A 114,326-nucleotide genomic window follows, 5' to 3' on the forward strand; every position below is an offset into this window, starting at 1 on the left:
AGACGCGGCTCATAGCTGTCGAACTCTGGTGAAAGATGCGTTATAGGTCGTATGCGGTGTCTGGGGCACAAGGTCCCTGGTGGTCGGGCATCGGTTCGGCGTCGGCGACCCAGCTGCCCGTCGGGTAGGGGCCTCCAAAAGCTGATTGGTCAGTCGCCGGCGCGTTGAAAGAGTCGTCCGCACTGCACGGATGCATGGCGTCGAGGGCTGCGTCGATTGTGTGGCCCACGTGCTGCCCCGGGTGTGGAGGCAGGCTTTCCTCGTAGTACAGGAGGCTTCGGAGTTGAGGTACCAGGGTCGAGGGGGTCGGGATCGGTGCGTTATCGGTGGTGAGTCCTGCGGCGGCGAGGACGTCGGCTTGGTGTTTGTGGCTGCTGGTGTCTTCGCGGGCAAGGCTGCGCCAGCGTTGGGCCAGGGTCTCGGGGCCGGTGGTGGCGAGGGTGGAGGCGGCGGCGGTTTTCCAGTCGGGAATGTGACCCCACACTTGCTCGATTTTGTCGGTGTCGGTGGTGAGTAGTGCGGTGACGGCGGCGGTGCGGGCCCACAGGGTGCGGAGGTTGCGGTCGAAGGAGGTGGCGGTGCCGGCTTCTCGGGCGGCGCCGATGTGGGCGTAGCCGACCGCGGTGGCGATGTGTTGTCGTAGCCGGTGGACGTCGGTGGTGAGGACGGCCAGCAGGTGGTCGCGGTCGACGGGTTCGGGGATGCGCAGGTACAGCTCCGGGCGCCATCGGATGCCTTTGCCGGCGCGTTCGCGGACGTGGTCGAGCCACGTTTGGGGGACACCGCCGGCGAGGGCGGCGTTTTGGAGTTGGCGGCGTAGGACGGCGTTGCGGTGCATCTTCTGGTACACCTGCGGTGCGGGTGGTTCACCGGATCGTTCGCGTTCGGTTTCTCGTATCCGCATTTCTCGCGCGGTGACGGTTTGGTTCTGTAACCAGCGCAGGACTTTCGCCTGTGCTGGGGTGGGCTGGATCGGGGGCATCGTAGGGGCTCCGGTCTATGGCCGCATTGCGCGGAAGTCGGGGCCGAAGCCGAGCCGGTCGAGGGTGGTGTCGGTGGCGAACCAGGCCGGCGGGATCGGTGCGGCGGACAAGGTGCCGGGGTCGAGGTGGCGGGTGGGTGTGCAGCGGTGCAGGGGCCCGTTGACGGCGTCGTGGATGTATTTCATGTGGGGGTCGATGTGGCGGATGAACAGGGTGCTCATGGCGGTTTTGTCCGGGGAGGTGAGGGCGGCTTCGAACGCGGCGTGTAGGGCGGCGAAGCGGACCACGACCGCTTGGTGGCGCCACCATTGCCGGCACCACGTGTAGTGGCCTTCTCGGTGGTCGGCGGCGATCCGCACGGCGGTGACCGGCAGCAGCCACTCCTCGACGAAGTCACTGTGGTGGGAGTAGCGAGGTGCCTTCTTCTGCTGCTGCTCTCCGCCTTCGTCGCCGGTCGTGGAGGTGGGAGTGGATCGGTGGAACCAGTGGTCGGGGACGGGGTCGAAGGGCAGGGTTGGGGTGTCGAGGTGGCGGGTGCGGGTGCAGCGGTGCAGGGGTCCGTTGGCGGCGTCGAGGATGTAGTTCATGTGCGGGTCGATGTGGGCGGTCAGCAGGGTGCTGACGCCGGTGCCGGCGCCGGAGCGGCGGGTGGCTTCGAACGCGGCGTGCAGGTGGGCGATGCGGACCGCGACGGGGCGATGTGCCCACCACTGCCGACACCACGTGTAGGTGTTCTCGCGGTTGGCTTCGGCCAGCCGCACACTGATGGTGGGAAACAGCCACCGGTGGGCGAAGTCGGTGAAATGCTGGAACACCGGCGGCACGGGCCGTTTCCCGGTGCCCGAGCTCGATGCGCTCACCGAGGCTCACCCCCGGGTTCGGGTAGCGCCGGGGCCTCATCAGCTTTCTCGAACGAGGCCAGAGAGGTGCGGATGTCGGGGGCGTAGTCGGTGTCATGCCACCAGATCTTGCGGACCAAGACCGGTCCGTGGCCGGGAAGCCGGACCAGGGCGCGGTCTTTCGGGAGGGCGGCGAGCAGGGAGATGTCGAGGATGGGTTCGGAGCGCCAGGACAGGCTGCGTTGGGTGCCTTGGTGTCCGTGGCTGCGGGAGCGGTCGGCGACGTCGTGCGGGCCGGTCATCTGTGACCAGTGCTGCAGATAGTCCACCGCGGCAATACCGCCGCCGTAGACCTCGATGGACTGGGCGCGCATCGTCGCCAAACCGTTCGCGCCCCACAGGTCTTCACCCTGTTCGAGGACTTGGAGGATGGTGATGAGGATGATGCCGCAGCCGCCGGCGTAGGTGTAATAGCTCGGGAGTTCGCCGATGCGGGCGCAGTTGGCGGCCTCGTCGAGTACGGCCAGCAGCGGCACCGGCAGGCGGCCGTCGGGGCGGGCGCGGGCGGTGTCGAGGGCGGCTTCCAGGATTTGCCCGACCAGCGCGGAGGTGAGTGGGGTGGCGCTGTCGTGACCGGCCATCGATAGCGCATAGAGGGTGTCGGTGGAGGTGACGAACTGTCGCGGTGAGAATTCCGGCAGCTGGTGGGTGGGGGCGAGCTCGATGCGTTCGATCGCGGTCATTGTCTCCCCGGACTGTGGATCAGCTTCTTCGGTGGCTTTGATGTCGCAGCGGCGTGGTGGGGTGACCATCTGCGCGTACCCCATGTCCGAGAGCACGTTCAGGAACCTTCTGGCCATGTCGTAGAGGCCGTCGCGTTGCCTCGCGTAGAGGCCTTGGCATTCGGTGATCCGGTCGGCGGGGCGATGGTGACCGTGGTGGCGCAGGATGATGGCGGGGGTGTCGTCTTGGTCGTGGCCGAGCCATTCGGCGACATGCAGGAGATCTCCGCCGGCGATGGCGGCGGCGAACATATACAAGGCGAGTAGTTCTTGGGCGCCGCCGTCGAAATAGGAGTCGACGCGCGCGTTCGCGGCCTGGGCGGCGGTGCCCGTGGAGGCCGAGACGAAGAACCCGGCCAGTTTGCGGGCAGCGGGCAATCCCATCACCTCGGCCAGCAGGTTCACCCAGAACCCGCAGACGACTTGCCCGGTAACCGCCTGGAGGTCGCTGACCCAGATCCGGCCGCGCTGGCGCCGCCCGTAGACGGTGTGCCGGTACAGGTCCGGTTTGTTCGAGGTGGCCAGGCACGGACCCCACGCGGCCAGCACGGCGGGGATAGCCCAGGCCATGGTTTTGCCGGTGCGGGTGCCCGCGGCGATGGTGACGCCGAGTTCGGCAGGCACATGCAACTCGATGCCCCCGATCACGGTGCGCCCCAACGGGGGCCCGGGCAACGCTTGGGTGTGTGCGTCGGCGTCACGGAGCAGACGGAGATTCGCCGCGAGGTTGTCTTGGACTCGGGCGATGCGAATATCGCTGGGGCGTTGCATGGTGCGCGCCGCGGCGTCGATTTCGCTGCCGCCGGCCCATATCCGGCGGGCGACGACGGCGGCCGTGACACCGACGGTGGTGAACACCGCGCCGGCGATGGTGGCCTGCCACGGCCAGCTTCGTTGCCCGAACACGATTTCGGCCAGGGCGGTGGCGGGGTTGGCGGTGACCGGACGCCCCGCCGCCGCGTTGCCGATACTCAGCGCCGCCCAGGCGGCCAGCCCCGCAAGCACGAGGGCCAAGGCCAGGGCGAGCAGGGTGGTTTCTTCGCCCATGCCGCGGGTGGTGCGGCGGCGGGTTTCTCTTGTCGAGAACACGGATGCCCTCCGGGTTCGATAGCCGGTGTCAGGGGTGGAGGTCGACCTCGCGGCCCAACGCTGCGGGTGGCCGGGGTTCGCTTAGGTCGGTGTCGTCCCAGAACTCGCTGCCGGGCTCGAGGTCGGGGAACGCCGCATCGACGGCGTCGCTGATCGCCGCCCCTCCCCCGTCCGTTCTGTCGGCGGCGACCCCGAATTCGGTCGCTATTGTGAGGGCGGGCTCGACCGCCCTCTCGGAGGACGGGACGGCGGTGCTGGCGCGGGCGTTGTCGCGTTCCTGGATCAGGTAGGCGAGGCGGCCCATCCCGGGGCTGCCCGGCCGGTCGCTCCAGTAGGCGCCGTCCAAGCCGGCGTGGTAGGCCCCGTCGATGTCGGCGTCTGCGGCGCCGGTGCCTGCGGCCGCGGTCCGCGCCGAGCGTATGGCGGCGATCAGCGATTCCAGGCGACCGATGTGGTCCTGGTCGGCATCGAGGGTGCCTTCCCAGCGTCCGGCCAGGCGGGTGTGTTCGGCGGTCAGGTCCTGCAGTTGCCGCAGCGCGGCGATCTGCCGCTCGACGGTTTCGATATCGCCGCCGTAGTCGTAGGTGATAGGCGCGGTGCGCCGCTCGGCGGGCAGCAGTGCGGCACGGGCTTCCGCGCCGGTGTCGAGATCCCCGCGCGCTCCCTCCTCGCCGAGCAACGCGTCGGTGCGGGCGATGACCGCTTCGACCTCGACCATGCTCGCCAGATGCTTCGCCCGTCCGCCCAGGGCCCGGTCGAACGCCGTTGCCCGCTCGGAGGAATCGGCGACCGGCGCGGGTTCGCTCTGCCGGGTTGCTGCACGCTCTCGTCCCGGCGCCCGAGTGGGGTCGTGGGGATACCATCGGGCTTGGTCCTGTCCGGATCCGGTGATGCCGGCGTCGAGGCGTTCGGTGATCAGGCCGGTGTCGCGCAGTGTGCGCCAAATCGGGTCGTTCTCGTGCCGACCGGGTGGCAGGGCGGCGGTGAGCTGCTCGTACATTCGGCGGGTGACCTCTGGCCGGTGCTTCCAGCGGTCCGCGGTGGTTTGCAGTTGCTGCCACACCGCCCGCAGATGCGGTTTGGGGTGGGTTTTCCATGTCGCGGCCAGCCCTTCGGCGGTCGCGGTCCGCTCGGCCGCGATCTGCGGGGTGGCGCTGTCGGGAATGACATCGCGGGTGAGCCAGTAGTGGGCGAAGTCCGCGCGGAGCCGGGCTTGAACAGCGCCCAGTCCGGCGTAGTGGGCGGGGTTTGTCATCCCCGTCATGGAGGAGAACCTGCTCACGGTCCCACCTCCGGACCGGACCCGGAACCCGGGACCCGACCGGGTGCCGGCGTCCCGTCGTGGGTGACCCATGCACCAGTGCCGTCACCGACCGCCTCGATCGCCGCACCCATCTCCTGCCCGGACTCTGCGGGGGCCGGGTCGGTATCGATATGGGTTTCGGCGGCCTGTTCACGGAGAGCATTCATCCAGTCCGGCAGCGGTGCCGAGGTGCGTTCGATGCCGGTTTCCCACCGGTAGTCCTGGATCACCGACCATGCCTGGGTGAGGTGGCTGTGCTCACGGACGAGGAGTTGTTCGAGCTCGCTGATCCGTTGGGCGTCGCGAGTGGTGTGCGTTCCGAGTTCGGCGATCGTGTGCTGCTGAGCGTCGATCAGGTCGCGCGCCTGCCGCAGTTCCTCGGTCAGTTGTTCGATCCGCCCCAGATAAGGGTGGCCGGGACCGTGGACCCACGGGGTGCCTGTGGTGCCGGCAGCCTCGGACGCGTCGATGTCAGCGGGCGGGACACCTTCGCGGTCAGCTGCCAGGCGTGCCCCGTTCAGCGCGTTGTACGTCAGGTCCAGGCGGGCTTGTTCGACCTCGGTCAATGCCAGATACGGCAGGCCTCGGCTCAGGCGGGCGCGCAGGGCGGACAGGTTCTGGACCTCACGCAGGCACGCGGCGTGGATGCTGTCTTGACGCGCTTGCAGCCGGTAGTCGTGGTCGATGGGACCGCGGCGCAGCGCATACGGGATCGCGGCCACCTGATACAGCTCGCGCAGCTGCTGTTCGCGGTCCGGTCCGGCCGGTTGCTGGTTGTCGAAAGGAGTGTCGGACATCGTTTCTCGTTCCTCGTGGTCATGAGGTGCGCTCCACCGGCCCGCGCAAAGTGCTGCGGCCGGGAGTGTTCGGATGTCCCCTGAAAAGATGTGGTCGAGGGTGGACCATCGTGGCCGGTACCCGCGGCCACAAACGGTGATGGTCACCGCATTCGCAAATAATGAAGTTCGGAGAGTGTGCTGTCGCTGTGTCGTCAGCGGGTCAATAACCGAGGCCGTGCTCGGGTCCCGGCCCGGCCGGTGTCGAGGCGGTGGGGTCGGGGTCGGTGTCCCATTCCGACCCGGCACCATCCGGTGTCATCGCCTCGACCGCGGCACCGATCTGCGCGCCGCCGCCGTCGGGAGCCAGATGCTCGACTGCCGGGTCGCTGAATCCGGTGTGCATCGTCAACGCCGCGCGGTCCACCATCTGCTGCGGCAGCGGGGGCCGCGCCCACTCCACCGACGTGATTGGGGGGCGCTGCGGTAGATACGGCGGTTTGCCGACGGGGTCGGCGGCAGCCCATCGATGCCACGAGGTGGCCAGTTCATGATCGGTGAGGCCGCTGACGGTGGCGGCGTGGAAGCGGTGCACGTCCATCGAGCTCCACAGCTGTGCACCTTCGTCGCGGGTGAGCGCGGCGGCCTCGGACAAGGCGGTGATCCGCTCGTGCAAGGCGGTCATGTTCGCCGAGAACCGGTCCACCGCGACCGGGTCCACTCGGTAGGGCCAACGGCCTGCGGCGACCCGGTCGGTGTGTGCTGCGGACAGGGCCGCCATATGCTGCATCTGCCACAGGTCGGGGGCGAGCATGTCCACGCACCATTGCTGAAGCTGGTTGTCGCGGGCCGGCATATCCGGGGCCGGGATCTTATCCCTGGGCAGTGCTCCGGTGGCGCCGAGTTCGCGGGCCGCGGCGATCCACCGCAGCGGCACCCCCGCAGTCCAGGCAGCATGTTCGGCTTGCTCCCGCTGCGTCGTCAATTCCTCGAGACGATTGCGCCACGCTTCGACCGGAGGCCCGTCGACCTCGGGCCGGTCGAAAACCCGCTCACCGGCGCGCTCGATGCGGGCGTGCTCGGTCGCCAGCCGCTGCACACGTCTGAGCATTCCCGCCTGCCACGCCCCTACCCGGTCCGGAACCGGGCAATCAGGTGTCGTCACTTCTCTTCCTTCCTCTTCTTTGTGCTGTGGTTGCGGCCGGAGGTGTTCACCGCTCGCGCCCCATGTCCGGTCCCGGATCTGGGCCCGCCGGGGTGTGCGGTTCGGGACCGGAGTCGAATCGGAGTTCACCGGCGGAGAGCTCGGTCAGACCCGCCGCGTCGAGGACCTCGGCCACCGGCACCGAATCCGGTGTCACCGGTGCCGGGCCAAGTCCGGCGGCGTGTTCGAGATAGGTACCGGCGGTCAGTTCCTTGGCCAGCGCGAACACCTCGCCGGGGTCCACACCACCAGCCCCAGCCCCAGTGATTTCGACGTCGACGACCTCGAGATCCGCCGCATCGATATCGATCACGTCCGGCTTGCCCACTCCCGTCCCGTCGTCGTGAAGGTTGCGGGGATCCATGCCGGTATCGGCGCTGAATCGCTGCCGGTAGGCGTCCGCATGGGCGGCGTGCTGTTCCGAGAGCCCGGCCGCCCCGGTAGCGGCGGCGAACGCCGCGCTCGAGGCGGCCGCGGCACCGATGTCCCCACTGTCGGTGAGCAGACCGGTGAGCCATGCCTTGCGGCGATACACCTCGGCCAACACCCGCCGATACACCGCCTCCCGTTCCTGTGTCGCCGCCGTGGTGCCCGCTCCCCTACCGCTGGAGGCCGCACCGGTAGCCCCTGCCGCGCCGGAGGCATCGGCCGCTCCGTCCTGTGTCGTCCTGGTCGGCCCTTCACCCGAGGTGGTGCCTCCCGTCGCTCCGGGGGTGTCGGCGGCCTCGGTAGGGCCGGTTGCCTCGGGATCGGTGAGGGTGTCGGTGAATCCGGCGGCGCGGCGGCGGATGTCGATGAGCAGTTGTTTGTATTCGACGTCGAGCGCGTGCAGCGTGTTGTCGTGGATCTCGCGGCGGGTGTAGCCGTCCATCCGCGCCTGATGCAGCTCGCGGCTCTGGTCGCCGGCGACGCGCTCGGACTCTTCCCGATTGGCTTGGTTGGTTCTCGCACGCTGGATCTGCTCGGTTTTGAACTGGGCTTCCAGGTCGAACAGGTCCTCGGCGCGGCTGTTGCGGTCGTGGACCTCGGTGAGCCGGGCCTGGTTCAGCGCGTGCTCGTCTGAGGCCTTCTCCACACCGGTGTTCATCCGCAGCTGGTGCTCGACGAAGGAGCGGTATTCCTTGGCCTCGGCGTGGCGGAGGCGTTGGTCGGATTCGGTGCGGGAGCGGGCTTCACCGCCGCGGCGTTGCAGCAGGTTCGTCATCATCGCCGCGGTTTGCATGGACTGGATGAATCCGGTGCGGATCGCTTGACCCGATTCCTCCACCGGATCCCCGCTCATGACTGCACCCCCAGCCCCGACAACAGCCACGGTCCACAGGGAGAGCGGGTGGCGTTGGCGTAGACGGTGAACGCGACCGCCGGCTCATGGGCCGGCTGTATGCGGACAGCGAGGACACGATCGGTCGTCGCGGCGGTGTCGGGCGGATGGTCGTCACCGGTGATGTGGACGGTCGTGGTGACCGGCGTCTGCTGGTCCCGCCATCGCTGCCATTGACTGGTGGTGATCGGCGCCCACACTGCGGCAGCCGGATCGGCCTGCTCGGCGAACCGGTCCTGCACGACAGGTCGTGCACGCGCGAACGCAGCACGGGGATCCGGGTCATCGGCCGGGCGGTAGCGGAAGGTCGCGGCCACCGCCGCCTGCAGAACCAATTCGGCCGAGCACGGGTCGATCTGCTCGTAGGGTGCGGTGAACCTGGCGGCGGCACACCCTTCGGCGGTTCTCGAATGGTCGGTGGCCGGGTTTGCGCCACATCCGGTGGCAGTGAGCGCGGCGAGGATCATGGCAGGAGCAGCGAGGGCTGTGGTTTTCATGGCGAGTCCTGGGATCGGAGGGTGGACAGGTCGGTGGAGCGCCAGTCGACGACCTCGACCTCGGTGCTGTGCTCGGCGGCCGGGTTGTGCACCGCCACCACGACCGCGTCGAGTACCAGCGCCGCGGCCAGCGCTTCACGCCGCAGAACCTGCTCGTCGAGGCCGCGGCCCCGCGCCAGCCGCAGGTCCACGGTCGCCGCGTCGGCGCCCAGGTATTCGCGTGCTCGCCCGGCGAGCCAGATCGCGTGCAGTGCCGAGGTTTGGGCGGCTTCGATCCCACCCACGGCGAGGGGGAATCGGTCCCGCCACATGACCTGCCCATCGCCGCGGCACAGGGTGAAGGCGGTCAGTGTCGCCGCAGACCACACCGTCAGCCGCGGCCCGCGCCGTGCTGCCTCGGCCAGGCGCTGCGCCGCCCCGCGGTGGGCCTCTTCGAGCTGACGCAGGCCGTCGTAGTCGATGCCGCCGATATCGAGCAGCGCGTCGAGGAACCGGTTGAACGCGCGGACATCGGTGAACCTGTGCGCGGCCGCGACCTGGTCGAACTGGGCGGTACGGGTGAAGGTATGCAACTGCGGTAGCCGGACTCGCACCACCATCTCCGGAGTCACGGCCCCGCGATCCGGGTACCGCCACGACGGTTTCGAGGTTTCGTTCATGCTTGCCGTCCTTGCGGCCCCAGCTCCGGGTCCTCTCCGCTGCCGCCGCCGGCTGGGGTTGTCTGACACCTCTCCGGTTCCTGCCCCGCCGGTTTTTCGTGATTCGCGCTGGTAGGCAGGTCAACCCGGGTTTGCGACAGCCCGGAAAGGGATTGACGTTCTGTCGGGATTCCTGAACAATCATTGAAATCCTCGGCGTTTCTCTGGCCTTGTTGAAGTGGAGATCCGGTATGTCGCTGGCTGTTGTGCGCACCATTCGCTCGCCGCGGCAGTTGAGCAGCGACCAGGACTTCGAAGACTTCGAGCAAGAGCTGGTGGATCAGTTCGCGCTGGCGATGGCGGCCAGCGGCATCTCCGATGGGCACGTTTGCCGATGTCGGGAGGTGTTGTTCGAGTTCATCCGGTTCGTCGGCCGCCCGGTGTGGACCGTCGAATCCGCTGACGTGGACCGATATCTGGCCTGGCAGCGAAACAAGCAACGCGCTCCGAACACGTTGTTCGGCAAGGTTATTGCACTTCGCCGGTTCTTCGAGTTCTTGGTCTCGCGTCACCAGGGCGATATCCACGAACTCACCGGTTACGTGGTCAGCCAGCCCGTTGACGAGTTCAACACTCCGAACAAGCCTTACCCGCTCGCTCCGCGAGTGCCGCCGAGCGCCGATGAGGTTGAAACCCTGTTCGCAGGCTGGCGTGAAGCGCTTCCAGAAGCTCGCAAGTACCTCCCCGCCGCGCGTGACTATATGGCTGCGTCCTTGTGGCGGCGTCTCGGTTTGCGGATCGGTGAGTCCGCCGCGCTCGACATCCGGGACTGGCGCCCCGACCTGGGCGAGATCGGAAAACTCCATGTGCGTTTCGGTAAAGGCAGTCACGGCCGCGGCCCGAAGACGCGCCTCGTTCCGGCGATCGATTCGGTCGCCGACCTGTTGAATTGGTGGCTGACCGACGTGCGTCACCAGTTCGGAGATGACTGGGACGATCCGGATGCGCCGCTTTTCCCGAGCGAGCGACGCGATATCTGCAGTGGAAGGTGTCGTCGTGTCGGTGCGAATGCGCTGCGTACCGGTTTCGCCGGTGCGATAGTCCAGTGGCTGCCCCAGCAACAAGGCCAGCTCACTCCTCATGGGCTGCGCCACTTCTGCGCGTCGTCGCTGTACCTGCGTGGACTCGACCTGAAGGCGATCCAGGAACTGCTCGGCCACTCGTGGCTGTCGACGACCACCCGCTACATCCACGTACACGACAACCACATCGAGCAGGCATGGACGCAAGCCAACGAACGGGTCGCAGCCCGTCTGTCCGGAACCGGGAGCTAGACCGATGCAATGGAACCTGCGACTCAAGGCCGCCGAGCGAGGAATCTGGAAGTCGACCGAGATGCGCCGGCGGCTTGCGGAGTACGGCCTGGAAATCAGCGCCGGAAAGATGTCCGCGCTGTGGACGACCACGCCGACAACGATTCGGCTCGACGACCTCGACGTGATCTGCGCAGTACTCGATTGTTCACCCGCGGAGCTTTTGATCTGCCAACCCGAGCGTGTGCAGGCACGTCGCCCCTCCACGAAGGCCGCCGCGAACGCGGCCACCGAAGCACCGCGAGTGACACCGCGTTTGGGCAGGAACCGAACCCCTCCCCCAGCATGATCAGCAAACAGGCGCCGGCCAAGGCCCCGAGAGGGCAGGCGATGTGCGTCGTCTGCGGTGATCGGCCCATCGCCATGCGCACTGTCAAGTACTGCTTCCTCTGCTGGCCCGGTGGCCCGGTCACCCCGCCACCGTGTCTGCGCTGCGGCGCGACCAGCGGCTATTACACCAACGGCCTGTGCCGACGCTGCCACGCCGGCAGCCCGGATGCGGGTGTCGACTCCTGCCGAGACTGCTTCGCCTGGGGAGCCACCCGCGGCCTCAAGTGGCTGTGCCGCGGATGCTCGCAGTACCGCATCACCAACCCCAGCACCGGAACCTGTCCCGGCTGCAAACGCATGCTCCACCTCGGAAACTGGGGCGTATGCCGGCTCTGTTTCAAACAGGCGGGATGGAACCGTCCGGAGGGACAGCGCCTCGATTTCGACACCGCCTTCACCCAGGGTTGGCAGCTGTTCTTCGCCTACAGGTGGACACACACCGGCCGCAGACCCCGAACCCGGCGCAAGCCAACTGATTCGCACGCAACGGTTCCCGAGGAAGCCACCGACCACCATCCGGATCAGCTCGCGCTGTTCCCCGTCGACCCCGACCTCGTCGCACACGGTCGCGCCGGTCTGCATCGCCGCGCCGATCAGACGCTCGCGGCGCCGATCGAGGATCGGGCCCACATTCTTGGTGCCGAACTCGGCTGGAGTCCGGCGCTGGTCAGGACCACATGCGTCGGTCTGCGAATCGTGCTCGGCGTCCGCCACGGCAGCGAACCGATCAAGGCCAGCACCGTCGAACAACTCCGTCAGTTCCACCTGCCCATCTGGGCAGTGCTCTACGTCCTCAACGACGCAGAACTGTTGAACGACAACCGCATACCCGCAGTCGACCGATGGGTTGCGCGGCAACTCGCCGAACTGCCAGAGGCCATGGCCTCCGAGCTCGACACCTGGTTCCGCATCATGCGCGACGGCAGCCCGAAACCTCGCCGACGCCCTCGATCCGACCGCAGCATCCGGTCCAATCTGTCGTGGGCATTGCCCATCCTGCGACGGTGGGCCGACGAGGGCCACACCAGCCTCCGAGACATCACCCGAGACCACGTTCTCTGCGCGCTGCCCGCATCCGGCACCCCGAGATCTCACGCCGGACAGGCACTCCGCTCCATCTTCGGCCTGCTCAAAACGCACGGCATACTTTTCACCGACCCGACCACCCGAGTGAGGACCGGCGAGAAGGAATCCCGCCAGCCCCTGCCCATCGACCTCGCACCGCTGCGATCGGCCCTCAACTCCGAGAACCCCGCGCAAGCAGCGATTGCAGCGCTCATCGCCTTCCACGGCCTCCCCACCCGCACGATCAGGCAGCTCACGCTGACCGAACACCGCGACGGCCGCCTCTATCTCGACGGGCGAAGCATCGTTCTGGCGCAGCCAGTGCAAACACGGGTCTCCCGGTACCTGGACCACCGAGCACAGCGCTGGCCGAACACGGCCAATCCGCACCTGTTCGTCCACTACCGCACGGCCACCCACACCGGCCCCGTCGGCCCCCGTTGGATCTGGCTCACCCTGGGACCAGGCCTGACCGCGGCCTCCCTCCGCGAAGATCGCATCCTCGACGAGGCTCAAGCCACCAAAGGAGACGTCCGCCGCCTCGCCGACTTCTTCGGCCTGAGCATCAAGGCGGCCGGCCGTTACGCTGAGACTGTCGACCACCCCGACCTCACCGCCACAAACGACCCTTAGCAACACTCGGGATTCGGGAACTCGATGATCGAATACACTGCTCACGGCGCCACCCCGCTCGGGTTCGTCGGTTCGGGTGCTCCGGAATTCGTGAACTCGAGAGCTTTGTAGCGGCGCACGTCCATGCGTTCTCCGTCCCACGCCGACAGTGGTGTCACAGTGACTTTTTGACCTGTGGTCGGGGCATGCAGGAGCAGATCTCTGCCTTGTTCATCGCGGCCGTAATAGATGCCGACATGGTGGGAATCGGATTCGCCGGGGACGGTGAAGAAGATCAGGTCCCCGGGCGCCTTCTGATCGAACGGGACCGGTTGCGCGCTGGGGTGGTCCTGTTGGGCTTGGGTGTAGTGCGGGAGCCGGATCCGGCCCTGGGAGGCGTGGTAGATCGCGTACAGGGTCAGTCCGGAGCAGTCGAACCCACCACCGGTGGGGCCATGGACGTCCCCGCCGCCCCAGACGTAGTCGGTGCCGATCCAGTCGTCGGCGTGGTCGATGACCGCCTGCCCGAACGCCGAGGTCTGCCCGGTCAGCGGCACCCCGGAGCCCGAGGGCCCGCACCCCGCCACCATGCCGCTATCCGAACCTGGCGGGGCCGGGCCGGGGTCGAGGTCGGCGAACATCGCATACAGCTGCCGCGCCAGATCCATCTGCCCGGCATAGGCGTTCGCGGCCGAGCGTTCGATCGCCTGCGCCAGTTCCGGCGGTGACATCTGTGTCGCGGCGGCACCGAGAGTGGCGGCTTGGTCGTAGAACCAGTTGATTTGATAGATCGGGTTCATCAACGTCGCGATACCGACCTCACTCCAGACGCTGACGCGCATCTGGTGCGGTCCGACGGAATCGTGATCGGAGCCGACCCCGTCGTTGGCGTAGGTCAGCGATTCCGGAACAGTGGCATTGGCGAGGTTGCGGAAGCTCGACTCGGTGGCCTGGGCAGCCAACTCGGCCACGATCACCGTCTCGGGCATACCGCGCCGGAGTCCGATGACGACACCGTCGCGGGCCAGCCGCAGCTGCGATTCCGACAGCCCGGCCACCGACGCGCCGGTTCCTCCACCCATCCCGGCTGCGGCGGAGGGGGCCATGGCGCAGGTGACCGGGTCGTCGACGGCGACCAGCAGGATCAACAGCAGCAGCACCGCCACCGGGACCCCGACCGCAGTGGCCACCACCGTTTTCGTCGCGTCCATCCGGTTCACCCGCTCCCGTTGCCGGGCAGATCCTGAAACCGCCGATTCGTGTTGTGGATGTCAGCGCTGCGCTCGGTGGGGGTGAATTCCATCCGGAAGGGCAGTCCGGGTTCACCGGATTCCCCGGTTTTCAGCAGGAAACACCCGACCCCGGGCGGGGTGTCGCCCCGGGTAGGGTCGAGGTCGTCGTCGCTGGGTGGTCGCGGCGCGGCCCAGGAAGTGACCAAGAGTTTTTCGGTGTCGGTGATGCCGACCGCACCGCGGAGGCGCTCGATTTCGTCGGGGCCGACGGGGCCGATAATTTTGGCGCGGGCGCGTTCGAAGAAGCCGAGCGCTTTGGCTTGCGCAGCGGAAGAGTCGAACGCGGACAAGTCTTTGATGGTGTGCGAGCACATGACCAACCCAGTGCCCAGGGGCCGGTTGAGCCGAGTCAGGGCATCGACGCGGTCAACCATGAACTCCCCCACCCCCAGCACCCGCCAGATCTCATCCATGACGACCTCGAACACCCGCGGCGGTGCCAGCCCGGCGTCGGTGAGAGCGTGCGCGGCCGCGACGGCACCGAACCCGTCGGACCAGCAGACCATCAGGACCGCGGCCAGCAATTTGGTGTCGCCTTCCGGAATGCGTGACACATCCACACACACCGCCGGCGACGCCAAATCCAAGCGGGTAGCCGTGTGCCCGTTGAACACCGCCCCGAACGGACCCTCCACCAACGCCCGAAGCGACCGCCGCAACGTTTTGGTACTCGCCCTGTAAGCGGCCGTGTCATCCTCCTCAGCGAACCGCAGAAGCCGCTCCGCGCCGGCGGAGATGACCACGAGGAGATCGGCCAGCAGCGGCGGCCGATCGTGGGTGAAACCGCCATCGGGGCCGTACAACTCACGCAGACCAGCGGCAAGCAAGGTCTCCTCGTAGTCGGCAACCCGCGAGCCACGCACAAGCTCGATCAACCCGGCAACGATCTGAACCTGCCCGGCCTCCACCCGCGCGGCGATACGGCGCTGCTGGTCGGGATCGGGGAGCTCGTCGAGAATCTGCCCGAGCGCCCCGACATCGAGAGGATTGATGGTCCCGTACCCGTACCCGAGTTCGACCACCTGGCCGCCGATACGCTCCACAAGGTCGCGGTAGTCGGGTTTGGTGTCCCCCAGACACAGCACGGTCTCCCCTGCTGAGACCGCGCCGGTCACCAGCCGCCGGATCAACGAAGACTTCCCGAACCCGTTCAACGCCAGCACGAACGCGATCGGGGAAGTGATGAACCCCTTGAGGAACCACGACATCGGGTCGAAATGCACCGGCGCGCCGGTGATGTAATGCGTGCCGACCGGGGTGCCAACAGTCGGGGCACTCGCCCCGACCGCGAACGGCCACAACCCGGCCACCTGCACCGTGGTCGACCGCCACTCCGGCATACGTGACACCACCGACGCGCGGCCCCCACCGACACCGGCGAACCCACGGTCGGTCGCCGAGGCAAGCGGCCGTTCGAAGCCGTCGACAGCGGTGCGCTGCTCCCGACCGGTGGCAGTAGCGCGGCGATGGTCGTCGCTCGACAGCCTCAACCGGGCCCACCACCCGCGGATCCCCGGCCGGCCTGCGACGGTTTCGGCTTCCGCCCGCGCTACCGCAGTGAGGACCCGCACCCCCGAGAGAACCTCGGTGCGCGGCGGTCGCGGCGACTTCGCTCGTCTCATGACCGTCATGCCGAGACCTGTTTGGAAATCGAAGAATGCTCGGGCAGTACCAACCCGATCCCGAGCGAGGCCGCGAACGCTGCGGCTTGGCTGCCGTAACAGCGGCGCACCCCAAGCCGCGACGCCGCGGCCATACCCTGCACCGAGGCCTCGATACCGGGCAGATCGGCATCGAGGTGATCGGTCACGGTAACCAGCAGCCCGAACCGGGTCAGCCCGGCACCGCGGGCCTGCTCATCGCGGGCAGCACTGGTATTGCCCACCCTTATCCGTGCTGCGGCCGAGGAAATACCGCGTTCGGTTTGCTCGGCGGCGACCGCGTCCCGGAAATCGGAATCCACCAACGTGGTGGCCTCGGCCGCCGAATGCAGCCGGTAGACGATCGCAACCCGTTTACGAGGCACATCCGCGCGGGGACGCAACAGCTCCTCGAGGACGTTTTCCATCACCGCCCCACGCGGGGCCGCGTCCATCTCCCAGGTAATCGACCGCGCCCCGTCGTGCACGTAATGGTCCCAGCGGTCGACGTGAGCGAGCGGACCCACACTGTCCCAGGACTGGGTGTCGGTGATCGCGGGACCTGCGGCTTCCACGTCACGCTGGGAGGCCAAGTCGTAGCGGGTGCGCACCAGCCCCAGGACTTCCCACGACTGCAGCGGGGTCGCCGGCAGCCCGGCACGCGCGAGCTGGGACAGCACGCCCTGGAGGCGTTGCCCGATTTCGCGGGCCTGCTCGGCGGTGTCGCGGCGGATGCGGCCCCGCCCGATCGCGCGGTAGGTGACCGCGACCCGAGCCTCGGTCCGCACCCCGACACCGCCAGTATCGGCGGCGGCCTCCCGCATCACCGCCCGCGCATACTCCGGCGCGTCCGGGCGCACCAGCCGCGCGACCTCCCTAGCTTGTTTGAGCCGGGACTCGACCACGTTCTCCAGGACCGCGGTCACCGCGACCACTTCCCCGCCGCGCGACTGGGCGGCCAGGAACTGGCCGTAGCCTTCCACCCACGCATCGATCCGGTCCTGATCGACCAGCTCCTTGCCGCGCGGCACCACCCGCAGCACTACCGTGTAGTGGTCGCTGCGGCGGATATGCAGCATCGCGAACCGCTTCCCGCCCGGGGTCTCGTATTCCGCGAGTCGCGAGTCAGCCAGCAACCCCGGCAGTTTCGCGATACCCGGGATCTTCGCGAAGCGACCGGCTCGATAGATGTGCTCACCACGCGCCCGCGCGGCGGCGAATTGGACCCGCAACAGCAACAGTTCCCACCCGGTACGGCCGCCCCGGGTAACCGCAAGCGGGGCGAACACCACTACCGCGACCGCCAGCAAGGTCCCGGCCACCAGCAGGGAGCGGGTGAGCATGAACGCGACCATCACCGTGATGATCAATCCCAGGCCGAGCAGCGACACACCCCAGGTGAGCCCGAAAAACCCTGCTGATCGCGGTTTCTCCCATCGCCCGTACACGCGGGTCGTCACCGCCGCACCTCCCCTGGCCCCAATGCATTCGGATCCCACTGATCCCCTGCCGCATCGCGGGTATGGGAATCGACCGCAGATACACCTCGCTGTGCTGCATCCGTCGCAACTTGGGCAGCCATGACTGCGGCCCCGGCCACACCGGCACCGGCGCTCGCGCCACCCGAAGCCCTCGCAGACCCAGCCGCGCCTGCGCGCTGCGCAGCGGGTGATTTCGCTCCACTACCGGATCGGGCACCACTGGTAGGCCCGGCTGAGGGCCGCGCGCCACCCGAACCGCCACCACCGGCTCTTGCTCCACCCGATCCCTGGCCACTGGAGCCACCGCCGCCGCCCATCGGGCGACCCCCGCCACCGCCTCCGCCACCGGTGCCGGAGGCTGGGCCACCACTGGCCTGCGTTCTTCCTGGGGAGTTCTCCCCTTCAGTGACCTTGCGGCCGTTGGACCGGGAACCCGTGGATGCCATCGCGATGCCGACTGCGCCTCCGGCGAGCGCGGCGCCCCCGCCCCCTCCCCCGCCGAGAACCGAGACTGCCGGGGCGACCAACCGGATCAGCGCCGGCAGCACGACCACCGACAGGATCATCAGCAGCAGCCCGAGAAGAATCAGATGGGGATCTCCGCTGCGGCCGGCGGCGGTGAACGCGATTGCATACACCAGTGCTCCCACCGGCTTCCACAGCACGAACGCGAGCGACCAGCTAAGCAGCTTCTTGTAGGACTGAGACCCTGATCCCGTGCCGGATGCCGCGGCAGCCAGCGGGATTACCGCTACGGTCACGATCAGCAGCACTTGGCGGGTCACGAGCATGACCAGTTGCACCAGCATGCTGATAATGCCCAGCAAGGCGAGGATCAGCATGACGCCGATGCTGATCGTGCCCAATCCGGCGCTACCGGTCGTCATCTGTATCTCGGTCAGCCGTTTCATGGCACCGTCGAAATCGCCGCGGGTGGAGGTGAAGATGACCCAGTTGGAGAATTCGTCTCCGGCCCGGGTTCCGGCGGTGATCACTGCGGCGAACAGCATGGATGCGAAGACAGCGCGGACCAGCATCACGAAGGTCTCCTGCGCTTCACCGGCGACTCCACCGCGCTTCGCCAACGCCAAACGTGCTGCGGCGAGCAGGATTCCCGCGGTCAGGAGCAGAACCTGTAGTTCGGTGGTGTAGCCGCGGATATCGGCCAGCACCGTGCCGGGTCCGCCTCCGGCAGTCGTCAGTTCCGGTGACGGGAACGCCGTCCACCAGGTCAGTACAACGCGCGCCACCTGAGCGAATCCCTCGACGAACTCCCCGGCCAACTTCTCCATCGCCGAGGTGGCGACCTCGGGTAGTACCGCGCCGCCGACGTCGCAGGCCACCGCCGGGAGTCCGGGCAAGTCACAGACATCGGGGACCGGAAGCTGTGTCCGCCCCACACCGACGGCGGTAGTTCCTGTGAGCGAGGTGGTCACCGCGACTCCTTCCAGGATCCGAATCCAGCGAGCGTGTAGACCGGTGCGGTTGGGCCCCAGAGGATTTCGAGGTTGTCGACCCGCACCTTCCAGTCGCCGTCGACCCACACCATCGGCCAAGTGGAGACGGCGTAGCCGTCGCGGCCTTCGAGGGCGAATTCGACCACGGCGAGGTCGGGTTGGTAGCCGGGCCGGACTCGGACGCCGTCTGGCACGGTGACGTAGCCGGCAGCCTCAGGTGTGCCAGCGCGGGATCGCGCGAACCGGTCGAGCAGGGGTTGTCCGCCGCCGAAGAAACGCTCCGCCACAACCTGCTGCCACGTCCCTTCCGGTGCAGCCAGGGCACGGGCGAGCGCATCCGCCGCCGCCAACGCTGCACCTTGCGGGGTCCGGCTGAACCCGGTGGCGATGCCATTGATGATCTGGGCAGGGCCGTCGCTGCTCGATATCGGGGCCGCCGCGCCACCCCAGATCCGCTGCCACCGCAACCCTGCCGGAGCCGCGGTCAGATAGTCGGTCCCGACCGGATCCGGACGCGCCGCCGGGGTCTGGGCCACCACAACTCCGGCGGAATGGGCCGGGACCTCGAGGCGATTGCCGAACAGGTCGGTCGTCGGAGGCTCGGTGGACGGCGTCGCCGGCTCAGGACTGCCCGAAGATGCCGGCGCGGTCGCGTCGTGTTCGGTGGGGGTGGAGGCGGTGTCGGTGCGGGTCTTGTGTGGATCGTCGTAGGTGAGGGTCCAGGTGAAGGCGCCGACCACGACGAGTGCCAGGAAACTCGACAGTGCGATCAGCAGGCGCTTCGATGTCATGGTGGGTTGCTCCTCATCGGCGTGGGGAGAGGGTGGTCAGGTCGTGGGGTGGGGCGGTGATGGCGGTGACCGGGCTTTCGGTCGGGTTGTGGGGGACTTCGAGTCGCCAGTCGCCGGTGTGCCACACGACCCAGGTGCTGTGGCGGGTGGCGGAGTTGTCCGGATGGATCGCGTAGATCTGCACGTCGGCGGCGGTGTCGTTGTAGGCGGTGATCCGGTAGCCGAGGATCTTCGGCGGTCCCTCGGTGATCGGGGCGGTGATCGAGATCTGGGCCCGGGTAGTGGCCCAGGCGTCGCGCCCCGGTCCGGGTGCCAGCATCTGCTGCCCTACGCGTGGCCACTGGGTATCGGTGGCCAGTGTCATGCGGACACTGGCGTGGATCGCCGCCAGCGCGGCACCCGCCGGGTTTCGGTCGAAGCCGGTCGCGACCGCGCCGTCGATGCGGTTCGGTCCCTGGTCGGCGATCGGCAGGTCGACGCCGTGGAAGATCTCCCAGCGCAGGCTGCTCGGTGACCGCACCTCCGAGGTCGGTGGTGCGGTCACCGGTCCGGGATCAGGGCCACTGCAGGCGGCCAGTGTTGCCGCGCACAGCATTCCGGTGACCAGAGTTCGCAATGATCGGCGTGTCATGGTGGCGTGTTCCTATCCGTTGGGCAGGACGGCGATCGCGATGGCGCTGGCCGACCCGATGAGTACGGCTCCGAGCAGGGAGCCGAGGAGTCCTTCGATGCCTTCTTCGCGGTACAGGCGCACGCAGAGCTGGCCGCCGACCCAGATCAGGCGGGCGATACACGCCAGCAGCACGCACCAGGCCAGCCAGCCCAGCAGCTGGGTGATCGGAGTGAGCACCTGCGGGGGTAGCGGTTTCGCGGTCACCATGGCTCGCCTCCGTCCTGGAGGTGGGTGCGGTAGGCGACCTCGAGGGCGGCCAGGATCGGCTGGCTCGCCCGACGCGGGTCGACGTAGGGCAGGGAGTGCCCGGCGCCGGGCACGCAGTCGTGGTCGGCCCATACCCGCTCGGCCAGGGCTAGGCAACGGCGCGGGGGCATCAAGGGGTCCAGGGTGCCGGTGAGCATCCAGGTCGGAATGCAGCGCCACACGCTGAGCGTCGTGTCGGTCAACGCAGGGGTGCCGTAGGTGACCGCCACCGACGCCCCGTGGTTGACGTGGACACGGTCGGCGAGCCGGTCGTTCACTCCGCCCCACGGCCGCCCCGAGTCCCTGGGGGTCCGGTAGAAGTGGTTCAGCAGTTCGTCTTGCACCCGCCGTGCGGGACCGATAGGGATCTTGGGGAATTCGAGCGCTGGGTTGAGCAGCACGATGCCCGCGATGGTGCGGGCCCGGCGCGGATATTTCCCGATCCACGACAGCACCAGCCGGGCCGCGGCCGAGTGTGCGACCACGACAATCGCTCCTGCGGCCTGATCCAGGACCGCATCGAGGTCGCCCGGACCGCAGGCGGCCAGCGAGCCGCTGGTGGTGTGATCGGCTGGGCGCTGGTGGTAGGTGAGTTGGCTTATGCGTCCGTCGAACTGGGTGTGCAGGTGGGCAGTCAGCGGCCCCCAGTAGCCGGGACTGGTGAACGGGTTGTGGAGATAGACGAAGGTAGCCGGACCGGTTTCTGGTCCCAGGCGTGAGACCGAGAGCCGGGCACCGTCCGCCGTGGTGATGGCAGCCTGGTGCAGGTCAGGGTGGGTGATCATGAGAGTCCTTGGAGAATCGGCGCTTACGTCCGAGGCCGAGGGCGCGCTGACCGGCCTGTGACGCGGTGAGGAAGCGATTGCTGCGACGCTGCGGGCGAGTCTCATCCGCCGCCTCCGGTGACGACGGCGTTCATGATTCCCCCGGCGCTGGTGGCGATGATTCCGCCGACGAGCGCGGCGAGGATGATCTTGGGGGATTCGACCGCACCGCCATGCCAGCGTTCCCACCCGAATTTGCCGCCCGCGTATATCAACGCGGCGATACCGGCGAGCATGACCAGCCACGACAGGTAGTTGACGAGGTTGACCAGCTGACCTGAGCCCGGTGGTGTGACCGGGGTGATGTGGATCTGCTGAGCGAATACTGCAACCGCGGCGATCGTGGTCATATCTGGTGCTCCTGATGATCACGGGGCGGGGGCGGTGCCTCGGTGCGGATGGCGGCGAGCCGGCTGATCAGGTCGGCGCCTGCGCGGTGGACGTCGGCGGGCACGGTGTCGGTCAACCGGGCCCGCCGCGGCGGAGCCGGGTCGAACGGGGTGTAGAAGGCGAGTTCGTCGAGTTCCCGGAGCACCAGTTCGTCGTGCCAGCCGATGCGATACACCTGGGGAACCAGGTCGGTGACAGTGGCGGCGTAGCGGCGCACCGCGGCCGGTGTGGCACCTGGCCGGGCAGCGGTGAGCACCAGCCCGAGTACCGAGACCCCGTCGGGGGCGAGGCCGGCGTGCCATTCACGCAGCCGATCGGCCGCGGCGGTCAGGCCGGGGATACACAGGCGAGCAGCGAGGACGACCTGCTGGGTGGTGCGCGGGCTGGCAGGCCACGCTAGGCCGGTGTCGGCCGCAGGTGCCCACCAGCGGGCCAGGGTAGACGTGCCGGCGCCACCGTGGGCGCCGAGCACGGCGAACAGGGGCGCGTGGGGGCCGGTGGCCGGCAACGGTTTCTCGCGCACCGGGGCCTGTCGCTGCGGGGGTGGGGCGGTGACGGTGCCCCGGTCCAGGCCGCGGCCGGGACGGCGGGGCGGGCGGGTTTGTAGGGCGCCGGTGCCGGTCATGGCGGTCAGCCCCGCTTCTGGATGTTGGTGATGAGCATCCGGCCTCCGTCGCGGCGCACGTTGATCACCTGCAGGTAGTCGCGGCGCTGCCCGCCGGGGTGTACCTCGACCAGGTGCACCTCGGCGGCGGTGTCGGCGACCGGGGTGATCGCGACGCAGTGGCGGGTACCGACCGGGATGGAGGCGATCCCGCCGGCCAGCATGTGCGGGTCCAACCCGGCCTCTGGACCGGTCAGGCGCAGCGCCGCCGCCGCGTCGCGCGTGGTGTAGTAGGCGTGTTCGAACGCCGCGATCACCCCGGTCACGGTGGCGGCGTCACCGTCGCTGTCAGTGACGAGATCGCCGGTCAGTCCACGGCATGCCTCAGGGTGCGCGGGGGCCGTGGAGGGTGTCGCAGAGGTGAGCGTGGGTGGCGGCGCGGCGGACACGGTGGGCAGTTCCGGAGTGGCGGTGGTGCCGCCGCGCAGCGTGAGTACCCCGCCGCCGATCAGGATCACCGATCCGATCAGGCTGGCCGCCAGCGCCATCCGGGCCCAGGCCGGGATGCGGTGCGCCAAGCCGGCGACCGTTTCGGGTCCAGGTGGTGAGGCCGGGCTGGGTGGCTCGGCCGTCGCCGTGTCGAGTGGGTTGTCCGGGTTCGCTTCGTGCCGATGGGCGAGTGGGATGGGGTCGGTGGTATCGAGCCAGCCCCACCCGTGGTCGGTGCCGGGCTCGGTGTGGCTGCCGGTGGGCATGCTGTTCACCTCCTTGCGATGTTGGATCGGGCCCTCCGGAAGGACGTCAGGGGACAGGTCAGTGGATCGGGTACAACTCCACTCGGGTTGCGTCCTTCCGAAGGGGTTCAGGGGCCGCCGCTGCGTCCGGGTGCCGCCGGCGCCGGGGACACCGACGTCGTGGTGGTGGGAGCGGGGGCTTGGGGTGTGGGGGTTGCCGCGGCGAGGTCGGTGGCCAGGGCTGTGAACCAGTTGGCGACGGCCGTGAGAGGGGATACGCCGCCGATGGCGGCGCTAGCAGTGGTGGTCTGGTAGGAGCCGTGGCGGCCGACGGTGTCGCTGTAGCCGGCGGTGCTGGCGACCTGGTAGAGCTCGCTTTGGTCCGTGATGTTGGTGGTGATGGCGTCGAAGGCTTCGTTGGCCCACCGGCTCGCAGTCTGCGGGGGAATGAGTTGCACGACCGCGCCGGCAAGTTTGGTGCCCAAGACCGCGGCCGCCGCCCAAGGATTGGCCATCCCGACGGTGGCCAGTTCGGCGATGGTGGCCGGAGTGAACACCGTCCGGGCCACCGTGATCACCGCGTTGAGGCCGATGCCGCCGAGTTTGAGTAGTGCGGCCAGCGCCTCGTGTGGTCCAGGTAGCTGCGCGCCGGGAGCCGACGCTTCGGCCAGGCGTTGCCCGACAGTTTTTTGCGGGGAGTAGGACAGTGCGTCGAGGGTGGTGCCGGTCAAGTCCTCGTTGACCACGTCCACCGCGGTCGTGAACACCGTGGCCGAGAGTGCTTGTGCGATCGTGGATATCGCGGCGACAGGGTCACGCAGGTCCGAGCGGGCGGCGATGTTGGTGATCGTGGTGGCCAGGGTTCCACCGACCGGGGTGTCGCAGGTCGCGTCGCCGGGAACGCACAGGTCCGCGACCCGCCCCGTCAATGCGCCGTAGTCGCCGGCCGGGCCGCGGGCGCCGATACCGCCGCCGGTCAGGGTCGGGTTGTGCAGGGAAATCTGTGCGACTGCCTGTCCAGTCGTGCCCGGCGCCGCCGCCGGGCGGGTGTCGCCGGGGCGGCCCGGCAGGATCGGGGTGCCCGGGGCGCGGCCGGGGTGGGCCAGCAGCGCAATGCCGGCGACCCGATCAGCGGGCACGGTGGTGTCGCCGCGGCCGATGCGGTGGGCGAATTCCGAGACCGCGACCGCGCCTTGGGCATAACCGGCGGCGGCGATCTTGGTGTCCGGGCAGCGGTCCAGGACTTCGCTCGCCCGGGTGAGCAGGTTCTCGGTCGCGGCGGCGGTGGCCTGTTCATATGGCAGGGCGGTGCCGTGGGAGTCGTAGCCGTACGGGATATAGGCGCGCTGGACGGTGTCGCCGGAATCGGCGAGCAGCGGCCCGAACATCCGTCCCAGCGCCCCGCTATCGCTGTCGGTCGGCGCGTCGGGCGAGGATTCCTCGTCGCCTTGCATGCCGAGCACATACAGGTTCGGGCACCGTGCGCCGACAGCGTTCGTATCGGTGGGGGCTGCCGACACCGTCGCGGCGGTCACGGTGACAGCGGCCACCACGACCAGGACCGTGCGCAGCAGCATCCAGAGCACAGCCGTAGAGGGGATGTTGGGACTCATCGGGTGTCACCTCTTTCCCAAGGGGTCAGGCCGACGGACGGCGAGGCTGTCCGGGCAGGTGGTTGAGGTCGTCGGAGAGTTGGTCGAGGGCATCACCGACGCCGGCTGCCGCAGCACCGATGTGACCGGTGTCGTAGTCGCGCCAGGTCGCTTCCGCTCCGATGAGGCGGTACTCGGCGTAGAGCTGCTGTCCCATCTCCACCGGGATCAGGCCGTCGCTTCGGCCGTGATAGAGGTGCACCGGCACTGTGGGGACTTGGGCGCCGGCGGATTCGGCGGTCAGCACGAACTGCCACGGCGGGTCGTTCCACGGGTCCGGGCGCATGCACCAGGCCGTCACACACTGGTCGCGGTAGCCCTCGAGGATCTCGCCGGCGTTCGAACCAGAGGCATTCGCCATCGCAGTAGTCCCGGCGCCGCTGAACACACGGTCGACACGCAAGTACGAGTAGGCGTGGCTCAGCCCGATCAGCCCGGCCAGCACCAGGCCCGACCAGGGGCCGCCGTCGAGGCGGGCTGCCAAACTTCCGGGGTCGGTGACGACTGCTCCGGCGGCGACACCGCGCAGGTCCAATGTGGGGGCGTAACGGGGCTGGGTTTCCGCGGCCCACACTGCGGCCCGTCCGCCGTCGGCGTATCCCCAGATCACGCACGGCGCTCCGGCGGCGTCCAGGTCCGGGATCGTGCGTGCGGCGCGGGCGAGGTCGAGCACGCTGTGGGCGGCGTCGGTACCGGCCAGGAAGGTGTGGGGTCCCAGACCGGTCAAGCCCAGGCCCAGCCCGTCGGGCACCGCGACGATCCAACCCCGCTCCAGCGCTGCGGTAACCGCCCGCAGATCCGGATCAGGTTGCGGATCGGTGAACAGCTGCGACGGCGCGCATCGACCCCCCAACCCACGGAACGGTGGGCAGTACACCGCGACCGCGGAATCCGCGCCGGGTCTCGGTGGCGCGATCACGATGCCCGAGGCCGGGATCGGGGCGTGCCGCCCGGTATGGGTCGCATACACCACCTGCCAGGCCTGATGGGGCATGCCGAGCATGGGCACGATAGTGGAGCGGTAGCGCAAGATCGCACCGGGCCGCACGTCGAATCCGACAGCGGGGGCGGCGTAGAACGCGTCGATAGGTCGGTCGTCGAGAGTCATGCTCGGCTCCCTTGCAGATCGTGTGCCAGGGCGGTCAGCCACGCGATCCCGGAATTCAGATGCCCACCGACCGCGTAGTCGGTGTGGCGGGACACGGTGTCGCCGTAACGGATCCACACCGCGGGGTCGAGCAGGGCGGCGTTGTCGGCGATCAGCTGTCCCCACGCCGCCGCCAGATCGGCGGCCAGCCCGGGCAGGGTGGCGACCGGGTTCGCCGCCACCGTGGCCACGACCGCGCCCCAGCGGGCGTTCGCGGCCGCGGTGCCGGCCAGTGCCGGTTCGCGCTGGCGCGGGTCGGCGGCATCGATCAGCCGCTGCGCCAAAGTCTTTTCCGGCCGGTAGATCACGGTCCCGTCGGCGAGGCGGATATCCTGCAACAGCACAGTCGTCCACGTCTGCCCCAGCGCGGCGGACAGCACCGCGCCCACGGAGTTCACCGCGGCGATTGGGTCGCGCAGGTCTGCTTGGGCCGCGATCAACGCCCCGAGCCTCAGTAGCGCCGCGTGGTCGGGGGCCGAGCATGCGAGGTCTCCCTCGACACAAATGTCGGCGACCCGGCCGGTTAGCCCACCGTAATGTGTTGCCCCGCCTGCAATCCCTTCACCGTTTGGCGCGGACGGGGCCAGCCGTACCCCTGCCACCGCGGCACCCGCGGTGCCCGGGGCTGGGTCGGGTACGGTTTTTCCGGGTCGGCCCGGAAAAACCGGTGACCCAGGTGCACGGTCGGGGTGTGCATACAGGGCGATCCCGGCGATCCGGTCGGGGGGCACCGGGCCCGCTCCCGCGCCGATATCGTGTGCTAGCCACGACAAGGCTTGCGCGCCCTGTGAATATCCGACGCCCGCGAAGGCAGTGTCCGGGCAGACGGCGGCGATCCGGCCGATTTCGGTGTCAAGGCGGTGGCGGGCTTCGGTTACCGACACCGCATACGGTGCAGTGCCGCCGCCGGGTACTGCGCCGCCGAAACCGGCCGGGTACGGGATGTAGGTGCGGTCCACTGCCGCGGGGGCTGCGGCCAGGACGGGCGCTACCAAAGCTCCGACCACTCCGGTGTCAGCGGACGGGTCCGCGACCGGTGAAGACTGGCCGGTGCCCTGCACCCCGAGGACATGCAGCGGCGCACACCCTGCGTTGGCAGGTTCCGCTGCCGCGGCGGCAGTGCCGGTGAGTGCGGCAAACACTGCCGTCACCGTGACCGCAGTCGCGGCGCGGGCCTTCGTGGTTGCGCGGCTCACGGTTGTCCGACCCCCACGCCGGCCCCGAATCCGGCCCCCACGGTGCCCGCCGCGACAGCGCCGACCGCGGCGGCGGGGACACCGGCGACGACGGCGCCTACGGCCGCGCCGACCGCGGCGCCGAGTGCGGTGCCGGCGACTCCCGAGGTGACGGTGCCGACCACCGGGACCGGCACCACGGTCCCGATCGCGGCACCGGCGATTCCACCGATGGTGCCGCCGATCAGCCCGCCGACGATGGCTCCAGCCGTTGCGGCGGGCACGCCCGCAGCGATTGCTCCGGCGGCGCCGCCGACCGCGGCACCGGCCATGGTGGCGCCAGAGACCCGGTCGGAGCGGCCGGCCGGTATCCCGACCGAGTCCAGCGCGGTAGCGACCTGGGCTTCTGCGGTAGCGGCAACGTTGTTGATGGTGTCGCGGGCTTCGGGCGCCAGCCAGTCCGGGCTCGGCGCCTGCCATTGACCGATGCGGATCGTGTTGTCCGGCGGTTCGATCGGCGCAACCGGCGCCACAGGTTCAGGTAGATGCAGGTCCTCTACCCGGACCGGCTCCACCGGTTCCTGCGGTGGTGGAGCGGGTCGCGACGGCGCCGCGTTGCGGACCTCCGGCGGCTGCTCGTAGTACACCGGTGGCGCCGGAGCGAGGGCCGGCGGTGGTGGTGGTGCGGCGGACGTGCCAGGCTGTTCGGGACTGGTCACCCCGGGCTGGTCGGCGATCGCCGCGGGATGATCGCCGGCGTGCGCGAGGCCAGGAGCCGCCAACGCCATCGCGACAGGAATCGCCCCGGCGAGCATGATGCTGCCGCTGCGGCGCGCGCGCCCACAACCGAGTCGGTATTTGTGGTGATCGGTGAGTTTCACCGTTTTGGACATGCCGTATACACCCTTCGTCATGAAGGCAAAAAGAATGGGGAAATAAATGGATGCGGGAAATTTCCCGCCGGGCGCCTCCCGGCCGGGGAAGCCGGGAGGCAGTTACTCGGGGAGTTTTCTGATCAGACGAATGTCAGGATGAGCCACAGCGCTTGTGACGCGACTGTCAAAACGTTCGATGCCAAGATCAGGCCGTCGTTAACCCAACCCATCATGATGCTCGGATCCAATGTTGTTTTCCTTTCCGGAGATCGGTCTTACTCCACCATCCAAACCACCGATCCCCCTGCTGCGCCAGGGTTCTGACCTTCCGTTTTTTGTGTATACGCGCTGCAGGTGACCTGCTGATACCCACAAGTCCAGCGGTTTCGGAAGGAATTCACGCAGCCTGCGTGAATAAAAAATTTTGCGTGGAAGCGCTGAGCCGCAGCAGCACGGGCGAGCACACCCCCTACACCTTGGCTATCTCACCGCGACCAACAGGAAACGTATCCACTTGCCGACATTTACGGTCTCTGGTAGGAAATGAATCGACTCGGGGAGATAGTCAACCGCAACTCCGCACACGCTGGTGCCGGAGACGCATAGAAAGGGGGGATTTTTGTGCTGCCCAGGAATGCTGCACATCCTCTAAGGACCGCGCCGAAACTACTAGTCTTGCCACCCAACCTGGGTGACACGTGCCTCGTCATCCGCAAGACACTGGGACTCAGCCGTAGCGCTGCCTACAGCGCACACGGCGTCAGCCAGTCCTACCTCTTCGACATCGAGAACAACATGCGCGTCCCCACCAGCGCGATACTCGACCGGATGATCGACGCCTACGGCCTCGACAGCCAACAAGCCCAACACCTACGCGAGCTCCGCGAACCCGCTCACTACCTGCCGGCCACCGGCGAGCTCGGCGCCCAACTACAGCACCACATCGGCCTGATACCCCACCTCGACGGCCTCGAGGCCAAGGGCGTACTCGGCGCCTACATCGATCCGCTGTACAACATCCTGGCCTGCAACGAGAGCTTTCACAGCGCGTGGCCAGGGCTCGCGGAGGCAGATTCGCTGCTGTCCTGGATCTTCGAACCGGCGGCGGCGCACTCAGCGCCCGACCGCGATCGCGAAGCCGCCCATACCGTGGCCATCACCCGAGCACTGGCCGGCCGCTACCGCGACAGCGGACAAACCAAAAAGCTCCTCCGGAAACTCAGCCACCACGACGAATTCACCCGCCGATGGACATCGACCATCGACGTCGCCTACGGCCGTTCTCCCGACGATCTACTCCACCGCCGCCACCCCACAACAGGAGAGTCGACCTCCTTCACGATGACGAAAGCCGGAGTCTGCCGCCTCCCCGAGGTCTCCCTCATCACCCTGATTCCCATGCCCTACAACGGGCCCGATCCCACCTGAGCCGACACCGCTGTCCTGAGCCGGTTCCGCGAGGCCGGCTCGGGACACTTCCGGGCACTTCGCGATAAGTGGCCCGAGTGAGAACCCACCGGCATCGGAGCCAAGGGGGCTGGCAGGAAGCTTTTTTGCCGAATGGCGAGAGCCGGGATCCGGCAAACCGTCTCCTCGAGTTCGGGCGCCGTACTATTGAGTTCACCGATCGACCGGCTAAAACGACACAGCCAAACGCAAGCAAGGCCGCTGAACTCCAACCGCAGGGCGCCTGGCAGGTCCCACCGCGCGGCACCGACTACCGACCCAAGCCAGTCCCGACCAATCAGCGAGCCGCTGTGAAGCACACATCAGCTGACTGAAACACACTTGCGAAACCAGCAGCCTTCGGCCGCCTCACCGCCACAGAACTGGGCAGTAGGCAGTCATCGATCAGCAAACCCCCGCGCCGCCGACAGCCCCTGTTCGCAGCCGACCACTCCACAAGCGGCGATACAGGCGTCCCCCTTCTGAACCGGCAATACTCAATGGCTATCCGTCACTATGATCGATCTCTTCTCTGACAAAAACACCCAGCCCGTCTCAACTGACCCGGTCGCTCACCGAATCCCCTTTGTTGCAATATCTCGAACGCAATATTGCAACAATGAGTCATAGGACGCTCAGCAGTACCGCATAGACAATCACCGCTAGCTTGGACCGAAACCGCAAGTCGTGCATCACCGATGGGTAATCGCGTCACCCACGTAGAAACCACGGCCGCCGTCTACGCCGACTAGCGCCTATGGGTTCAAGATTCTCGCGGAGCACCCCTCCGGTGGAACTAACTCACCGCGCGGTGATACGCCTCGAGGACTGCGGACGGAATCCGACCACGCTCCGGCACATCATGACCGTTGCGGCGAGCCCACTCCCGCACCGCCCTGGCATTCCTTTGCCGCCCCGCTGAAACTGCGGTGGTCCGCCGATCCCGCCCCCCGACCCTGCGCGCGAACGGGATCCACTTGTCCAAACCAGCGCGCAACTCACGCGCGTTCGATTCCGACAAGTCGATCTCGTACCCGACACCGTCGATACCGAACGAGACAGTCTCGGTCGCGACCGACACACCGTCCACATCGTCGATCACAGTGACAACAACCTTGCGCGCCACGCGCCAACACCTCCACTGACCAAACCCTGCCCGACCCAAGCTCCAACGCGGCACAGTAGCAGCACTCACATCCTGGGACCGTGCCGGCAGCCGACGACCGAACCTCACAGTCGCCATACTTGGAGCACGAGAGACGTGTTCAGGTCCGCACTCGGACGAGGCGCAATCTCGGACTGATTCAGAATGCCGCGGGTAGGAGCAGATCAAGCGAGCGATCGCCCTGCCCCTCAGACGACACGCCGTGTCGCCGAAGTGTTCTGCACGAGTTGCCAGGGCCCTAATCACGGGATGTGACCTGCGATGACGGCATTACCCGCCGGGGATTAGCCGCTAGGCGCGTACACAGGGATATGGCGTCGGTACCGCGGTTCGGTTTTCATGGAATCGGGACAGGTCAGTGGACAGCACGCAAAGGCGGCTGCCGCATGCAGATGATCCTGATTCCTTCTCTCCATCGGCTCCGCGGAGCCGATGGAGTCCCCCGGTATCGAGTTACTCGATCCCGCCGCAAGACCCGCTCCGTGGCGGCCAGTCCGATCGACGGCGCTCGCGGTGTCCTCCGTCTCGCCCACCATGGTGACGTCCTCATCCGGCCACTTGCTGCGCCGCAGCCTCGGCCGGTGCACCCGGCATCGCCCGCCGCGACGCCGGGACACCCACAGTCGTGGAATCCGTTCACCACCGAGAACACCCCCGCAGGGTACAGCCCAGACGAACTCGGTAGCCGGGCCGCGATGACCGAGCATCCGTTCATGACCGTCCAAGAAGCCGCGGACGCGCTGCGGGTCTCCCGCTACTGCGTCCACCAGCGGGCACTGCACCGGATCAACGGCAGCCTGCAGCTCACCCCGGTCAAGACCAACGGCTCGAAGGCTACCCTGCCGCCGTCGGCGCCGCTGGTTCCGATCCTGCGCGAGCACCAGCGCCTACAGGGTGAGCAGCGGCTCGCCGCCGGTGATGGGTGGCACGACTCCAGGCTGGTGTCCACCACTGCGTTTAGGCGCCCGATCAAGCCTCGCAACGTCAACCGGATGTTCGCCCGCCTGTGTGACCGGGCCGGAACCGGTAGACAGGCCGAGGACCATACACAAGCCTGCAGATCGCCGGAGCCGCCCGGGCGAGGCCGACGCCCATGAGACCAGACAGCCACCCGGGACAAGCCGGGAAACGCCAGGGAAAGCCGGGCCCGGCTCCGGAAGCTGTAGAGGTGGTTCTTCCGGATCATCCGCCGGTCCTCAACCCTGCCGCCGCGAAGATACTTCTTAGGATCCTGCTCAGAACAACGACCGAGCCGGCGAACAGGCCGCATGAAGGAAGGTGAATCGATGCCGAGCGACTCGAACGATTGGGCTGTCCTGGATGAATTGCTCGGTATCGATGTCGCCGACGCCGAGATAGACGACAGCAAGACGTTCGCGTTCTACGGTCGCGTCTCCACCGAGGACAACCAGGACCCCGAAACCTCCTACGGCTGGCAGTTCGGCAACGCCCAGAAATTCGCCGCACCCGGTCTTATCACACAAACGTATTTCGATGTCGGACAGTCCCGTTCAGTGCCATGGGACCGCCGGCCGGAAGCTTCCCGGCTACTGGCCGATCTGAAGCGGCCGGACCGCGGCTGGTCGGCCATCGTGGTCGGGGAGGGTACCCGGTGCTGGTTCGGCAACCAGTTCTCCTTGATCGCGCCCCGCATCCACGCCTATGACGTCGAGGTTTGGGTGCCCGAGCTCGGCGGAATGTACAACGCCCGAAACGCCACCCACACGATGATGATGTCCATGCTCGGCGGGCTCAGCGAATCCGAACGCCAGCACGTGCAGCAGCGAACCCGCGCCAGCATGGACGCCCAGGTACTCAACGAGGGGCGGCATCAGGGTGGCCGGGCGCCCTACGGGTACGTCGTCGTCGACGGCCCGCCGCATCCGAACCCGAACCGCGCCGCCGACGGACTCTGCCTGCGAATTCTGTCTGTGGACGTGGAGGCGGCGCCCGTGGTTCAGCGGATATTCCGGGAGTACATCGAGGGCCAGGGCGACAAGGCGATCGCCACGCGGCTCAACCGCGACGGTATCCCGTGCCCCAGCGCGCACCGCCCGGGCCAGAACCGGCACCGCTCCGGCGACGGGTGGCAGGCCTCCACCGTGGCCGCGATCCTGCAGAACCCGCGCTACACCGGATACGCGGTGTTCGGCCGCTGGGCCAAGAAGGAGGAACTGATCGACCCCGACGACGTCGCCGCCGGTTACGCCATCCGATTCGTCCGCGCGACCGCCGATCGGGTGATCCGGTCGAAGCGGCCCGCGCACCCGGCCATTGTGTCGGTCGCGACCTTCACCGAAGCCCATCTGATCCGGCGTAGCCGGGCCGGCGCCAGCAACCGTGACCGCGCCCGGAACACCCGATCCAGGACCACGACACGCCCGTACCTGCTGCGTGGGCTGATCACCTGCGATATCTGCGGCCGGAAAATGCAGGCCGGCATCATCCGCGGCGGCATCTACTACCGATGCCACTCGAAAACCCTCGCACCCGGAAGCCCCGTATCGGCCGAACACCCCAAAACCGTGAACCTGCGCGAACTCACTCTTGCCGACCCCTTGAACAGGTGGCTCGCCGATCTGTTCGGCAAGCAGCAGCGGGCGCAGACCCTCGAATTCCTGCTCGAAGCGCACAACACCGACGACAGCGATCTCCGCCGCAACATCATCAAGGCACGGATCGCGGAGGCGAACCAGAAGCTGGAGCGGTACACCCGGGCGATCGAGGCCGGCATCGATCCCAGCACCCTGGTGGCCGCGATGAACGCGGCACAGGCGGAGAGAGCCGCCGCGCAGGTCGAGCTGGACACCATACCGAGACCGGTACAGGTAACCGCGCGCGAACTCGCCGGAATCATCGATTCACACGGCGATATCCGTGCCCGACTCGATGCGGGCGACCCCATGGACAAGATGGAGCTGTACAAAGCCCTGGAAGTACAGATTCGATACCAACCCATACAGCGCCGCGCTCAGGTGAGCGCTGGGCTTGCTGTGGTTAGCACTGGTGTCCGGAGGGGGACTTGAACCCCCACGCCCTATAACGGGCACTAGCACCTCAAGCTAGCGCGTCTGCCATTCCGCCACCCGGACCGGTGTGCCCAGCTAGAGTATCCGATCGGGCGGATGAGGCAAAATCGCGGGCCTCACCTGGGAAAAGGCCGGGCGAATCGGTGCAGAATTTCGGCGGCGAGCGGACGGGTCGACTCTTCGACGAACGTCCAACGACCACGGTCGATTCGAGCGTCTCGGATCCTTCGTATCAGGTGCCGCCGCCACGACACAGCGAAGCCGGCCACAGCCGCGCCTGCCATCCCCTAGTCGTGTCATCGCGCCGGCCGCGTCCGTTTTCCTCCGACGACGCCGTGGTTACTGTTGAGATATGGCGGAAGTGAGCGGGCCGGGCGGGTCGTTTCCGACGATCAATCGCCTGGACGACGTGGGCAAGTACGCCGTACTCGGCGAGGAACGGGGCCGGTTCCCCTGGCTGCCGACCGGCCGAGTAGCCGGAGGCGTCCCCGATCACGAACCGTTGATCGCGGCCCCGGTACCGCTTGCGCGGGTCTCCCCCAGCGCGGTCGACGAGGCCACCGCCGTCTACAAGGTGGCGTTCCGCGTGGTGCGGGATTCGGGTGGCAGAGGCGAAACCGCCGCGGCCCTGAACTCCGGTGACCCTTCCCGCACCGGGTATCAAGGGGGTCCACCGTCGTGATGCGCGCGGTCTGGAACGGTGTGGTGCTGGCCGAAAGCCCGCACACGGTCCTGGTGGAAGGCAACCATTACTTTCCGCCCGAATCGCTGCGACGGCAGTATCTCCGCGACAGCGGGACGAAATCGCTGTGCCCGTGGAAAGGGGTGGCGCGTTACTACACGGTGACCGTCGGCGCTGCGGTGGAGCCGGACGCCGGTTGGTACTACCCGAACCCGAGCCCATTGGCGCGGCGGATCAAGGACTACGTCGCTTTCCGGCACGGCGTGGAGGTGCTCGGCGAGCCCGGGAATTACGGCGCGGGTGGCAGTACGCCGCTACCGGGCGAATGACGCGGTGGACACGGCAGCAGGATCACCGGTGATTATTTCACCGTGTCGCGGGTGCCGGCGGCTACCCGGCCTACCCGGGCGCGATGGGAATGATTCACTGCTGCCCAGGCCGGCGAGCGCAGGTCATTACTTGGCGTCCCCGTAGCACTCCACTACCGCGGTGGTGAACGGGAACCGCACCGGCGTCGGCCCGAACGTGAGCCGGCCCGCGTTCTCCGCCGCCGTGGCGATTAGCTCGACAACCCTGGTCGCTTCTGCCGACGGACAGTGCACGATCACCTCGTCGTGCTGGAAGAAGACCAATTCGCCGCGCAGACCGGCGCCGGACAGCGCCTGGCGGATGCCCGCAAGGACGAGCAGGGCCCACTCGGCGGCGCTGCCCTGCACTACGAAGTTACGAGTGAAACGGCCGCGGGCACGCGCCGCCGAAGTAGTGCCGTACGCGCCGGGGTCCTCGCCCGAAAGGTCCTGCTGTTCCGGGGCTATGACGGATACCGGCGGGCAGGTCCGCCCGAGCCAGGTACGCACCAGCCGGCCCTCCTCCCCGGCCCGCGCAGCCTCGTCGACGTAGGCCACCGCGGCCGGGTAGCGGCGACGCAGACCCGCCAAATGGGTCAGTGCGTCGCCGGAGGTCTGGCCGTAGATGGCGCCCAGCAGAGCGAGTTTGGCTTGCGCGCGGTCGCCGCCGAAGCCGCGGGCCGCCAGATCCGCGTACATATCCTCACCTCGGCCCGCGGCTTCCATCAGTCCGGGATCGCGCGAGACGGCGGCCAGTACGCGTGGCTCCAGCTGGTCGGCATCGGCGACCACCAGACACCAGCCCGGGTCGGCACGGATGGCCCGGCGGATCACTTTCGGGATCTGCAGCGCTCCCCCGCCGTTGGTGGTCCAGCGGCCGGAAACCGTTCCGCCGGGCAGGTATTCGGGGCGAAAACGCCCGCCGTGCACCCATTGTTCCAGCCAGGACCAGCCGTGGGCGGTGTGCAGGCGGTACAGGGTCTTGTAGGCCAGCAGTGGGGCCACCGCCGGATGTTCCACACGTTGCAGCTCCCATTTCCGGGTGGAGGACAACTGGATTCCGGCGCGGGCGAAGGCCTTGACGATGTCGTTGGGCAGATCCGGGCGGACCCGGGCGCCGAAAGCGCGCGACACCTCGTCGGCCAGCTCCGCCATCCGGCGCGGTTCCGCGCCGCCCGGGTAACGCTCGCCCAGCAGTGTGTCCAGCATTTCCCGGTGGATATCGGCGCGCCACGGTATCCCGGCCCGCGACATCTCCACCGCGATCAGCATGCCCGCCGATTCCGCGGCCAGCAGCAACCGCATCCGTTCCGGATGTTCGGTGGCCGCTGTCCGGGCGAGCTGACCGGCGTAGACCTCCAGCAGGGCGGTGAACTCGTCCACCCCGGCCGGCAGCGGAACCGGACCCGACTCGAACAGCGACGGCTGGATCTCGGCGGCCCGCGCGGGGGCGTCGGGCGGGGCAGGCAGGTGGTGCAGACGAGCCCACGCGGCCGCCAGCGAGCGGGGCTGCCCCGCCTGCCCCTCCTCGTATCCGATCAATATGGCCTCGGCGGCCTCCACGTCGTAGCAGCGCTCGACCCGCACCCCCGCCGCCAGTAGCGGCCGGTAGATACCGGCGGTGGACCGCCACACCCATCGCTCGACCTCGGGATGTGACCGCACCGCCTCGGCGAGCGAGCGCTCGCGGATCACCGCACCGGCGGGCCGCCCGTCCGGGCCGAGCGGACAGAGATAGGCACCCCCATCCTCCGACTCTGCTACTGCCCACCGCACGGTCGAGATCTTGGCACCGACCTCCGACAATTCAGTGACATAGTTAGATGCGCATATCTAAGTATCGGCAGATAATCGAGCACGAACCCTTTGGGCTATCCGAAGGCCGTGGGCAGGCAGCCGCCTTCGGCCCGGCCCACGGGCTGACACTTGCCATCCCTTCGGCCCGCGTCGCCTCTCCGGAATGCCAGCGCTGACCCGGCCGATATCCCAGCTGATCCCTGCCGAAAGGCGGCCCTCTCCCCCAGCCCAGGAGATACCGACATGCGACGGTGGCGGCCCAACCCTGATCCGCGGCCCGGGATCCGCAACAAAGTGTTGTTCCGACCTTGCCGGGCTGTCCGCAGTCGGCCGCGGAGGGCTGTGCCGCATCCCCGGTCAGGCGGCGAGTACGTCCTCCACCGGACGGCGGGGCGTTTCGGCGAGCGGTCCCGCGCTGCCGGAAGTCCAGCCGACCCGGACCATGGCCTGGGGGTGGGCGCAGTCGTGCAGGAGCCCGGTGCGGATCTCGCGGCGGCAGTCGAGCATGCCGAGCGGTTCGGTCTGCAGGCTCGTCGCCAGGCCGAGTCCGGTCGCGGTCAGCAGGAGTGCGCTGATCGCTTCGCCCGCGCGCAACTGGGCGCGGCGATCATCACGCGGGGTGCCCACGACCAGCCAGTGCGCACCGTCGGGCCGGTCGGCGGGATCCAGGAGGGCCGGGGCGGCGAAGCTTCGTACCGGGATCTCCCCCGCCCGGCGGGGCGCGGGCGCGTTCCGGGACGGCACACCGTCGACGCTGCGGCCTGGGCCGCTCCACCGGGCGATTTCCTGCTGGTAACCGATGTCGGTGCGGTGCAGGTCGGCCGCGCGGCGCATGGGGTTCGCCAGACGCGGGAGCATCAGGTCGGGTACCTGGCGGACGGCGGCGCCGAACGCGGAGACCTGGGTGGCCAGGGCCCGGATGTGGCCGGCCGGGATCGGGCGGGGCAGGTAGCGGCGCCGATCGGTGCGGCGCAGCAGGATCGCGGCGGCCTGGTCGATCTGGGCGGAGGTGGGGCGCTGCCGGGTGGTGTACACGGTGGCGAGGTGCGTCGGATCGGTGGGGTCCGGGCAGTACTCCACGGTGGTGGACCAGCCGAGCGCGGACAGTCCGATACGCAGATGGTGCAGCGCGGCGCCGCAGCTGATGATCAGTGCCCGCTGGAACGGGTCGGTTTCGGTGAGGTGGCGGCCGGTATCGGCGAAGAGCTGGATCCCGGTGGCGGTCGGCCGCCAACGCCACGGCTGGGTGTTGTGGACCGACGGCGCTCGAACGGCGAGACCCAGCGCGATATCGGTGGCCTCACGATCCGGGATCGCGGAAAGCATTGTTGCGTGTCCTTTCGGTCACAGGCTTGTTGTCGACAAATGCGTCGTCACGACCGGCGGCGCGGCTCGTGCGACTTCCCCCCGGGACGACGCCATCCCCTCCGCGGGCAGCCGTCGAGCGGGTCGCGGAGGTAGGTGTTTGCGCTGGTTCCGAGGGTAGGCATACACGTCGGCGGTGGCACGGAGTTTCTCGGCCGATACCTCGGAGCTGCTCCGGACCGGCAGCCGGCGGTTCGGCGAATCCTCCGTGGCGCGTGCCGATTCCGGGTTCGGCCCGGCCCGCCGACGTGGGTGTGCGAGCGGTCTGTGATGTTGGCCATGCGGGTCCCCGCAGTGGGGTGCGGCCGGTCCTCGGGGACCGGATGCCGCGACACGCGGGGCCGTGCCCTGTTTCCCGGACCGAATGTCGGGTAGATCGCCAGTACGCTGGGCAACCACCCCTGGTTTCCGGCTGTGACAGATGCGATACACCGAGGAAAGGGATGCACACCATGCTGATACGTCGGCTTGCCCGGCCGCTGCTGGCGAGTACATTCGTCGCGAACGGCGTCGATACCTTGATGCATCCGCAATCACGGGTAGAGGAAGCGTCGAACCTGGTGGCGAAGGGGCAGGAGACGCTGCCGTCGAATGTCGCATCGTCCCTTCCCTCCGACCCTGATCTGCTGGTGAAGGTCACCGCGGCCGTCCAGATCGCGGGCGGCACCCTGCTGGCGCTGGGAAAGGCACCGCGACCGGCGGCGTTCCTGCTGGCGGCGACAGTGGTGCCGGCGACGGTCACCGAACAGAATTTCTGGGCCGAGACCGACCCCGGACGCAAGGCCGCGAAGCGGACGGCGTTCCTGAAGGATATGGGGCTGCTGGGCGGGTTGATGATCGCCGCCGCGGATACCGCGGGTAAGCCGTCGCTGGGCTGGCGGGGCCGCCGGGCCGCGCGCCGGGCCGCGGCCACGGTCGGCGGCGCGTTGCCGGTCGGGGTGTCGACTGGTGGTGGCACGGGAGAGGCCGTGCGCCACCAGTTGCAGCATGCCGCAGAGCGCGGCCAGGAATTGGCGGGCACCGCGGCGAGCCGGGGTCAGGAGCTCGCGGGCACCGTCGCCGGTAAGAGCGCCGAGCTCGCCGAAGTCGCCCGGGAGCGCGGCCCGGGCTGGGCGGAAGCCGCCAAGCATCGCGGGTCGGAGTGGGCGGATATCGCCAAGCACCGGGGCGCCGAGCTGGCCGATGTCGCGAAACACCGCGGCAGTGAACTGGCCGATACCGCGCAGACCCGTGGCCCGGTGTGGAAGGAGACCGCGAAGAACCGCGCCGCGGAATTGGCCGAGGCCGCGAAACACCGTGGTGGTGAGCTCGCCGACACCGCGCAGACGCGCGGGCCGGTATGGGCCGATACGGCGAAGAGCCGGGCCACCGAACTGGCCGATGTCGCGAAGCACCGCGGCAGCGAGTTGGCGGAAGCTGCGCAGACCCGTGGCCCGGAACTGACCGGGGCCGCCAAACACCGTGCCGCCGGGCTCGCCGACTACTCGAAGCACCGGGGTGGTGAACTGGCGGCCGTCGTCAAGGAGCAGCGGGCTCAATTGGAGAAGCAGCGGGCACAGCTGGACAAGCAGCGTGCGCAGTTGAAGAAGGCGTACCGGAAGAAGCAGGCGGACGCCGCGAAACGCCGCTAGTCACCGGCAATTCGACCTGCCCGGGCATGTACTACATGCCCGGGCATTCGATTATCGGGGCCGGATAGTTCTCGACCGGGCTGCGCCACGGCCGGTGCACGGCCCGGCCTTCCAGGTGTGCCAGTTCGGGTATCCAGCGACGCACATAGGTGCCGTCGGGGTCGTAGCGTTCGGCCTGGCGCAGCGGGTTGAGTACCCGGTTCGGCCGGGTGTCGTTCCCGGTGCCCGCGACCCACTGCCAGTTGAGCTGGTTGTTCGCCAGATCGGCGTCCACCAGCCAGTACAGGAAGTGCCGGGCGCCGATGCGCCAGTCCACGCGCAGGGTTTTCGTCAGGAAGCTCGCGGCGATCAACCGGGCCCGGTTCGGCATCCAGCCCTGGGCATGCAACTGACGCATTCCGGCGTCGACGATCGGGTATCCGGTGCGGCCCTCGCTCCATGCCCTCACCGCCTGTTCGTCGGTGCGCCAGCGGATCTCGCGGTCGCGGTAGTCGTGCCAGGCCGCGCGGGGGCGGGCCGCGAGTACCTGGTGGTGGAAATCCCGCCAGGCCAGTTGCCGGAGGAAGGCCGCGCCGCCCGCGGTCGACTCATCGGTCCGGCGCACCAGGTCGGCCGGTGAGAGGCAGCCGAAGTGCAGGTAGGGCGACAGGTGCGAGGTGGCGTCGGCGGCGAGGTCGTCGCTGTCCCGGGCGTATTCGGTGACTCCACGGGAAAGCCAGGTGCGTAGCATCTTCCGGCCCGTGGTTTCGCCGCCCACGGACAGGTCCGGTGAGCGGTCTCCGGAGGCGAGGTCGCCGGGCCGCGGGAGGGTTCCGGAGTCGATGGCGGGCAGTTCGAGGTGGTGCGGGGCGCGTAGCGGGGCGCGCCGTTGCGCGGCGGTCCAGCGGCGGAAGTACGGGGTGAATACGGCGAAGTGGTCGCGGCCGGCCGGTGTCGATTCACCGGGCGCGAGCACCGTCACCGAATGCTGGTGCACGCACAGGTCGCGCCGGTCCCGGGCCAGACGCTGCCGTAGCCGCTCCTCGCGGCCACGGCTGTAGGCGCTGACGTCCGCGGCGATATGTACCGTCGCGGCCCCGGTCTCGGCCGCCACCCGGGCGACTTGTCCGGCCACGTCACCGGAGCGTACGACCAGCCGGCCGCCGAGCGCGCGGAGTTCGGTATCGAGTTCGCTCAGCGCTGTCGCGAGGAAATGGGCGCGGTTGGGTGGGCATTCGCGGCGCGCCAGGATGGCCTCGTCGAGGACGAACAACGGGACCACGGTGCCCCCGGCGCGGTGCGCGGCCGTGAGCACCGGGTTGTCCCGCACCCGCAGATCCCGGGTGAACAGGGCCACCGCGGGGCCGGTCACTCCAGCCAGACCAGGCAGAAGGTATGTCCTACCGGGTCGGTGTACACCCGGAACGTCTCGGTGGCCTGGATGCGGGTGGCGCCCAGCGCCAAGACCGCGGGTTCGGCCACCTCCACATCGCTGACCAGGATGTCCAGGTGGAACTGCTGCGATCCGGCCGGGTCCGGGAAACGCGGCGGCCGGTACTCCGGGGAGAGCTGGAAGGCGAGGCGGCGTCCCTGGGGGTCGACCATGGCGACCCAGGTGTCGTCGCTCTCCGGCCGCACGATCTCCCCGCCGAGCAGGCCGAGATAGAACTCGGACAGTTTCCACGGGTCCGGGCAGTCCAGCACCACTGTCCGCAAACCCTCGACACCTTCGGCAGCCATATGCGCCCCTCCTTCGGAACCGGTTGACGGTGACCGCGTACCCGTGCGGGCACCGGGAAAAACCCGGCCGGGGGACCCGCGTCTCACCCGGCGGTTCCGACCCTAGTTCGCCGCCCGGGCGCCGAGGTGGCTCCGGTCAGCGTGTCGGCGCGGGGATCTCCTCGTAGACCTCGCCCACGGCCCCGGCCAGCAGCCGATCGGCCATCTCCTGCTTCAGCACTGTCAGCCGGGCCTCGTCGGCGGCGGTCCGCTCGGTTTTCCCGCCGAGCGCGATGAATTCGGCGGTGACGAATCCGGCGTCCCGCAGTCGCAGCGGCACCGTCCGGCCGCGATAGCTGAATTCCCAGACGTACCGGGCGAGAGTGGCGCCGCGCGAGGTCGCCGCCAGCTCCGGGTCGACGGTGTAGCGGCCTTCCGTCACGGCCCGCAGCGCCATTTCGACGGCGTCCCGCCCGCCCGGCCCGGGAAACGCGGTCCGGACCGTGACCTCGCGCCGTTCGACCTCGCCGAAAACCGCTACGGCGTGCCGCATGGCGCAGTAGGCGTGCGCGACGCCACCGGGGAACCCCGGTCCGTGGTATTTCATCAGGTCGGCGTACGAGATATGCACCGGGACACCGGTTTCGAGGACGGTCAGCATGGTTTCCTTCTTCCGGCGGTGGCCCAGTAGAGCGTCGAATAGAGGAGTTGGGTGGCACCCGGCATGAAACCGGAGCCGTGGTGATACACCGGGTCCATCGTGGTGACCAGCAGTCTGCCCGCAGTGGACGATTCATCGAGGTAGAGGATGGAACCGTCGCGGTCGCCGTTTTCGGTGTGCAGATCCACCAGGCTCACCGCACCGGCCGGGGGTTCCAGCACACCGTGGTAGTGCCAGACGACGGCCCGTGGCGCGAAGAATTCCCACGCGGGATGCTCGGGGGCCCGTAGCCGCAGCCGGTGGTCCTCGCCGGTGCGCCACCACCAGAACACGGTGGGCCGGCTTTCCTCCCGGACACCGGGCAACCACGTTCCTACGGCATTCTCACCGAAGACGAGCACGGTGGCGCCCCGGTCGAGCGCCGCGCCGATCGGGCCGGCCCACGGGCGGAGCAGGTCGGTGCGCAGCCGGTCGCTGACCACGATCACCTCGGCGTCGGCGAGTTCGGCGATCGCGCCGGTGCGCACATGGATACCGTGGATCCGGTAGGGCGCCAGCGCCGGATCGGCGAGGGTGGCCAGCTGGGCGTGGCTGCCGCCGTGCAGGAACGCGATCGTGGTGGCGGGTGTGCTCATGTTCCCGCCAGCCAGCGCAGGATCTGCCCGCGCATATGTCCGGTGCCGCGGGCGGCGGTGGCGAATTGCAGAAGATCGTTACCGCCGTGCACCAGTACGCGGCCGTCACCGAGCCGGTACTCGTAGTCGATCGGTGCCGCCGTGCGACCGATGGTGTGGACCACCCGGGACCCGACCGGAAGGTCGAGATAGCAGCCACGGCCGTAGAACCCGGCGACCCCGATCCGTTCCAGCTCCGCGAACGGCACCGGACCGGGCCTCCCGGTGTTGTACAGGAAGCGTTCCGGGTCGGTCCCGGCCCACACGGCGTGATCGCTCACCCTGGTCAGCGCCAGATCCGCGGGGTTGCGGAAGTCGAGTGTGCGCCACCGGGTGAGCCCGTCGAGGAAGATCCGCTGGACATGCCCGTTGACGAGCACCCGACCGCCGCGGGCGACGAAAGAGTCCAGCAGCGGACGCTGTTCGGTGAGGAATTCCTGATCGGCGTCACCGGTCAGGTAGATACCCGTCACTTCCCCGGTGCAGGCGGCCGGCAGATCGTAGAGGTCTATTTCGCGGAAGCCGTCCACGAACGCCGGGTCGCGGGCGGCCATCACCGCTTTCAGCACCGTCATGCGATCCCCCGCCCGAAATCGGGGACCGCCAGGCGTCTGGTCGCGCTGGGGGTTTCGACATCGGAGGTGACGATCGGGACGCCGTACATCTCGCTCAGCAGCGTGCCGGTGAGCAGTTCCCGGGTCGGGCCGATACGCCGGTCGTGCGCGTCGACCATCAGCATCGAGCGTTCGGCCACGTGCAGCGCGTGATCGGGGTGGTGGGTCGTCATGACGACCGACATCCCGTCGTCGGCAAGCGTCCGCAGCACCGCCAGCACCTGGGCCTGGTTGCGCAGGTCCAGCGCGGATGCGGGTTCGTCGAGCACGATGATGTCGCACTCGGACACCAGGGCCCGGGCGATCAGGACCAACTGGCGTTCGCCGCCGCTGAGTCCGGTGTACTCGCGGTCGGCGAGGTGGTCCGCACCCACCCGGCGCAGCGCTTCCCGCGCGGCGGCCCGATCGGCCGCCGTGGGGCTGCTGTAGATCTTCACCGTGCGGGCCCGGCCCATGAGCACGATATCGAGCACGGAGAACGCGAAGACCACCGAATGGCTCTGCGGCACATAACCGACCCGGCCCTTCGCCGCGACGGTCCCGGCGACCGGGCGCAGGAGCCCGGCCAGGCATTTGAGCATGGTGGTCTTGCCGCGGGCGTTGGGTCCGAGTACGGCCAGCACCTCGCCGTACTCGGCGCGCACCGAGACATTGCGGAAGATCCACGGCCGGTTGGCCGCATACCGGAACGAGAGTGCGCGGGCCTCAAGCATCGCTACCCCACAGCCGGGAACGGTTGCGGATCAGCAGGATCACGAAGAACGGGGCACCGATGATCGCGGTGAGGATTCCGATGGGGATCTCGGCGGTGGTCAGGCTCCGGGACAGGGTGTCGATCGCGGTGAGATACGCCGCGCCGAGCAGTGCGCTCACCGGCAGCACCCGCCGGTTGTCGGTGCCGACGAGCATGCGCACCAGATGCGGGACCACCAGGCCCACCCAGCCGATCACTCCGGCCACCGAGACCGACCCCGCGGTGATCAGGGCGACGCAGACCAGCAGCAGTGTCCGCATCCGGCGCGGCTCGATCCCGAGCGCGGTCGCGTCCTCGTCGCCCATGGCGAGGATGTTGAGCCGCCAGCGCAGCGCGAGCACCACTACACCCGCCAGCAGAATCGGCACGGCGGCGGTCAGCACCTTGGTATAGCTCGCGGTCGCCAGCGAACCCATCAGCCAGAAGACGATCGACGGCAGTTCACTGTAGGGATCGGCGATATAGGTGATGAACGAAACCATCGCCTGGAACATGGCGCCGACCACCGTGCCACCGAGAATGATCATCAGCAGCGGCGCCCCCGGCACCGCGCGGGCGATGGCGACCACGAGGGCCAGGGCCAGCACGCCGCCGGCGAAGGCCCCGCCCACCAGCGCGGCGCCGCCGAATCCGGCGAGCAGCACCAGCACCCCGCCGAACGACGCGCCCGACGACACACCGAGAACCTGCGCGCTGGCCAGCGGGTTGCGGAACACGGCCTGCATCACCGCGCCGGTGAGCGCCAGACCGGCCCCGAGCAGTATCGACAGCAGTACGCGGGGCAGTCGCACCTCGAGGATCACGGTCTGTTCCTGCGGATACCAGGTCTGTGCGAGCGGCAGGAACTGGCCGAGCAGGATACGCACGATCTCGTTCGGCGGCACGGTGTAGCGGCCGATCGCGAGCGCGGCGAGTGCCACCACCACGAGCACCGCGGTGAAGCCCAGGACCGGCACGGCGGTGTGGTCGAACACGGTGCGGCGGCGCGATACCGGGACCTCTGGTACCGCCGCGCGGTCAACGGCGGAACTGGTCATAACCCGCGGCACCGGAGTTCATATCGAAACGCAGCACCTGATCGATCTCGTCCTCGGAGAGGTCGTAGGCGAACAGATCGTCGAACGCGGCGCGTATATCATCGCGCAGGGCACCGTCGCGCGCTCCCGGGTACAGGATCCGGTGCATCCATTCCCACATCAGCGGGGATTCGGCGCTGGGCACCTGCCACCGATAGCCGCCGAGGGGTGTTTTGTAGACGCGCTTGTGCTGTACGGCGCTGACCCCGGCCAGCCGCGGGTCGGCGTAGATATCGGCGGGCGTGCTCTGGTCGAAACCACTGAGCATGATGACCTCGGGGTTCCAGGCCAGAATCTGTTCGGGGCCCACCTGGCCGGACTCGGAGGTGAATCCTTCGGTGACCAGTTCCGCGCCGACCAGGTCGAACTGGAATCCGTCGTAGCCCTTGGCGCTTGTCGTGCTGTAGGTGTCACCGGTGCGGGACAGGATCATCGCCCGCGGCCGGGGACCCGGCTGCGCCGCGACCTCGGCGCGCATCTCGGCCTGTTCGGCCCGCTGCCAGTCGACGAGTTGCTGCCCGCGTTCGGGCTTTCCGGCGATCTGCGCGAACAGGGTGATCCATGCCTCCAGATCCTCCTGCGTGCCGTACTCCAGGCCGACCACCGGGAAACCGGCGTTCTCGATCGGCGCGGTGACCTCGGAACCCCGGTCGCCCCACTGGATCACGACATCGGGGTCGAGTTGGAGCAGGGTTTCGGTATTCGGCACGAAATCGTTGCCCGCGACCACGGCGGATTCCGTGGACGCGGGGAACATGGTCGCGAACATGCCACCGCGGTTGGCCACCAGGGTCGACTGGTTGATGCCGACGATCCGGTCGTAACTCCGGTCGACCGCGGCGAAGATCGACGGAGCGGGCATGACGGCGAAGGCGACCTTGCCGGCCGGGCCGTCCAGCGTGACCGTTTCGCCGCGCTGGTCGACGACCGTCAGTGCGCCCGCCGCACCGGCGCCGGTGTCGGTCTGCTCGTCCCGGGACGAGCAGCCGGCGGTCAGGACCAGCGTCCCGATGGCCGCGGCGGCGACCCATCGCCGTGGCGGAAAGTTCCGCGTTCTCCGCCGTACCCGCGTATTCGTCGCCATGGGCGCTACCGTCCTGCCTGTGAAACCAACCTGAATCGCCTCAGGTTAGCCTTACCTACCTCACAGGTGTCAAGCAGGGTTGTTTCACTTGTGGGCGAGCGTGCTGGGCCACCACACCTTCGGGCCGACGACAGCGAACAGTGCCGGAATGACCACGGTACGCACCAGGAACGTATCCAGGACTATGCCGATACCGACGATGATCCCGAGTTGGGTGAGCGTGATCAGCGGTAGCACGCCGAGGACGCAGAACACGGCGGCGAGGACGATGCCCGCGCTGGTGATCACCGCACCCGTCGCCGAAACCGCGCGGACCATACCGCCCACGGTTCCGTGGCCGGGTGTCTCCTCACGGGCCCGGGTGACCAGGAAAATGGTGTAGTCGACGCCCAGGGCGACCAGGAAGAGGAACGCGAACAGCGGTGTCGTGGTGTCCAATGCCGGGAACCCGAACAGGTGTGTACCGACCAGGCTGCCCAGGCCCATGGCCGCCAGGGCGCTCAGTACGGTGACCGCGATGAGCAGCACCGCGGCGGGCAGGGCGCGCAGCAATGCCAGCAGCACCGCGAACACCACCGCCAGGATCAGCGGGATGACCAGGAACTGGTCGCGCCGTGCGGCGTCGCGGGTATCGAGGGCCTGCGCGTCGCTGCCGCCGACCAGCGCCGCCGTCGCGGGCTCGGCTGCCAGCGCCGAGCGCATCTGCTCGATCGTGCCGAAGGCCTGCGCGGATTCCGGTGCGGCATCCAGGGTGACCGTCCACCGGTCCGTACCCGCGTGACTACCGGCGGGGTTCGCGGCCGAGATCCCCGGTACCGTCGCCAGCGCCCGGCGCACCTGGTCCGCGGTGCCCGCACGGGCGAGCACGATCGTCGGATCCGAGGATCCGGACGGGAAATGCGCTGCCAGGGTGTCGAGTCCGTCGACCGATTCCGCCTGCACCCGGAACTGCTCGGTCTGCGACAGGCCGATGGACACACCGAGGAGTCCGGCGCAGCAGCCGAGCAATACCACGATCGCGGCCGACGATACGGCCACCGGCCGGGCGACGACCCGGGTCGCGATTCGATGCCAGAGGCCGTGGTCGGTGATGTCGTCGTCGCGCAGCCGGGGAACGAAGGGCCAGAACACGTTCCGGCCACACAGCGCCAGCGCCGGTGGTAGCGCCACCAGCACGAACACCACGGCGACCAGCAATCCGGCCGCGGCCATCAGACCCAGCGACCGGGTATTCGGCAGGGTCGCCAGCAACAGGGTGCACAGGGCGAGCACCACGGTGATATTGCTGGCCAGGATGGCGGGGCCGGCGCGGCGCACCGCCTCCCGCAGCGCGCGGCGATGATCGGCGTAGCGGTGCAGTTCGTCGCGATAGCGCGATACCAGCAGCAGGGCGTAATTCGTACCCGCACCGAACACCAGGACACTGGTGATACCCGACGTGGAGCCGTCGAAGCTCAGGCCGGTGAGGCCGGCGAGTGCGGTACCGACGCTGGTGGCGGTCCGGTCGGCGAGACCGATCACCAGCAGCGGCAGCAGCCACAGCACCGGGGACCGGTAGGTGACGATCAGCAGCAGGGCGACCACCAGCGCGGTGACCGCCAGCAGCGTCACGTCCGCGCCGGCGAACGAATCGGCGATATCGGCGCCGAAGGCGGGACCGCCGGTGATCTGCACGACCAGGCCGGGCGGAGTCCGCTGCGCCGCCGTGTCGCGGAGACGGCCGATCTCCTCGGTGAGGGCCTCGCCGCTGAGTTCGGCCGATACGGTGGCCCGGCCCAGCGCGGCTTTGCCGTCGGGCGCGACCACGAGTCCGGGGCCGGCTTCGTCCGTGCCCGTGATGGTCGCGACGGCCGCCTCGGCCGCCCGCGTATCCGCGTCGGTGAGCGTGCCGCCGTCGGCACGGCTGATCACCAGGATGACCGGTGCGTCGGCTCCCCCGGGAAATTCGGCCACTGCGGCTTTCACCTGCGCGGATTCCGATGACTCCGGGAGCGAGGACGGTGCCCGGCCGGCATCGTCATTGCTCCCGGCACCGAGAATCGCGCCGCAGGCCGCAGCGACGACGACGAGCAGAAGCCACCACGAACGGCGGCCGGTGACCAGTGCGGCATAACGCTCCCACGCATTCACCCGGCCGACTCTTTCAGAAACTGAAATAATCCGCAAACGGCGACTACACTCGGTGCGCTGACCGACCAGGGAAGGACACCCGAGCGTGACACCAGCAGGCGAGCCGGCCGAGACCGCGACGCGCGCAACCGCCGAGACCGCCGTTGCCACCGATATCCGCGCGCTCACCGCGATCTCCGAGCAGATCGCCCACCTCTTCGCACATTCCCATGCGTTGCGCAGCAACGATTTCCGGGCGTTGATGCATATCGCGACGGCCGACGCCGAAGGCCGCCCGCTCACGGCGGGGCAACTGCGCGATCTCATGGGTCTGTCGCCGGCCGCGATCACCTATCTGGTCGAACGGATGATCGCCTCGGGCCATATCGACCGCGAAACCGACCCGCGCGACCGCCGCCGCGTTCTCCTGCACTACTCCGAGCACGGGATGGCGGTGGCCGGCGAATTCTTCCACCCGCTCGGCCGGCGCACCCGCGCCGCCATGGCCGCCCTGCCGACCGACGATCTGCACGCCGCGCACCGGGTCCTGCAGGCGGTGGTCGCGGCCATGCGCGAGCACCACGGCACGCTGACCGGGGGCTCCGGCGACGATCGGGCCGGCTGATTGCGACGGTCGCGTGCGGGTATACCTGCCGCAGACAGGAGGTGTGTCATGCCGAAGGAATGGACCGACAAACAGGAACGGCAGTACGAGCACATCAAGGATTCGGCGCAGGATCGGGGCGCGGGTACCGGACGCGCCAAGGAGATCGCCGCCCGCACGGTCAACAAGAATCGCGCGCAATCCGGCCAGTCGAAAACCGCGAGCCGGTCGTCGACCCGCGATACCTCACCGCAGCGGCGCGGCGGCAAACGGTCGCACAGCAGCGGCCCCAAGGGGCAGACCCGCGACCAGCTGTACAACGAAGCCCGGCGCCGCGGTATCAAGGGCCGTTCCAAGATGAGCAAGGACGAACTCGCCGACGCGCTGGGCCGGTCGTAGCCCGTGAGCACCACCGCGCGCGGCTCCCGGCGGGCCGAGAAGCCCGTGGGAGCGGCGCAGTTCGTACCCGCCGAGGCCGATCTGGACACCGTCCGGGCGGCCGCGGCGGGTTGCCGCGGCTGCGACCTGTACCGCGACGCGACACAGACCGTTTTCGGCGAAGGCCCCGCGGACGCCCGGGTGGTGCTGGTCGGTGAGCAGCCCGGCGACCAGGAGGATACGGCCGGTCTGCCTTTCGTCGGGCCGGCCGGGCGGCTGCTGGACCGGGCGCTGGGCGAGGCGGGTTTCGACCGCGGTGAGGTCTATGTGACCAACGCGGTGAAACATTTCAAATTCGTCGAACGCGGGAAGCGCCGCATCCACAAGCAGCCGAGCCGCACCGAGGTGGTGGCGTGCTCGGCGTGGCTGGCCACCGAACTCGAGCTGGTGGCCCCGGAATTGGTGGTCTGCCTGGGCGCGGTCGCGGCCAAGGCGGTGCTCGGGCCGGCCACCACCGTCGGCGAACTGCGCGGACAGGTGGTGGACCGCGGCGATTACGGTGTCACCGCGACGGTGCACCCCTCGTCGGTGCTGCGCGCCCCCGACCGCAAGACCGCCTACGCGGAATTTCTCGACGACCTCGCCCATATCCGCGAAACCGCGCTGCGCTGACCTACTTGGGCCCGAGATCGAGCCGCCGGGTGACGCGGTCGACCAGATCGGGCGGCATACCTGGTTCGCGACGTGCGTCCATCGCCGCGCGCCGCCCGGCCTCCCGGAGTTCGGCTCTGACCCGTTTGACGGTCGCGGCCATCCGCTCACTCCGTTCGGCTTGGGCCCGTGCCTCTTCGCCGGCCGCTTCCGGGTCGGCACGGGCCGTCCGCTGCCGCACTCCTTCCCGCAGGCGCTCGTACAGTTCGTCCGGTATGTCCTCGGCCTCGGCGAGTTCCTTCAGGCGCGCCAGTTCCGCATCGACCACCCGCTCCCACAACCGGCGTTCCAGCCGGCGTTCGGCCCGGGTATCGGCGTGCACGCCGGTGAGCCGGACGATCAGCGGCAATGTGGGACCTTGTACCAGCAGCGTGAACAGGACCACGGTGAACGCGGTGAACAGGATCTGGGTGCGGCCGGGGAAATCGGCGCCCGCTTCGGTGAGCAGGGGGATGGCCAGCGCCAGCGCGACGCTCGCCACCCCGCGCATACCGGTCCACCAGGTGACCACGGTTTCCCGCCAGGTGTACGGTTCGTCGGCCTCGTCGTCGTGCCACCGTTTGCCGCGCAACCACAGGGTGAGCATGAGCCAGGCCAGCCGTAGGCCCACGACAACGGCCAGGACCGCGCCGGCGCCGCCGACCAGTTGCGGCCATTCGTCACCGGTCGCCGCGAGCACGGCACTGAGTTCCAGGCCGATCAGCCCGAAGGCGAATCCGCTGATCAGCAGTTCGGTGATATCCCAGAACGAATCGCCGACCACCCGGTAGCCGGTATCGCCGAATTCGGTGGCGGCGTCGGTCAGGTAGAGCGCGCAGATCAGCACCGCCAGTACGCCCGACCCACCCCACGATTCGGCGAACCCGTAGGCGGCGAACGGCAACAGCAGGCTCAGCGCCACCTGCCAGGTCGGCTCGGCGAGCCGGCGGGTGAGTTTGCTGCCCACCAGTCCCAGCGCCAATCCGACGGCCACGGCGACCACCGCCGAGACCACGAATTCGAGGCCCGCGTGCGCGGCGGAGAAATGCCCGGTCACCACCGCTTGGACCGCGACGGAGTAGACGACGATCGCGGTGACATCGTTGAACAGGCCTTCCCCGCCGAGCACCACCACCAGCCGCCGCGGTAAGCCGAGCCGGCCGGCCAGAGCCGTCGCCGCGACGGGGTCCGGCGGGGCCACGATGGCACCGAGCACCACCGCCGCGGCCAGCGGCAGCGCGGGATACCAGGCGTGGAACACCGCGGCGACCGCCGCCGCGGTGGCGAGCACCAGACCCACCGCCCGCAGCACGATGGGTTCCCAGTTCTCGGCGAACTGCCGCCAGGAGGTCCGTCGTGCGGCAGCGTAGAGCAGCGGGGGCAGGACCAGCGGCAGGATCAGATCCGGTGGCACCCGGACCGTGGGCACGAACGGCAGCAGCGCGAGTAGGCAGCCGAACAGGGTCATCAGCACCGCGGAGGCCACGCCGATCCGGCGGCCCACTGCCTCGGCGAGAACCGCGGCGAACAGGATGACGAACGTCAGCACCAACTGATCCATGACCGATCAGTCTGCGGCTCCGGGCACGCGCAAGGCCGCAGCGGCGCCGAAACCGGCATCCGGCGTGGCGTGTCCCGATCTCGGCTCCCGACCTGGACGGACGCCGGAACAGTATGCCCGGCAGGCTATTTCACGGCAACCGCGGAACTCGCCGTTTCCTTGGCCTTGCGAACGAATTCGAGGCACACTCTAGGTATCAGAGGTCGACGCGGCCGATCGGACGCGGGGGCGAGGGGCAGAGATGAGAATCAGGCCGCGGCAACAACTGCTGGATCTGTGGCAGGCCGTACTCGCCTGCTCCTACCGCGACGAGACGTGGATTTGGGGTGGACGGGACGGGTCGAATTCGATCAGCGACGCCGAGCAGCTGCTGTGCCTGCTGTATCCGGCCACCGAACTCGGCACCTTCGCCGTGGACCAACCCAACGATATGGCCACCGATACCCGGCTCGCCCTCGAACCGTTCGGCGAGGAAACCCGGATCGGTGGTGTTCTGGTCGGCCTGCTCGAGGACTATCTCCAGCGCTACACCGGGCCCGGCGGCGAACCGCTCTTCGCCGCCGGCAGCTATCTGCACACCGCCGACGACCGGCCGCTCACCGAGCAACAGCGCGACCTCGAGGTGGTCGACTCGTATTCGATGTCGTTGAGCCTGTGTATCGCGGCGCTCCGCTTCCTGCGCGGCTACCAGCGCTTCGTCAGCGGTGAGGTCCGCCGGGAGGCCCGTCTGCTCAGCGAGCGGATACCGCAGGTGATCGACGCCGTGGGTCTGCGGCTCACCGCGGCGATGGCCGGCTTGGTGCGCAGCTTCGTGATCCACACACCGGAGCCGAAATCCGAGGCCGGACAGGCCATCCTGCACATGATCAACCAGAACCACGCACCGGCCGACGAGGTGATCGGCCGGCTGTCGGCCCGGCTGGAACGGTTGCGCGTGCAGGCGGCGAACGAGGTCCGCCTCAGCCAGGCCAGCGAGGTGGATGTCGCCGACGACAAGCGACTCTTCGAATGCGGCTGGGGCTGGGGTATCGTCCGCACCGCCGAACCCATCGAATTCGTCCCGGGCCGGGTCGGCCGGGCCCAAGGACACGCCGAACCCCGTCCCTACCTGTATTTCACGGCTGTGGCGCTGGACGGCATCAGCGATCTGTCCTCCCAGCGCATCCGGGAACTCGATCTGCTCACCGACGACCAGCGCAAACTCGCCGACGCACTGCAGCTGCGATTCGAACTCGCCCGCAACTACTGGGCGACGGTGGCCCAGTTCGGCAGCGGCCGGTGGCCGCTCGAGGACATTCCGTGGCGCACCTCCGACGGTGAGGAATCGGACTATTTCAGCCTCACGGTCACCGCGATGCTCATCCAGGACCTCGTCTACCGGGACAGCACCGAGGATCTCGCGCGGACGGTCGCCGTATTCGACCAGCTGGCCCGCCGGGGCCGGATCACCAGCCGGCTCACCGCCGGTGACGCCGCCGCAGTCCTGCACTATCCCGGGGTCCGGCTGGGGCTCTCCGGTAGCGAGGACGTCAGCGGCGGATCCCCACTGCACTGGTACGTGCCCGATTTCGTGACGATGATGCTGAAACGCTGTCTGCAGGCCGCCCGGTTGCGCACCGATGTCGCCACCCGCGACCAGCTGATGGCCCTCGCCGAAGCGGCCATGGACCATCTGGATCGGCGGGTCGTGCGGGAGGGAGCGTACGCCGGGCTGTGGGACGATCCGGTCGCCCTGCTCGGTCCCGCGGCGGCGGCACCCGCGGGGCCGTCCTGGTTCGTCACCGAACGGGTGATGGAATGCCTGGTGATCGCCTACGACACCTTCCGCGAACCACCGCTGGCCCCGGTCAGCATGGTCGCCCGCGCCATAGACCTGATGAGCGAGGCGGAGCATCTGCTCAATCAGGAAGAACTCGAGGTGGAAGGCGACGACCTGACCCCGAAACAGGCCGCGGTCAACCGTATCCGGCAGTCGCTGGACCGGGCCCGCACGGTTCTGCGTGAGCGCCCGGGCACCGCCTACAGCCTGGCGACCCAGGCCCTGATCCAGCTCGACGAACTGGCGTACGCACGCCAGGATGCGACGCGGTGAGGCGGGGTAGGTGCTGATCTTCTCCACGTCCGACAAGGGTGGCACCGGACGCTCGGTGACCAGTTGTAATCTTGCCTACCGGCTGTGCGCGGCCGGCCGCAACGTCGCCTATGTCGACTTCGATTTCGGCTCCCCCACCGCCGGCGCGCTCTTCGAGATCAGCGCGGTCGAACGCGGTATCGCCGACGGCGGGGTGCACTCCTACCTGCTCGGGGAGAGCGGAACGGTGTCCCGGGTCGATGTGGGCACGGCCACCGACCGCGCCGAACTCAAGCGGATCGGCCCCCGCTCCGGACGGCTCGTCCTGTTCCCCGGGGACGAGGGCGGCGCCGAATTCCTGACCTCCAGCGATGCCGTGGTGACGCGCTGCGCGGAACTGCTGGTCGCGCTGGAGCAGGAGTTCCGGGTGGTGTTCGTCGATCTCAGCGCGGGCCGCTCGGTCGCGCTCGAGCTCGCGCTGCAGGCCACCGGACTCCCGCAGCTGCGCCGCCGAACTTCCCGCTGGCTGATCTTCCATCGCTGGACCCGCCAGCACATCCTGGCCGCGGCCGGACTCGTGCACGGCCCGCACGGCCTGTTGCAGACCGGTGCGGTGTGCGGGCACGATCCCGAAGAGTTGCTCGGTTCGACCCGCTACGTACGCACCGCCGTCCCGGCCGCCCATTCGCAGCCGACCGCCCAGCGGGCGGCCCAGGCCGCCTGGTTGCAGGAACAGGATGTGGCGCTGCGCCGGCTGGCCACCGCGAACGGGCTCGGCTCCACAGCGGTTCTGGGCGCCACCCCCATGGAACCGGTGCTGCAGTGGCGCGAGCAGTTGATCCTCGACAGCGATGTCAACGCCCATATCGCCAATCCCGAAACCGCGCTGGCCTACACCGAGCTGGCCCGCCGGCTCGTCGATATCGCCACGTGGGAGCGGCTGTGATACGGGACGGTCAGGCCTACAGCGAGGCCACCGAACAACCGTGGATCGAGCCGGTACCGCTATCGCATCTGTCGATCGAGGTCGGTCATTTCTATCTCAACGACATCATCGGCGACCCCGACCGGGTGCGTGCCGAGTTCCGCCGCATCGTCCCGCTGGTGTCGGCGTTCGTCGAATCGGCCCGGGTCCGATTCGGTCCCGGCGTCCGGGTCAGCACCTGCTATCTCATCGACGACTATTTCCAGCCCGATACCGATCCCGCCGAAGTGCTCGGCAAATTGCTCGGCGCCGCCGCCGAATCCGGTTTGACCATCGACTATCTCGCCCGCGAGTCCGGATGCTGGCAGGCCTCGCCGTTCGCCGACGGGGTGCCGGCGGGCGAGCCGATTCCTGTCGCGGAAATGGTGGCCGCACGCATCGTCGCCGAACCGTCGCCCCCGGATACCGGGAGACGCCCGCCCACTGCGGAATCGGGCTGGTTGTGCAACGGCCGCCGCTCCTCCGATCACGAACAGGCGCAGGCCATGCGCAGCCGTGCCTATCAGCCGCCGGAGGAATTCGGCCGACGCGAGCATTCGATCTTCCTCGATGTGCAACTGTGGAGCAATCACGTCGTGGCGGGGCGCACGGTGACCCGGTGGTCGTGCCCGTTCCTGGCCGCGGTGTGGCATCTGCTGCGCCTCGGGATGTTGCGCTACCACGGGGCCGCGATCGCGAAGCCCCAGCAGTGGCATGGTGAACCCTGGCCACGTCGCTGGCACGAGGTTCCACCGGTGATACAACTCGAGCCGGGCGCGGCGCCGTTCGCGGCCTATCAGACGCTGTCGATGCTGCCGAAACGCTACATCGGTATCGAGCACGCGGTGCGGCTGGTCCTCGACCATCTGGATCTCGACGACGATGTGGTCGAACAGACCATCGCCGCGGGCGCTGCCGAAGAAGTCCCGGTAACCGTAGCGCGCAAGATCAGCGAGCGGCTCTCGCACCTACTGCTCGACGGGTCCTGACATGGTGTCGGCCGTGCCCCTCGTCGTCCTCGGCGAGGTGCGCACCTGTCTCCTGCCCTCGGCGGCCGCGCTGGCCCGCGCCGAGGCCGGAGAATTGCTGGCGCTCATGCCGGGTCGCGCGGTGCGCTGGCGGGAGCGTCCGGGTTCGCTCGGGATTTCCCCCACCACGGCGGTGGGCGTCGATTGTGACCTCCCGCTGGGCGAAGACACCGCGCGGATCGTGGGCACCGTGGCCACGAGCATCGCATTGACCGGCGGCCGGGTGCTGCAGTCCTCGGCGTACACGCGGATCCTGCGGGCTGCGGAACGCCGGCGGCAGACCTGGTCGCACTACATCAACCAGAAGGGCGTCACCGAGGCCATCACCCGGATTCCGGATCGCGAAACCGCCGGGAACGCGTTCGCCGAAACGTATCTCACGCAGCCGCCGCGGGCCGAACATCTCGACCTGGCCTCGATCAGCGAACGTCAGCTCGCCCGGGTCCGCGCCGACCCCCGGCTGGACCAGAATCCGCCGGTACAGGCCGGGACGACCAGGTTGCGCTGGGCTGCGCGGATCGGTGGCAGCGCCGGTCCCGCAGCCACCTTGCATCTGGACGACGATACCGTCCGATCGGTCCGGCTGCTCCTGCGCGACGAATCCGATATCGCTGCGGCACAGCGATTCTGCGAGGATCTCGCGGCACACGACTGGCTGCTGACGGTGCTGGCCGACGCACTCGACGAAGCGGACCGTTACCCACCGCACAGCCGCGAGCGGATGGATATCCTCGCACCCGCCCTCGAACATCTGACCGGGTTGTGGATGCCGGGCGCCCATACCCCACCGGTACTGCGTGCCCTGTGGAAGGACTTCCAGAACGATCCGGGCTTCACCAAACAATGGACCACGCTGGCCGGCCGGTTACGCGACAATATCGCGGTGGGCACGCTTCATGCCCTGCGACACAAGGTTTTCGACGCCGACTGGTAGCCGGCGTTCACATCCGGAACCATTTACGCACCAGCAGGGCGAAGAACACCGACATCGAGACGACACCTGTCCATCCCTCCACCACGAACAATGTCTGCGCAACACCGGACAGTTCCGCGGTGTCCTCCTGCCCCGGCGGGCTCAGGAAGCTCGTCACACCCAGATAGATCGTGGTGCCCGGTTCCTGTTCCAGGGGCAACACCAGCGCGATCCCGGTGAACACCGAGATCTGCGCGACCACCCATCCCAGTAGCCAGGAGGGCCGGTAGCCGTGCCCGCACAGCACATCCGAGCCGAATCCTGCCCACCGGCGCAGACCTACCGGCAGTGACCGCGTTTCGGCCCGGGCGAGCAGCAGGCCGCACCGATCCTCCGACTCGTTGTCCTCGTTGACCCGGTACAGCGCCATCGCCCGCCGGTACGCCAGCGCCGCGTGGCTGGGCAGCCGGGCCACCGTCAATTGCGCGCCGATCTGTTCGTATTCCTCTGCCAGCAGGGTGTTCTGCCGACTGGTGAGCCGAAGTGGCCCGCGGAATTCCACTTCCGCAGCGAGCAGCGCGGCCATCACGGCGCTGGGCACCCGCCATTCCTCCTCGTCCGCGGGCGGATGCCGCGCGGCCTCATAGAGGTGTGGGAACACCAGGCTGTCGGAGTGCCGGCGTCGTGTACTCGGTGGATCGTAATCGTCCAGCACCGCCTCGACGTGGGTGGAGAATTCGTCCAACACCATCCGGCCGGGATGCTGTTGCCGATCGAGCTGTGCCGTGTAAGCCGCTGCGTGCCTTGCGATCCTGGTCGACACCGACGCCACGAACGGCGAGATATCGCCCATGACGCCAGTGTAGCGATCAGGGACGCAGGTGGTATTCGTAGACGTCGCGCGGTTCACCCGGACCGAAATAGGTGTCGTGGTGTTCGACGAAATCGAAACCGGCCTGTTTGAACAGGCCACCGGCCGGATGATTGTCCGGCCGGACGGTGAGGCAGACGGTCTCGGTGCCCAGTTCCCGGCATACGTGCAACGTATGGTCGAGCAGGGCCCTCCCGTAACCCGCACCCTGATACCGTTTGGCCACGGCGAAGGTGAAAAGCAGTGCGCGCCCGTCTTTTTCGAGAGTGAGCGCGTAGCCGATGACCGTTCCCTGCATTTCCGCGACGAGCCATTCCCGGCCGTGCAGATCGAAAAGCTGGCGCAACATCAGGTAGAGATAGGGCTCTGCGAAGACCTCGGCTTCGATCGCCGCGATGTCCTCGAGATCGGCAAACCGGGCCTGCCGGTATTCCGGCTGCGGCGCCTCCGCGATATCCATGTGCTCCCTAATGCCAGGGCATAAGCCGTCCGATTCCAGCCTAGAACGCAACGCACCAACCGCGTCAGTCTAGAGGTGCTGCGCAATCGTTCTGTGACCCGCCGGTTCTTTCCCGCATACCCCGCGAGGGACGATCCACACGGCCCGCCGGCCACGGATCGCCCCGTCCGCGCAGCGGCGGCCGGACTCCGCGGGGCCGGGTCAGGTCAGCGGCCGGCGGGCCCGGCCGCGACCGGGCAAGATCCCGCCATCCGTGACCGCCCGGACCGGGGCGGTCACGGATGGGGCATGATCGAATTCATGGCCGCCGACCCGGGACCTCGGGTCCCCGACAGTATCGAAGAGTTCCGTGCACTGGCCCGTACCCGGCTGGAAGCGTTCCCGCGGATCGCGATGCCGGATGCGGCGACAACGCGCCGCGCCGCCGTCGCGCTGTGCGTGGTGGACAACGGCGGAGCGCTCGCGGTGCTCGTGATCAAACGGGCCTACCGGGGTCGCAATGCCGGCCAGTGGGGCCTGCCCGGCGGACGCGTGGAGCGCGGGGAAACCCTGGAACGCGCGGCGGCCCGCGAACTGCACGAAGAGCTCGGCCTCATCGCCGATCCCGCCGATACGCTCGGCATTCTCGACGATTTCCCGGCAGCGTCCGGTTTCGCCATCACCCCCATCGTCACCACGCTCGCCGATATCGCGGATCTGCACCCGAACCCGGACGAGGTCCATTCCGTACATTTCGTGGACCTGCACAGCCTGGCCGCCGAGGGTACGCCGCACTGGGTGCACCGGGGTGGTCCGGCGGATGCCCCGGCGATCCCGGAGACCGGGCTGTTGCAGATGCGCCTGGCACCCGATATGACCATCCACGCACCCACCGGCGCCATGCTGTGGCAGTTCCGCGAGGCCGTCCTGCTCGGCACGCCGGCCGAGGCGGCCCGGGTCGCCCATTTCCACCAGCCCGACTGGACCCACCACTGAATTACCCGGGCGGTTCAGTGGCGGCGCGGTGGGGCGTCGGGTGCCGCGCCCGACCGCTGTCCCTCCGGGGCGATATCGGGCTGTTCCTCGGCGAGCCGTTCGTCGAGTGATTCGCCGGCCCGCTGCTCGCGGGGCGAGGTGGCGTAGCGGTCGGCCGCGGACCAGTCGTCGGGCGGGTCCATCCCTTCTTCCAAGGGGTCGGCGGCCAGTTCGTCTTCGTCCAGCTGTTCCTCGGTCGGCGGGACGCTCGCCCATTCCGACACCTCGGCGGATTCCTGACCGGTATCTTCGGTTCCGTTCATGGTCGCCGGGTTGCCCCGGGCGCGCGGTCGAAACAGGCCGCGCCCGAATTCGGCCGGTTCAGGGTTGTGTGCCGACCGCCCGGCCGGTCTCGGGGTCCTCGGCGCCGCGGCCCCGGCGGCTCCCGGTGTAGGCGGCCTCGCGGATCCGCTGCACCACCTGCGGGACCGGCTCCACGTCGGCGGGATGGTTGAGCATCGGGTCGAAGAAATCGGTGCGATGTTCCTCGGGATCGGCCGCCCGCAACGCCAGCTCACCGGCGAGTTGCCCGCGGCCGCGCGCACCGGCCACCGTGATATCGAAATCGACCTGGTGGTCGTCCAGATGCTCCGCGAGCTCCGCCAGCGACGCGCTCCCGGGAGGCGATCCGGCCGGATCGGCGAAGATCCAGCGTAGGCCGGTATCGGGGAACCGGTACGGCAGCAGCGAACCGTAGCGCGCATGGGACCAGCCGCGTGCCGGGGTGACGACGAACCGGCCCGCCATCCCGCGCCCGGTGGTGGCGAGGGCGAAATCCCAGGGGTGCTCGTCGCGGTCGAGGACGCGGAAGGCGAGACCGAGGATATCCGGCAGGCCGCCGGGTGTGCCCGTGCCCTTGGACAGCCGCGCGATCACCGCGCGGTCGCCGGTGCCGAACAGCGGGGCGAATTCCGGTTCCGCACGGAACCGGCCCGTGAGGCGTACGCCCCGCGGATGGAAGAACCGGGCATGCCGTACCCGGGCACCGGTATCGAAGGCCGTGCGCACGACGGGAGTGATGGGATCAGGCATCTGCCACCTCCTGTGCGGTATCCGGCCGGCGCCAGTTCTCGTCGCCGACCAGCTGACTGGTTTGCGGGCCCATGAGCAGCATGCCGCCGTCGACGACGTAGGACGCGCCGGTGACGTATCCGGCCGCCGGGGTGGCCAGGAACGCGACCACCGAGGCGACCTCGTCGGCGTGACCGGGCCGGCCCAGCGGTAGTCCCGGCCTGGGGTGTTCCCTCGGATCGGCGTCCTCCTGGCCGGTCATCGGAGTCGAGATCTCGCCCGGCGCCACGGAATTCACGGTGATGTGGTGTTCGGCCAGTTCCAGGGCCAGCACCTTGGTGAGCGCGCCGAGACCCGCTTTGGCGGCGCAGTACGGCGCCGCCCCGACCTTGGGCGCGTGCTCGTGCACGCTGGTGATATTGATGATCCGGCCGCCGCGGCCGGCGTCGATCATATGCCGGGCGGCGCGCTGGGTGCACAGGAAAGCACCGTCGAGATCCACGGACAGCACATGCCGCCAGGTGTCGAAATCCATATCCATCGCCTTCTGCGCGGACCCGGTTCCGGCGGCGTTGACCAGCACGTCCACCCCGTCCAGTTCCTCGGCGAGTTCATCGATCGCGGCGGTACTGGTCGGCAGATCGCCGAGGTCGAGGCGGCGGACAGCGGCTCGCGCACCCCGCTCGCGGGCCAGGGCGGCGGTGTGCTCGGCCCCGGCCTGGTCCGAGTGATAGGTGATACCCACATCGACGCCGCCGCCGGCCAGCGCCACCGCGACGGCCCGGCCGATCCCCGAATCGGAGCCGGTCACGACGGCGCGCAGGGGCGCGCCGATACGTTCTTTCGGTAGTGGAGCGATAGTAGCCATGGGCTGCGGCTACCCGGTCCGGGCACGGTGACACAGTTATTCGTCGACCGGATCGCGAGCACCGATTCCGGAGGAGATCTCGCGGTGGCGCGCCGTACCGCCGGCTTCGGCGGCCAGCGATGGAGTCGGGCCGCCGGCGCCGCGGCGGAAGGCGTCGAGGAACTGCCGCAATGTATCGGTGGCGGCGATCCGCGGGGTCCAGTCCAGTTCGGCTCGCGCGCGCCGCGTGCTCATCACCGGCAGGTGTAGGAGTGCGTCGAACAGTCCCGGGTTCGCGGGGACCAGATGCAGATGCCAGGCCGCGGCCACTGCGGTGCGGACAGTTCGCTGCGGGACCGCGACGGTGCGCACCCCCAGCGTGCGTTCCACCTCGGCCCGGTCGAGCACGGGGTCGGCGGCGAGGTTGAACGCACCGTGTACGTCACGCACCACCGCCGCCGCGTAGGCGCGGCCCACATCTGTGGTGTGCAGGGTCTGGAATCGCAGCCGCCGCGGGTACGGCAGCAGCGGCAGCGGGCCGGTACGGAACAGCCGGTTGGGGACGAACGGCCCGGCGAAGAGACGGCGTTGTTCGCTCGCCGAGGCGTCCTGGAACAGGAACGCCGGCCGCATCCGCACCACCCGGCATTCGCCGTGCCGGTGTTCGAAAAGGTCCAGCAGGCGCTCGACGTATGCCTTCTCCACCATGTACGAGGCGCCGGGCCAGCCTTCGGTCGGCCAGGTCTCGTCGACCGGGTCGTCACCGGTGGCGGGTGAATACGCACCGATCGAGGAGGCGTAGATCAGCGCCGGCACTCCGGCGGCGGCCACGGCCTCGAGCACCCGTTCGGTACCGCCCACATTCGTCCGCCAGGTCTCGAGCGGTTGCCGGGTCGGCTGGAACGACCACGCCAGATGGATCACCACGTCCGCGCCCCGGAAGAGCGTCTCCAGATCGGAGTGCCGCACATCGGCGCTCACCCATTCGACCCCGGCTTTTTCGCGGTCCGGCCGGCGGCGGGCCAGGCCGGCGATCGAGGTCACCTCCGGTTCGGCGGCCAGGGCGTCGAGCACGGCGATCCCCACATTGCCTGTCGCCCCCGTCACGACTACACGCATCGGCACTCCTTCGAACGGTCGGGTCGGCGACTTACCCCGTTCGGTACGCACGACACCCCTGGCCGGGCAACGATCGGCGCGAACCGCCCGGGACCGATTCGGTTCAGTTGCAGGCCCGTACCAGTGTCAGGAGTCGCGGATGCCGGCGCTCCCCTGCCGGCATCGCGCAAAGTGTCCGCGAGGCCGAGTTTCTCGGCGGCCGCCCACCGGAACGACCAGCGTGCCGTTCTGCCGGATCAGCGGCCCGGCGGCCGGAGCGTCGGCGAGATAGGTGTCCACCCGAGCGGACCGGGGTTCGCTCGGGACGTACAGGGTCCGTCAGTTCGGCGATACGGTCACGGGTGTCGATACCGCGCGCGTACCCAGCGCGGTGAGTTCGACAGAAGGTGGATCAGGCGCCCGGCCGGGCGGCCGGTGTACCGCCGGAGTGCCCCGGCAGGACGCATACCGCGTCGAGACCCAGTACATGGTTGAGCCGGCCGAAGGCGAGCCACGAGCCCAGGCACATACTGAGCTCCACGATTTCGGCCTGGCTGTAGTGTGCCGTCATCCGGGACCAGAAGTCCTCGTCCAGATTGTGATGGTCGAGCGCGTACCGCTCGGCGTATTCGGCGGCCAGGCGGGCGCGGCCGTCGAGGGCCTCGGTGGTGCGCCACTCGGTGACCGCGTCGGCGAACCCCTCCTCCACCTTCTGCCCGTCGCGTTCGGTGCGCCAGTCCAGGCAGAAGACGCACCCGTTGATCTGCGCGATGCGCAGCCGGGCCGCCTCGAATTCGCGCAGTCCGAGCGTGCTGTGCTCGTAGACCGCGAGCGAGAAGTTCGAGGCGGCGAGCCCGATACCGGGCACCATCTCACCCCAGACGTAGCCGATGGGGTCCTTGCCTTCGGGGATGTCAACGCGCATGGGTGTTCCTTCCGAGCTTGCCGGCCGCCGGCCGCAGCGGTACATCGAATGCGTCGTACAGGCCGGGCGCGGCGCCGACGAGCCAGTCGATCGCGCCGACGAGACGCCCGACGGCCGTGGCGTTGCCACCGGCCGCGTAGTTACCGCCCTCGTCGGTGGCCTCGACCGTGACCTCGATCCGGGGGCGTCCTTCGATGATCACCCGATGCGCGCCGGAACCGTTGGGCGGCGCGGGCCACTGCGGCGCACAGTCCGGGTGGATGCGGGTGATGTGCTCGACCACGATCCGCGGTTCCCCGGCCACGATGCCCTGCACTTCGAACCGCATCGCGCCCTGGGTTCCGGCATCGAAACTCCCCATCGTCGCGGTCTCGACCGAAGTTTCCAGCGGGAGCCGCTGCACCGTCTCCCGGATCTCGTCCACCTCGGCCCCCAGCGCCCGCGCCATGAGCCGCACCTGCCCGCCCCACACCATGGTCGGCACACCGGGCGCCACCATGGGCGGCACCTGGTCCATGGGTTGGCCCATGCCCACCAGGTAGCGGACGGAATCGGGCTGGTCGTAGGTCGAATAGTCGAAGATCTCCTGGCAGCGCACCACATCGACGACACTGCCGAGGCCGCTGATCAGTACCGGCAGTACATCGTTGCCCCAGCCGGGGTCGATCCCGGAGACGAACAGCGATCCCCCGCCGGATTCGATCGCGGCCAGCACCGGGTCGCGGATTTCCGGCGGTGCGCTGCGCTGGTCGTAGAGGGCGTACAACGCCGGTGTCACCACCACGGCACCGGCACCGACCGCGCGGACGATATCGGCGAGCGCGTCGTCGGGCCGGATCTCGCCCGACGCGGCATAGACCACGGCCCCGGGTGCGCTCGCCAGAACGGCGTCGATATCGCTGGTGGCGGCGACGCCGAGAGTGCGGTCCAGGCCCGCCAGCTCGCCCGCGTCCCGCCCGCGCTTCGCGGGGTCGTGGACGAGTACGGCCGTGAGGGCCAGGTCCGGGTGGGCGTCCACCGCGCGGATCGCGGCCCGGCCCACATTGCCCGTGCCCCAGACGACGGTCGCTATCATCGCCGAATTCTAGCAAGCGCTTGGTTGTGGAGGCGGGAATCGGAATTTTCCCCGCAACCGGAATTGCGGGCGATCTCCGCCGCTCACCGCCGCACCAGCGCGGTCCACCGACCGGCGGGGCGGTGACCGATCCGGACCCGCGATCCTTACCGAATCCTCACCGGAAGACAGGTGGTTCCGCCAGAAACCGACCGTAGAGTCCGCGCCGTGATCGGAACCCACGCCCGGGCGGCGTCCCTGGCCCTTGTCGTCCTCGTCGGCGGAGCCGCCGGCGCCACCGCCTGCACCCGCGCCACCACCGCGCCGACCGGTATCGCCCTGGTGAACGCGGATACCGGCCCGACCGGCGCCCAGGTACTCGAAGCGGTCCAGCAGGCCGGCGGCTACGACTGGCACACCCTGCCCGCCGGCGCCGCCCACACCGGCGACTACGCCGCGGTGATCACCCTGCCCGCGGACCTCACCGACGCCATGGCGCCCCTGGCCGGTGACGCACCCCGCCGCGCCCGGCTCACCGTCGATCTCCACGACGACGCCGATACCGGCACCGTGGAGGGCGCCATCGCGACCGTCACCCGGCAGATCGGTGCCGCCGGGATCACCACGGCCCTGGAGGCCACCGCCCGCGCCCGGACCCATATCTCCTCGGCACAATTCACCGCCCAGCTGCTCGGCGCCGGACTGAACGCCGCGGTGGCCGGCACCGAACAGTTCGACGCCGGATCCGCACAGTTGCTCGACCTCGTCGAGGTCGCCGAAACAGGTGTCGCACAACTGACTTCGGCCATCGACACCCTCACGTCCACGCTGGGAGACGTGGCCGGACAGGCCGATCAGCTGGCCACCGCCCTCGATGCCACGAATATCACCACGACCCAGGCCCGGGATGCGGCGGCCGCGACGACCGATGTGCTCGACCGCATCCTGCCCCTGCTCCGTGGGCTGCCCGTCGCCGGCGACGCCCTGCTGGCCGATGTCATCGGCCAACTGCAGGCGGCCCGGGATATCTCCGATCAGGCGACCACACATCTGACCGCCCCCGGTGGCACGGAATCCGATACCGGGCTCGGCACCGCACTACACGATCTGGCCGCCCGGCTCACCTCGATCTCCGATCAACTCGACCAGGGCAGCGCACTCGCCGAGGACATTCCGGGGCGCGCCGAGGCGGGTGCGGCGCAGCTACTCGACGCGGCCGGCCTCCTTGCATCGGGAATCGGCCGGATCCAGCACATGGTCTCGCTACTCGGCACCGAGACGACAAAGGCGGTCGAGGCCATCGCACCCGCCGGCGCCGCACAGCAGTCGGCGCTGGCGCAGGCACTCAGCGACCCCGTGGAGGTTGTCCGCGAATAGGCGCCGGCCGCTACCGCGGTCCGGTCATTGTTCGATGATGCGCAGATCCCCGCCGATCCGGGTGAACGCGGTGGGCGTGAGCCCGAACATCGCCCGGAAGGTATCGCTGAGATGCGAGGGTGAGGCGAAGCCGGCGTCCGCGGCCGCCCGGGTCAGGTCGTGCCCGGCGGCGTAGGAGCGGGCGATCCGCACCATCCGCGCCCACTGGACGTAGCGGCGGAAACTGGTTCCGGTCTGCGCGGCGAAGGTCCGTAAGAAGTAGGACGTGGAAAGCCCTGCGGCGCAGGCGTTTTCGGCTGCCCGATGCGGCCGGGCGGGGTCGGCGCGGATCGCGGCCGCGGCGGCGGCGATGCGGTGGTCGCGGATCGTGGGGAGCGGGATACTGGCCAGGTCGAGCAGCCGTTCGATATCCGGCTCCGGTTCCCGGCACAGGGCGATGAGCTCGGCCTCGCGGTGGTGTGCGTACGGGTAGGTTTCGGCCAGGCGGGTCATTCCGCCCAGACAGCGCGCCAGGGTGGTGCTGGTCGGGTCGAAGAAACAGAACAGCATGCGGCCCCGGTTTTCCACCAAATGATGGGTCACCCGGGCGCGGAACAGGAAGCTGCGCGCGGTGATATCGGGGAGCCCGTCCACCCGCACCCGGAACGGCGCGTCGATACCCACGCCCAGTGCGGGGATCGCCGTCGAATGCGCGTCGAGTCCCAGCCCCGGCCCGAGATAGACGGCGTGACCGAGGCGCACCCACAGCCGCGCCGTACTCGCCGGCGCAGCGCACGTTTCCGGAAGTGCCGCCCGCGTCATACGCGCGACGATACCGGCGCGGGATCGAGTAGCGGCACTGTTCGCAGCCCGCCGTCGGAACGAACCAGCACACGGCAACACGACACGATTGCGGCCGCCGGGACTCCACCGGCCGGGTGGCCCGCGCAGGAAGGCAGGGCGGAGATGACCACAGACCGGATCGAGCCGGGGGTGACGATGCAGCAGGCGACGGTCGACGGTGCCCGGTTGTGTTACGCCGAGGCGGGCACCGGCGACCCATTGGTCTTGTTGCACGGCTGGCCGCAATCGCATCTGGCCTGGCAGCATCAGATCGGCCCGCTGTCGGCGCGGCGGCGGGTGCTCGCCCCGGATTGGCCCGGCTGGGGCGAATCGTCCCGGGACACCGGACTGTCCTGCGACTACGACACCGAAGTCGACCGGATCGCGCGCATGTTCGATGCCCTCGGCCTCGACCGCGCCGACCTCGCCTGCCACGACTACGGCGGTTTCCTCGGACTCGGCTTCGTCCAGCGCCATCCCGATCGCGTTCGCAGGCTCGCGATCCTGAATTCGCGGGCGCACGGTACCTTCACCCTGCCGTACCGGCTGTTGTTCGGCGCGTTCACGGCCGGGTCGCGGCACCGCGCGACCCGGCGCCTGCTGGTCACACCACCGGTGTACCTGGTCCATCGGATCGGTCTGGCGCCTTATCTGCGCAACGGCTCGTTCGAGCGCGAGCAGCTGGAAGGGTATCTCGGCTTCCTGCGTACCCCGGCCGGGCGCCGGTGGTACACACATTTCTTCGCCGGGTACGAGGTGCGGGTGCGCCCCGAACTCGGTGCGCGGCTGGGCGAGATAGCCTGCCCCACCACCGTCATCTGGGGTACCCGCGATCCGGCCATCCCGATGCGCACCGCCGAGGAACTCGCCGGCCGGATTCCCGGCGCGGAGCTGGTCCGGGTGGACGCCGACCATTTCCTCATGGAAGAACGCCCCACCGAGGTCACGGCGGCCCTGCTGCGCTGGCTGGACCGCCCGGCGACACCCTGACCGTCGCGCACGGCTATTCGCCACCGCGCGCACAGCGACCGGGGCAGCGTGGCCAAGCCCCGGAATGAGCGGCGAGTTCCGGGGTAGTCGCCCCCTATGACGAGGACCGACCGGGGTTTGTTGCCCGACACCCGACCTCGCCCCGGCATGAGACGGGTATAGCGATGCCGTGGCATATCGGGACCTCCGGCTGGCAGTACCGCGACTGGCGCGGGGTCCTCTACCCGGACGGCCTGCCGCAACGGCTGTGGCTGGAGCAGTACGCCGCCCAGTTCGCGACGGTCGAGAACAACAACGCCTTCTACCGCCTGCCCAGCCGGGAAATCTTCGCGTCCTGGCACGATCGCACGCCCGCCGATTTCGTCTGCGCGGTGAAGGCGAGCCGCTTCCTGACCCATATGAAGCGACTGCGCGAACCCGCCGAACCCGTGGCGCGGCTGCTGCGTCACGCCGAAGGGCTGGGCGACCGGCTCGGCCCCGTCCTGCTGCAACTACCCGGCACCCTGCGGGCCGATGCCGAACTGCTGGAAACATGCCTGCGCTGTTTCCCGGCCGGGGTGCGGGTCGCGGTGGAACCCCGGCACGACTCGTGGTGGACGCCGGCGGTGCGTACGGTGCTCGAACGCAACAATGCCGGGCTGTGCTGGGCCGACGCCGGCTCTCGCCCGGTGACACCGTGCTGGCGGACCACCGATTGGGGGTATCTACGCCTGCACCACGGCCGCGCGAATCCGCCGCCCCGCTACGGCCGGCAGGCCCTGCGTACCTGGGTCGAGCGACTCGCCGGAACCTGGCCCGGCGATCACGACATCTACATCTATTTCAACAACGACCCCGGCGGCGCGGCGATCCACGATGCCATCGCCTTCGGCCGTCTCGCCGCGGCCGCGGGCGCCACGGTCACCAGGACGCCGGCTCGGCTCCCCGCGGCCGCCTGACCCACGGCCCCGGGTTTCGCTACCTCCTACCGCAGACCTCCGTCCCCGGCCAGGTCTTGCTGCCGCCTACCGCAGACCTCCGACCCGCGCGGCGCGGTTTCGCCCACCGGCGCCCGGGTACCGCGCACACGTCCGGTATCTGCGCGCGCACTCCGTCCGCGCGCATCCGCCACTACAGCTTTCGGAGGAACCATGCAGATCGGGTACAAGCTGGCCGCCGAAGCCTTCGGGCCGCGCGAACTGGTCCGCCAGGCCGTACGCGCCGAGGAAGCGGGCTTCGATTTCGTCGAGATGAGCGACCACTATCACCCCTGGCTGGACAATCAAGGACATTCACCGTTCGCGTGGTCGGTGCTCGGCACCATCGCCGCGGAAACCGACCGGATCGGGCTCGCCACCGGCGTCACCTGCCCGACCGTGCGGTATCACCCGGCGATCGTGGCCCAGGCCGCCGCCACCGTGGCGCTGCTCTCCGAGGGCCGGTTCACGCTCGGTGTAGGTGCCGGGGAACGCCTCAACGAACATATCGTCGGCGAAGGTTTCCCGGTGGATGTGGCCGGCCGGCACGCGCTGCTGCGCGAAGCCCTGGAGATCATCAGGTTGCTGTGGCAGGGCGGCTACCAGTCCTACGAAGGCCGCCACCTGCAGCTCTCCGATGCCCGGATATTCGACCTGCCCGACGAACCGCCGGTGATCGCAGTCGCCGCGGGCGGCGGGCAGGCCGCCGAGATCGCCGCCGAACTGGGTGACGGCCTGTTCGCCACCGAGCCGAGGCCCGAGCTCGTCTCCGGCTACCGCGAGGCGGGCGGTGACGGACCGCGCTACGCCGAGGTCCCGATGGCCTGGGCGCCCGACGAGCACACCGCGGCCCGCGCCGCGCACGACACCTCACGCTGGGCGATGACGGGCTGGAAGGTGATGAGCGAACTACCCAATCCGGTGAACTTCGCCGCCGCGTCGGCCACTGTCCGCGAGGAGGACATCCTGGAGAAGTTCGCCTGCGGGCCAGACCCGCAGCGCTACCTCGATGTCGCCCAGCCGTTCGTGGACGCGGGCTTCGACCATCTCGTGATGCAGAACGCCGGCCCCGACCCCGACGGTTTCCTGGACTTCTTCCGTGCCGAACTCGACGAGCCGCTGCGCAAACTGACTCCGCAGGCGGCCTGACACCTCCGGTCGCCCGGCAGCCCCGGCCCGGCCGAGATCGATTCCGGGCTCCGCGATTCGATCCGGCCGCGCCGGGTAAGCGCCCTCACGTGACTGGCATGAGTATTCGAGAAATAGCGCAACGACCCGGTCCGTTCGCCTCGCTGTACATCGACGCCGAACACGACACCGAGGACGCCGAACAGCAGCGCGCCCTGCGCTGGCGGGCTCTCGCCGAACGCCTCGAGGCCGCGGGTGCCACGGACCGCATGATCGAATCGCTGGCGGCGGCCGTCACCGGCAGCCCGCCCGAGCCGGGCCGCGCCGGACGCGTGCTGATCGCCGATTCGGAACGGGTGCTGATCGACCGCCGGCTACCCCATCCGGTGCAGCCGGAGATCGTCCGGGTCTCGCCCCTGCCCTATCTGCTGCCGCTCATCGAGTACGAAACCGAGGAGGTTCCGCACGCGGTGGCCGTCGTGGACAAGGTCGGTTCGGAGATGTACGGGGTCGACGACGACGGCAATGTGGTCGGCGAAACCATCGAGGGTGAGGGCCATCCGATCCACAAGGTCCGCCACGGCGGCGGCTGGTCGCATCTGTCGATGCAGCGCCGCGTGGAGGAGAAGGTCCGGCGCAATGCCGCCGATATCGCCGCCGAACTGAAACGCCTGGCGGAACGGATCCGGGCGCGGGTGGTGGTGCTGGCCGGCGATGTCACCGCCCGCGCGGAGGTCCGCCGGGCACTCGGGTCGATTCCGGCGCAGGTCGTGGAAGTGGAATCGGGAGGTCGCGCCGCCGGGACCGATACCGAGGAGTTCGCCGCCGACGTACGGGAACTCGTTGCCGCCGAGGCACGGCAGCGGCGTGCGGAGACAGTCGCCCGGTTCGACAAGGCCCGCGGCCGCGACGACGGTCCGGCGGTCGCCGGGCTCTCCGCGACGGTATCGGCACTGCTGGCGGCGAACACCGAGAACCTGCTGATCAACGCCGCAGCACTGGGCGACCGCACCGTCCGGCTGGACCCGGAACCGGTCCGCGACCCCGGCGCGCTCGGCGCCCTCACCGACAAATCCGAGCACACCTGCCGCGCCGACGAAGCACTACCGGTGGGTGTGCTGGTCCGCGGCGGCACGATCACCCCGGTCGACGAGGAGATCGCCCCCAGCGAGGGCGTCGGCGCCCTGCTGCGGCACACCTGAACCCCGCCGCCCGAGGCAGGAGGTAATCATGGAACGAGGAAGCAGTAAGCACGGCCCGGCGCGCGACGACGAGCTCGCCCACGAGTTGGAGGGCACGCTCCGCGGCAACCGGTCCAGCCGCGCCGAGGAATGGCACGATCCCGAACCGCCCGCCGACGACGACGAGCTCGTCAACGAGCGAATCGACCGGACCGAACGCCGGGAGAACGACGGGGCATAACAACAGTCCCGCCCGAACCCGGAGGGAAGTCTGCGCGCATTCCGCCGAGCCCGTGGCGCGACTGCGGCGCGAGGTCGCCACCTGATGCAACAGACCGGATGAGCCAACCATGACGAAACCCCCGAGTTCAGCGTGGCGCTGGGCTCGGGGGTCCGGTCTTTCGCGCAGTCAGGGACGGTCGAACTCGCCGCCTTTGGCGCCGGCCAGAAATGCATCCCACTCACCGGGGGTGAACACCAGCGCGGGCCCGGAGGGGTTCTTGGAGTCACGGACGCCGACATGCCCTTCACTCAGGTGGGCCGCCTCGACGCAGTCGCTCCCTCCCTGACTGCGGCTGCTCTTGAACCATTCGGCCTGAGACAGGTCGATCATTCTTCACTCCTTCGAAATCCGCAGCATCAGATCCCTGGATGCCGACGGCGACAACGCTACCTGCCGGATACGCTCGGCTTCGCGCGCGTACTTCGAAACCTCGGTGTCACGCTCGATGTAAAGGTCGCCGGTGAACCCCTCCATGAAGGCCACAGGCGGTTCCTGGAGCTTGGAGGCATGCAGCGGCGGGAAGCTGAACAGCACGAACGAACGAGATATCAAACCCACCGGGCGGGTTTCGGTGTTCGGAATAATCCGGATCTCCACACTCGGCGCGTCCGAGCGCGACAGCATATGTTCCACCTGATCGGCCATCACGGACGAGCTTCCGACGGTATACCGGAGAACAGCCTCGGTAAGCAGAGCCTCGAACCGGAAACCCGGACGTTCAAGAAGGGCTTGCCGCCGCTGCCCGAGATCAAGAGTGCGCTCAACCTTCTCCGGCGACCAATCAGGGTTGTTTGCCCACGTCAGTGCCTGCCGGTACTCACGGGTCTGTAGCAACGCGGGGACCACGGTGGTTTGCCAGGAGGTCACCCAGTTCGCCGCCTCCTCCAGAGCAAGATAGTGATCGAAGCCCAACACCAACGCGTCGGCGTACGCCCGCCACCACCCGCCGCCGGAGGCGGTGGCCTCCCGGATTTCGCGCGCGAGGTCGAGCAGCAGCCGCCTCTCTTCATCGGTGGCCTCGTAGGCGTTTGCCAGCGCGTTCAGACCCAAGTCGGTGACCTTCGTCTGCCAGCCGTCCTCGATGCGGCCGTACGACTGGGGCGATATCTCGGCGATCCGGGACGCTGCCGATTGCGTATAACCGGCCCGCTCACGGAGTTTGCGAAGCTGGCGGCCCAGCGCCCGTCTGGGCAGCGTGGACGCGTTCGTACGTGACGATCCTTTGGCCATGTCTTTGCCTTTGCTAACAGGAAGTGTGAATTCTGGAAGCCCCTACACGGAAGGCTGCACACAGAAACCTCAGCCTCGCAATGATTGTGCAGGAATTCCGGAATCGTGTCTTGGAAAATCCGGTTTCCGGCTTCCCAATCCTGTTGCGGGAGCGGTCTACTGAGCGAGCGCCTGGTGCGGGCCACCTCGAATCGCAGTCGAGGACACCGGTTCGACGCCCGGAGTGGTTGGCGCACGCCGACGATATCCACCACATCATCACCGACAACGCCGCACTCATCACTGCGAGCCGGATCTACCCGCGTGGTCACCGATGGGATGCAGAGCGAAGGGAGGCGCCATGTGGTGGGGACACATAGCCCTCGGCGCGCTCAGCATTTCGATGCTCGCCGGAATCGCACACGTCACCTTCGTCTCGTGGTCGATCGACGCCGACAACCGTAGAAAACCGACGACCGAGCGCCTCGTCCACCATGTTCTCAGGGACGCGAACGCCCGACGATTGCGAAATCGGCGTGTATCGGCGCCTCGTTCGCTTCGCGAGCGGATCGCTGTCCTGGGAGCCGCAGTTCACAGGTACGTGCCCAGGCGGGGAGCCGACGGTCGCAAATCGGATCGAGTTCGGGCCCTGGACGAGCGCGGTGAGCGTGCGCACTCACCGAATACAGATTCGCGCCCCGAGGTGGGCGCCGGTTAGGTCCGGTAGGTACATGGATGCGTCGGTGAGGTCTCGACGCTCAACGCGCCCATTGCCGTACTGTGGCGAGATTGGTGCGGACCACACCATTGGTCGGGTGCTCGGATCCCAGGATCTGCTCGCTATCGGCGAGAGCCCGCTCGAACAGCGTGACTGCCTCCCCAACCCGCCCCGCCGACCGGTAGGCGTAGGCGAGGTTGTTACGGGTGCCCAGGGTGTCGGGGTGCTCGATGCCCAGAACCCGCTGCCGGTCGGTGAGAGTGCGCTCCAACAGCGGGATCGCCTCGGCAACCCGCCCCGCCGCGTGGTAAGCGACGGCGAGATTGTTACGGGAGGTCAGCGTATGGGGGTGCTCGGCACCCGGGATCCGCTCGGAGTCGGTGAGGGTGCGCTCGTAGAGCGGGATCGCCTCGGCAACCCGCCCCGCCACCCGGTAGGCGAGGGCGAGATTGTTACGGGTGCCCAGGGTGCCGGGGTGCTCGACGCCCAGAACCCGCTCGGAGTCGGTGAGAGTGCGCTCCAACAGCGGGATCGCCTCGGCAACCCGCCCCGCCACCTGATAAGTGAGGGCGAGATTGTTACGGGAGGTCAGGGTGCCGGGGTGCTCGACGCCCAGAACCCGCTCCCGGTCGGTGAGGGCGCGCTCGTAGAGCGGGATCGCCTCGGCAACCCGCCCCGCCACCTGATAGGCGAGGGCGAGGTGGTGGCGGGAGCCCAGGGTATCGGGGTGCTCGGCACCCAGGACCCGCTCGGAATCGGTGAGGGTGCGCTCCAACAGCGGGATCGCCTCGGCAACCCGCCCCGCATCCTGATAAGCGCTGGCCAGATTGATACGGGAGGTCAGGGTGTCGGGGTGCTCGGCACCCAGAACCCGTTCCCGGTCGGTGAGGGCGCGCTCATGGAGGGGGATCGCCTCGGCAACCCGCCCCGCCACCTGATAGGCGAGGGCGAGATTGTTACGGGTGCCCAGGGTGCCGGGGTGCTCGGCACCCAGTACCCGCTCGGAGTCGGTGAGGGTGCGCTCGTAGAGCGGGATCGCCTCGGCAACCCGGCCCGCCGCCTGATAGGCGCTGGCGAGATTGTGGCGGGTGCCCAGGGTGCCGGGGTGTTCGGCACCCAGAACCCGCTCCGAGTCGGTGAGGGCGTGCTGGAGGTGGTCCAGCGCGCCGGCGTGCAGGCCTTGCCCGTACAGGAACACCCCCGTGTGGTTGCGGATCACCACGGCAACGACCGTGGTGGAGTCGCTGTCCGAACCACTCGTGGTGCGACTGGTGAGGGCGTCTATATGGGGCAGCAAGGTCCGCCAAGTCGGCCACATGCCCGGATCCTCACGGTCGGGCAGGGCGGAGTACAGGGTTTCGGTGGCGCGGATGCGGGCGCGTTCGATCGTGTCTGGTTGGCGGTGTGGGTCTGTGAGGTCTGGGGTGCGGGCCACGGCTTGCACGAGCCGATGGACCGATACCGTGCCGGTGGCAGGGTCGGGGGTGATCATGTTGTAGGCCGACAGCAGCCCCAGTGCGGTGCGGTGCTTCGGTGGGTCGAGACCCGGTTCGTGGCAGAGGACAAGCGGGATGGACTCGGGTGCGTACCAAGCCAGAGTGCGTAGCAGGTCGACTGCCGCGGGGTCGGTTTCTGCGATGCGGTCCAGAGTGATCCGCCAGATCCGAGCAATAGTTCGCTCGGAGTCCGTATCGACATCGCCCTGCCCGAACGTCTCGGCGGGGTGCTCAGCCAGAAGTCGCAGGTAGTCGCTGGGGGTGAGGAACGGGTCCTGGGCCAGATACGCCCCTGACTGCCGGATCGCCAGCGGCAGATGCCCGAGCTCGGCACACAGCTGAGCGGCGCCGTCGGTGTCGCGCCGGCCGTTGGTGTGGAGCAGAGCGGTGAGCAGGCGCATGGACTCCGCGGGTTCGAGCACGTCCAGGCGCACGATCGTGGTACCAGGCTGCCAGCCGGTGGCCCGGCGGCTGGTGATCACGACCCGCCCCCCGTTCCCCGCGCGGGCCAGCACCGGGGCGACAAGGTTGAGGTCGTCGGCATTGTCCAAGACCAGCAGCCAGCCGGTGTGGGTGGCCAGCCATTGCAGAGCGCGGTCGGCGAGCTGCTCGTCTTCCACCACTTCGGCGAGTACCGGCTGCAGCCGGGTAGCGAACTCGACCAGGCCGGTGGTGAGGTTGGTGGAGGTGTCGGCGGTGATCCACACGATCGGCGCGAACCCGTGCGGGCGGGTCGCAGCCCAGTGGGCGACCAGCGTGGATTTGCCGATCCCGCCCAGCCCATGCACCGCCGCGACCACCGCTGACCCCGGTCCGGCGAACACCGTAGTGAGCGTGTCGAGTTCGGTGTCGCGGCCGACGAACTCACCCGGACGCGATGCTATGTTGTCGATTCCGGGCGGAGCCTCGACCTCGGCCATCGGCCGGAAGGCTTCCGCGGGTGGCTGCACCACCCGGGTGGTGATCTGGGCGGTGAAATCGCCGCCGACCTCGACTCCGGTCGCGGAGAAGGTGGCCGGCGCGGCGGGCGCGGGCCGCGCTGCCGCCGCGCCTACTGAGGGTGGGGCGGCTCCGAGACCACCTGCACATCGGTCACCGAGAACTCCCCTCCGGCTTTCACGTCCTTGGCGATCACACCGCTGGCACCGGCGGCGCGGATCCCACGAACCTCGACCCGGCCGGCTTCCACCCGCTCCAGCCGAACCCCCACCAGCGTCGCGGATTCGGGCGAATGCCGCTCGATCACATCGAGCAACGCTTGCACGGCCGCGGCCAGTTCCTGATCCGCGCCCGCACCAGCGGCTTCCAGTTCCTCGGCCAGCACCACCTGACGTGCCGATACTTGCGGGCGGGACTCGACGACCCCCACATCCACCGACGAGTACCGGCGGCCCAGCAGGTCTTTCACCTTTCGGTAGGCATCACCCACCGCCAAGGCGGCGGTCTCACTCACCCCCGCCGCCAAACCGGCCGATACCGCCGATGCTGCCGCCATCGCCGCCGCCATAACTTCCGGCCCCACTGGCCACCCCGCTTTCGATAGCGTTCCTGCCCGGCCATCGGACAGTGAGCTCGCGCCCAAGATAGCCGAAATCGCGCACCGCAATGGTGTTCGGTCACCGTCCTTCAGCTGCCAGGCAAACCCACCACCGATTGTCAGCTGACCGGGGTTATTGCGGGGCTGGTGTGGGTGTTCGGCCGCTCCCGGAGGCAGTTGAGAAATACTCGGGTCGCCGAGGTCGTAGGAACAACAGAAACTCCAGACGGAATTCGGCGTTACGAGACGGTCTTTCGGCCCGCACAACCCATACTCTGTGGAACTGGACCTCATATTGACGTCGCTCTGGCCGCCAGCGCAGCAGTGAGCGCCGCCAGCCTTGCTGGGTTGCAGTGAGTTTCGAGGCAGTATCCCGCACAGCGCGAGAAAACCGTGGTGATACGCAGTGCCGACAAGAAGGATCCGAGACGACGAACCCCATCAACGAGCGAATCGACCGGACCGAACGCCCCGGTACCAACGGGGCATGAGCTCGGTATCGACGCGGCCCCGCCGCTTCTGTCGGAGCTGGGGCCGAGCCGATCTACATACTGCGACGACACCGTTCGGCAGACCCGGCGGCCACTGAGGGGCCCCTTCAGCGGCGGCAACCAGGGTGCGGGTAACCCTGGTTGCCGCCGACCGGTACGAATGCCCGGCTGCTGAGTCTTGCCGGCCGGGCCTTCGCTCAGGACTGGTCCGCCGATTGCGCGATATCGATGACGCCGAATGCCTCGCCCTGCGGCGCGGCCAGTATCCCCATCCGGCCGACCGGGCTGTCCTGGACTCCCACCAGCACGGACGCGCCGAGTTGCGTCGCACTGTCGAGCGCCGCGTCGGTATCGGAAACCTGGAACCACGCCAGCCAGTACGCCGGGCCGGAGCCGGGCGTCCGCGTCGAATCGTTGAGGCCGCCCACCGGCTCCCCACCCGGTTCCAGGGCGAAGGTCGCGTAGGTCATGTCCGTACCGTCCCCGACCTCGGTGAAATGCCAGCCGAACACCGTCGAATAGAAGCCCTGGGCCTGTTCGTAGCCCGCCGTGTGCAGTTCGTTCCAGCAGTACGCCCCGGGCTCGTTGTAGATTCCGGCACCGAAGTGTTTCCGCGCCTGCCAGACCCCGAACACCGCCCCCGTGGGGTCGGCGGCAACGAGCATCCGGCCGATATCCATCACGTCGAACGGCGGCGCCAGCACCGTCCCGCCCGCCGACCCGACGGCGGCCGCTGTCGCGTCGGCATCGTCGCTCGCGAGGTAGGTCGTCCATGTCGACTGCATCACCTGACCGGGCGGTTTCGGCCCGATCCCGGCCGCCGACCGGCCCTGCAGCATCGCCATGAGGTAGCCACCGGCCTCCGGTGCGGTATCGGCGACCTCCCACCCGAACAGCGCGCCGTAGAAGTCGCGCGCACTGCTCGTATCGTCGACCTGGCAGTCCACCCAGCACGGTGTACCGGCGGGCCAGGCTTTTTCACGTATCGGCATATCGACTCCTGAAGTCGATCGGTTCACACGAGTCGCAAAATTTGCCGACCGGCGCGGCCGGCGACGGCCCCAGCGCGATATGGGACGCCCAGCGCATACAGAATCACTGCGGGTGCCTGGTAACCCTAGTGGCCCCTCCCTGGAAGGTCCCCGCGCGACATGCAGTGTGCCCGGCCTGGGGTGGCGACCGGACCCCCTGCACGCACATTCCGGCGTCTTGCTTATATTGTGAGTCTCTGCTCATAATATGAGCCTGCTGTGGCCTGAGTCACGGCGTACTGCCGCGCACGGCGCGGGGACAGCGCTCACCCGAGTGCGACTCGATGGGAAATGCACATGTCAGACCTTGCAACGATGCTCAATACGGCGGCGGCGATCCTCGCCGTTGTCGTGCTGATCACCCGGTTCAAATTCAACCCGGCGGTATCGCTGGTGATCGGCGCGGCCTATCTGGGGCTCACCTCCGGACTGGGGGCCGCGAAAACCGTCGAAACCATCAGCACCGGATTCGGCGACATCATGGCCGAGGTCGGCCTGCTGGTCGCCTTCGGTGTGCTGATGGGCGCGATGCTGCAGGAGACCGGCGCCATTCAGCGGCTGGTCGAGACGCTGGTGCGCCTGCTGGGCGCGAACCGTATGCCCTATGCGATGTCGCTGACACTGGCGACCTTCCTGCAGTCGATCTACCTCGACGTGCTCATGGTGATCTCGGCGCCGCTGGCCCGCAGCACCGCCGCCAAGATCGAGAAGAAGGGCACCGCCAAGATGGCGACCGCCCTGGCGATCGGCGGTGAATGCGGCATCGTGCTGACCGTGCCCGGTGTCGGTGCGCTGGCCCTGGCAGGGTTGCTGGGTGTGCCGCTGGGCAAGATGCTGCTCTTCGGGCTCCTGCTGGTGATCCCCACCGTGGCGATCTCGGTGGCGGTGATGTGTTTCCTGTTCGACCGCGGCTGGTGGAACGAGGAGCGCGACGAACAGCAGCTTCCGTTCGAACCCGACTCCGGCGCCGACGACGACTCCGCGGCCGGAACAGGTGGCGTGACCACCAAGACCGTGGCCGCGACCCGCACCGAAACTCCCCTGGCACTGCTGTTCGCGCCGCTGGCCACCGCGCTGATCCTCATCGCCGTCGGCGCGATCCTGGATGTCGCCGAGGTGCACAACCCGGTGGTCGAATTCCTCTCGACACCGGTCATCGCCCTGCTCATCGGCCTGCTCGGCACCAGTTTCGTCGGCCGTCGCGCGGTCGGGATCGAGCGCATCCAGCGTTCCATCGCCACCGGCTTCAGCGAAAGCGGCCAGATCCTGATCCTCACCGGTGTCGGCGGCTCGCTGGCCGCCACCATTTCCGCCATCGGGCTCGGCGATATCCTCGGCGAATACTTCACCGCGAGCACCGCGGCACCGCTGCTGATGGTGTGGGTGATCGCCGCCGTCCTGCATATCGCGGTCGGTTCGGTGACGATCTCGGCGATCACCGCCGCCGGCATCCTCGCCCCGGTCGCCCCGGCCCTGGGGATCGATCCGGTCCTGATCGCGCTGGCCGCCGGTGCCGGTTCGCTGTTCGCCGTGCATGTCACCAGCAACACCTTCTGGCTGCTGCAGTCGCTGATGGGACAGACCACCCGCGGCACCCTGAAATCCTGCTCGGTGGGTGTCTCGGTCGCCTCGGTGGTGGCGATCCTGCTCATCATGCCGCTGAGCCTGGTCCTGTAGAACCCGCAACGTTAGGAAGATATGAGCAACGCCGAGATTCGCCCGCTCGCCGGTATCCGCGTCCTCGAGTTGGGCAACTACATCGCCGCACCGACCGCCGGCCGGATGCTCGCCGATTTCGGCGCCGAGGTGATCAAGGTCGAGCGGCCGGTCACCGGTGACGAACTGCGCCGGTGGCGCCTCTACGACGGCGATACGTCGATGCTGTACCGCACGATCAACCGCAACAAGAAGTCGATCGTGCTGGACCTGAAAACCGCGGCCGGCCGCGGGCTGGTGCTGGATCTGGTCCGCGAATGCGATGTCCTGCTGGAGAACTTCCGGCCCGGAACACTCGAGAAATGGGGGCTCGGCCCGGAGGATCTGCAACAGGTCAACCCGGACCTGGTGATCACCCGGATCTCCGCCTACGGCCAGACCGGCCCGCAGTCCGCCCGGCCGGGCTTCGCCGCCGTCGCCGAAGCGGTGGGTGGCCTGCGGGAACTGGTCGGCGATCCCGACCGGCCGCCGGTACGCACCGGGGTTTCCATCGGCGATTCGATTGCCGGGATCTACGCCGCGTTCGGCACCGTGATGACGCTGTTCCAGCGCGAACGCAGTACCACCCCCGTCCCACTGCCCGAACGCATCATCGACGTCGCGCTCAACGAGTCGATCCTGTCGGTGATGGAATCACTGGTCCCCGATTACCTGGCCTACGGGGTCGAGCGGCGGCGGGTGGGCGGCCGGATGGAAGGTATCGCACCGTCGAACGCCTATCCGTGTAGCGACGGGTACAGCATCATCATCGCCGGTAACGGCGACGGGATCTTCCAGCGCTATATGGAATTGATCGAGCGGCCGGATCTCGCCGCCGATCCGGACCTGCGCGACAACGCCGGACGCTGGCACCGCCGCGAGGAACTCGACGCGGCGATCTCGGAGTGGACCGTCCGGCACAACCGCGCGGAAGCCCTGAAACTGCTCGACGAGGCCGGTGTGCCCTCGGGCCCGATCTACACCGCGGCCGATATCTGCGCCGACGAACAGTACGCCGCCCGGAACATGATCCAGCAGTTCCCGGTGGACACCGGCGCCGCCGAACCCGCCACCGTCGGTTTCCCCGGCATCGTCCCGGTGATCGGCGGGGCCTCGTTGCCGATCCGTACAATCGGACCGGACCTGGGTGAACACACGCGCGAGGTACTCGCTTCGGTGCTGGGCCTCACCGACAGCGAAATCGACACCGTCACAGGCACTTCCGATACAGGGGTTACCGTATGACCTTCACCTACACACCCGCCGCGAAACTGCGCGACGTGACACTGCGCGACGGCCTGCAGCTCACCGGGAAACTGCTGCCCACCGAACGCAAGGTGGAAATCGCCCGCGAACTGCTGGCCCTGGGCGTACCCGAACTCGAGATCGGGTCCATGGCCCGCCCCGACCTGGTACCACCACTGGCCAACACCCTCGACGTGATCGCCGAACTCACCCCCGAAGAACTGGCCAAATGCTGGGTGTGGGTCGCCACGCCCCGGCATATCGAGAAGGCCGCCGCGGCCGGCGCACGCAACTTCCAGTACTGCTTCTCCGCCTCGGATTCGCACAACAAAGCCAATATCGGACGCACCACCGAGGACAGTGTGGCCGCCATGCCGCGCGCCGTGGAACTCGCCCGCGACTGCGGCGGAACCATCCAGCTCTGTATCGCGACCTCGTTCACCTGCCCCTTCGAAGGCACGATCGACCCCGAGCGGGTACTGGGTATCGCCACCGACCCGCGTACCGACGGCGCCGCCGATATCGTCATCTGCGATACCCTCGGCCAGGCCGTCCCGGCGCAGGTCCGGCAGCTGATCCAGGCGGTCGGCGCCACCACCCCGGACCGGCGCATCGTCTACCACGGCCACGACACCTGGGGCCTGGGTGTGGCCAATACACTGGCCGCGATCGATGCGGGGGCCGGGATGGTCGACGGCTGCCTGGGCGGTCTCGGCGGTTGCCCGTTCGCGCCCGGCGCCAGCGGTAACACCGCCAGCGAGGACATCCTGTTCGCCACCCGCCCGGACTGGCTCACCCCGGAAACGCTGGCGCGAATGATCGGGATCAGCGAACGGATGCTGAGTGAACTCGGCGAACCCAACCGCTCCAAAGCCGCACAGGGCGCACGGTCGGAAGCGCACGCCTTCGAATGGGTCATCGCATGACCGCCGATTTCCTGGTCACCACTCCCCTGCCCGACCCCGGTATGCGGCTGCTCGAAGCCGCCGGAACGGTGCGGGTGGCCGGAAACCGGATGAGCTACGACGAATTGGCGGACGCCTGCGCCTCCGGTGACTACCGGGTAGTCGTGGCGCAGCTCCGCGACGAGTTCGATGCTGCCCTGCTGGACCGCGCGAAGATCAGCGGCATCAGCAATTTCGCGGTGGGCTACAACAATATCGATATCGCGGCGGCCACGGCGAACTCCATCGTGGTCGGCAACACCCCGGGTGTGCTCACCGACGCCACCGCGGATATCGCCGTACTGCTGATGCTGGCGGTCGCACGCCGGGCCGTCGAAGCCGACGCCTTCGTCCGGGCCGGGAAGTTCCACGGCTGGGAACCGGAACTGCTGCTGGGCCACGATGTCAGCGGGAAAACGCTGGGCCTGGCCGGTTTCGGGCGGATCGCCCGCGCCACCGCCCGGCGCGCCCTCGCCTTCGGGATGACGGTCGTGTTCTGCCCGCGGCCGCCCGGTGATCGTGCGGTGAGCGAGGAGGAACTCGGGGAGTTCGCGGGCCGGGTGCGGCACGTGTCCTGGCCGGAACTCGTTGCGACCAGCGATTATCTCTCGGTGCACGTCCCACTCAACGAGCAGACCCGCCACCTCGTCGACGCCGCGGTACTGAATGCGATGAAACCCTCCGCGATCCTGATCAACACCGCGCGCGGGCCGATCGTCGACGAGCAGGCACTGGTGGCGGCACTGCGGGACGGCACCCTCGCCGGCGCCGGACTCGACGTCTACGAGGACGAACCGCGGCTGGCACCCGGGCTCGCCGAACTGCCGAATACCGTACTGCTGCCCCATGTCGGTAGCGCCACCGTCCCGGTGCGCGCCGAAATGGCCCGCCGGTGTGCGGAGAACGCGGTCGCGATGGTACGCGGCGAGCTGCCGCCGTACCCGGTCAACCCGGAGGCGCAGGCCCGCTGAGCACGGACCCGCGCCGTCAGGCCGGGATCCGGCCCCCCAGGGTGCGGGTGACCCGCTCGGCATAGCCCACCAGCAGATCCACCCACTCCTCACAGCGCTGTCGCGGCATCCGGATCGTCGGACCGCTGATCGTCAACGCCGCCACCACTTTTCCGGACCCGTCGAAGATCGGCGCCGACAGTCCGGACGCCGAATCCTCGCGTTCCCCGGCGCTGATCGCATACCCGTCGGCCTTCGCCTGCGCGATGAGCGCGCGCAACTCGGCGGGGCTGGTCACCGTACCTTCGGTGAGTGGTTCCAGGGGCGCCGCCAGCACCTGTTCGGCGAGGTCCGGGTTCCAGGCCAGCAGGATCCGGCCGGCCGAACCGGCATACAGCGGGATGATCTTGCCCACGTACATGTCCCGGCGCAGCGCATGCCGGGTCTCGGCAATGGCCACACAGACGCGGAACCCGTGTTCGGCGCGGAACACGCACGCCGTTTCACCGGTCTCGTCGCGGATCTCGCGCAGTACCGGGTCGACGATCGACAGCAGGTCCAGCCCTTTCACCGCCGTCGCCGCCCAATAACTCATCCGCAACCCGATCCGGATCTGGTCGCCCGCGCGATCCAGCAGGCCCTGCGCGACCATATTCGTCACCAGCCGCTGCACGGTGGAGGTCGGGAAACCGGTGGCCTGCTGGATCTCCCCGAGCGTCAACGAGGGCCGGGCCAGGGAGAAGGCATCGAGGATCTCGGTGATCTTCACCAGCACCAGCAGCGGCTGATGGTTCGCGGCGCTGTCGTCCCTGGGCATACGCCGAATCTACGCCGCGCCCCGGCGGCGGCGGTGAGGGGCCGCCGCGGTACCCCGGCCGCGCACCGGCTGCCGGAGTCCGGGTGGCCGAGGCGGCAATCCCGCCGTCAAAGACACAGTCCGCCGACCTGGAGTCCCGGTCGTGCGAGTACCTGCGTTCCGGTCGCCACCGGGAGGTAATCGGGCAGGCCGTCGGAGTAGGCCGCGCTCAGCCCGTTCGCGCCGGCCGTGCTCGCGGTCCAGGTGACACTCGCCATGCCGTACAACACCGGTACTTTCCCGAGGAACACATCGCCGTTGCCCGGCACGCGGTTGAAGAACTGGACCGTTCCGGTCTCCACCGGTTTGCCGTCGGGCAGGGTGACGGTCGCGTCCAGCCGGACACCGCACCCTGTCGGCACGGTATCCCCCGACGCCGTGGTCGGTTTACCGCTCACCGCGAGGGTGATGATCGGCGCCACCGCCGCATTCGCGGCGGGTGCGGACAGCAGCGGCAGGGCCAGCACTGCCGCCGCACCGCACGCCGCCGCGGCGCTCCGCCGAAACTTCTTCGCCATCATGAACTTTCCGCCTCTCCACAATCGGTCGAGCGAGTTCGCCGGACCCATCCTCGCACCCACCGGTGACCTACGGCGGCCGAACGCCCACGCTCGGTGCAGATCCGGGCCCCGGGACCCGGGTCTACGACTACAGCGCGTTCCCCGCATCGACGACATGGGTGGTGCCGGTGATGTATTTCGCGGCATCGGATACCAGGAAGAGCACGGTATCCGTAATGTCCTCGGGTTCGAGGGCGATCACGGGCAAGCGATTCATCGCCCCGGCGACGGCTTCGAAATCCGCCCGGCCGGGGTTTTCCAGATCCGGCCGGAACAGGCGGTAAGTGGATTCGTTGTAGACCATATCGGTACCCACTGTGCCCGGGTGAACGGTGTTGACCCGGATGTTCTGCGGGGCCAGTTCCTTTGCCAGCACCTTCATCAGGCTCACCAGCCCCGCCTTCGCCGCGGAGTAGTGCGCGATGTTCTCCTGGGCCACCATGGCCGCCACCGAACTCGTGATGACCACCGAACCGCCGTGCCCGGATTCGATGATGTGCGGTACGGAGGCCTTCAAGGATTTCCAGACTCCGGTCAGGTTGATATCGATCATCTCCTGCCAGGTGTCCTCGCTCATACCCAGCGTCGGCGCCGGGCTGGAGATCCCGGCGTTGGCGACCACGATATCGAGCCGGCCGAAGGCTTTCACCCCTTCGCCGACGGCGGCGGTCAGCGCGGCGAGGTCGCGGACATCGGCGTCGCGGGCGAGGATCCGGCGCCCTTCGCCTTCCACCAGGCGAGCCGTTTCGGCCAGATCCTCGGCGCTCGCCAACGGGTAGGGCACACTCTTCGCGTCCGCGGTGGTGTCGACGGCGATGATATCGGCGCCTTCCCGGGCGAACCGCACCGCGTGGCTTCGCCCCTGGCCGCGAGCGGCTCCCGTGATGAACGCGACCTTGCCGTCCAGTGTCCCCATGACCATCTCCGTCACTGTCGATCCGGCTGTCGCCAAAGAATATGACAGGCGGTGCCGAAAATGTGCCGGAACGGCGACTATCAGGCCTGCACCAACTCCGCGTCGGCCTTCTCGTCGAGGCCGTCCTCGTCCGGTGCGCTCGACCGGTTCGGCAACAGGATCGCCATGACGATCACGACCAGCGACAGTGCCGCCGAGACCGCGAACGCCCACTGCATCCCGCCCAGTTGCGCCGACACCGGATCGGCGCCGTCGTCTTCGAGGGCGCCGGCCCGCGTGGCCATCACGGTCACCACCAGCGCGGTTCCCAGCGCCGCCGCGACCTGTTGCAGAGTGCCCAGCATCGAGCTGCCGTGCGAGTACAGATCCTCCGGCAGCGCGCCGAGCGCGAGCGTGAACACCGGGGTGAAGGCCGCGGCCAGCCCGATCATGAGCAGGATGTGCAGCGCGAGCAGCTGCCAGTACGGCGTGCTGATGGAGATCAGGGTGAAGCCCGCCAGCGCGGCGGTGATCGCGATCGCGCCCGGGATCACCAGTACCCGGCCGCCGAACCGGTCGAACAGCCGGCCGATCACCGGCCCGAGCAGGCCCATGGCCAGCCCGCCCGGCATCACCAGCAGGCCGGTGAGCAGCGGCGACAGGTCGCGCAGATTCTGCAGGTACAGCGGCAGCAGCATCATCGAACCGAGCATTGCCAGGAACGCCACCGCCATGAGAACCAGTCCCTTGGCATAGGTGGCCGCCCGCAGAACCCGCAGATCCAGCAGCGGTGTCCCGTGGCGTTGCAACCACAGCTGCCGGGCCACGAACAATCCGATGAGGACGATCCCGGCCACGGTGATCAGCACCGGGGTCGTGACACTGCCCGCCTCGAACTGGCTGAGCCCGTAGACCAGGCTGCCGAAACCGAGTGCCGCGAAGACCACACTGAACCAGTCGATCGAGCCGGCTTCCGGTTCACCGACGTTCTCCAGACTGCGCAGGCCGAACCAGGTGACCACCCCTGCGATCGGCAGCACCAGGACGAACAGCCACCGCCACGACGCGACCTGCAGCACCAGGCCCGAGATGACCGGGCCCATCGCCGGCGCCACCGAAATCGCGAGGGTGACATTGCCCATGACCCGGCCGCGATCACGTTCGTGCACCACCGTCATCAAGCTGGTCATCAGCAGCGGCATCATCACCGCCGTCCCGCCCGCCTGCACGATCCGCCCCACCAGCAGCACCGCGAACGACGGGGCGACCGCGGACAGCAACGTACCGGCGAGGAAGATCCCCATAGCCAGCGCGTAGGCCCGCCGGGTCGTGACCCGCTGCAGGAACCAGCCGGTCACCGGGATGACAGCGGCCATGGTCAGCATGAACGCCGTGGACACCCACTGCGCGGCCCGTTCGGTGACCTCGAGGTCGTTCATCAGCCGCGGAATCGCGTTGATCATGATGGTCTCGTTCAGGATCACCACGAAGGTCGCGATCACCAGCAGCCGGATCACCGCCGGGGTACCTCCGCCCGCCCGGCGAACAGACTTCAGTGCGGGCATCGGCTACCTCCGGGGTCGGGAACGAACTGGTGCGCGGCCCCGGGCGATCGTCGTCGACCGGGCGCGGGCCACATATGAGAGCAGACGGAGGCGACCCGCCCGGCTCATCGGTGACGCGCCAGTCTTTCCTACGGCTACTCATGGGATCAATCGATTTTCGCACCGCGCTATTCCCGGACGCCGGCGAAAAGTGGCCGTAAGCCGCCGAAACCGGCGATTCCGTGCCCCGGCCTCACATACCGGACCGCTTCGCTGTGATCGAGGTCATGCCGGCAGGCGGGTGCGGCCGCCGGGCGTGGCGAGTCGTTCACCGCCACGCAGCGCCCGGGCGGTAACGGCCGCGCGGCCCGCAATCCCGGGGATGCCGGTGGTCATGAACGAACCGCCGCCCGATAGATCACCCACAATGTGCACCCGAGGGTCGGCGGGAGTGATCCCGCCCTCCGGATGACGCGTGGCAAGGCCCGCGTCCACCAGGGAATCGACCAGCCCGCGCGCCGCGGCCGGAACCGCCTGCGGTGCCGGGTTCACCGCGTTGATCACGGTATCCGCCGTACCGGTGCCGGTGGCGTCGTGAACCCGGAAGCCTCCGGACACCGGCTCGACGGCCCGCACCCCGCGAGCGAGCCTGAGACGACCGGTGTCCAGCATGTCCAGGACGGTCAGCGCATTGACCGGGACCATCGGCGAAGCGACGGCGTTCACCGTGCGGAAGTACTTCCGCAACCTGGCTCGATCGGTCTCCCGCAGGAGCGGCCACACGGAGGCGCCCAACTGGTGCGCCGACTCCCGGAGCAACCGCCGGCCGATCCGGGGATCGTCGATCGCGCCGATCTGCCGCCGCAGCCGGGCGACCGGATCCTCGCTCGTATCCAGGATCTCCGCCGCGAAGTCGTCGAAACTCTCCCCGGCGCCGGTGATTTCCGCGCGCACCAGGTCTACGAGGTCATCGACCGTGACAAATCCTTGTTCCTGGTAGAGGCCCGTGATCCGCTCGCCGGTCAGGTGCCGGGAGACTCGCGGGTTCGGGCGCTGCCAGACGTGCGGCAGCATTCCGCTGCGGGAGTGCAGGGTGATCCGGCCGGAATGCCCCCGGGCGGCCAGCGATACGACGATATCGACGGCCACCAGTCCACTGCCGACGACCGATACCGCACTTTCGGGCGCGATCTCGTCGAGGGTGCGGGCCAACGGGTATGGGTCGTGGATATATCCTGGCAGGCCGCTCAGACCGTACGGATCCGGAGATGTCCCGCCGCCTGCACACAGTGCCAGACGACTCGCCCGATGCTGCTGCTCGTCGCCTGTCGTGAGTACGAACCCGTCCCCTGCGGTAACGATATTCGTCACCGGACCGAGGACAACGCCGCAACTCCACCCCCGTTCGCGCAGTGCTGCCAGGGCCCATTCCGCGGAGTCCACCAGGTACTCGCCGTAGAGCCCACGCGGCACGAGGGGTTCCCCGAGTCGCTGGTCGAGGTGGCCGCTGCTGCGCTCGCCGAGCCAGCCGCTGTAGTGGCCGAAGTCCCCGCTCCGGATCGACATCAGCCGGGGTATCGAATTCACCAGCACCGAGTCCAGGTCCGCCGCATAGGGCCGGCCGCGCCACAGCTGCGGCGACGGCTCGAAAACAGTCACCGACCCCGGGCGGTCCGCAAATTCGTCCGCCGATACTGCCAGTGCGTCCAGCAGGGCAACCGCCGCCGAACCACCACCCACAATTGCGATATCCATATTTCCCTCTCCGTTCGTCTGCCATCGACATTCGCGGACGCAACGACCGGGAACCATCCCGCGTGAGTGGGTGCGTGATCAGGACCGACCCCCCCCGGATGAGGGGTTGGCGCCGGGCCGCCTCGCGGGCACGCTGGAACGCGGAGGCAACCTATGAACCAGGCACACGTATCCGTACTGTCCGCCGCCGACCGAGCCGTCGACAGCATCGACCTGTTCGGCCGGATCTCGGCGGGAATCCGCCGGCTCGTACCGTTCGATTCGGCGGTGTGGACCGCGGCCGATCCGGAGACCGGTCTGATCACGGCGCCGATGCTGGTGGAGAATCTCGGCTCCGGTGAGGGATGTGCCGACTATTGGGCGAGCGAACTCCTCGAGGAGAACGTCGTACCTTTCCGCGAATTGACGCGCGCACTCGTCCCGGCGGCCGGGTTGCGTGCGGCCACCGGCGATCTCCCGGCGCGCAGCGCGCGCTTCCGGCGGCTGTTCGCCGGCCAGGGTATCCACGATGAACTGCGTGTGGCACTCCGGATCGGCGACCGGCCGTGGGGTCTGGTCAGCCTGTTCCGCGGCACCGCCGACTTCGCTGCGGACGAGGTGGCCCTGCTCGCCGAACTCTCGCAACCCCTGGCTGAGCGACTGCGTGGTTTCGCCAGGCCGGCCCCCGCGCCGACGCAGACGGATTCGCCCGCCCCCGGCCTGATCCTGTTCGACGAGTCGGGCGCCGCGCTGTCGATCAACGAGGAAGCCCGGCAACACCTCGCATCGCTACCGGCGGGCCCGTCCGTTCCGTCGAAGCTCGGGCTGGGACTTCCGATCTGGGTTGTCGGCGCGGTCCTGCAGGCGTGGGCGCTGGCCGCCGGCCTCGACCACGGCAACGCCCGCTTGCGCATCCGCAACACCGAGGGCCGCTGGCTGTCCTGCCACGCCTCGAGCCTCAGCGGCGGCGACTCGGGTCCCGGCCCGGTCGCCCTGATCATCGAACCCGCCACACCCGCCGACCTGGCGGCGCTGATCGCCGAAGCACACGGCCTGACCTCCCGGGAACTCCAGGTCACCCAGCTCATCGCGCGGGGCCTGACCACCGCCGAAATCGCCGGCACGCTCTTCCTCTCCCCGCACACGGTCCGCGACCACATCAAGGCGGTGTTCGCGAAGGTCGAGGTCTCCAGTCGTGGCGAACTGGTCGCCCGATTGTTCACCGAGCACTACTGGCCGGCCCTACCGGAGCCGGTACGTGTCTCCGATCCCGGCAGCCCACCCGCACATGCCAGAATCGCCCGTACCGGGGAGGGCACCGCGCACACTCCCGCCTGACCCCGGCGCGATATCCACGGCCGGTGTACAGCACAGCGCGATCAGCCGAGACCCAACCGCTGCGCGGCGACCTCCAGATCCTTGTCCCCGCGGCCCGACAGGCAGAGCAACACCACGCAGTCGTGCGGTAACTCGCCTCGCTCGGCAACCTCCAGGAGGTAGCCCACCGCATGGGCGGATTCGAGGGCGGCGATGATTCCCTCACTGTGACTGAGTAGCCGCAGTCCACGCAGGGCCAGCGCGTCGGTCGCGGCGGCGTACTGCACGCGGCCGGTCTCCTTCAGGTAGCTGAGTTCGGGCCCGACTCCCGGATAGTCCAGGCCCGCGGCCACGCTGTGGGTGACCGCGATCTGCCCGTCGTCGTCCTGCAGCAGATAGCTGAAGCTACCGTCCATCTCCCCCGGCGACCCGGCGCTCAGCGACGCCGCGTGCGCACCGGTGCCGACCCCGTGTCCCGCCGCTTCCACACCGACCAGTCGCACCTGCGGGTCGGCGGCGAACGGATGGAACGTGCCGACGGCGTTACTTCCCCCGCCCACGCACGCGAGAACGTAATCGGGCAGCCGCCCCTCCGCGGCCAGGATCTGCGCCCGCGCCTCCACTCCGATGATGGTCTGAAAATCCCGCACGATCCGCGGATAGGGAGCGGGCCCGGCGGCCGTGCCGAAAAGATAATGGGTGCTGTCCACATGCGCGACCCAGTCGCGAACGGATTCGCTGATCGCCTCTTTGAGCCGCCGGCTCCCCGTTTCCGCCGCTCGCACGTCGGCACCGAGCAGTCGCATCCGCACCACATTGTGCCGCTGCCGTTCCATATCGTCGGCGCCCATATAGATGGTGCACGCCATGTCGAGCATCGCGCACACCGTCGCCACCGCGACCCCGTGCTGCCCCGCACCGGTTTCGGCGACGATGCGACGCTTACCCATCCGCTTGGCCAGCAGCCCCTGCCCGAGCGCATTGTTGATCTTGTGCGACCCGGTGTGCGCCGTATCCTCGCGCTTGAGATAAACCTTCACCCCCGGCACCCCGAGCCGCGCCGCGAACCGCGGTACCTCGTGCAGCAGCGTCGGCCGCCCGACCCGGGCCCGCATCAATTCGGCCAGCTCATCGACGAATCCGGCGTCGGCACGAGCCTGTTCGTAGGCGCTGTCCAGTTCGATCAACGCGGCCATGAGTCCCTCGGGAACATATCTGCCGCCGAACCGTCCGAATCGTCCTCGTCCATCGGGCAGATCCTCATGGCGATACGAACTCTGATCCACCCCGTGACCGACGACCATCCAGCACCCGCACTCTCTCATTTCCCGCTACGAAGAGAGATTCTCTGCCGCCGGCGCAAGCGCCGGGTCTCTTCCCGGCAACGGATTAGTTAACAGTACTGAAGCTATTGCCGTGCCGATTCCCGTTGCCGGGAAGAGAAGCAGGAAAAATTCAGGGCCACGGCACACACAGCCATGATCAGCACGCCGTCCAGGTAGTGGCACACACCATCGCACCCGGATAATGGGACCGCCCCACGCGTCGGCTGTGAAATTCGGATCCGATCCGGCAAACAGCTGCTGCCCGGCGCACACGCCGCCCCGGCCTCTATCCACCGATCGTTTTCACGTGTCGTCATGACCGCGCCTCCACTGCCGCAGACGCCGCGTCGAGTTATTCGCGCTCGAGGGCGGCGGCGACCGCGGTGCCGATGCGGCACAGTGCCGCCAGATCGTGCGGCTCGAGCTGGTCGATCAGGTATTCGCGGACCGCGGCGATATGACCCGGAGCCGCCGCCACAACCGCGTCGTAACCGGGCTCGGTGAGCACTGCAACGGTGCGTCTGCCGGAGCCGGGAACGCGGGCCCGGGTGAGCAGTTCGCGCTTCTCCAGCCGCGCGGCGACATGCGACAACCGCGACAACGATGCCGCGGTCCGCGCGGCCAGATCGCTCATCTGCAGCGTGCGATCAGGCTGTTCGGACAGGACCGACAGCACCATGTACTCGAAGAAGGTCAGCTCGGCCTCGCGTTGCATCCTCGCGTCGAGGGCAGCCGGCAAGCTGATCATGAGCGCCGAGTTGGCCAGCCACGCCGCCCGCTCATCATGGTTCAGCCATCGTGTTCCCGCATGCGGTTCAGTGGGTTCCCCTGCGCCGGAATTTTCTTCGGCCGCCATTCCCGCGGTCGCCGGAGCGTTCCGCGGACGCCGGCCCCGTTGTCCATTCGTGCCAGCTGCCGTACTCGCCATGCGGCCAGCCTAACCGGACTTCTTGACAGGTCAAGTTCAAGTGTGTAGTTCTTGATGCATCAAGTTCTTCGCGCTGCCGGCTGATCACGTAACCGTCGGTGGTGCTCTGTGTCACCGGAGCCGTCACGCGTCTGTCGGCGGCGCCGAGATCGGTTTCGCATCGAAATGCGGAACGTGCGAGTGGATCCAGGAAGGGACAACCCGATGCAGTTCACATCGCTGGGCGGGATGGAGGTCTCGCGCATCGGCCTCGGAACCATGGGAATGTCGGCGTTCTACACCGGCGCCGGCCGGAACGAGGCCGAGTCGATTCGTACCATTCAGCGCGCCGTGGATCTCGGCGTCACACATCTGGACACCGCCGAGGTCTACGGGCCCTACATCAACGAGGAATTGGTGGGTCGCGCCGTCAAGGGCCGCCGGGACAACGTCGTTCTCGCGACCAAGTTCGGCCTGATCTCGCACACCGGCCGTCCGGGCCCGGACAGCACTCCGGCCAGCCTCCGCGCAGCAGTCGACGGGTCGCTGCGCAGGCTCGGAACCGACTACATCGACCTGTACTACCAGCACCGGGTCGACCCCGGCACTCCCATCGAGGAGACAGTGGGAGCGTTGAGCGAGTTGGTAGCCGCGGGCAAGGTGCGCCACATCGGGCTCTCCGAGGCCGCCGCGGCGACGATCCGCCGGGCCCATGCGGTTCATCCAGTGACAGCCGTCCAATCCGAGTACTCACTGTGGACCCGGGACCCCGAGATCGAAGTGCTACCCACGTTGCGTGAGCTCGGGATCGGTTTGGTCCCCTACTCGCCCCTGGGGCACGGCTTCCTGACCGGTCGCATCCGCTCCCTCGATGGCCTCGACGCCGCCGACTGGCGTCGCACCAATCCCCGCTTCACCGGCGGAAACCTCACGCGCAACCTGCGTATCGCCGACGAGGTACGCGAAGTCGCCGACGACATCGCTGCCACACCTGCGCAGGTCGCTCTGGCCTGGTTACTCGCACAGGGCGACGGCATCGCACCCATCCCGGGGACCAAGCGAGTCGACCGGCTCGAAGAAAACAGCGCCGCCGACGGTATCCGGCTCACTGCCGATCAGATCGCCCGGCTGAACAACCTGCCACCTGCGTCCGGTGACCGCCATGCGGAGCCCGACATGGCCGCCGTCGACCGTTGAAAAAACGTGCGGTGCGGGGTCGCCGCGCAGGATCTTCCGGTACAGCGCTCGCGGCCCAGGTAGTCAGCAGCGCGCCGGCAGGTCGCCCCAGATTTTGTCTATGGATGAATGGAGCTTTACATCATGGCAAGCAATGTGATTCGTGTCGGCATCATCGGTGCGGACACGAAGGCGAGCTGGGCGGGGGCATCGCATATCCCCGCGCTGGCGGCCCAGCCGGCGTTCGAACTCGCGGCCGTGGCGACACGGCATGCGGGGAGCGCTCGCAGCGCTGCGGAGGCGTTCGGCGCCCGACGTTGGTACGCCGATCCGTTCGAGCTCATCGGCGATCCGTCGATCGACCTCGTCACCGTGGCGGTCAAGGTGCCGGCTCACCGCGAGCTCGTGCTGGCGGCGCTCGCAGCGAACAAGGCCGTGTATTCGGAGTCGCCACTGGGCTCGACCGTCGCGCAGGCGGAAGAAATGGCCGAGGCGGCAGGCTCGCTGCACACCGCGATCGGCCTGCAGGGCCGACTCAACCCCTCGGTACGCCGCGCGGCGGAGATCATCGCTGAGGGCCGGCTCGGGCGGCTGCTCTCGGCGCGAGTCGCCGCGACGACCTTCGGCAACGGCCCGGAATCGGTGAGCGCGTACGAGTACTTCGACAAGGCAGCGTCCGGAGCCGGCTTCCTCACCATTGCCGCGGGCCACGTCCTGGATGTGGTCGAGGCCGTTCTCGGCGACATCACCGAGATCGACGCCCGCACCGAACTCCTTTGGCCCCAGGTGAAGTTGGTCGACACCGGCGCGATATCTGTCCGCGAGGTCCCGGATCACCTCGACGCCATCGCCAAGACCTCCTCGGGGGCGCCGGTCGGGGTGCAGATCCTGGCGGGCGTGCCCGCCTCCGACGCCCACTTCAGTCTGGAAGTACGCGGATCGGAGGGCCGGCTGAAGCTGACGGGCGACCACCCCGCGGGCGTTCAGGTCGGCGACCTCACCCTCTCGTCGAGCGTCGACTTCACCGCGCCCGACCGCCCGGTCGCCACCGGTGCGGGACCCACCGCCGCCAACATCTGGACGGGCGCTTCCATCAACGTCGGCGAGGTCTACGCCGGCCTGGCCCGCGACATCACAAACGGCACCCACCACACCCCGGGTTTCCAGCACGCCGCCCACAACAGCCGTCTCATCGCCCGAGTCGAACAAGCCGCCCGGACCGGCGTCCGGCACTGACGCCACCGCACCTCGCGACACCGTGCATTACTGCCGTGACGGATACGGCGACCGATCCGCGGGCACGGGCGGCCGACATAGGTTCGGACCCGCTGAAGGGCAAAGTCATCCTCCTTCCCCGACTCGGCCGACCGGCCATTCGACCACGACAACAATCAATTGGAGAATCCGAAATGCCTGCAGTCCTCGTCCACGGTGTACCTGATACCCACCGGCTTTGGGACACCGTCCGTTCCTATCTTCAACGCGAAGATATCGTGACGATCGATCTCCCCGGGTTCGGCGTACCCCTACCAGTGGGATTCACGTCGACGAAAGAAGAGTATCTCGATTGGCTTATCAAGAAGATCGAAGAAATCGGCGAACCCGTCGACCTGGTCGGTCATGATTGGGGGTCTCTGCTGACGGGCCGTCTCGCGTCTATCCGACCAGATCTGGTGCGGACATGGACAGGCATCAGCGGGCCGATCGATCCGGAGTATCCGTGGCACTATCTTGCCAAGATCTGGCAAACGCCAGGCGAGGGCGAGCAATGGATGGCGGACCTCGACCTCGAGGCGTTCGCAGCAAGCCTCAACGAGGCGCAGATGCCGCGCGACGCGGCAAACGAATCGGTCCGGCATCTCGATGCCACTATGAGGGCAAGCATTCTCGCCCTTTACCGTTCGGCGATCGAGGTCGGGGCGGAGTGGAAGCCAGATTTGAGCAATGTGACCGCGCCGGCGCTGGTGATCTGGGGCCTGGACGATCCGTTTCTTCCGCACCGCTTCGCCGACGAACTCGGTAATGCCACACGCGCACGTGCCGTCTTCAAGCTGCGCAGCTCGCACTGGCCGATGATAGAGCGTCCGGCCGATGTCGCGCGCGAACTCGAGGCCCATTGGGCTCACGTGTAAAACCTGCGCTTGGGTCACTCGGGCTCAAACCCCGCGGCCGCTACGCGAACGGCAATAATTGCTCGCTCGCCATGGTGAGCCCGAGTGCCCACGCCGTTGTCCGGAAACGAATCATCGTGACGCAGCCCGGGGAGCATTGCCGGGGCTGCACAAGGCAGGAGCGCCCTATATGACGAATTCACCAAATACCCGGATCGGCGTCGGCCTTATCGGGGCCAGTGCCGATCGGGGCTGGGGCGGAATTGCTCACGTCCCGGCGCTGCAGGCGCTCGACGCGTTCCAGATCCGCGCCGTCAGTACGACTCGTATGGAGAGCGCGAACGCGACCGCTCGTCGACTGGGCGCCGATCTCGCCTTCGACACACATGAGGCTCTGGTCGTGCGACCGGAGGTCGACCTGGTGGTGGTTGCGGTCAAGGTGCCGGAGCACAAGCAGATTGTTTCCGACGCGCTGGCCGCGGGCAAGATGGTTTATTGCGAATGGCCGCTCGCAAGAAACCTCTCGGAAGCCGAAGCGCTGGAGGGGTTTGCCCGCGAGCGGCGGCTGCGGACGGTTGTCGGGTTGCAGGGCGGCCTGCACCCGCCGATCCTCTTCCTTCGCGACCTCATCGCGCAAGGCGTGATCGGCAAGCCGCTCAGCACGAGCATCCGAGCGCATTTGGCCGACGACATGTGGGTCGGCCGATATGACCCGCCGGTCGAGTATATGGCTCGCGCAAAGCATGGCGCCACGCTGCTGAGTATCATGCTCGGCCACGGGCTCGAACCGCTCGCGCGCGTGCTCGGCACGTTCGAGAGTCTGTCCGCCGTCGTGGCCAACCAGCGCGGTGACGGCGTCCGCCTCTCCGATGGCGCGACGCTGCCGAGGGACGCGCCAGATGAGATCGTCGTCGCCGGCGTTCTCGAAGGCGCGATCGTCACGTCGCTGCACTACAGCGCCGGGCAGTCTGCCGGCTCGGCGATGGTATGGGAGATCCAGGGCACCGAGGGCAGTCTGCGTGTGGAGTCGGCGTCGGGCTACATCCATTTCACCGATTTCACCATCACGTTGCGCCGCGGCAGCGAGCCTGTCCAAGTGCTACAGGTCCCCCCCGCCTATGCGGCTCCCGACCTGCAACTCGACGCACCCGCAGCGGGGGTCGCCCGCCTCTACGCCCAGTTTGCCGCCGACCTCCGCGACGGAACCGCCAATGCGCCGGACTTCGCGGTCGCACTCGATCGCCACCGGGTGCTCGAAGCGATCAGACGGGCCGCTGAAACAGGTCATCGGCAGCATCTGTCCCGCCCCGACCGAATGAACTCCAATCTCTGAAACCCGGGAGAGGCACTGGCGCCGGACCGATTCGGCCACGCCGTCCACAACAGCCGCCTGATCGCCCGGATCGAACGAGCCGCGCAAACCGGTACAGCGCTGTCCGGGCGGCTCTCGGCCGCACCGAACAGCGCGGTCGATCGCCATGGGCCGGACAGCGATAAGCGGCCGCGCGTCGACACCGCCTCTGCTACTTACCCGCCGCCGAGGGCCTCGTCAACGGATTCGTTCGAGGGTTGCGACCGGCGCGAGACCGTCCGGGTTCGGAAAACACATCCGGCGGATATCGGACTGTGACCGATATGGCGACCGATCCGAAAGTGCTGGTGGCCGAAGTAAATTCGGACACGTTAAAGGCCCCCTGCGGCCACGGGAACTCGATCTGGGAGTAGCTGTGATTCCTGTCCTCTGCCACCTCGGCGCCGGTGGCGCCGCGCAAGAGGCCGACAACATATGACGACGTCCGCACTGGCCGCGGTCCTGGAAATCAAGGACGGGCCGTTCGAATTCCGCGATATCGAGATCGAAGACCCGCGCCCCGACGAGGTACTCGTCCGCATTGTCGCGGCCGGAATATGCGCAACCGATGCACACGTGCGTGCGCAACGAATGGCGACTCCGTTACCGGTGGTGCTCGGGCACGAGGGCGCGGGAGTTGTCGAGCGGGTGGGGGCCGCCGTCACCACCGTCGGGCCCGGCGACCATGTCGTCCTCTCCTACCATTCGTGCGGCCACTGCAAGCCGTGCCTTTCCTCGCACGCGGCCTACTGTGACAACGTCTGGGCGGCCAACTTCGCCGGTGCCCGGCTGGATGGCTCGAACGGCCTGCACGTCGCCCGCGGCCCTGAGCCCCACGGCCACTTCTTCGGCCAGTCCTCCTTCTCCTCGTACGCCCTGACCCACCAGCGGAATACGATCAAAGTCCCCCGTGACCTGCCGCTCGAGGTCATGGCTCCGCTGGGTTGCGGAGTGCAGACAGGCGCGGGAGCCGTACTCGAGGCTCTCGCTGTTCCCGTGGGGGCCTCCTTCGCCGTTTTCGGCGTGGGTGCCGTGGGCCTGGCAGCAGTCATGGCGGCGCACGTCGCGGGTGCGACCACCATCGTCGCCGTCGACGTCGACGCCGGCCGGTTGCAGCTCGCGCGCGAACTCGGGGCGACACACTGTGTCGACCCCGGCCGAGTCGAGGATCTGACCGGCGCGCTGCGCGCGATCGACGAACGCGGCCTGGAGTACATCCTCGACACCAGCGGCCGCAAGGAAAACCTCGACGCCGGAGTCGGGGCCTTGGCGCCGATGGGCCGTTTCGGCTTCGTGGCGTTCCACGAAGGCGCGGGCGCGGTGATCGACGCGGGCCGGCTCACGCTCGGCCGATCGTTGCAGGGCATCATCCAGGGCGACGCCGTCTCTCCGCTGCTGATCAACGAAATTGCCCAACTCTATCGAGCCGGCCGGTTCCCGATCGACCGGCTGCTGTCCTTCTACGACTTCGCCGATATCAACACCGCGTTCGAGGACGCAGGCTCGGGTCGCGTCACCAAAGCGATTCTTCGATTCGCGTCCGCGGGATAGCCGGCCGGCCGGCCGAGCGCCCGCAGCGCTCCGATATTTCACGACCAGAGAAGACAAGGGAAAGGCATCTCTCCGAATGTGCCAGAACAGTCAGAAACCCATCAACGTCGACAACAGTTCGGGCTTCTACGGGATCGACAATTATGGGTTCCCGCGAGTCGGTCCGGACGACCCGCCGGACCCTCAGGGGTACTACCCTCCCTATTTCGAGAGTGAGCACTTTCAAAAGTACGGCTACCACGTCGAGGAACTGCGCGGCGGTTTCTACTGGGTCACCAGCGCCGGTTATGACGCCGGATTCGTGGTGACCGAAGAGGGCGTGGTCGCGATCGACGCGCCGCCGACGCTGGGCGAGAACATGCTGGCGGCGATCGAGGATGTCACCGACAAACCGGTGACCCACGTGATCTACAGCCACTGGCACGCCGATCACATCGGGGCGGCTTCCGTTTTCGGTCCCGACGTCGAGATCGTCGCCCACCGCATCACCAAGGAACTGCTGGAACGCTTTCCCGACCCTAAGCGTCCGCTGCCGACGAAAACGTTCGATGATGAGCTCGTGCTCGTTGTCGGCGGGGTGAGCTTGCATCTTTCCTACAAGGGTGAGAACCACTGCCCGGGCAATATCTTCATCTACGCGCCGCAGCAGAAGGTGCTCACCGCGGTGGACATCGTGAGTCCGGGCAGCGTCACATTCATGCATTGTGATGCCTCGCAGAATATTTCCGGCTGGTACGAGGCGCATTCGCAGATTCTCGAATACGACTTCGATTTCTTCATCGGCGGGCACCATATGCACTACGGCACCTACGAACAGGTGAAACTGTGCGTGGAGTACTTCGCCGACGTACTCGCGGGGGCGACGGCCGCGGTCGAGCAGTTCAGTCGCTCGGACGCGCTGGCCGATATCGTCAGCAGCACAGGCTGGGACAGGATCTTCGTCGGCACCGAGAACTGGATCAACTCGATGGCGAACTACACCACCCGGCACGTCCTCGAGAAGAAAACCAGCAACGGCCAACTCTGGTGGGAACGTCTGGCGGGTGCGACCACTCAGACCAAGTACCACGCATACACCGTGCTGGAGTCGATCCGGCTGGAACGCCCTCGACCGGACTACCGTTTACGGGGCGAGAACCCCCCGGTCTTCTTGACCTGACGCCGTCCTGAACAGTTCAACGACCGGAGCGGTGTGACAGGGCCGTGTTCGCCCGTCGCACCGCTCAGTGTCGTCACGGGTCCCGGTGGTGGCTGCGTCCCGTCGTCGCCGCCGTCGGCAGCCTGCGCGGCTTGCCGCCGCGTGCCCGCGCTCACCCCGACTCGCAGCCGACGTGGGCGCAGCTCAGCTCCGTCCGCGCGGCGATGCCGAGTTTGGCGAACACGTTGCCGAGATGGTGGCCCACCGTTCGGTGGCTGATCCGCAGCTGGGCGGCGATTTCGCGATTCGTCAGCTGTTCGGCAGCCAATCGGGCGACCCGCTGCTCTTGGGCGGTGAGTCGGTTCACCTCCCTGACATCCAGGCTGACCCGGCTTCCCGGGGGGCCGGTGAGATCGTGCTCGCGCTGGGCACGGCGGCGCAGCGGCGCGGCCCCGAGCCGATCGAACACCGCGGCGGCGCCCGCGAGCTGGATACGTGCGTCGGTCCGCCGCCGGTCGCGCCGCAACCACTCGCCATAGAACAGTTGCGCGCGAGCGTGCAGAAGCGGGTACGACCGGGCATCCGGCACGTCCAGCGCGGCCCGGAAGGCACCCTCGGCACGGGGGCCGCCGAGCAGCGCTCGACCGATATGCGCGGCGGTCCGAGCCCATGGCGCTCCGGTGCGCCGCGCCCAGGCTTCGAGTGCCCGCACCCGTTCCTCCGCGATCTCGTGTCTTCCGGCGTGCGCGGCCGCCTCGGCGGTGTCGAGAGCGGACAACAGCGCATAGGTCGAGTGCGCCGCGTCATGCCCCGGCTCGGCCAGCCGGATCAGGATTTCCAGCGCATCTTCGGGACGCTCGTGGAACAGCAACGCCATCCCGCGGTTCCAGTAGGCGGCCGCGCTCAACGCTCGAACACCCTGCGGGAGTGAAGTATCCAGCGTACGGGCGGTGACCTCGGCGACCAGACGCTCGTCACCACGTGCGGCAGCGAGCCAACCCAGGCAGTTGCGACACTGGGAGGCGATGTGATCGGCGCCCATATCCTCGGCCAGCCCCAGCCCTTCGGTCGCCGAGGATTCTGCTTCTGCCCAGCGACCGGCGAAGCTGTCGAGCATCGCGGTCCGAGCCAGCGCGCCGGCAAGTCGGGCAGGCTCGGAAGTGCGCCGCAGATACGCGATTCGGCGGCGCAGGGCATCCCCCATCGGCCTGTCGATACCCCAGGCCAGTCCGAGCGGCGCCGGCGGAAGCAACCCCAACATCGTGGTCCGGGCCCGCGCGACCATATCCTCGGCATCGGGCACAGCAGCCGCTGCCGGGGCGGCCGGTACGTCGTCACTCCACCAGGTCAGCAGGGCGGGTAACGCAGCCCGATTCGCTGTGTCGAGCCCGACCGACAGCTCGGCCGCCCGGGCCTGCAGATCGCTACGCCCGGCCGACCAACCGGCGCGCATGGCCATCGTGCCCAGTTCCAGTGCCGTGTCCGGATCCGCGACTCGGGCCATATCGGTGATCAGGTAGTGATGCGCCAGCTCGGGCATTCCTCGGGCGAGTTCGATGACACCTCGCAAGCCCCGGCTACGCCGGGCGATATGAGCCCCGGGTGCCAGCCGTTGCGCGTCATCGAGCAGGCATTCAGCGGTGGCCACCCGCCCGGAATCCCACGAAACCCGGGCCGCCGCGGCCAGCCGTTGTGACGCGTCGAGCGGTGCAGGCGAGAGTTCGGCGGCCCGGCGCAACGCCCGTTCCGCCGCGGTCGTGTCCCCGCGGAGCCGGGAGCGCTCCGCGGACCGTTCGAGCAACATCGCGACGTCCTCGTCGCGGTCATGCGCCGCGGCGGCGAGGTGCCAGGCGCGATTCTCCGCGTCGTCCGGTAGTGCGGCGGCCAATATGCGGTGCGCCCGTCGCTGTGCCGCGGGACCACTACCCTCGTAGACGGCTGTGCCGACGATGGGATGCCGGAACCCGACTCGGTTGCCGGCGACGTGGAGCAGGCTCGCGTTGGTCGCCTCCTCCCAGGCGGCCTCGTCAGCCCCCGAAGCGCAACCGGCTCGCTGCACCGTGAGCCGGTCGCCGTGGTCCTCGGCCGCCGCGAGCACCGTCAGCAGCTGAGCCGCGGGGCTGAGAGCCTCGATCCCCGCGCGGAAGGCCCGCTGCAGGCGGGGCCCGACGAGTCGCCGCCCGCAATCCTGCCGACACTCGGCGTTGTCACGGACACCCTCGAGCACGGCCAGCTCCTCCAACGCCAGGGGGTTGCCGCCGGACTGCTCGACCATGTGCTGAACCGTCGGCCCGTCGGTGTAGGGCGCCACGGTCGCCAGAAGCTGCCGTGCGCTCTCGTCGGTGAGGCCCGCTACCCGCAGGTCGGGTATGCCCTCCCACGGCCGGGTAGCCGGGTCACTGTGATCGGCGAGCACGACCACCACGGGATTTACCCAGACTCGTCGGGCAACGATTCCCAGGCACAGCGCGCTGGCCTGATCGAGCCACTGCGCGTCGTCCACGACGACGAGCACCGGCTGCTGTTCGGCAAGCCCGCCGAGTAATGAGAGCACGGCCGAGCCGACCAGCAGCCGGTTCACCGGCCCACTGTTCGATCCGAGCGCATCCCGCAATGACGCAGCTCGACCCGCCACCGACGACTCGACGCGATCGGTCACCGGCCGCAGCAGTCCGTGCAGCCCCGCGAAGTCCAGATCCGACTCGGGCCGGGTGGCCTGATAGCTCAGCCGGAGAAAATCCGCGGCCTGCTCGTGAACGTATCGAAGCAGGGCAGACTTTCCGATACCCGGCTCGCCCCACAGCGCGAGCGCGCCACCGGTCCCGTCGCGGGCCCGCGAGAGAAGTTCGTCGAGAACCGCGGTTTCCTGCCGCCGCCCATACAATTCCGCCGACGGTCCCGCGGTGGGAGCTGCGCCACCGTCCTGGCCAGGGCACACCTCGTCACGCCGTGCGTTCGGACCGGACGAGCTCGCGGGCTCGCGGCGCGACCTCGTGACCGAAAAGGTCCAGATCGGCAGGGTCGTCCGAGGCCAGGATGAATCCGGAAACTCCGTACTGGAGAGCGAGATCGGCGATCTGTTCAGCCCAGTCACCGGGAGTTCCTTCGAACATGCCGCCGCCGGCGCCGGTGAATCGGCCGCTCAGGTTGAGCGCACGGGTCACCGCGGTGGGCTCGCGACCGGCGGCGGATGCGGCCTCGTCGATCTGCTCGTTCATCGCGGCCAGTGATGCGGGGCCGGCGGGCAGGTAGCCGAGCGAAGGCAGCCAGCCGTCGGCGATCCGGCCGGTCAGTCGCAGCATGCGCGGCTTGTAGGCCCCGATACGAATCGGTATCGGGTGGGCGGGTGCGGGTCCGCGCTTCGCGCCCGCCACGGCATAGAACTCTCCCTGGAATTCGAGAGGGCCTGGCTCGTCGGTAGCCCACACCCCGCGGATCACCCCGACGGCTTCCTCCAACGCCCGTACTGCGTCTCCGGGGGCAAGCCGCCGGCCCCCCATCGCGACGATGCCGTCCCAGAACGCACCGGCACCGATACCCATCTCGACCCGTCCACCGGTGAGCCGGTCCAGGCTCGCGGCGGCGCGGGCCAGCACAGCCGGGGGGCGCAACGGAAGGCTCAGCACATTGCCGCTGATCCGGATCCGTTCGGTGCGTGCCGCGACATACGACATCAAGGTCCAGGTGTCCTGGAACGCCGCCTGGTACGGGTGGTCCTGGAAGCTGACGAGGTCGAGCCCGGCCCGCTCGGACGTCAGGGCCAGCTCGACCGGTTTCTGCGGCGGGCGGGCGGCGGGGGTGACGAAACTGCCGAACCAAAGGGCGTGGCCGTAGTCGGTCATCGGTCTCTTCCTCCTGGGGTATTCGTCGCGGGAGTGAGGGCGAAGTTGTCGCCGAACACACCCTCGGGGTCGTAAACGGTCTTGAGTTCACGCAACCGGGACAGAGTTCGTGGGGGCCATGCCTCGGCGAGACGTCCGGGCCGGAGGCTGGACTCGAAGCTGATGTAGAGACCATCGAGGAAGGGGCGCAGGCGGTCCCACGCCTCGTCGACCACCTCGTCGATACCGCCCATCACCACGAGCGAGAAGTTCGCGTCGCGGTGGGCGTAGGCGGTGGCATCCGTGGGGATATCTGCGACGGCCCCGCCGACCGAGCGGAGCTGGAACCATCCGATCGCGCCGCTGCGGAGCACGCGGGCAGCCACCGCGGCGAACTGCGGGGTGATGTGCCGGAGCAGACCGCTGCGGGAGACCGGTTCACCGTGCGAAACCGGTGCGTCGTCGCTCGCGTTGTCCATCACGGCCGCATACGACGAGATGACGACGTCCTGGGCATACAGTGGCGAGATCGCCGCCAGCGGCTCCAGCCGAGCGAGAACGGTCTCGCGATCCGCGGCGTCGACCATGGTGCGACTCAGCGCCAAGGCCGGTCGGCCGGCCCGCGGAGGGGGCACGATAACGAAGCTGGTGAGGTCCCGGGGTGAGTTCTCGACCACGCGACCCCACTCGACGAGATAGCGTTCGAGGTCGCTCGCGTCCTGAGTGATCTGGGCGAATGCGACCGCCCCGACTTCGTCGGCCTCGAACTCGAAGGCGGTGACGATCCCGAAGTTCGCGCCCGCGCCCCGAACAGCCCAGAACAAATCCGAGTTCTCCGAATCGCCGGCCTTTGCGGTCGAGCCGTCCGCGAGCACGATCTCCACGGCCCGCAGGCGGTCGATGGTCAGCCCGTGCCCACGCGCGAGGTACCCGATTCCCCCCGCCGTCGCGAGGCCCCCCACTCCGACCCCGCCGTAATCGCCCGAGCTCAACGCCCACCCGTGCGGCTCCAGCGCGGCCGCCACCTCGGCCCAGCGCGCCCCCGGCCCGATGCGCACTCGCCGCGTCTTCTCGTCGAGCACCTCGATCGTGTTCATCAGCGATACATCGATGACGATCCCGCCGTCGTTGGTGGAACGTCCGGAGATCCCGTGCCCGGCACTGCGGCGAGACAGGGGCACACCGGGGTGCCGACGGGCGAACGCTACCGCCTGTGCCACCTGCTCGTTCGTCTCGGCACGCAAGATGATCCCGGGCGCGCCGCCCCGCAGGTATCCGGACCGCAGCCGAGCGTAGGCCAGGTCTCCGGGCTCGACGACCTCGGCCATTTCCCCTGGAGCACCGTCGTAGTCGATCCCGGGACGACGCCTGGCGAGCGCCGCGGATCGGCGGACCCGTGCGCTCGGCCACTCACGCGGCAGGGCTGCTGCCGTGGCCGCCCGCAGGGCGGGAACGACCTCGGTCGCGAACATGGCCACGACCTCTCGATCGGCGGTGTCGAGCACAACGGTGCCCACTCCGTGTTCGACGACGAGTGGCAGCAGATCGGTCACCCAGTCGGCGGCAGTGCCGGTGAATATGCCTGTGCGCTCACCGAAGTCACCTCGGATCGTGACCCTTCTGCGGATCTCGCGGGGATCGCGGCCGGCCTCCCGCGCCGACTCGTCGATCGCCCGGTTGCCCGCTGCGAGAGCGGCCATATCCCACCCGCTCGTCGACCATTCGTCAGCCTGCTTTCCCACGAGCCGCAACACGTTTCGGCCCTGGCCGTCCACGACGATCGGCACGTCGTGCGCGGGTGCCGACTTCTGCGCCCCCGCGAGGTGGTAGAACCGGCCGGCGAATCGGCCGAGGCCGCGGTCGAGGACATTCCACAGCTCGCGGACGACATGAATCGCTTCGCTGAGTGCCGCGTCGGTATCGTCGGCCGGCCACCGCGCCTCGCGCCCCGGGCTCATCGGCCCGGAGCCGGCCGATGCCGGACCCGCCGGGAGAGTCAGATCGACCCTGCCCTCGGTGAGGTGGTCCAGGCTTGCGACGGCCCGGGCGAGCATCGCCGGGTGACGGGTGGGCTTTGCTTCCACCGACAATCCGAGCGAGCTCGTGGTCGCTGCGACCCACGACGACACGGTCCACGGGTCGAGGCCGGAGCCCTCGGTGGTGTCGGCCGGAACGACGAGCAGATCCAGCCCCTGTTGTTCGGCCAGGCTCGCCCATTCGACCGGACGGCCGGGTTCGCAGCCGGTGTCGGCGGGCAGGCGCAGCCCGAATCTCAGCCGGTGTCCGTAGTTCACAGCGCACCGTGACGGGCAGGGCGTGCATTCATGACAGAAGGGTGCACACCAACGGCCACGGACAACAAGCGGGATGTGACCTAGTCATAAAAAATGACTCGCTCTGGTATTCTTGCCGCATGGCCAGTTCCCCACCGTCCGGCGAATCCTTCACTCCCCCGGGCCAGAACCGGCCGGACATCTACGAGCACATCGACGACGGCGTGTGCCGCAGTTTTCAGCGGTCGGTCGAACTCGTGGGCAAGAAGTGGACGGCCGCGGTGCTCTTGGCGGCGATGCGGGGGGCTCGCCGGTTCGTCGACTACCGCTCACGGATCACCGGGATCTCGAATCAGCTACTGTCCCAGCGCCTCCGCGAACTCGAGGGCCACCAACTGATCGAGCGAGTCGTGGTGCCGACGACACCGGTTCAGATCCTGTACCGGCCCACCGAACGAGGCGCCGACCTGATGCGTGTTCTGCACCCCCTCGTCGAATGGAGCGCCACGAGCGAGGATGAGGACATACGTCCCAGCTCGTGACCTCACCTGTTTCGGACCCATTGACCGAGATCACGCCGGGCGGACTCGAGCATGCCGCGACGTCAGGGTCTGTACTCGGGGAGTGAACACCCGTCGACCTGGAGGGCTGTCGATGACATCCCCGTCGGAACTGATCGCCGTCGAGGAGTTCTTCGGTCCACCGACCCGAAGCCGCGCCCGGCTGTCCCCGAACGGCAGGACCGTCGCCTACCTTGCCCCGTGGCGTGGCCGGCTCAATGTGTTCCTGCGCGAGGTGGATTCGGACTGGGCCGCCCTCGATGACGTACCCGGCGTCGATGCCTCGGGCGCCCGGCGCGTCACCTCCGACACGCGGCGCAACATCGACACTTTCTTCTGGACCGTCGACGGCCGCTACCTGCTGTTCCAGCAGGACACCGACGGCGACGAGAACTGGCACCTGCACCGCGTGGACCCGGGCCGGCCCGACGAGTCCGCGATCGACCTGACTCCCTTCGAGGGTGTGCGGCTGCTCGGCGCACAGCTTCCACCGGACCGGCCGGGGACGGCGTTCGTCCACCTCAACAAACGGCGCCCTGACCTGGCCGACCTGTTCGAACTCGATCTGGCGACCGGCCGGCTGACCTCGATCGCGGAGAACCCCGGCGATGTCGTGCAATGGCTGCACACACCGGACCGTGTGCTGGTTTTCACGATGGCGGAGGGAGGTGACCATATTCTGTCGGAATGGACGAACGGCGACCGCCGGCGACCGATCGCCCGGTTCCCGGGCACCGACGTCCTGTTCGGGGTCCTCCCAGCGGCTCTCACTCCGGACGGGACCGGACTCTGGATCGGTTCGTCGCGCGGTTCGGACCGCACCCGCCTGGTCCGGCTCGACCTGTCGGCCGGCGAGCAGACAGAGGTGGACAGCCACCCCGTATTCGACCTGGACACCCCCCGCCCCGAGGCCGACCCCCGCTTCCCGTCGTCGCTGATCCTGCACCCCGGCACCGGGGAATTACTCGGCGCCCGCTACCTCGGTGCCCGCCAGGAGATCCACGCGCTCGACCCGCACTTCGCCACGGTACTGCCCCGGCTGGCGGAGCTGTCCGACGGCGACCTCGCCCACGTGTCCTGCGATTCCACCGCGCAACGCTGGGTCGTCGACTTCACCCACGACCGCGATCCCGGAGTCACCTGGTTCTACGACCACGCCACCGGCCGGGCGCGCCGCCTGTTCCGGCCGTTCCCGCACCTGGACCCCGGCCGGCTGGCCCCGGTCACCCCGATCACCCTCACCGCCCGCGACGGGCTGACTCTGCCCTGCCACCTCACCCTGCCTACCGGGATCGAACCCCGGAAGCTGCCCACCGTGCTGCTGGTACACGGTGGCCCCTGGTACCGCGACAGCTGGGGTTACGACCCCGAAGTGCAACTACTGGCCAACCGTGGCTACGCCGTGCTGCAGGTCGACGTCCGCGGATCGGCCGGCTACGGCAAGGCCCATACCCAGGCCGCGATCGGCCAGTTCGCCGGACGCATGCACGACGACCTCATCGACGCCCTGGACCAGGTGATCGACCAGGGCTACACCGATCCGGACCGCGTCGCGATCTACGGCTCCTCCTACGGCGGCTACGCCGCACTCGTCGGAGCAGCCTTCACTCCCGATCGGTTCGCCGCTGCGATCAGCTACACCGGCATGTCCGACCTCGTCGACCTCGTCGAGTCGGTCGTCCCGTTCGCCCGGCGCTCGGTCGAGAACAGCTATCTGCGCTACATCGGCGACCCCGATAACCCCCGCCAGAGAGCCGATATGTTCGCCCGCTCACCTATCACCCGGGTCGACGACATCACCGCACCGGTGCTGCTCATCCACGGCGCCAACGACGTCCGCGTCCACCGGCGCCACTCCGACCGCATCGCCGACGCACTCCGCTCCCGCGGCGCCGAGGTCGAGTACCTGCTGAATGAGGCCGAGGGCCACTGGTTCATCAACCCGGACAGCAATATCGAGCTGTACCGCACCCTCGAACGGTTCCTGGCCCGACACCTGGGCGGACGAGCGTCGACGGCCTCCTGAGGGGCTACCGCATAATCCGCTCTCGCCGCTCACGCACCCAAACGAACACGACCATACCGATGTTGACGGCGGCGAGAATCAGCAAGGACGCATCCCCGGTGTCGGTGGAACGATCGATGGAGAAGGCCGCACCGTCCGCCATCAGCGTGTTGACGGTTGTCGTGATGACATTGTTGGCGACATGAAACGCGACCGGCGCCTCGACACCGCCGCTGATGACCGCCATCAGCCCGGTGCAGATTCCGAGCAGGAGATAGTAGCCGAACAGCCATGGGTCGGCCGAGCCATGGATCACGGCGAAGGTCAGGCCCGAGGCGACGATCCCGACAGCCAGGGCCGGGCGGACCGACCGTACCCAGGACGCGGCAGCGGGCAGAACGGCGCTCCGGCACATCAGCTCTTCGCCGGCGGCCTGCAGCGGGGTGGTGAACAAAACGATCACCAGCATCGCGACCGTTGTGCCGCTCACGCCGAACGCCGTCCACCCCGGAGACTCGGGCGCGAACAGCGCCACAACTCCCAGCCCGGCACCCACCAGCAACGCCGCGACGAGCAGGTACCGTACGAGGCGGCGCATGTCGAACGCCCGCGGCCAGCTGACCAGAGTGCGCCAAGGCACCTGACTCATCCGTGCGAGCAGGAGAACCACCAGCACGCCGGTGGCGCCCACACTCAGATTGATGGCCAGGAACTTCAACGGCGTCATCGTGGCCGACATCGGGTCGTCGCTGCCTTCGATGACGCCGACGACCTGGTAGGTCAGCACCTGCAGTACGACCAGGATCACCGGTACCACGATCATGAGCACGAGCGGTTTCCACCAGCTCATCCGCACATGCGCACCGAACGGCCGGGAGCTGTCGGCCGCAGGCGAGTACGGCTCACGTCCCGGAACATTGGGCGGCACCGGGTTAACCGGCACCGAAGGTTCACGGGAATGGTGGGGTCCTGGCGAACGCATCGAAGCGACCTCTTCCGGCTCGAGTCCGTTGGAACGTCGCGAGTGAAAACCATGCCGTAAGGGCACAGTCAAGTACCCGGGTCCTCCAGCGCGACAGATCTGTGCCTGTGAGAGCACTTCGGTGGGCGTGGAAGTCGGGTACAAAGCCCGACGGGTCGCGAACCCAGCCCACCGCCGACCTGCGGACGGGACCCGCGGGCGCCGCAACGGCAGGGAGTCCGATCGAACGGGGCTCCCACGAACGGACGACACCGGCGTCGTTTCCGGCCAGAAACGTGATGACCGTGGCGATCTCCTCGAGCTCGGTGCTGCGGCCCGGCAACTTGCGGTCGGCCAGTCCCTCGCTGCCCGCGCCGAGCTCGAGCTTTCGACGATTCGGGAGAGTGGCGGATCCGGTGACCGATTCGCGGTCGACCTATGACCTCTACCCTTCGAATCGAGTCCGATGCCCGAACGCGCCTCGAAGGATTGACCGCCACGGACCGCGCCCGGCTCGGTGACCTGCGACCCGGACGGCGTCCTCGCCGACAGTTTCTCCGCCACCCCGTCCCACCACCCGGATGCGAGCACACGATGACCGACTACGGACACGAGCCGACCTTCGGCTGCTTCGTCACCCCGGCCGCGCAGCCGCCGCAGCGTCCGGTCGAGCTCTCGGTCGTCGCGGAACGAGCCGGGCTCGACCTCGTGACCTACCAGGACCACCCTTACCAGTCCGCTTTCCAGGACACCTGGACGCTCATGTCCTTCGTCGCCGCACGCACCCAGCGAATCCGGATCTGCGCCAACGTGCTCAACCTGCCGTTGCGCCCGCCCTCGGTCCTCGCCCGCGCCGCCGCGAGCCTGGACCTGCTCAGCGACGGCCGCGTCGAGATGGGCCTGGGCGCCGGCGCGTTCTGGGACGCCATCGCCGCCATGGGCGGGCGCAGACTCGAACCGCGCCAGGCCCTCCAGGGCCTAGAGGAGGCCATCGCGATCATGCGCGGAATCTGGGCAGTCGACGAGCCCGGCGTGCTGCGCGTGGACGGCGGGTTTCACCACGTCGACGGCGCGAAGCGCGGGCCCGCTCCTGCCCACCCGATACCGATCCGGATCGGGGCGTACAAGCCCCGTATGCTGCGGTTGATCGGCCGCCTCGCCGACGGCTGGATTCCGGGGCTTCCGAACCTGCCGGACGGGCTCGCCTCCCTGCCCGCGATGAACGAGCGCATCGACGATGCCGCGACCACCGCGAACCGAGACCCGGCCGCAATCACCCGGTACCTCAATATCACCGGGCAGTTCCGAACGTCCGGAAGGGGGCTCTTCGACGGACCGCCGCAGCAGTGGGCCGAACAGGTGGCAAAGATCGCCCTCACCCACGGGACCTCCGGCTTCATCCTCGCCTCCGACGACCCGGGCGCCCTCGAACTATTCGGCGGCGAGGTAGCCCCCCGTGCCCGCGAGATCATCGCCACCGAGCGGAAGCGTTGACCTCCGCACCTCGGGAGGCGGACCCCGCCCACCCGCAACAGACTCGCCCGACTTCTGGGCATTGATCGGTGCCCCGCTCGGGGCGCGAACGAGGAGACGGAAATATCTATGTCCGGCGGACGGCAAATTTCGAGAGGAGCGGTTGTGAGTGGTGTGGTGCGGCTCTACCGGCACGGTGGCCCTGACCAGCTCGTGTACGAGACCGAAGCGGTGCGCAACCCCGGTGTGGGAGAGGTGCTCCTGCGCCACGAGGCCATCGGCGTCAACTTCGTGGATACCTACTTTCGGAGCGGGGCGTTCCCTCTCCGCGCTCTACCCGCCGTGCTCGGCGGCGAAGGCGCCGGTGTCGTCGAGGCGGTCGGTCCCGAGGTGTCGCTGGTCGCCGCAGGCGACCGCGTCGGCTACTACTTCTCACCCGGTGCCTACGCAGCGAAGCGCCTGATCGCCGCGGCGGACCTGATCCCGCTTCCCGCGGACATCCCGGCGCGAGAAGCTGCCGCACTGCTCGCCAACGGGCTCACCGCATGGGGACGGTTGCACCGGGTGTACCGCGTCGAGCCCGGCAGCGTGGTCCTGGTCAGCGGGGCGACCGGCGGGGTCGGCTCGGTACTCGCGCCGTGGGCCGAGTATCTCGGTGCGACGGTCGTCGCGCTCGTCTCATCGCCCCCTCGTGTTTCCGCCGCACGTGCGCTCGGCCTGCAGCACGTCGTCGTTGCCGGTACCGACGAGCTGCAGAAGACGATCGACGAGCTCGGCTCCGGCGTGGACGTGTTCTACGACACCGTCGGTCGCGCTACCTTCGCCGAGGCGGTGTCCGTTCTCCGCGACGGCGCCACCCTCGATCTTCTCGGTGCGGCATCCGGGCCACCGGAGCTGGACACCGCGGACCTGAAGCGCAGGGGCATCACCCCGACGCAGTCGCCGGCCGCCAAGTACCTACCCGACCGCGCCACGGTGCTCACCGCGGCCGGCGAGCTCTTCGCCGCCTGGCATGACGGGGCTTTTCGAAACCGCCCGATCCGTACCTACCCCCTGTCCGAGACCGCCTCGGCCCACCGGGACCTGGAAGCGCGCATCTCCGAAGCCGCAATCGTCCTCCTGCCGGAGAGCAGCGCCCAATAGCCCGGGCGCGTCGCGCGGGCCGCGAAGCCATCCGGGTAGCGGCCGGCTCCCGGGCTTGAGTATGCCGCTGCGGCACAGTGTTCGATCAATACGTAATCGAGTGCAGGAACCGAGCGAACTGGAGACCGAGCATGACCGGAGACCCGACCGACCAACGGCCTGAGCTGATCGATATCGAAAGGTTCTTCGCCGACCCGCAGTTCGCGAACCCCTCGATTTCCCCCGACGGCACCCGCATCGCCTACCTCGCCCCACACCGGGGGCGACGTAACGTCTGGGTCCGCGGCGTCGACCAGGCCCATGACGATGCCGTCCCGGTCACCCACGACACCCGACGCGGGATCACCACCTACTACTGGACCGACGCCCCCCGCTGGCTGCTCTACCTGCAGGACACCGACGGCAACGAGGACTGGCACCTGTTCCGCGTCGACCTCGACGACCCCGCCGCGCCCGCCGTCGACCTCACTCCGATGGATCCGGGGTCGCGGGTGCTGGGCGCGGAACCTCTGCCGTCGGTGCCCGGCAGTGTGCTGGTCACGATGAACCGGCGCCCGCTGTTCTTCGACACATTCCGCATCGACATCGCCACCGGCGAAACCGCCCTGCATCTCGAACAGGACGATCCGACCGCCGCCGTCCTGCTCGACCGCCGCGGTGAACCCGTATTCCACACCGTGCTCGCCGCGGACGGCACCGTCGAGATCTCTGCGATCGACCCCACCGGAGAGAGGCGGCCACTGCGCCGGCTCGGCGGAGCCGAACATCCGATGGGTGTCTACCCTCAGCAGGTCACCGCCGACGGGAAAGGCCTGCTGGTCGGGTCCTTCCGGGACGGCGACGACCTGCGGTTGGTCCGCATCGACCATGAGACCGGGGCGGACACCGTCGTCGCCGCGGTCGACGGCCACGACCTGGATATCAGTGGGATGATGCTGCCTGGCGTGCTCCCGCCTCCGGTTCACACCTATCGGCGTACCGGCGAATTATTCGCCGCCCGCTTCGTGGCCGACCGATCCCATATCGAAGTCCTCGACCCCCAATTCGCCGAAATCTATGCCCAGTTGCAGAAACTGTCCGACGGCGTGCTCGGCACCTTGTCCGGCGACGACTCGGGACAGCGCTGGATCGCTACCTTCGTCCACGACCGCGACCCCGGCGTCACCTGGTTCTACGACCACACCACCGGCGAGGCCCGGTTGCTTTTCCGTGCCTACCCCGATCGCGACCCGAATACCCTGGCCCGCATGCAACCCGTCGGTTTCCCGGCCCGCGATGGGTTGCCCCTGCACGGCTACCTCACCCTGCCGGTCGGTGCCGAGCCGCGGAACCTTCCGCTGGTGCTGGCGGTGCACGGCGGGCCCTGGTACCACGACTCCTGGGGCTACAGCCCGGACGCGCAGTTCCTCGCCAACCGTGGCTACGCGGTACTGCAGGTGAATTTCCGCGGCTCGCTCGGCCACGGGAAACGCCATGTCACGGCCGCGATCGGCGAATTCGCCCGGGCGATGCACGACGACCTGATCGACGCCGTCGACTGGGCCGTGGACCGCGGCTACGCCGATCCCGACCGCATCGGCATCTACGGCGGCTCCTACGGCGGGTACGCGGCCCTCGTCGGTGTCACCGTCACGCCGGACCGCTTCGCCGCCGCCGTCGACTACGTCGGCGTCTCCGACCTCGCCAACTTCCTGCGCACTCTGCCGCCGTTCGCCCGGGCCCTCAGCGTCAACAATTGGTACCGCTATGTCGGCGACCCGGAAATCCCCGAGCAGGAAGCCGATATGCTCGCCCGGTCCCCGATCACCATGGTCGACAAGATCCGCACCCCGTTGCTGGTCGCCCAGGGCGCCAACGACGTCCGCGTTGTCCGCGCCGAATCCGACAATATCGTCGCCCGGCTACGCGAGCGCGGTGTCCCGGTCGAGTACCTGGTCGCCGACGACGAGGGCCACGGCTTCGAGAACCCGGAGAACCGGATCATGCTGTACCGCGCGATCGAACAGCACTTCGCCCGCTACCTCGGCGGCCGCAGCGCGTAGTGGCCCGCTACCGCCGCATCCGGCCGAATACGCGCCATGCACACCCGAGCAGCTCGATCAGCAGTGGCAGGGCGGGCAGCACCACTTCGCGGCGTCCCTGGGCCGGTCTCGATACCCCTTACGGGACGATGCGTCCGGGGAATTCGGTGAGGGCTGAGGCGGCAGAGGCACGGACGGCGGAGTTGGGGTGGTCGAGGAAGCCTTCGATTATCGGCCGGGCGTCCGGATCGTGGGTGCACGCGAGGATCATGAGGACGGTCGAGCAGGGTCGGCGGCATCGCGGCCAGCAGGGCGCGTAACGGCTCGAACAGCGGCAGGCCGAAGCAATAAGGGCCGAAGGCCTCAGCGATAGCGTTGAGAGCGGATTCCTGCACGGACGGGTCGGTCTCGGTGGTGAGAACTTCGACGAGGTGGTTGACAGCTGTTTCGGCGTCGGCTTCGTTGAGGATGGCGCCGCGCAGGAGGTCGCCGAGATATTCGACAGCATGGTCGCGCTGGCGGGGGTTGTCGTGGGTGATGTCCGCCGGCGCGGCCTGTAGTGGGTTCACGCGGCCACCTCGTTGTTGCGCTCGATGAGTTTCCCGTTGCGGAAGGTTGCCCCAGCGCGGACGAGGACGGCTGGCTCAGCGTGTGGGCGTGGTGTCGTAGCCCGGCGCCGGCACAGGAGCGGAACCTTTTGGCATTTGACACGGTGGTAGGGGCCGCTGCCGAGCACCGGAGGCGAGTGTCCGCACCCCGGAACCGGCCCGATCGAGTCGACCCCTATTGTAGGATTGTCGACAATTCAGCCCAGCGCATGACCGGGCGCCGAGAGGGAGGAGCCGTCGCTGTGCTCACCGAAGAGACACTCACCGACGCCGAACGCGCTGCCGTGGAGTCCGTACCCGACGGCCTCTTCATCGGGGGCCGGTGGCGCCCGGCCACGGCCACCATGCCGGTGGTCGATCCGGCCTCCGGGCGACAGCTGCGCACGGTCGCCGACGCCACACCCGAAGAGGGTATGGCCGCACTCGATGCCGCCGCGGCGGCTCAGTCGGCGTGGGCACGGACCCCCGCTCGCGAGCGCAGCGATATCTTGATGCGCGCCCACCGCCTGCTGCTCGACGATGCCGATCGCCTCGCGCTGATCGCCACCCTCGAAATGGGCAAACCCCTCGCGGAGGCCCGCGGCGAGGTCACGTATGCCGCCGAATTCTTCCGCTGGTTCGCCGAGGAAGCCGTCCGGCTCGACGGTGGTTACATGCCCGCGCCCGGCGGCGGCTCCCGGTTCCTGGTCACCAAACAGCCCGTGGGTCCGAGCTTGCTCATCACGCCCTGGAATTTCCCGATGGCCATGGGCGCCCGCAAGATCGGCCCGGCGCTCGCGGCCGGCTGCACCTGTGTCGTGAAACCCGCCGAGCAGACACCGCTGTGCACGCTGGCGCTCGCCGAGATCCTGGACCGGGCCGGGGTGCCCTCGGGCGTGGTGAACGTCGTGACGACCTCGGATCCCGGAGGTCTGATGACCCCGCTGATTCTCGATCCGCGCTCCCGGAAACTGTCCTTCACCGGATCGACGGCGGTCGGCAAAGTGCTGCTGGAGCAGTGCGCGCGCACCGTGATGCGCACCTCCATGGAACTGGGTGGCAACGCCCCCTTCCTCGTTTTCGAGGATGCCGATCTGGACGCGGCCGTCGAGGGCGCGCTGGCCGCGAAAATGCGGAATATCGGGCAGGCGTGCACGGCGGCGAACCGGTTCTTCGTCCACCGTGACGTGGCCACCGATTTCGCCGAGCGGCTCACGGCTCGGATGGCCCAACTGCCGCTGGGGCCCGGTACCGAACCCGGAGTCGTCGTCGGACCGCTGATCGATGCCGATGCCGTGGCGAAGGTGACCGAACTGGTCGCCGACGCCCGCGCCCGCGGTGCCCGGGTCCTGCTGGGCGGCGAAACCGTCGACGGTCCCGGCAACTTCTATCCGGCCACGGTGCTCACCGACGTATCCGACGACGCGCTGATCTGCCATACCGAAGTCTTCGGGCCGGTCGCCTGCCTGACCACCTTCGATACCGAGGACGAGGCATTGGACCGCGCCAACGACACCCCCTACGGCCTGGTCGGCTACGTCTACACCGAG

103 protein-coding genes, 1 tRNA gene and 1 pseudogene (1 of these 105 only partly in view) are annotated in these 114,326 nt (G+C 68.5%); 41 read left to right on the plus strand and 64 right to left on the minus strand.

What is annotated here, in order from left to right; genetic code table 11:
• Positions 1–40: 40 nt before the first annotated feature.
• The 9 genes from ACQEVO_RS16450 to ACQEVO_RS16490 form a co-directional block, all read right to left on the minus strand.
• Entirely contained in the window at positions 41–982 is a 942-nt protein-coding gene (locus tag ACQEVO_RS16450) for a hypothetical protein (protein WP_432913913.1), read from the minus strand.
• Positions 983–997: 15 nt separating this feature from the next.
• Positions 998–1,843: a DUF4913 domain-containing protein gene (locus ACQEVO_RS16455; RefSeq protein ID WP_432913915.1), complete on the minus strand. Its 846-nt coding sequence runs from the start codon at positions 1,841–1,843 to the stop codon at positions 998–1,000.
• Positions 1,840–3,693 (minus strand): type IV secretory system conjugative DNA transfer family protein, encoded by a 1,854-nt coding sequence (locus ACQEVO_RS16460; RefSeq protein ID WP_432913918.1) that lies wholly within the window; start codon positions 3,691–3,693, stop codon positions 1,840–1,842. Before ACQEVO_RS16460 ends, ACQEVO_RS16455 begins: the two co-directional genes overlap by 4 nt.
• Positions 3,694–3,721: 28 nt before the next feature.
• Entirely contained in the window at positions 3,722–4,975 is a 1,254-nt protein-coding gene (locus ACQEVO_RS16465) for a hypothetical protein (RefSeq protein ID WP_432913921.1), read from the minus strand.
• Positions 4,972–5,793 carry a hypothetical protein gene (locus tag ACQEVO_RS16470; protein WP_432913924.1) on the minus strand — a complete coding sequence of 274 codons (822 nt, stop codon included), beginning with the start codon at positions 5,791–5,793 and terminating at the stop codon, positions 4,972–4,974. The genes ACQEVO_RS16465 and ACQEVO_RS16470 overlap by 4 nt, the downstream gene beginning before the upstream one ends.
• Before the next feature lie 202 nt (positions 5,794–5,995).
• The gene (locus tag ACQEVO_RS16475; RefSeq protein WP_432913926.1) at positions 5,996–6,937 is read right to left on the minus strand and encodes a hypothetical protein; all 942 of its coding nucleotides are present in this window, start codon (positions 6,935–6,937) and stop codon (positions 5,996–5,998) included.
• Positions 6,938–6,983: 46 nt separating this feature from the next.
• On the minus strand, positions 6,984–8,258 hold the full coding sequence (locus tag ACQEVO_RS16480; RefSeq protein WP_432913929.1) for a hypothetical protein: 1,275 nt from the start codon (positions 8,256–8,258) through the stop codon (positions 6,984–6,986).
• A complete protein-coding gene (locus ACQEVO_RS16485; protein ID WP_432913932.1) occupies positions 8,255–8,794 on the minus strand; it encodes a hypothetical protein in 540 nt (179 codons plus the stop codon). The genes ACQEVO_RS16480 and ACQEVO_RS16485 overlap by 4 nt, the downstream gene beginning before the upstream one ends.
• A complete protein-coding gene (locus tag ACQEVO_RS16490) occupies positions 8,791–9,453 on the minus strand; it encodes a hypothetical protein (RefSeq protein WP_432913935.1) in 663 nt (220 codons plus the stop codon). The genes ACQEVO_RS16485 and ACQEVO_RS16490 overlap by 4 nt, the downstream gene beginning before the upstream one ends.
• A gap of 230 nt (positions 9,454–9,683) precedes the next feature.
• Between ACQEVO_RS16490 and ACQEVO_RS16495 the strand changes: the two genes are divergently transcribed.
• From ACQEVO_RS16495 to ACQEVO_RS16505, 3 genes are read left to right on the plus strand one after another with little or no spacing between them, the layout of a single operon-like run.
• Positions 9,684–10,766, plus strand: coding sequence for a tyrosine-type recombinase/integrase (locus ACQEVO_RS16495; protein WP_432913938.1), 1,083 nt, complete (start codon positions 9,684–9,686; stop codon positions 10,764–10,766).
• A 4-nt stretch (positions 10,767–10,770) separates the two neighbouring features.
• Entirely contained in the window at positions 10,771–11,094 is a 324-nt protein-coding gene (locus tag ACQEVO_RS16500; RefSeq protein WP_432913941.1) for a helix-turn-helix domain-containing protein, read from the plus strand.
• Positions 11,091–12,833, plus strand: coding sequence for a hypothetical protein (locus tag ACQEVO_RS16505; protein WP_432913944.1), 1,743 nt, complete (start codon positions 11,091–11,093; stop codon positions 12,831–12,833). The genes ACQEVO_RS16500 and ACQEVO_RS16505 overlap by 4 nt, the downstream gene beginning before the upstream one ends.
• Before the next feature lie 41 nt (positions 12,834–12,874).
• On the opposite strand, the gene ACQEVO_RS16510 is transcribed toward ACQEVO_RS16505, so the two are convergent.
• From ACQEVO_RS16510 to ACQEVO_RS16585, 16 genes and pseudogenes are all read right to left on the minus strand, one after another.
• Positions 12,875–14,023 (minus strand): C40 family peptidase, encoded by a 1,149-nt coding sequence (locus ACQEVO_RS16510; protein ID WP_432913947.1) that lies wholly within the window; start codon positions 14,021–14,023, stop codon positions 12,875–12,877.
• Positions 14,024–14,028: 5 nt separating this feature from the next.
• Positions 14,029–15,726: a hypothetical protein gene (locus ACQEVO_RS16515; RefSeq protein WP_432913949.1), complete on the minus strand. Its 1,698-nt coding sequence runs from the start codon at positions 15,724–15,726 to the stop codon at positions 14,029–14,031.
• Positions 15,727–15,731: 5 nt separating this feature from the next.
• Positions 15,732–17,204 carry an SCO6880 family protein gene (locus ACQEVO_RS16520; RefSeq protein WP_432913952.1) on the minus strand — a complete coding sequence of 491 codons (1,473 nt, stop codon included), beginning with the start codon at positions 17,202–17,204 and terminating at the stop codon, positions 15,732–15,734.
• A complete protein-coding gene (locus ACQEVO_RS16525; RefSeq protein ID WP_432913955.1) occupies positions 17,201–18,661 on the minus strand; it encodes a hypothetical protein in 1,461 nt (486 codons plus the stop codon). Before ACQEVO_RS16525 ends, ACQEVO_RS16520 begins: the two co-directional genes overlap by 4 nt.
• Complete coding sequence (locus ACQEVO_RS16530) at positions 18,658–19,473, minus strand: hypothetical protein (protein WP_432913957.1); 816 nt, start codon at positions 19,471–19,473, stop codon at positions 18,658–18,660. The genes ACQEVO_RS16525 and ACQEVO_RS16530 overlap by 4 nt, the downstream gene beginning before the upstream one ends.
• 13 nt (positions 19,474–19,486) lie before the next feature.
• The gene (locus ACQEVO_RS16535) at positions 19,487–20,104 is read right to left on the minus strand and encodes a hypothetical protein (RefSeq protein WP_432913959.1); all 618 of its coding nucleotides are present in this window, start codon (positions 20,102–20,104) and stop codon (positions 19,487–19,489) included.
• A 12-nt stretch (positions 20,105–20,116) separates the two neighbouring features.
• Positions 20,117–20,353, minus strand: a complete 237-nt coding sequence (locus tag ACQEVO_RS16540; protein WP_432913962.1) for a hypothetical protein — start codon at positions 20,351–20,353, stop codon at positions 20,117–20,119.
• Positions 20,347–21,177, minus strand: coding sequence for an alpha/beta fold hydrolase (locus ACQEVO_RS16545; RefSeq protein WP_432913965.1), 831 nt, complete (start codon positions 21,175–21,177; stop codon positions 20,347–20,349). Before ACQEVO_RS16545 ends, ACQEVO_RS16540 begins: the two co-directional genes overlap by 7 nt.
• Positions 21,178–21,278: 101 nt before the next feature.
• Complete coding sequence (locus ACQEVO_RS16550; RefSeq protein WP_432913968.1) at positions 21,279–21,566, minus strand: hypothetical protein; 288 nt, start codon at positions 21,564–21,566, stop codon at positions 21,279–21,281.
• Entirely contained in the window at positions 21,563–22,231 is a 669-nt protein-coding gene (locus tag ACQEVO_RS16555) for a DUF6668 family protein (protein WP_432913971.1), read from the minus strand. The genes ACQEVO_RS16550 and ACQEVO_RS16555 overlap by 4 nt, the downstream gene beginning before the upstream one ends.
• 5 nt (positions 22,232–22,236) lie before the next feature.
• Positions 22,237–22,965: a hypothetical protein gene (locus tag ACQEVO_RS16560; RefSeq protein ID WP_432913974.1), complete on the minus strand. Its 729-nt coding sequence runs from the start codon at positions 22,963–22,965 to the stop codon at positions 22,237–22,239.
• Between the two features lie 107 nt (positions 22,966–23,072).
• Positions 23,073–24,557, minus strand: a complete 1,485-nt coding sequence (locus ACQEVO_RS16565; protein WP_432913976.1) for a cutinase family protein — start codon at positions 24,555–24,557, stop codon at positions 23,073–23,075.
• A gap of 25 nt (positions 24,558–24,582) precedes the next feature.
• A complete protein-coding gene (locus ACQEVO_RS16570) occupies positions 24,583–25,704 on the minus strand; it encodes a lipase family protein (protein WP_432913979.1) in 1,122 nt (373 codons plus the stop codon).
• Positions 25,701–26,183, minus strand: coding sequence for a hypothetical protein (locus ACQEVO_RS16575; protein ID WP_432923397.1), 483 nt, complete (start codon positions 26,181–26,183; stop codon positions 25,701–25,703). The genes ACQEVO_RS16570 and ACQEVO_RS16575 overlap by 4 nt, the downstream gene beginning before the upstream one ends.
• 45 nt (positions 26,184–26,228) lie before the next feature.
• Positions 26,229–26,939: pseudogene (locus ACQEVO_RS16580) on the minus strand (cutinase family protein); the annotation flags it as partial.
• Complete coding sequence (locus ACQEVO_RS16585) at positions 26,936–27,832, minus strand: hypothetical protein (RefSeq protein WP_432913982.1); 897 nt, start codon at positions 27,830–27,832, stop codon at positions 26,936–26,938. The pseudogene ACQEVO_RS16580 and the gene ACQEVO_RS16585, both read right to left, overlap by 4 nt.
• 636 nt (positions 27,833–28,468) lie before the next feature.
• Between ACQEVO_RS16585 and ACQEVO_RS16590 the strand changes: the two genes are divergently transcribed.
• A complete protein-coding gene (locus ACQEVO_RS16590) occupies positions 28,469–29,221 on the plus strand; it encodes a helix-turn-helix domain-containing protein (protein WP_432913984.1) in 753 nt (250 codons plus the stop codon).
• A gap of 814 nt (positions 29,222–30,035) precedes the next feature.
• Here ACQEVO_RS16590 and ACQEVO_RS16595 read toward each other — a convergent pair.
• A complete protein-coding gene (locus ACQEVO_RS16595) occupies positions 30,036–30,365 on the minus strand; it encodes a histone-like nucleoid-structuring protein Lsr2 (protein WP_432913986.1) in 330 nt (109 codons plus the stop codon).
• A 620-nt stretch (positions 30,366–30,985) separates the two neighbouring features.
• On the opposite strand from ACQEVO_RS16595, the gene ACQEVO_RS16600 reads away from it, so the two are divergent.
• Both ACQEVO_RS16600 and ACQEVO_RS16605 read left to right on the plus strand, forming a co-directional pair.
• Positions 30,986–31,501 carry a hypothetical protein gene (locus ACQEVO_RS16600; protein WP_432913989.1) on the plus strand — a complete coding sequence of 172 codons (516 nt, stop codon included), beginning with the start codon at positions 30,986–30,988 and terminating at the stop codon, positions 31,499–31,501.
• A 189-nt stretch (positions 31,502–31,690) separates the two neighbouring features.
• Entirely contained in the window at positions 31,691–33,430 is a 1,740-nt protein-coding gene (locus ACQEVO_RS16605) for a recombinase family protein (RefSeq protein WP_432913992.1), read from the plus strand.
• On the opposite strand, the gene ACQEVO_RS16610 is transcribed toward ACQEVO_RS16605, so the two are convergent.
• Positions 33,409–33,496 (minus strand) — tRNA-Leu (locus tag ACQEVO_RS16610). The two genes, ACQEVO_RS16605 and ACQEVO_RS16610, sit on opposite strands and share 22 nt — an antisense overlap.
• 289 nt (positions 33,497–33,785) lie before the next feature.
• On the opposite strand from ACQEVO_RS16610, the gene ACQEVO_RS16615 reads away from it, so the two are divergent.
• Together ACQEVO_RS16615 and ACQEVO_RS16620 are read left to right on the plus strand one after the other, a co-directional pair.
• A complete protein-coding gene (locus tag ACQEVO_RS16615) occupies positions 33,786–34,115 on the plus strand; it encodes a DUF6098 family protein (RefSeq protein ID WP_432913994.1) in 330 nt (109 codons plus the stop codon).
• Complete coding sequence (locus ACQEVO_RS16620) at positions 34,112–34,444, plus strand: DUF427 domain-containing protein (protein ID WP_432913997.1); 333 nt, start codon at positions 34,112–34,114, stop codon at positions 34,442–34,444. The genes ACQEVO_RS16615 and ACQEVO_RS16620 overlap by 4 nt, the downstream gene beginning before the upstream one ends.
• A 126-nt stretch (positions 34,445–34,570) precedes the next feature.
• Here ACQEVO_RS16620 and ACQEVO_RS16625 read toward each other — a convergent pair whose 3' ends face one another.
• Positions 34,571–36,238 (minus strand): bifunctional 3'-5' exonuclease/DNA polymerase, encoded by a 1,668-nt coding sequence (locus ACQEVO_RS16625; RefSeq protein ID WP_432914000.1) that lies wholly within the window; start codon positions 36,236–36,238, stop codon positions 34,571–34,573.
• 378 nt (positions 36,239–36,616) lie between these two features.
• Positions 36,617–37,585: an Acg family FMN-binding oxidoreductase gene (locus ACQEVO_RS16630; RefSeq protein ID WP_432914002.1), complete on the minus strand. Its 969-nt coding sequence runs from the start codon at positions 37,583–37,585 to the stop codon at positions 36,617–36,619.
• Positions 37,586–38,076: 491 nt separating this feature from the next.
• Here ACQEVO_RS16630 and ACQEVO_RS16635 point away from each other — a divergent pair, with 491 nt between their 5' ends.
• Entirely contained in the window at positions 38,077–39,255 is a 1,179-nt protein-coding gene (locus tag ACQEVO_RS16635; protein WP_432914004.1) for a DoxX family membrane protein, read from the plus strand.
• 31 nt (positions 39,256–39,286) lie between these two features.
• On the opposite strand, the gene ACQEVO_RS16640 is transcribed toward ACQEVO_RS16635, so the two are convergent.
• From ACQEVO_RS16640 to ACQEVO_RS16680, 9 genes are all read right to left on the minus strand, one after another.
• The gene (locus ACQEVO_RS16640) at positions 39,287–40,615 is read right to left on the minus strand and encodes a cryptochrome/photolyase family protein (RefSeq protein ID WP_432922727.1); all 1,329 of its coding nucleotides are present in this window, start codon (positions 40,613–40,615) and stop codon (positions 39,287–39,289) included.
• Entirely contained in the window at positions 40,603–40,974 is a 372-nt protein-coding gene (locus ACQEVO_RS16645) for a VOC family protein (RefSeq protein WP_432914007.1), read from the minus strand. Before ACQEVO_RS16645 ends, ACQEVO_RS16640 begins: the two co-directional genes overlap by 13 nt.
• A gap of 136 nt (positions 40,975–41,110) precedes the next feature.
• Entirely contained in the window at positions 41,111–41,614 is a 504-nt protein-coding gene (locus ACQEVO_RS16650; protein WP_432914010.1) for a hypothetical protein, read from the minus strand.
• Positions 41,608–42,249 carry a hypothetical protein gene (locus tag ACQEVO_RS16655; protein ID WP_432914013.1) on the minus strand — a complete coding sequence of 214 codons (642 nt, stop codon included), beginning with the start codon at positions 42,247–42,249 and terminating at the stop codon, positions 41,608–41,610. The genes ACQEVO_RS16650 and ACQEVO_RS16655 overlap by 7 nt, the downstream gene beginning before the upstream one ends.
• The gene (locus ACQEVO_RS16660; protein WP_432914016.1) at positions 42,246–42,863 is read right to left on the minus strand and encodes a hypothetical protein; all 618 of its coding nucleotides are present in this window, start codon (positions 42,861–42,863) and stop codon (positions 42,246–42,248) included. The genes ACQEVO_RS16655 and ACQEVO_RS16660 overlap by 4 nt, the downstream gene beginning before the upstream one ends.
• Positions 42,860–43,615 (minus strand): ABC transporter ATP-binding protein, encoded by a 756-nt coding sequence (locus tag ACQEVO_RS16665; protein WP_432914019.1) that lies wholly within the window; start codon positions 43,613–43,615, stop codon positions 42,860–42,862. Before ACQEVO_RS16665 ends, ACQEVO_RS16660 begins: the two co-directional genes overlap by 4 nt.
• Positions 43,608–44,693, minus strand: a complete 1,086-nt coding sequence (locus tag ACQEVO_RS16670) for a FecCD family ABC transporter permease (protein ID WP_432914022.1) — start codon at positions 44,691–44,693, stop codon at positions 43,608–43,610. Before ACQEVO_RS16670 ends, ACQEVO_RS16665 begins: the two co-directional genes overlap by 8 nt.
• Positions 44,674–45,816, minus strand: a complete 1,143-nt coding sequence (locus tag ACQEVO_RS16675) for an ABC transporter substrate-binding protein (RefSeq protein ID WP_432914025.1) — start codon at positions 45,814–45,816, stop codon at positions 44,674–44,676. Before ACQEVO_RS16675 ends, ACQEVO_RS16670 begins: the two co-directional genes overlap by 20 nt.
• Before the next feature lie 84 nt (positions 45,817–45,900).
• A complete protein-coding gene (locus ACQEVO_RS16680; RefSeq protein WP_432914028.1) occupies positions 45,901–47,946 on the minus strand; it encodes an MMPL family transporter in 2,046 nt (681 codons plus the stop codon).
• Between the two features lie 85 nt (positions 47,947–48,031).
• On the opposite strand from ACQEVO_RS16680, the gene ACQEVO_RS16685 reads away from it, so the two are divergent.
• The 3 genes from ACQEVO_RS16685 to ACQEVO_RS16695 are packed head-to-tail and all read left to right on the plus strand — an operon-like array spanning position 48,032 to position 49,579.
• The gene (locus ACQEVO_RS16685; protein ID WP_432914031.1) at positions 48,032–48,550 is read left to right on the plus strand and encodes a MarR family winged helix-turn-helix transcriptional regulator; all 519 of its coding nucleotides are present in this window, start codon (positions 48,032–48,034) and stop codon (positions 48,548–48,550) included.
• A 48-nt stretch (positions 48,551–48,598) separates the two neighbouring features.
• Positions 48,599–48,928, plus strand: coding sequence for a plasmid stabilization protein (locus tag ACQEVO_RS16690; protein WP_432914034.1), 330 nt, complete (start codon positions 48,599–48,601; stop codon positions 48,926–48,928).
• A gap of 3 nt (positions 48,929–48,931) precedes the next feature.
• A complete protein-coding gene (locus tag ACQEVO_RS16695) occupies positions 48,932–49,579 on the plus strand; it encodes a UdgX family uracil-DNA binding protein (RefSeq protein ID WP_432914037.1) in 648 nt (215 codons plus the stop codon).
• Position 49,580: 1 nt separating this feature from the next.
• Here ACQEVO_RS16695 and ACQEVO_RS16700 read toward each other — a convergent pair whose 3' ends face one another.
• Positions 49,581–51,158 (minus strand): Na+/H+ antiporter, encoded by a 1,578-nt coding sequence (locus ACQEVO_RS16700; RefSeq protein ID WP_432914040.1) that lies wholly within the window; start codon positions 51,156–51,158, stop codon positions 49,581–49,583.
• A gap of 241 nt (positions 51,159–51,399) precedes the next feature.
• On the opposite strand from ACQEVO_RS16700, the gene ACQEVO_RS16705 reads away from it, so the two are divergent.
• The 4 genes from ACQEVO_RS16705 to ACQEVO_RS16720 are packed head-to-tail and all read left to right on the plus strand — an operon-like array spanning position 51,400 to position 56,155.
• A complete protein-coding gene (locus tag ACQEVO_RS16705) occupies positions 51,400–53,250 on the plus strand; it encodes an SCO2524 family protein (RefSeq protein ID WP_432914042.1) in 1,851 nt (616 codons plus the stop codon).
• A gap of 10 nt (positions 53,251–53,260) precedes the next feature.
• Positions 53,261–54,175 carry an SCO2523 family variant P-loop protein gene (locus tag ACQEVO_RS16710; protein WP_432914045.1) on the plus strand — a complete coding sequence of 305 codons (915 nt, stop codon included), beginning with the start codon at positions 53,261–53,263 and terminating at the stop codon, positions 54,173–54,175.
• A complete protein-coding gene (locus tag ACQEVO_RS16715; RefSeq protein WP_432914049.1) occupies positions 54,172–55,182 on the plus strand; it encodes an SCO2522 family protein in 1,011 nt (336 codons plus the stop codon). The genes ACQEVO_RS16710 and ACQEVO_RS16715 overlap by 4 nt, the downstream gene beginning before the upstream one ends.
• Before the next feature lie 13 nt (positions 55,183–55,195).
• Entirely contained in the window at positions 55,196–56,155 is a 960-nt protein-coding gene (locus tag ACQEVO_RS16720; protein WP_432914051.1) for an SCO2521 family protein, read from the plus strand.
• Positions 56,156–56,162: 7 nt separating this feature from the next.
• Here the strand turns inward: ACQEVO_RS16720 and ACQEVO_RS16725 are convergent, their stop codons facing one another.
• Together ACQEVO_RS16725 and ACQEVO_RS16730 are read right to left on the minus strand one after the other, a co-directional pair.
• Positions 56,163–56,987 carry a hypothetical protein gene (locus tag ACQEVO_RS16725; protein WP_432914054.1) on the minus strand — a complete coding sequence of 275 codons (825 nt, stop codon included), beginning with the start codon at positions 56,985–56,987 and terminating at the stop codon, positions 56,163–56,165.
• Positions 56,988–57,003: 16 nt separating this feature from the next.
• Positions 57,004–57,465: an N-acetyltransferase family protein gene (locus ACQEVO_RS16730; protein WP_432914057.1), complete on the minus strand. Its 462-nt coding sequence runs from the start codon at positions 57,463–57,465 to the stop codon at positions 57,004–57,006.
• 288 nt (positions 57,466–57,753) lie between these two features.
• On the opposite strand from ACQEVO_RS16730, the gene ACQEVO_RS16735 reads away from it, so the two are divergent.
• On the plus strand, positions 57,754–58,440 hold the full coding sequence (locus ACQEVO_RS16735) for an NUDIX hydrolase (RefSeq protein ID WP_432914060.1): 687 nt from the start codon (positions 57,754–57,756) through the stop codon (positions 58,438–58,440).
• Positions 58,441–58,454: 14 nt separating this feature from the next.
• Here the strand turns inward: ACQEVO_RS16735 and ACQEVO_RS16740 are convergent, their stop codons facing one another.
• The 6 genes from ACQEVO_RS16740 to ACQEVO_RS16765 all read right to left on the minus strand — a co-directional run bounded on the left by ACQEVO_RS16740 (position 58,455) and on the right by ACQEVO_RS16765 (position 63,435).
• A complete protein-coding gene (locus ACQEVO_RS16740) occupies positions 58,455–58,742 on the minus strand; it encodes a hypothetical protein (RefSeq protein ID WP_432914063.1) in 288 nt (95 codons plus the stop codon).
• A gap of 58 nt (positions 58,743–58,800) precedes the next feature.
• Entirely contained in the window at positions 58,801–59,511 is a 711-nt protein-coding gene (locus ACQEVO_RS16745) for a phosphodiesterase (protein ID WP_432914066.1), read from the minus strand.
• Positions 59,504–60,358 (minus strand): SDR family oxidoreductase, encoded by an 855-nt coding sequence (locus tag ACQEVO_RS16750; protein ID WP_432914069.1) that lies wholly within the window; start codon positions 60,356–60,358, stop codon positions 59,504–59,506. Before ACQEVO_RS16750 ends, ACQEVO_RS16745 begins: the two co-directional genes overlap by 8 nt.
• A 36-nt stretch (positions 60,359–60,394) precedes the next feature.
• Positions 60,395–61,456, minus strand: a complete 1,062-nt coding sequence (locus tag ACQEVO_RS16755; RefSeq protein WP_432914071.1) for an NAD-dependent epimerase/dehydratase family protein — start codon at positions 61,454–61,456, stop codon at positions 60,395–60,397.
• 391 nt (positions 61,457–61,847) lie between these two features.
• The gene (locus tag ACQEVO_RS16760) at positions 61,848–62,360 is read right to left on the minus strand and encodes a carboxymuconolactone decarboxylase family protein (RefSeq protein ID WP_432914074.1); all 513 of its coding nucleotides are present in this window, start codon (positions 62,358–62,360) and stop codon (positions 61,848–61,850) included.
• The gene (locus tag ACQEVO_RS16765; RefSeq protein WP_432914077.1) at positions 62,350–63,435 is read right to left on the minus strand and encodes an NAD(P)H-dependent amine dehydrogenase family protein; all 1,086 of its coding nucleotides are present in this window, start codon (positions 63,433–63,435) and stop codon (positions 62,350–62,352) included. Before ACQEVO_RS16765 ends, ACQEVO_RS16760 begins: the two co-directional genes overlap by 11 nt.
• Positions 63,436–63,642: 207 nt before the next feature.
• Between ACQEVO_RS16765 and ACQEVO_RS16770 the strand changes: the two genes are divergently transcribed.
• Positions 63,643–64,791, plus strand: a complete 1,149-nt coding sequence (locus ACQEVO_RS16770) for a hypothetical protein (protein WP_432914079.1) — start codon at positions 63,643–63,645, stop codon at positions 64,789–64,791.
• Between the two features lie 24 nt (positions 64,792–64,815).
• On the opposite strand, the gene ACQEVO_RS16775 is transcribed toward ACQEVO_RS16770, so the two are convergent.
• A complete protein-coding gene (locus ACQEVO_RS16775; protein WP_432914082.1) occupies positions 64,816–65,592 on the minus strand; it encodes a helix-turn-helix domain-containing protein in 777 nt (258 codons plus the stop codon).
• 144 nt (positions 65,593–65,736) lie between these two features.
• Between ACQEVO_RS16775 and ACQEVO_RS16780 the strand changes: the two genes are divergently transcribed.
• The 5 genes from ACQEVO_RS16780 (at position 65,737) to ACQEVO_RS16800 (ending at position 70,109) form a co-directional block, all read left to right on the plus strand.
• Positions 65,737–66,603: an alpha/beta fold hydrolase gene (locus tag ACQEVO_RS16780; RefSeq protein WP_432914085.1), complete on the plus strand. Its 867-nt coding sequence runs from the start codon at positions 65,737–65,739 to the stop codon at positions 66,601–66,603.
• A gap of 164 nt (positions 66,604–66,767) precedes the next feature.
• Positions 66,768–67,541, plus strand: a complete 774-nt coding sequence (locus tag ACQEVO_RS16785) for a DUF72 domain-containing protein (RefSeq protein ID WP_432914088.1) — start codon at positions 66,768–66,770, stop codon at positions 67,539–67,541.
• Positions 67,542–67,733: 192 nt separating this feature from the next.
• On the plus strand, positions 67,734–68,708 hold the full coding sequence (locus ACQEVO_RS16790) for a TIGR03557 family F420-dependent LLM class oxidoreductase (protein ID WP_432914091.1): 975 nt from the start codon (positions 67,734–67,736) through the stop codon (positions 68,706–68,708).
• Between the two features lie 98 nt (positions 68,709–68,806).
• Complete coding sequence (locus ACQEVO_RS16795) at positions 68,807–69,889, plus strand: Vms1/Ankzf1 family peptidyl-tRNA hydrolase (RefSeq protein ID WP_432914094.1); 1,083 nt, start codon at positions 68,807–68,809, stop codon at positions 69,887–69,889.
• 28 nt (positions 69,890–69,917) lie between these two features.
• Positions 69,918–70,109, plus strand: coding sequence for a hypothetical protein (locus ACQEVO_RS16800; RefSeq protein WP_432914095.1), 192 nt, complete (start codon positions 69,918–69,920; stop codon positions 70,107–70,109).
• A 168-nt stretch (positions 70,110–70,277) separates the two neighbouring features.
• Here the strand turns inward: ACQEVO_RS16800 and ACQEVO_RS16805 are convergent, their stop codons facing one another.
• The 5 genes from ACQEVO_RS16805 to ACQEVO_RS16825 form a co-directional block, all read right to left on the minus strand.
• Positions 70,278–70,481 (minus strand): DUF397 domain-containing protein, encoded by a 204-nt coding sequence (locus ACQEVO_RS16805; protein ID WP_432914098.1) that lies wholly within the window; start codon positions 70,479–70,481, stop codon positions 70,278–70,280.
• A 3-nt stretch (positions 70,482–70,484) separates the two neighbouring features.
• Positions 70,485–71,381: a helix-turn-helix domain-containing protein gene (locus ACQEVO_RS16810; RefSeq protein ID WP_432914100.1), complete on the minus strand. Its 897-nt coding sequence runs from the start codon at positions 71,379–71,381 to the stop codon at positions 70,485–70,487.
• A gap of 737 nt (positions 71,382–72,118) precedes the next feature.
• A complete protein-coding gene (locus ACQEVO_RS16815) occupies positions 72,119–74,527 on the minus strand; it encodes a tetratricopeptide repeat protein (protein ID WP_432914103.1) in 2,409 nt (802 codons plus the stop codon).
• Positions 74,528–74,625: 98 nt separating this feature from the next.
• Positions 74,626–75,069 (minus strand): hypothetical protein, encoded by a 444-nt coding sequence (locus tag ACQEVO_RS16820; RefSeq protein ID WP_432914106.1) that lies wholly within the window; start codon positions 75,067–75,069, stop codon positions 74,626–74,628.
• Between the two features lie 730 nt (positions 75,070–75,799).
• Complete coding sequence (locus ACQEVO_RS16825) at positions 75,800–76,594, minus strand: VOC family protein (RefSeq protein WP_432914109.1); 795 nt, start codon at positions 76,592–76,594, stop codon at positions 75,800–75,802.
• Positions 76,595–76,930: 336 nt separating this feature from the next.
• On the opposite strand from ACQEVO_RS16825, the gene ACQEVO_RS16830 reads away from it, so the two are divergent.
• From ACQEVO_RS16830 to ACQEVO_RS16845, 4 genes are read left to right on the plus strand one after another with little or no spacing between them, the layout of a single operon-like run.
• On the plus strand, positions 76,931–78,310 hold the full coding sequence (locus ACQEVO_RS16830) for a GntP family permease (protein WP_432914112.1): 1,380 nt from the start codon (positions 76,931–76,933) through the stop codon (positions 78,308–78,310).
• Between the two features lie 21 nt (positions 78,311–78,331).
• A complete protein-coding gene (locus ACQEVO_RS16835; RefSeq protein WP_432914115.1) occupies positions 78,332–79,573 on the plus strand; it encodes a CaiB/BaiF CoA transferase family protein in 1,242 nt (413 codons plus the stop codon).
• On the plus strand, positions 79,570–80,499 hold the full coding sequence (locus tag ACQEVO_RS16840; protein ID WP_432914118.1) for a hydroxymethylglutaryl-CoA lyase: 930 nt from the start codon (positions 79,570–79,572) through the stop codon (positions 80,497–80,499). The genes ACQEVO_RS16835 and ACQEVO_RS16840 overlap by 4 nt, the downstream gene beginning before the upstream one ends.
• Positions 80,496–81,488 (plus strand): 2-hydroxyacid dehydrogenase, encoded by a 993-nt coding sequence (locus tag ACQEVO_RS16845; RefSeq protein WP_432914121.1) that lies wholly within the window; start codon positions 80,496–80,498, stop codon positions 81,486–81,488. Before ACQEVO_RS16840 ends, ACQEVO_RS16845 begins: the two co-directional genes overlap by 4 nt.
• A 16-nt stretch (positions 81,489–81,504) precedes the next feature.
• On the opposite strand, the gene ACQEVO_RS16850 is transcribed toward ACQEVO_RS16845, so the two are convergent.
• The 5 genes from ACQEVO_RS16850 to ACQEVO_RS16870 all read right to left on the minus strand — a co-directional run bounded on the left by ACQEVO_RS16850 (position 81,505) and on the right by ACQEVO_RS16870 (position 87,077).
• Positions 81,505–82,284, minus strand: a complete 780-nt coding sequence (locus ACQEVO_RS16850) for an IclR family transcriptional regulator (RefSeq protein WP_432914124.1) — start codon at positions 82,282–82,284, stop codon at positions 81,505–81,507.
• A 107-nt stretch (positions 82,285–82,391) separates the two neighbouring features.
• Positions 82,392–82,844 (minus strand): hypothetical protein, encoded by a 453-nt coding sequence (locus tag ACQEVO_RS16855; protein ID WP_432914127.1) that lies wholly within the window; start codon positions 82,842–82,844, stop codon positions 82,392–82,394.
• 127 nt (positions 82,845–82,971) lie between these two features.
• Positions 82,972–83,799, minus strand: coding sequence for a mycofactocin-coupled SDR family oxidoreductase (locus tag ACQEVO_RS16860; RefSeq protein WP_432914130.1), 828 nt, complete (start codon positions 83,797–83,799; stop codon positions 82,972–82,974).
• A gap of 80 nt (positions 83,800–83,879) precedes the next feature.
• Positions 83,880–85,343: an MDR family MFS transporter gene (locus tag ACQEVO_RS16865; protein ID WP_432914133.1), complete on the minus strand. Its 1,464-nt coding sequence runs from the start codon at positions 85,341–85,343 to the stop codon at positions 83,880–83,882.
• A 264-nt stretch (positions 85,344–85,607) separates the two neighbouring features.
• Positions 85,608–87,077 carry an FAD/NAD(P)-binding protein gene (locus tag ACQEVO_RS16870; RefSeq protein ID WP_432914135.1) on the minus strand — a complete coding sequence of 490 codons (1,470 nt, stop codon included), beginning with the start codon at positions 87,075–87,077 and terminating at the stop codon, positions 85,608–85,610.
• Positions 87,078–87,230: 153 nt separating this feature from the next.
• On the opposite strand from ACQEVO_RS16870, the gene ACQEVO_RS16875 reads away from it, so the two are divergent.
• Complete coding sequence (locus ACQEVO_RS16875) at positions 87,231–88,394, plus strand: LuxR C-terminal-related transcriptional regulator (RefSeq protein WP_432914138.1); 1,164 nt, start codon at positions 87,231–87,233, stop codon at positions 88,392–88,394.
• Between the two features lie 41 nt (positions 88,395–88,435).
• Here the strand turns inward: ACQEVO_RS16875 and trpB are convergent, their stop codons facing one another.
• Both trpB and ACQEVO_RS16885 read right to left on the minus strand, forming a co-directional pair.
• Entirely contained in the window at positions 88,436–89,677 is a 1,242-nt protein-coding gene (trpB, locus tag ACQEVO_RS16880; RefSeq protein ID WP_432914141.1) for a tryptophan synthase subunit beta, read from the minus strand.
• 373 nt (positions 89,678–90,050) lie between these two features.
• The gene (locus ACQEVO_RS16885) at positions 90,051–90,446 is read right to left on the minus strand and encodes a MarR family winged helix-turn-helix transcriptional regulator (RefSeq protein WP_432914144.1); all 396 of its coding nucleotides are present in this window, start codon (positions 90,444–90,446) and stop codon (positions 90,051–90,053) included.
• Positions 90,447–90,830: 384 nt separating this feature from the next.
• Here ACQEVO_RS16885 and ACQEVO_RS16890 point away from each other — a divergent pair, with 384 nt between their 5' ends.
• The 6 genes from ACQEVO_RS16890 to ACQEVO_RS16915 all read left to right on the plus strand — a co-directional run bounded on the left by ACQEVO_RS16890 (position 90,831) and on the right by ACQEVO_RS16915 (position 97,953).
• Positions 90,831–91,802, plus strand: a complete 972-nt coding sequence (locus ACQEVO_RS16890; RefSeq protein ID WP_432914147.1) for an aldo/keto reductase — start codon at positions 90,831–90,833, stop codon at positions 91,800–91,802.
• Positions 91,803–91,925: 123 nt separating this feature from the next.
• On the plus strand, positions 91,926–93,017 hold the full coding sequence (locus ACQEVO_RS16895; RefSeq protein ID WP_432914150.1) for a Gfo/Idh/MocA family protein: 1,092 nt from the start codon (positions 91,926–91,928) through the stop codon (positions 93,015–93,017).
• Between the two features lie 35 nt (positions 93,018–93,052).
• Complete coding sequence (locus ACQEVO_RS16900; RefSeq protein WP_432914153.1) at positions 93,053–93,913, plus strand: alpha/beta fold hydrolase; 861 nt, start codon at positions 93,053–93,055, stop codon at positions 93,911–93,913.
• 169 nt (positions 93,914–94,082) lie between these two features.
• Complete coding sequence (locus ACQEVO_RS16905) at positions 94,083–95,225, plus strand: Gfo/Idh/MocA family protein (protein WP_432914156.1); 1,143 nt, start codon at positions 94,083–94,085, stop codon at positions 95,223–95,225.
• A gap of 453 nt (positions 95,226–95,678) precedes the next feature.
• A complete protein-coding gene (locus ACQEVO_RS16910) occupies positions 95,679–96,794 on the plus strand; it encodes an NAD(P)-dependent alcohol dehydrogenase (protein WP_432914159.1) in 1,116 nt (371 codons plus the stop codon).
• Positions 96,795–96,870: 76 nt separating this feature from the next.
• On the plus strand, positions 96,871–97,953 hold the full coding sequence (locus ACQEVO_RS16915) for an MBL fold metallo-hydrolase (RefSeq protein WP_432914162.1): 1,083 nt from the start codon (positions 96,871–96,873) through the stop codon (positions 97,951–97,953).
• 151 nt (positions 97,954–98,104) lie between these two features.
• Here ACQEVO_RS16915 and ACQEVO_RS16920 read toward each other — a convergent pair whose 3' ends face one another.
• From ACQEVO_RS16920 to ACQEVO_RS16930, 3 genes are read right to left on the minus strand one after another with little or no spacing between them, the layout of a single operon-like run.
• On the minus strand, positions 98,105–100,816 hold the full coding sequence (locus ACQEVO_RS16920; RefSeq protein WP_432914165.1) for an ATP-binding protein: 2,712 nt from the start codon (positions 100,814–100,816) through the stop codon (positions 98,105–98,107).
• Positions 100,817–100,874: 58 nt separating this feature from the next.
• A complete protein-coding gene (locus ACQEVO_RS16925) occupies positions 100,875–101,774 on the minus strand; it encodes an LLM class flavin-dependent oxidoreductase (RefSeq protein WP_432914167.1) in 900 nt (299 codons plus the stop codon).
• On the minus strand, positions 101,771–104,047 hold the full coding sequence (locus tag ACQEVO_RS16930; protein ID WP_432914170.1) for an LLM class flavin-dependent oxidoreductase: 2,277 nt from the start codon (positions 104,045–104,047) through the stop codon (positions 101,771–101,773). Before ACQEVO_RS16930 ends, ACQEVO_RS16925 begins: the two co-directional genes overlap by 4 nt.
• Positions 104,048–104,166: 119 nt before the next feature.
• Here ACQEVO_RS16930 and ACQEVO_RS16935 point away from each other — a divergent pair, with 119 nt between their 5' ends.
• On the plus strand, positions 104,167–104,568 hold the full coding sequence (locus ACQEVO_RS16935; RefSeq protein WP_432914173.1) for a winged helix-turn-helix transcriptional regulator: 402 nt from the start codon (positions 104,167–104,169) through the stop codon (positions 104,566–104,568).
• Positions 104,569–104,680: 112 nt separating this feature from the next.
• Entirely contained in the window at positions 104,681–106,612 is a 1,932-nt protein-coding gene (locus ACQEVO_RS16940; protein WP_432914175.1) for an alpha/beta fold hydrolase, read from the plus strand.
• A gap of 4 nt (positions 106,613–106,616) precedes the next feature.
• Here the strand turns inward: ACQEVO_RS16940 and ACQEVO_RS16945 are convergent, their stop codons facing one another.
• On the minus strand, positions 106,617–107,378 hold the full coding sequence (locus ACQEVO_RS16945) for a CPBP family intramembrane glutamic endopeptidase (protein WP_432914178.1): 762 nt from the start codon (positions 107,376–107,378) through the stop codon (positions 106,617–106,619).
• Positions 107,379–108,146: 768 nt separating this feature from the next.
• On the opposite strand from ACQEVO_RS16945, the gene ACQEVO_RS16950 reads away from it, so the two are divergent.
• The 5 genes from ACQEVO_RS16950 to ACQEVO_RS16970 all read left to right on the plus strand — a co-directional run.
• Complete coding sequence (locus ACQEVO_RS16950) at positions 108,147–109,046, plus strand: LLM class flavin-dependent oxidoreductase (protein ID WP_432914181.1); 900 nt, start codon at positions 108,147–108,149, stop codon at positions 109,044–109,046.
• Positions 109,047–109,154: 108 nt separating this feature from the next.
• The gene (locus ACQEVO_RS16955; RefSeq protein WP_432914184.1) at positions 109,155–110,168 is read left to right on the plus strand and encodes a zinc-binding dehydrogenase; all 1,014 of its coding nucleotides are present in this window, start codon (positions 109,155–109,157) and stop codon (positions 110,166–110,168) included.
• Positions 110,169–110,299: 131 nt separating this feature from the next.
• A complete protein-coding gene (locus ACQEVO_RS16960) occupies positions 110,300–112,210 on the plus strand; it encodes a S9 family peptidase (RefSeq protein WP_432914187.1) in 1,911 nt (636 codons plus the stop codon).
• A 410-nt stretch (positions 112,211–112,620) separates the two neighbouring features.
• The gene (locus tag ACQEVO_RS16965; RefSeq protein ID WP_432914190.1) at positions 112,621–112,749 is read left to right on the plus strand and encodes a hypothetical protein; all 129 of its coding nucleotides are present in this window, start codon (positions 112,621–112,623) and stop codon (positions 112,747–112,749) included.
• Positions 112,750–113,006: 257 nt separating this feature from the next.
• Positions 113,007–114,326, plus strand: the 5' portion of a protein-coding gene (locus tag ACQEVO_RS16970; RefSeq protein ID WP_432914193.1) for an NAD-dependent succinate-semialdehyde dehydrogenase. Its footprint extends 186 nt past the window's final position; only the first 1,320 of its 1,506 coding nucleotides appear in the window; the start codon lies at positions 113,007–113,009; the stop codon falls past the right edge of the window.

This window comes from Nocardia sp. CA-290969, assembly GCF_050936135.1.
Classification (GTDB): domain Bacteria; phylum Actinomycetota; class Actinomycetes; order Mycobacteriales; family Mycobacteriaceae; genus Nocardia.

Excerpts from the sequence above, each read along its gene's own strand:
- ACQEVO_RS16450 (WP_432913913.1), bottom strand. The coding sequence starts at position 982 with ATGCCCCCGATCCAGCCCACCCCAGCACAGGCGAAAGTCCTGCGCTGG.
- ACQEVO_RS16615 (WP_432913994.1), top strand. The coding sequence starts at position 33,786 with ATGGCGGAAGTGAGCGGGCCGGGCGGGTCGTTTCCGACGATCAATCGC.
- ACQEVO_RS16810 (WP_432914100.1), bottom strand. The coding sequence starts at position 71,381 with ATGGCCAAAGGATCGTCACGTACGAACGCGTCCACGCTGCCCAGACGG.
- ACQEVO_RS16545 (WP_432913965.1), bottom strand. The coding sequence starts at position 21,177 with ATGATCACCCACCCTGACCTGCACCAGGCTGCCATCACCACGGCGGAC.
- ACQEVO_RS16675 (WP_432914025.1), bottom strand. The coding sequence starts at position 45,816 with ATGGCGACGAATACGCGGGTACGGCGGAGAACGCGGAACTTTCCGCCA.
- ACQEVO_RS16670 (WP_432914022.1), bottom strand. The coding sequence starts at position 44,693 with ATGACCAGTTCCGCCGTTGACCGCGCGGCGGTACCAGAGGTCCCGGTA.
- ACQEVO_RS16635 (WP_432914004.1), top strand. The coding sequence starts at position 38,077 with ATGCTGATACGTCGGCTTGCCCGGCCGCTGCTGGCGAGTACATTCGTC.
- ACQEVO_RS16485 (WP_432913932.1), bottom strand. The coding sequence starts at position 8,794 with ATGAAAACCACAGCCCTCGCTGCTCCTGCCATGATCCTCGCCGCGCTC.
- ACQEVO_RS16820 (WP_432914106.1), bottom strand. The coding sequence starts at position 75,069 with ATGGCGGCAGCATCGGCGGTATCGGCCGGTTTGGCGGCGGGGGTGAGT.
- ACQEVO_RS16725 (WP_432914054.1), bottom strand. The coding sequence starts at position 56,987 with ATGGGCGATATCTCGCCGTTCGTGGCGTCGGTGTCGACCAGGATCGCA.
- ACQEVO_RS16960 (WP_432914187.1), top strand. The coding sequence starts at position 110,300 with ATGACCGGAGACCCGACCGACCAACGGCCTGAGCTGATCGATATCGAA.
- ACQEVO_RS16800 (WP_432914095.1), top strand. The coding sequence starts at position 69,918 with ATGGAACGAGGAAGCAGTAAGCACGGCCCGGCGCGCGACGACGAGCTC.
- ACQEVO_RS16700 (WP_432914040.1), bottom strand. The coding sequence starts at position 51,158 with ATGGATCAGTTGGTGCTGACGTTCGTCATCCTGTTCGCCGCGGTTCTC.
- ACQEVO_RS16760 (WP_432914074.1), bottom strand. The coding sequence starts at position 62,360 with ATGCGCGTTGACATCCCCGAAGGCAAGGACCCCATCGGCTACGTCTGG.
- ACQEVO_RS16570 (WP_432913979.1), bottom strand. The coding sequence starts at position 25,704 with ATGACTCTCGACGACCGACCTATCGACGCGTTCTACGCCGCCCCCGCT.
- ACQEVO_RS16910 (WP_432914159.1), top strand. The coding sequence starts at position 95,679 with ATGACGACGTCCGCACTGGCCGCGGTCCTGGAAATCAAGGACGGGCCG.
- ACQEVO_RS16825 (WP_432914109.1), bottom strand. The coding sequence starts at position 76,594 with ATGCCGATACGTGAAAAAGCCTGGCCCGCCGGTACACCGTGCTGGGTG.
- ACQEVO_RS16480 (WP_432913929.1), bottom strand. The coding sequence starts at position 8,258 with ATGAGCGGGGATCCGGTGGAGGAATCGGGTCAAGCGATCCGCACCGGA.
- ACQEVO_RS16560 (WP_432913974.1), bottom strand. The coding sequence starts at position 22,965 with ATGCCCACCGGCAGCCACACCGAGCCCGGCACCGACCACGGGTGGGGC.
- ACQEVO_RS16660 (WP_432914016.1), bottom strand. The coding sequence starts at position 42,863 with ATGACGGTGCTGAAAGCGGTGATGGCCGCCCGCGACCCGGCGTTCGTG.
- ACQEVO_RS16940 (WP_432914175.1), top strand. The coding sequence starts at position 104,681 with ATGACATCCCCGTCGGAACTGATCGCCGTCGAGGAGTTCTTCGGTCCA.
- ACQEVO_RS16865 (WP_432914133.1), bottom strand. The coding sequence starts at position 85,343 with ATGCCCGCACTGAAGTCTGTTCGCCGGGCGGGCGGAGGTACCCCGGCG.
- ACQEVO_RS16655 (WP_432914013.1), bottom strand. The coding sequence starts at position 42,249 with ATGAGCACACCCGCCACCACGATCGCGTTCCTGCACGGCGGCAGCCAC.
- ACQEVO_RS16505 (WP_432913944.1), top strand. The coding sequence starts at position 11,091 with ATGATCAGCAAACAGGCGCCGGCCAAGGCCCCGAGAGGGCAGGCGATG.
- ACQEVO_RS16775 (WP_432914082.1), bottom strand. The coding sequence starts at position 65,592 with ATGACGCGGGCGGCACTTCCGGAAACGTGCGCTGCGCCGGCGAGTACG.
- ACQEVO_RS16850 (WP_432914124.1), bottom strand. The coding sequence starts at position 82,284 with ATGCCCAGGGACGACAGCGCCGCGAACCATCAGCCGCTGCTGGTGCTG.
- ACQEVO_RS16730 (WP_432914057.1), bottom strand. The coding sequence starts at position 57,465 with ATGGATATCGCGGAGGCGCCGCAGCCGGAATACCGGCAGGCCCGGTTT.
- ACQEVO_RS16925 (WP_432914167.1), bottom strand. The coding sequence starts at position 101,774 with ATGACCGACTACGGCCACGCCCTTTGGTTCGGCAGTTTCGTCACCCCC.
- ACQEVO_RS16755 (WP_432914071.1), bottom strand. The coding sequence starts at position 61,456 with ATGCGTGTAGTCGTGACGGGGGCGACAGGCAATGTGGGGATCGCCGTG.
- ACQEVO_RS16735 (WP_432914060.1), top strand. The coding sequence starts at position 57,754 with ATGATCGAATTCATGGCCGCCGACCCGGGACCTCGGGTCCCCGACAGT.
- ACQEVO_RS16875 (WP_432914138.1), top strand. The coding sequence starts at position 87,231 with ATGAACCAGGCACACGTATCCGTACTGTCCGCCGCCGACCGAGCCGTC.
- ACQEVO_RS16535 (WP_432913959.1), bottom strand. The coding sequence starts at position 20,104 with ATGACACGCCGATCATTGCGAACTCTGGTCACCGGAATGCTGTGCGCG.
- ACQEVO_RS16530 (WP_432913957.1), bottom strand. The coding sequence starts at position 19,473 with ATGACATCGAAGCGCCTGCTGATCGCACTGTCGAGTTTCCTGGCACTC.
- ACQEVO_RS16780 (WP_432914085.1), top strand. The coding sequence starts at position 65,737 with ATGACCACAGACCGGATCGAGCCGGGGGTGACGATGCAGCAGGCGACG.
- ACQEVO_RS16645 (WP_432914007.1), bottom strand. The coding sequence starts at position 40,974 with ATGGCTGCCGAAGGTGTCGAGGGTTTGCGGACAGTGGTGCTGGACTGC.
- ACQEVO_RS16705 (WP_432914042.1), top strand. The coding sequence starts at position 51,400 with ATGAGAATCAGGCCGCGGCAACAACTGCTGGATCTGTGGCAGGCCGTA.
- ACQEVO_RS16495 (WP_432913938.1), top strand. The coding sequence starts at position 9,684 with ATGTCGCTGGCTGTTGTGCGCACCATTCGCTCGCCGCGGCAGTTGAGC.
- ACQEVO_RS16605 (WP_432913992.1), top strand. The coding sequence starts at position 31,691 with ATGCCGAGCGACTCGAACGATTGGGCTGTCCTGGATGAATTGCTCGGT.
- ACQEVO_RS16860 (WP_432914130.1), bottom strand. The coding sequence starts at position 83,799 with ATGGGGACACTGGACGGCAAGGTCGCGTTCATCACGGGAGCCGCTCGC.
- ACQEVO_RS16550 (WP_432913968.1), bottom strand. The coding sequence starts at position 21,566 with ATGACCACGATCGCCGCGGTTGCAGTATTCGCTCAGCAGATCCACATC.
- ACQEVO_RS16895 (WP_432914150.1), top strand. The coding sequence starts at position 91,926 with ATGGCAAGCAATGTGATTCGTGTCGGCATCATCGGTGCGGACACGAAG.
- ACQEVO_RS16890 (WP_432914147.1), top strand. The coding sequence starts at position 90,831 with ATGCAGTTCACATCGCTGGGCGGGATGGAGGTCTCGCGCATCGGCCTC.
- ACQEVO_RS16835 (WP_432914115.1), top strand. The coding sequence starts at position 78,332 with ATGAGCAACGCCGAGATTCGCCCGCTCGCCGGTATCCGCGTCCTCGAG.
- ACQEVO_RS16785 (WP_432914088.1), top strand. The coding sequence starts at position 66,768 with ATGCCGTGGCATATCGGGACCTCCGGCTGGCAGTACCGCGACTGGCGC.
- ACQEVO_RS16510 (WP_432913947.1), bottom strand. The coding sequence starts at position 14,023 with ATGGACGCGACGAAAACGGTGGTGGCCACTGCGGTCGGGGTCCCGGTG.
- ACQEVO_RS16540 (WP_432913962.1), bottom strand. The coding sequence starts at position 20,353 with ATGGTGACCGCGAAACCGCTACCCCCGCAGGTGCTCACTCCGATCACC.
- ACQEVO_RS16950 (WP_432914181.1), top strand. The coding sequence starts at position 108,147 with ATGACCGACTACGGACACGAGCCGACCTTCGGCTGCTTCGTCACCCCG.
- ACQEVO_RS16765 (WP_432914077.1), bottom strand. The coding sequence starts at position 63,435 with ATGATAGCGACCGTCGTCTGGGGCACGGGCAATGTGGGCCGGGCCGCG.
- ACQEVO_RS16750 (WP_432914069.1), bottom strand. The coding sequence starts at position 60,358 with ATGGCTACTATCGCTCCACTACCGAAAGAACGTATCGGCGCGCCCCTG.
- ACQEVO_RS16840 (WP_432914118.1), top strand. The coding sequence starts at position 79,570 with ATGACCTTCACCTACACACCCGCCGCGAAACTGCGCGACGTGACACTG.
- ACQEVO_RS16630 (WP_432914002.1), bottom strand. The coding sequence starts at position 37,585 with ATGCTTTCCGCGATCCCGGATCGTGAGGCCACCGATATCGCGCTGGGT.
- ACQEVO_RS16915 (WP_432914162.1), top strand. The coding sequence starts at position 96,871 with ATGTGCCAGAACAGTCAGAAACCCATCAACGTCGACAACAGTTCGGGC.
- ACQEVO_RS16515 (WP_432913949.1), bottom strand. The coding sequence starts at position 15,726 with ATGAGACGAGCGAAGTCGCCGCGACCGCCGCGCACCGAGGTTCTCTCG.
- ACQEVO_RS16740 (WP_432914063.1), bottom strand. The coding sequence starts at position 58,742 with ATGAACGGAACCGAAGATACCGGTCAGGAATCCGCCGAGGTGTCGGAA.
- ACQEVO_RS16795 (WP_432914094.1), top strand. The coding sequence starts at position 68,807 with ATGAGTATTCGAGAAATAGCGCAACGACCCGGTCCGTTCGCCTCGCTG.
- ACQEVO_RS16935 (WP_432914173.1), top strand. The coding sequence starts at position 104,167 with ATGGCCAGTTCCCCACCGTCCGGCGAATCCTTCACTCCCCCGGGCCAG.
- ACQEVO_RS16585 (WP_432913982.1), bottom strand. The coding sequence starts at position 27,832 with ATGACGAAGGGTGTATACGGCATGTCCAAAACGGTGAAACTCACCGAT.
- ACQEVO_RS16650 (WP_432914010.1), bottom strand. The coding sequence starts at position 41,614 with ATGCTGACCGTCCTCGAAACCGGTGTCCCGGTGCATATCTCGTACGCC.
- ACQEVO_RS16500 (WP_432913941.1), top strand. The coding sequence starts at position 10,771 with ATGCAATGGAACCTGCGACTCAAGGCCGCCGAGCGAGGAATCTGGAAG.
- ACQEVO_RS16905 (WP_432914156.1), top strand. The coding sequence starts at position 94,083 with ATGACGAATTCACCAAATACCCGGATCGGCGTCGGCCTTATCGGGGCC.
- ACQEVO_RS16745 (WP_432914066.1), bottom strand. The coding sequence starts at position 59,511 with ATGCCTGATCCCATCACTCCCGTCGTGCGCACGGCCTTCGATACCGGT.
- ACQEVO_RS16555 (WP_432913971.1), bottom strand. The coding sequence starts at position 22,231 with ATGACCGGCACCGGCGCCCTACAAACCCGCCCGCCCCGCCGTCCCGGC.
- trpB (WP_432914141.1), bottom strand. The coding sequence starts at position 89,677 with ATGGTCGTCGGTCACGGGGTGGATCAGAGTTCGTATCGCCATGAGGAT.
- ACQEVO_RS16490 (WP_432913935.1), bottom strand. The coding sequence starts at position 9,453 with ATGAACGAAACCTCGAAACCGTCGTGGCGGTACCCGGATCGCGGGGCC.
- ACQEVO_RS16885 (WP_432914144.1), bottom strand. The coding sequence starts at position 90,446 with ATGATCAGCTTGCCGGCTGCCCTCGACGCGAGGATGCAACGCGAGGCC.
- ACQEVO_RS16790 (WP_432914091.1), top strand. The coding sequence starts at position 67,734 with ATGCAGATCGGGTACAAGCTGGCCGCCGAAGCCTTCGGGCCGCGCGAA.
- ACQEVO_RS16665 (WP_432914019.1), bottom strand. The coding sequence starts at position 43,615 with ATGCTTGAGGCCCGCGCACTCTCGTTCCGGTATGCGGCCAACCGGCCG.
- ACQEVO_RS16955 (WP_432914184.1), top strand. The coding sequence starts at position 109,155 with ATGTCCGGCGGACGGCAAATTTCGAGAGGAGCGGTTGTGAGTGGTGTG.
- ACQEVO_RS16805 (WP_432914098.1), bottom strand. The coding sequence starts at position 70,481 with ATGATCGACCTGTCTCAGGCCGAATGGTTCAAGAGCAGCCGCAGTCAG.
- ACQEVO_RS16565 (WP_432913976.1), bottom strand. The coding sequence starts at position 24,557 with ATGAGTCCCAACATCCCCTCTACGGCTGTGCTCTGGATGCTGCTGCGC.
- ACQEVO_RS16845 (WP_432914121.1), top strand. The coding sequence starts at position 80,496 with ATGACCGCCGATTTCCTGGTCACCACTCCCCTGCCCGACCCCGGTATG.
- ACQEVO_RS16470 (WP_432913924.1), bottom strand. The coding sequence starts at position 5,793 with ATGTCCGACACTCCTTTCGACAACCAGCAACCGGCCGGACCGGACCGC.
- ACQEVO_RS16690 (WP_432914034.1), top strand. The coding sequence starts at position 48,599 with ATGCCGAAGGAATGGACCGACAAACAGGAACGGCAGTACGAGCACATC.
- ACQEVO_RS16855 (WP_432914127.1), bottom strand. The coding sequence starts at position 82,844 with ATGATGGCGAAGAAGTTTCGGCGGAGCGCCGCGGCGGCGTGCGGTGCG.
- ACQEVO_RS16830 (WP_432914112.1), top strand. The coding sequence starts at position 76,931 with ATGTCAGACCTTGCAACGATGCTCAATACGGCGGCGGCGATCCTCGCC.
- ACQEVO_RS16870 (WP_432914135.1), bottom strand. The coding sequence starts at position 87,077 with ATGGATATCGCAATTGTGGGTGGTGGTTCGGCGGCGGTTGCCCTGCTG.